Origin of the sequence: Halomonas sp. A3H3 (assembly GCF_000982975.1) — a bacterium.
Classification (GTDB): domain Bacteria; phylum Pseudomonadota; class Gammaproteobacteria; order Pseudomonadales; family Halomonadaceae; genus Vreelandella; species Vreelandella titanicae.
Window position 1 is genome coordinate 2,650,559 of record NZ_HG423343.1, and the last position, 115,343, is coordinate 2,765,901.

A 115,343-nucleotide genomic window follows, 5' to 3' on the forward strand; every position below is an offset into this window, starting at 1 on the left:
CATCATCCGCAATACGCGCCGAATCCGCGTACTCATGAGTGACAGCTACCCCTATAAAACGGCGCTATCCGATCTCGTCAGGCGGTTGGTGCCGAACTGACTGCTCGGGCTCCCCCGGCCCGACGCAATGGGGGGAAGGGGGAGGTGTGTCTGAACGACGAAAAGTGGTTAAAAAGTAGCCGATGTAAGTCGAGCCAATAGGTGTTTAGCGGTGTTAGCCTGAGTGCGGTACTGGCTGAGGTGCTATGAGAAATCCAGGTTAGTGCTTACAATGATCATCGGGCTGAACGAAACAAGTCGATGATTGCCGATTATGAGAGCGGCATGCAGTTTCTTACTTATATTGATATCGCTGTACTTTTGATTGCCGCGTTAATCGTTCTGTTTGTTCGCATCGCGATGGTGGGCTCTATTGTAAAACCACTAAACGAAGCAGTGGAGCATTTTGAGCGTATTGCCCAAAATGATCTCTCTGGTAAAGTAGATGACCGTGGTAGCAATGAGATCGGCAAGCTGTTTAGTGCTATGCAGCATATGCAAAGTAATTTGGTTAAAACCGTTTCTGAGGTACGCGATAGCAGCGGCTCGATTCATATCGGGGCGCGTGAGATTGCCAGTGGTAACTCGGATCTATCCTCGCGTACCGAGCAGCAGGCGTCTTCCCTGCAGGAAACCGCCGCCAGCATGGAGCAGTTAACCGCTACCGTTAAACAGAATGCCGATAATGCCCGCCAGGCCAGCCAGTTGGCGAACGATGCCTCAAGCACTGCAAGCAATGGTGGTGAAGTGGTTGAGCAAGTAATTACCACCATGCACGGTATTTCTAGCAGCTCGCAAAAAGTGGCGGATATTATTACCGTTATCGACTCTATCGCCTTTCAAACCAATATCTTGGCACTCAATGCTTCTGTGGAAGCAGCGCGGGCAGGCGAACAGGGTCGTGGTTTTGCCGTGGTGGCGAGTGAAGTGCGTAACCTGGCCAGCCGCAGTGCCGATGCCGCCAAAGAGATCAAAGCACTGATTGAGGCGTCATCCACCCAGGTGAAAGAGGGCTCAGCATTAGTCGAAAGCGCCGGTGCTACGATGCGGGATGTGGTCTCCTCTGTGCGCCGGGTGACCGATATTATGGATGAAATCTCCGCGGCTTCTCAGGAGCAGAGTTCGGGTATTGAGCAGGTCAACCAAGCGGTTGCCCAAATGGATGAAGTGACCCAGCAGAACGCGGCCCTGGTTCAGCAGGCGTCGTCAGCGGCCAGCTCGTTGGAAGAACAGGCGGCGCGGCTTGAAAGCGTTGTCTCGGCTTTTCGTTTAACTGAGGGGGAGAGCCGTACGCAACACGCCCCGCTTACCTCGCCCCAGCACACGCCACAACACTCATCTCAACAGACACCAGCGCTGATGCGGCCAGCGACGCGTAGCCTAACCACGGCTAGCGCTGAAGATGATTGGGAAGCTTTTTAAGCCAGCGTTTCTCGCCGCTTAGGCTGCGTTCCCCCTCCGCCATTGCTGTAAGAGGGGGGGAGTGAGCGCTTAGTTACCTGACGAGTTTAGTGCTACTGCAACTTCTTCAACCTGTAGCGCCAGACTCTGCAGGCCGCCGCCGGAGAGGTACCACAGCGCGGGCGTTAGCATAATGACCCGCGCTTTCTCAGCTCCCGCATCTAAGAGCGTTTGCGCTAAGGCATCCGCGTCGGCGGGTTCATCGCCAATCGCGGCGCTGCGATCAATCACCAGTACGACCTGCGGATCAATTTCGCTAATCGCCTCAGGAGAAAGCGGGGTAAAGGTACGGGTACCGCGGGTTTCAGAAGTGACACTTTCGGGCATCTCTAATGCTGCAATGCCCAGTACGTCGTGAACGACCGGGTGCTGATTCAGCATCAGATTGCCGCCGTTGTGGGTTACCACCAGCGTGCGAGGAGCGTTGCTTAGCGCTTCGCGCTGGGTCTCAATCTCGGCATGCAGTGTACCAAGCGCCTCTTCGGCTTTGCTTTCCACTGCTAAACGACTCGCTAGTTCGCGTACATTGGCGTCAAAAGTAGCTAGGTAGTCGTCACCCTGTAGGCTGGTGTTGAGCAGCGGGGCGATTTTGCCAAGCCCCTCTTCCCACTCACCCTGGCGGCCAGTGTAAAGAATCAGGCTAGGCTCGCTTTCGCCAAGGGCATCCATATCCGGTGAGCGCAGGCCGCCAATATCGGTGACGTCATCGGCTGCATACTGCTCAAGATAGCCAGGCAGGCTGGCTTTCGGTACACCCACTACCTGCTCGTTTAAACCTAGTGCATCCAGCGTATCCAGGCTGCCTAAGTCGAAGGTGGCGATTCGCTGGTCGGCGCTCGCGGTGGCGCTGGCAGTTGCTAAGAGTATAGCGGTGGTAGTGGTAGCGAACTTCATTGGGTTTCCTTTTGTGAGAAAGAATTTTATATGCGATATTTTCTCATGTTCTCAAGGATGCTGACTTTTGTCGCTACTGGGTGATGGAACAGTATGTTGCAGAAAACGCGACCGCCCTCACAAACTGAGGGCGGTGGGTAGCGCTAACGGCTGTTTAAAAAAAAGAGGGTAAAGAGGTTAAGAGGCGACCCGGAAAGGATTGCGTGGGTCGTTATCCCAGGCCAGGAAGGGTTGGCCGGTCTCCTGGGGCACCATGGTGATGCAGTTCTCCACTGGGCAGGTTATCTGGCACAGGTTGCAGCCCACACACTCCTCTTCGATCACTTCATAGCGGCGCGATCCGTCCTGCTCGGTGAGCTTGGCAATCGACTGGTGGGAGGTATCCTCGCAGGCGATATAGCAGCGGCCACATTCGATGCATAGATCCTGGTCGATCTTCGCGATGGTTTTGAAGTTGATGTCTAGGTGTTTCCAGTCGGTGGTTTGCGGTATCGCCTTACGGGAGAACGCCTCGATGGAGTCGTAGCCTTTTTCCGCCATCCAGCGAGAGAGGCCGTCTTTCATCTCCTCCACAATCCTAAAGCCGTTGAGCATCGCTGCCGTACACACCTGCACGCTGCCGGCACCTAGGGCGATAAACTCCGCCGCATCCCGCCAGGTGGAAATGCCGCCAATGCCGGAGATGGGTAGCGTTGGAGTGGACGGATCACGGGCGATTTCCGCCACCATGTTCATCGCGATGGGTTTGACAGCGCTACCGCAGTAGCCGCCGTGAGTGCTCTGGTGGCCGACGGTGGGCTTGGCGACCATATTGTCCAGGTCGATACTGGTAATCGAGTTGATGGTATTGATCAGCGATACCGCGTCGGCCCCACCCCGCAGTGCTGCTTGGGCACCGACGCGAATATCGGTGATATTAGGTGTGAGTTTGACGATTACCGGTTTGGAGTAATGCTTCTTGCACCAGTAGGTGACTTTCTCGATCAGGTCGGGGTTTTGGCCCACCGCCGCGCCCATGCCGCGCTCCGGCATTCCGTGGGGGCAACCCAGGTTGAGCTCGATGCCGTCCGCGCCAGTGGCTTCCACTAGCGGCAGAATGTAGGCCCAGGCTTCTTCATTACAGGGCACCATAATGGAAACGATCAGCGCACGATCGGGCCAGTCCTTTTTCACCTGAGTGATTTCTTTAAGGTTGATCTCCAGCGAGCGGTCGGTAATCAGCTCGATATTGTTAAAGCCGATCACCTCGCGGTTTTTTCCGTAGTGGGCTGAGTAGCGGGAGGAGACATTCACCGCAGGCGGCTCTTCGCCAAGGGTTTTCCATACCACGCCGCCCCAGCCAGCTTCATAGGCGCGTACCACGTTGTAGGCTTTATCGGTGGGCGGTGCAGAGGCCAGCCAGAATGGATTGGGGGCTTTAATGCCAGCAAAGTTAACCGATAGATCAACGCCATTAACCACGCTGTCACCGCTGTCTTTCTTACCCGGTGGTGTAAAAGTGAGTGTGTTCATGCGGCCTCCTGCTTGGCAACAAGCGCCTGATGAATGGCGTGAGCCGCCAGTTTGCCGTGTTGCACGGCCTGAACGGTAAGGTCTTGACCGGGCTTCACACAGTCGCCACCGGCATACACATTGGGCAGTGAGGTTTGGAACATCTCATTAACGTGAATGCGCTCGCCGTCCCGGGCAAGCTCAGCGGCGGTGGTATCGCTTAGGCTCGCGCCTTCGAAGCCTTGGCCGATGGCGGTGAAGACAGCATCGGCGGCGATCTCAAAGGTTTCTCCAGTAGGGGTTAAGCGGCCCGCTTGATCATGGGTCTTGGCAAAGCGCATGCCCGTCACGCGGCCTTGATCATCCAGCAGAATCTCGTCGGGCTGGGCCCAGGTCACCATCCGCACGCCGTTGGCTTTGGCAATCTCTTGTTCATGGTCGGTGGCGGACATGGCTTCAATGCCGCGACGGTAAACCAGCGTTACCTCCGTAGCGCCTAAGCGGGCCATTTGGGTGGCCATATCGATAGCGGTATTGCCCGCGCCAATCACGATACAGCGTTTGGCCACCGCAAGGCTGCCCAGATCGTCGGTCTGGCGGAGAACCTTGATGTAGTCCACCGCAGGCATCAGACCGGGTGCTTGTTCCCCGGTTAAACCCAGGGCACGGCTAGCGCCCAGGCCCAAGCTGAGAAACACGCTATCGTACTGATTATGGAGCGTAGCAAGCTCCAGGTTTGCGCCCAGCCGTTGGTCGTACTGGATCTCGATGCCACCGATCTCAAGCAAGAATTCCACTTCCTTGCGGGCGAAGTCGTCGGTCATTTTGTAGCGGGCGATGCCGTGCTCGTTCAGCCCGCCAGGCTTTTGTTCGGCTTCAAAGATGGTCACCTGATGACCGAGCATCGCCAGTCGGTGCGCGCAGGAGAGCCCGGCAGGTCCGGCGCCGACCACGGCCACATGACTGCCGGTAGAAGTGGCGCGTTTGAAGGGGTGGCCGTCGAACTGCATATGGTCGGTGGCATGACGCTGCAGCAAACCGATCAGCACCGGCTGGCATTCGGCGTCGTGGTTGCGCACGCAGCTACGCTCGCAAAGAATTTCCGTGGGGCACACCCGGGCGCAGCTGCCGCCTAAAATGTTGGCTTCCAGAATGGTTTCCGCCGCGCCGTTGATATTGTTCTCGCTGATCTGGCGAATAAAGCTGGGAATATCAATATCCGACGGGCAAGCCTCGACGCAGGGCGCATCAAAGCAATAGAGACAACGCTGACTTTCGATCATCGCCTGGCGATGGGTCAGCGGCGGATGTAGGTCGCTAAAGTTGCTTGCCAGCGTATCCGGGTCGTAGGTGCCGACCTCTTTTGCGCTGGGTAGGTGGTTCAGTGGGCTAGTCACAGTAAAGCCTCCGCTGTTGTTATGGGCACAGCTGTTATCTTTTTACGGCCATCGGCGCATTCAGCTCGGCGCGCTTGGCCAGCAATTCGAAGACACCGGGGTAGGCGGGGCGCTCCAAATAGCGGCCCGCACCGCGCTCGGCACGCAGCTCACCATCCCGCCACACCCATTTGCCCTTGCTAATGGTGTGACGGGCAATGCCGCGCACCGTTTTGCCCTCGAAAATGTTGAAATCGACGTTCTGGTGGTGGGTTTTGGCAGAAATCGTCCGGGTGCCGTTGGGATCCCACACCACGATATCTGCATCGGAACCTACTTGAATCGCCCCTTTGCGCGGGTAGAGGTTGAAAATCTTGGCGGTGTTGGTCGATGTCAGCGCGACAAACTCCTGGGGCGACAGCTTGCCGGTGTTGACGCCTTCATCCCACAACACGGCGAGGCGGTCTTCCACGCCAGCGGTGCCGTTGGGGATTTTAGTAAAGTCATCCTTGCCCGCGGCTTTCTGATCGGCACAGAAACAGCAGTGGTCGGTGGCGGTGGTTTGCAGATTGCCCGACTGCAAGCCGTGCCAGAGCGCTTCCTGGTGGCCCTTGGGCCGGAAGGGCGGGCTCATCACGTGGGCAGCGGCGCGGCCCCAGTCGGTATCCTGGTAGACGCTATCGTCGATGAGCAGGTGCCCGGCTAAGCATTCGCCATAAACCGGATGACCCTGCTGGCGGGCGTAGGCAATTTCATCGACGGCATCTTTGGTGGACACGTGAACCAGATAGATCGGTGCGCCCAGGGTGCTGGCAATGCGAATCGCCCGGCTGGCCGCTTCGCCTTCCACCTGGGGTGGGCGCGAAAGCGGATGGGCTTCCGGCCCGGTCATGCCCTGGGCGAGCAGTTTTTGCTGCATGTGGTAGACCAGCTCACCGTTTTCGGCGTGAACCGTAGGCACCGCGCCTAGCTCCAGACAGCGCGAGAAGCTTTCCACCAGAATGTCATCAGTGGCCATGATCGCGCCCTTGTAGGCCATAAAGTGTTTGAAGCTGTTCACCCCGTGTTCATGAACCAGGGTGCCCATTTCCTCTCGCACGCTATCGTCCCACCAGGTAATCGCCACGTGGAAGGCAAAATCGGTGGCGGCTTTTTCCGCCCAGCCTTGCCAGGTTTCGAAGGCCTCAAGGAGCGACTGACCTGGCTGTGGGATTACGAAGTCGATGATCGAAGTGGTGCCCCCGGCCAAGGCCGCGGCGGTGCCGGTATAGAAATCTTCGCTGGCCACGGTGCCCATGAACGGCAGTTGCATGTGCGTATGGGGATCGATACCGCCGGGCATCACCAGTTGATCGCTGGCATCGACAATTTCACACCCTTCAGGGACATCTAGATCGGTGCCAATCGCATGGATTTTACCGTCGACACACAGTACGTCTGCGCGGTAGGTATCGGCGTGGGTGACCACGGTGCCGCCCTTGATTAATAAGCTCATCGTTCGCTCCTGTTGTTTTTAAATAGAAAACTTAACCAGCAACCTGTTTTTTACCAGCAGAATCATTCACCGTCGGTCAGGCGGGTATAGGTTTCCGGGCGACGGTCGCGGAAGAACTGCCAGTTGTTGCGTACCTCCCGCACCATGTCCAAATCGATCTCGTGCACCAGCAGCTCGTCTTCTGTTTCGCTGGCCTGAGCTTCGATTTTGCCGCGGGGGTTAACGATATAGCTGGAGCCGTAAAAGTCGCCGATGTTCCACGGCGCCTCGGTTCCAACTCGATTGATCGCAGCGATAAAGCAGCCATTGGCGGCGGCAGAGGCAGGTTGCTCTAACTCCCACAGGTATTGGGAAAGACCGGCCACGGTGGCGGAAGGGTTGAAAATCACCTCAGCGCCGTTGAGAGCAAGCGCCCGCCAGCCTTCGGGGAAGTGACGGTCGTAGCAGATATATACGCCGATTTTGCCGTAGGCAGTATCGAACACTGGCCAGTTGGATTTTCCCGGCTTGAAGAAGAATTTTTCCCAAAAACCGGCTACTTGGGGAATATGGGTTTTGTGGTACTTGCCTAAGTAACTGCCGTCAGCGTCGAATACCGCTGCGGTGTTGTAGTAAACACCGGTTTCAGTCTCTTCATACACCGGCACGATGATCACCATGCGGTGCTCGGCGGCGAGCTTCTGCATCATCTGGCAGGTAGGGCCTTCCGGTACCCGCTCGGCGGCGGCGTACCACTTGCCGTCCTGGCTGGGGCAAAAGTAGGGCTGGTTAAACACTTCCTGGAAGCAAAGCACCTGCACGCCCTGGTCAGCCGCTTGCTGAATCATTGGCAGATGTGCCTCGTTCATGGCGTCGCGAATAGCTTCTGGTTCAAGATCGGTGCTGGTTTTCAGGCCCAACTGAATCAACCCGATTTTCATATTCTGCATGAGACGCTCCCTCTGATTGTTGATGTGTAGCGTATGTTTGTAGTGTTCTTGAAACTAGTTTTGTAAAGCTGACGAAATAGACAGCTTTTGTTGAAAGTAGCGCTGGGTAGGTGGTTTTAGCAAGTCTTTAAAGGAGATTTGTTAAATCGTCTTTAACTCATTGAGTTTGCTTATTTTTATTGTTCCATTTGGTGATATTCACTTTTTTGGTGAGGTCTTGCACTGTTTTGGATGGTTTTTTTATTCTTTTAAAATCATTGGTTTGGTATATTTCTAGCGAGTGTTTTTGGTTTTTTTCTGTTTGAAATTGGTGCAAATATTTTTTTTGATCTAGCTTTGTTTAGTTGGTTTTTGTTTTAGGTGGGGAAAATATAAAGATAACAAGCTAACAATAATAATGTTGTCCATGAAGGCAGCTTTTTAATCAATGAGTTAATTGACCTGCTTTTTCAAGTAGGCATGCTTATTGCTTGTTTTCTAAAAGCTATGGTTTCTAAGAACGATGGTTTTGAAAAACAATGGTTTCTAAAAGCCATGATTTCTAAGCGCCTTTTTGAAAAGCTCCACTGGCCGTGGGAGCTAGGCAGCGCAATAACGCAATGCTGAGGAGATAAAAAATGACCGAAACAACCTCTCAGATGGTGGATCGAGGTGGGCTGATAGAGCTAGATGTAGGGGACGATGTACGCAGTAGTTCGCGCTTTAATGAGGATATTGCGCCTACCCAGGCCAGCGAGCGCACCTGGAGTAAGTGGAATATTGCGGCACTCTGGGTAGGCATGTCGATCTGCGTGCCCACCTACACCCTAGGCGGGGTATTAACCGCCTACTTCGGGCTGAGCGTGGGGGAGGCGTTGTTTGCCATTTTGTTGGCCAACGTGATCGTGCTGATTCCTCTTACCTTAAACGCCTTTCCCGGTACGAAGTTTGGTATTCCTTTTCCGGTGGTTTTACGCTCTTCGTTCGGTATTTTAGGTTCCAACGTACCCTGTCTGGTGCGCGCCCTGGTCGGCTGCGGCTGGTTTGGTATTCAAACCATGTTTGGCGGTTTGGCCATTCATCTGTTGCTCTCCGAGTTGATTCCCGCTTGGGCTGCGATGGGCGGTGTTGGTGAAGTCATCGGCTTTTTTGTCTTTGGTGCGATGAATCTCTATGTGGTGATTCGTGGTGCAGAGTCGATTAAATGGTTGGAAACCTTCGCCGCACCGCTGCTGTTAGCCGTTGGTGTTGGGCTGATGATATGGGCGTGGCCAAATATGTCGATGTCCGAACTACTGGCACAGCCGCCGTCGCGGCCTGAAGGGGCATCGGTATACGGCTACTTCTTCGCGGGCTTAACCGCCATGGTGGGTTTTTGGGCCACGCTGTCGCTGAATATTCCCGATTTCAGTCGCTTTGCCAAAAGCCAAAAAGATCAGATCGTTGGTCAGGTGATTGGGCTGCCGCTAACGATGTTTTTCTTTGCCGCACTCGGTGTCGTGTTAACCGCTGCTTCCGAAACGCTGGTAGGGGAAACCGTTGCCGACCCGGTACGTTTGATTGGCTATATCGACAGCCCCTTCTGGGTGGTACTGGCGATGCTGTTGATCATTATCGCCACGATCTCTACCAATACGGCTTCTAACATCGTGTCGCCTACCAACGATTTTCAGAACATTGCGCCCAAATTGATTAACCAGACGCGCGGCGTGCTGATGACTGGCGCGGTGGGCGTGTTGTTGATGGGCTACGATCTGCTGCAAAAAGCGGGCGTTATTCCGCCAGGGGTTTCTCTGGAGCAGATGTACTCCAACTGGCTGCTGGGTTACTCCAGCCTGCTGGGGCCCATCGCGGGCATCATGGCGGTGGACTACTTCCTGATCAAAAAGCAGCGTTTGGATGTGCCCAGCCTGTATATGGATAACCATGCTTATCCTGCGGTGAACATCGCGGGTTTTATCGCCTTTGGCGTGCCGGTGGCGCTTACGTTGCTATCGCTGTTAACTGGCACCATGAACTGGTTCTACGACTACGGCTGGTTTACCGGCTCGGCGCTGGGGGCAATTGTTTACTATGTGGCAAGCCAAGTGTTGGTGTCATCGCCCCAGGCGGGGCCAGCGCCGATAATGGCCAATGAGGCAACCGAGCAGCGTTAAACATACTGCCGGGTTTAGCTGCTTTTGATTAAGCGTAGAAACGCATCGACCACTCGGTTGGGGCGGCGGTCGTGGCGGGTGATCAGCACAAAGGGGATGCGGTAGTGCTGCGTGTTGGCATGCAACGCTCGCATCTTGCCCGCTGCCACCCACTGTGCAGCTACGTGTTCAGGCAGAAAGCCGATAAAGCGCCCGGTAAGAATCAAAAAAGCGGCGCCTTCTCGGTCGGATGCTGAGGCACGAAGGCTTAGCGCATCATGCGCCTGTCGGGCCTCAACCGGTAGCGGATAGCGGGGCGAAATAGCCGAGTGTTGGGCGATATCAGCACCACTGAGCGTGTCGTCGTCCTCCGTAAACAGGGGATGGCCAGCCGCACAGTAAAGATATGATGGCTCATCATAAAGGTGCCGCGCTTCTAAACTGGTGGGCAGGTTCACTGCAGGCACTACGCCGACGTGCAAGTGGCCATCCATCACCCCTCGAATGACCGCGTCAGAAGGCTCCATATGAATATGCAGCGTGACCTCATGCTCCGGCGCGCTGAGCTCAGCCAGTGCATTGGTCACGTGCATGGCGGGTAGTGTCACCAAATTATCGGTAATGCCGATATTCAGCTCGCCTTTAATCGTTTGGTGCAGGGCGTTAACGTCGCTTTTAAACGTTTCAAGCGCGGTCAGTAGCGTCAACCCTGCCTGATAAATCTCTTTACCCTCTTCGGTTAAACTAAACCCGCCACGCCCCCGCTGGCAGAGCGAAAACCCCAGCCTCCCCTCCAAGTCGTTCATGTGTTGGCTAATCGCCGAACGACTAATGCCCAGCGTGGTTTCCGCCGCGGTAAAGCCACCGCACTCAACGACCGTCTTAAAAATACGGATTAGGCGTATCTCGTAGTCGCTCATTTGGCCCAGCGATGCCATAACAATTTCCTGGTAGATTGGCTATCCATGCATAACGTCACGCTTTTCAGGGCATTAACGGTGATAAAAACTGATATACATCCTAAAAGCACCGCGGCACTATCGGATAAAGCCACGTGTCAGCGCGTGTTATGTATCATTTTTAGTTACTTTTTACACTGTATCAGGTGTCCCCCTGGGTTACCTGAATAAGGCTTCTGCGCGATGTCCGCTACCTCCAATGATGTAAATGATGATGTATTGAAAGCCACCAAGACTTATCGCCAACAGCGCCGCCATGTGATTGGGCTATATCTGCTAGCACTGCTTGTCATGATGGTGCTTTTCGGCTGGCTGCTGAGTGAACAGTATCGGCAAGAAATTGAGGCCGCCGAGTCGCGGATTACCGCCCGCGCTAATGTGGTTGCTGAGTGGGCAAAAGGCGTATTTGCACAAAGCGGGCAAGCGCTTTTTGGGCTTGCTGAGATGCTAACCCTGCAAGGCATGCCAGATAGCGATAATGCCCAGGCCCTTCAGCGCTCGCTAGAAAACCTGACCCTGTATGTGCCCATGGTGGACGAAATCGCTGTGTTGAGCGCTGAAGGCCGAGTAATGGCGAGTGGCCGCAGCAGCCGAAGAGCAGGTGCTGATATCAGCGATACGACGTTGTTTAATGCCTTTAAGCAAGCAGGACAAGAAGAACTGATTACCCCGCTTTACTGGTCTATCAGCGACCAACGCTACTATTTGTACCATGGTCGACGATTAGAAACCTCGTCCGGCGAGTTTGCTGGGGTGGTCATCTCTAGCATTGTACCTGAAGTGTTTGCCGACGCTCTGGAGCAGATGAGTGTCTATGACGGCGAGAGCATTGCCCTGGTCGACCCCGGATTAAAATTTATTGCTCGCTACCCGACCCCCGAAAAGCCATTTTCGATTGGCAGTCAAATTGAGAGTCCAGAAACGGCCGAGTGGCTTACCCGTGGTGAGTCCACATGGTCAATCAACATTGACTCACCTATTGATGGCCGAAAACGGCTGTTTCGCATGCTGAGAGTTGGCGAGTATCCGATGCTGGCTGTGGTTGGCGTTGATCTTCACGAATTGCTCTCGGCCTGGCGGCAGCGTGCTTTGATTTTAATGTTGGTGACGGCAGTGATTGCCCTGCTGGGTGCTTGGGGGGCGCGCCACTACCTGAATCGTTTAGCGTTGTCGCATCAACTGCGTCAGCGTATTGAGGAGCGTGAACAGGCTCGTGCCGAGGCCCAAATCGCTGCTGCCGCCTTCCAGACGCACTTAGGCATCCTTATTACCGATCCACAGGGCATCATTCTTAAGGTGAATGAGACCTTTAGCCGCATTACCGGCTATAGCGAAGCGGAGATAGTGGGTAACAATCCGCGCATGTTTAGCTCTGGGCTACAAAACGCCGCCTTTTACCGCCGTTTATGGAAGCGTGTTATCAAAACCGGCAACTGGGAAGGCGAGATATGGAACCAGCGTAAGAATGGTGAACTGTTTCCCGAGTGGCTAACCATTAGCGCTGTCTACAGCGTTGAGGGCACCTTAACTCACTACGTGGCCACCATGAGCGATATCAGCGAGCGTAAAGCCGCTGAGCAAGAGATTCATCAGTTAGCATTTTATGACACCTTAACCGGGTTGGCCAACCGGCGGCTGTTTATGGATCGCATAGGTAATGCCCTTAAAGAGCTTCAGCGCCATCAGCGTTGCGGCGCACTGCTATTTATCGATATCGATAACTTTAAGCAAATCAATGACACTCTGGGGCACTATGCGGGGGATCAAGTATTGCAGAGCGTTGCTCGGCGAATAGGGCAGATGTTGCGCGATACCGATACCTTGGCGCGGCTGGGAAGCGATGAATTTGCGGTATTAATCGAAGGCGTGGATAGCAATTACGCTCAAACCACCCGGCTGGCAGAGCGTATTGCGCACAAGCTGCTGGCAACTCTTAACGAATCAATCACTCTGGCCGAAGAGAGCATCACGGTGACGGGGAGCATTGGTATTGCGATCATGGCCAGCAATGAGTACGGCGTGGATGACTACCTGCAGCAGGTAGATATGGCGCTCTTTCAGGCTAAGAACAACGGCCGCCATGGCGTGTGCTTTTTTGACCCCTCGATGCAGGCTGCGCTACTGGCCCATGTGAAATTAGAAGCGGATCTGCGCCAAGCGCAGGCCAGCCAGCAGTGGCAGCTCTATTATCAGCCCCAAGTGGATCACCATGGCGTGATCACTGGCGTTGAGGCGCTGCTGCGCTGGCATCATCCTGAACGCGGCATTGTTTCACCAGGCGATTTCATTCCGCTGCTGGAAAGCAATGAGCTGATAAACGATGTAGGCGAATGGGTATTGGAAGATGCCTGCTATCAATTAGCGCGTTGGGCGCAGCATCCACAGCTCAGCAAACTGACCATATCGGTGAATATTAGTCCGCTTCAGTTTCGCGATGAGCAGTTTCTGGCTCGTGTAGAGGGGGTGTTTGCGCGCACTCAGGCGCCGCTTCAGCGGCTAAAACTGGAGGTGACCGAGTCACTGTTTGTGGAAGCGCGAGACGACGCCAGAGATAAAATGCTTGCCCTTAAAGCGCGCGGTGTACGCTTCTCTCTGGATGATTTTGGCACCGGCTACTCGTCCCTGGCCTATTTAGCGCAACTGCCGCTGGATCAACTGAAAATTGACCAATCCTTTGTGCAGCAGGTGCTCGAAAGCCAAGCCAACGCAGCGATTGTCGAGAGTACCATTGCCCTGGCAGAGAGCCTCAATCTAGAGGTCATTGCAGAAGGCGTAGAGACCAAAGCGCAGCAGGCGTGGCTACTGGCGCACGACTGTCACGCTTATCAAGGCTATCTGTTTGGGCGGCCGGTTACTGCAGAGGCCATCGAGAGATTGATTACGGGCGCTTAACCCAGCGTCAGTAAGCGGAGTTGGCCTTCGATATCGAGAGCGGGGCTCGTATCGGGAAGAATAACTTCCAGCCGGGAGTCTTGCCGCCACGCGCTGCTTTCAACGCTCAGCGTACCTCCGGCGCGGTTAAAGCGTTTCCAGCCGCTATCGGTATGAAACACGCCTTTAATGCGTGCCTCTCTGGGGAGTTCTCCCAAACAGGTGGCCAAGCTATCCAGGTCGAAGCGCTCGCTTGGGTGCCAACGTAACCCCGTACTGGTGTAGCCCAGCGAAGTGCCGGTTTCACGCTGGGGCTTGCCGGGCGGGGGCGGAAAATCAAAAAAAGACCCGGCTAAGCTGGGTGTTGTCGCCAACTGTTGATGGTTGGCGGGTACGCTGATATCGCTCCCTTCGGCGCGTCCGCTCTGGGTCAACAGTCCTATGGGTAGTTCGCCTTGGGGAGCTTCCTGCACCCATTTACGCGGCGGCCAGCGCTGTGCCACAAACGCATGAGCGGCGCCGAGCTGCTCGGGCGTGCTCTGGTCGAGCATGGTGAGTGCCACGGCATCGGCCATATCGAGCTGGTCGCGGAAGGTGTCGTGCGTTCGGGAGCGGGCGTCATCTAATCGGCGTGGGTCGAGAGTAGCAATAATATCGCGTACCTCGACCACTTCCTGGAAGGCTTCCCCTCGCAGTAGATCCAACAGACCTGCCGGGTGGCCAAGGCCTGAGGGCTCGATGATGACGCGATCAGGCTTGCTGCGTGCGAGTAAATTCACCAGCGCCGCTTGCAGTACAAAGGCGAGCTGGCAGCAAAGGCAGCCGCCGGGAAGGCCCTTCACCACCACATCGTCACGGGCATCAAACATCGCCTGGTCGATGCCGATTTGGCCAAACTCGTTGACCAAAATGGCCCATGTTTCATCCACAGGCTTCTGTTCGATGAGGCTGTGGATAAGCGTTGTTTTACCGCTGCCGAGAAAGCCGGTAATGATATGCACCGGCACTTTTGCCAACCGTTCTGACGCTGCCAACGCCTAGCCCCCTGTCATATTCATAAAGCGTACTACCTGCACATCGCCATCGGTGGTGAAGTGATGGCGCTCGGGCTTAAGCGGCAGGGCGTTGATGATCGCCTCTTTTAGCGCCTGCATATTACCGGGGTGACGGCGTAGCACGGCGCGAAGATCGACCGAGTGTTCGTTGCCTAAGCACAGCAGCAAGCGGCCTTCCACGGTCACACGCACCCGGTTACAGGTATCGCAAAAGTTGTGGCTATGGGGGGAAATAAACCCAACCCGGCTGTCGCTATCGGCCATCTTGAAGTAGCGCGATGGGCCGGGTGTGGTTTCGGTCGTGGGGATCAGCGGATAGCGCGTTTCGATCAAGTCTTGAACGTCATCGCTGGAGTAGAAGGTTTCCGCCCGTGAGTGGTCAGAAACATCGCCCAGCGGCATCTCTTCGATAAAGCTAATATCGAGGTTTTCCTGGCGTGCAAAGGTGACCAGGTCTATTACTTCGTCGTCATTGCGACCTTTTAAGATCACCGCGTTGAGCTTGATGCGTTTAAAGCCCGCTTCCTGGGCGGCATGAATGCCGTCGATCACTTTGGCTAAATCGCCGGTGCGGGTGAGCTGCTTAAAGCGCTCCGCATTTAGCGAGTCCAGACTAATGTTCAGCCGCCGCAGACCGCTTGAGTAAAGCTGCTTGGCGTGCTTGCGTAGGCTGGCACCGTTGGTGGTCATAGTGAAGTCGTTAAGGCCTGGCATGGCGCCGATCTCATCGACCAGTTGCTCAATGCCGCGGCGTACCAGCGGTTCGCCGCCGGTAAGGCGAATTTTCTCGACCCCCAACTCAGTGAAGGCGCGCGCCACCATGGCGATCTCTTCCAGCGTCAGTACCTGGGCGCGGGGCAGAAACGTCATCTCCTCGCTCATGCAGTACACGCAGCGGAAATCGCAGCGATCGGTGACCGAGATGCGCACGTAGCTAATGCGCCGACCAAAGTCGTCGATCAGTTGCTGGTCAGCGTCTGGCTGGACAGATCGCTGCTGATTAGCTTGTGGTTGTGCGGGTCGTTGCTCGGTCATAGCCATCCCGTTAGTGGTTGTATGCTGACTACCTCGCCTGGCTGGGCGCCTGCCTGGTCGTCGGCAAGCTCAATCAAGCAGTTAGCAGCCACCATCGAGGTTAAAATGCCCGAACCCTGGGCGCCGGTACTACGCACGAGTAACCGTCCTTCGCTATCAGTATGGTAAACGCCACGGATAAAGTCAGTGCGCTTCAAGCGACTTTTTATGGCGGTGTCGGCAATCGCAGTAAGGCGATGGGGTGTTGATGTCGGCTGCCCATACAGCCGATCCAGCAGCGGCGAGACAAACTGTAGAAAGGTTACCATGACCGCCACCGGATTGCCGGGCAAGCCAACAAACGGCGTGCGCTTTTCACCCAGCCAGCCGCAAGCCATGGGGCGCCCAGGTCGCAGCGCTACCCGCCAGAAGGCTAGGCGGCCTAACTGTTCCAGAGCCTCACGGGTAAAGTCAGCCTGGCCAACGGAAACACCGCCGCTGGTGATTACCAAATCGCTCTGCTCTGCAGCGTCTTCAAGGGCCGTTTTAATGGCGTTTAAATCGTCTGGGAGAATGCCCAGGTCAATGACATCGGCGCCGTGTTCGGCAAGCAAGCCCATCAGGGTGAAGCGATTGGCATCGTATATACCTGCTTTGGGCAGCGGCTCACCGGGAGCAGCGACTTCATTGCCAGTGGAAAAGATCGCCACCCTTGGGCACTGACATACGGCAACATCTGCGTAACCTAACGACGCTAAAAGCCCTAGGGCCGCCGCATCGAGCCGTGCTCCCGCAGGCAGTGCCGTGTCGCCGAGACCAATATCCTCACCGGCCTGGCGAACATGTTGGCCGTGTTTGAGGAGTTCTGGCGACGCGATGATCACATGCCCAGGCTGCTCATCTAACGGTTCGCGGAGCTGTTCACTCATCACCACGGTATCGGTGCCCGGCGGCAGTGGGGCACCGGTGGTGATGCGTACACAGTGACCGGCAGGTACTAATTCGCGGCGATACTGACCGGCCAACACCTCTCCAGCCAACGGCCAGCGGGTCTGCTTGGCTCCAACACCTTCTCTGGGCAAGGCTAGCGCTACGCCGTCCATGGCCGCATTGGTATTTTGCGGCACGTTAATGGGGGCTTTCACGGTTGTGGCCAATCGGCGACCATGAGCCTGCGCCAGCGGAATCCGTTCGCTGCCCAGCGGGCGTTCAATCAAGGTGGCGAGCGCCTGACGCGCTTCGTCCACGCTGAGCATCTGCTCGCCAAGATCAAAGCAGGAGAGGGTCATTTCACCTCCTTGCTCGAAGAACCCATGAGTATTTTTTCCAGGTGCAGCTTCTCTTCCTCAGTATTAAGGTTAGCAAAGGCATCAGGGCAGTCCGACATATCAACCTTGCACCAAGCATGGCGAGCGTACCAACGATCGATCTTACGCTCGCCCTCGGCCAAGGTGGCGGCCAAATCATCGGCCAGCGAGGTACGCAGTAGTGCAACTACCGGGTGCAGCCGTTCGCCATCAAAAGCCACAGCGATATCATGCTGGCCAATACCTTGTACCATGCGCGCCACTAAATCGTCAGGTAGGGCGGGGGAGTCGCAGGGAACGACCAGTAGCCACGGCGTTTTTGCCGCCTGCAGGCCGCTATAGATCCCCATCAAAGGGCCTTTAAAGCCGCCTTCGGCACCGTCCATTACAACATCCGCTATAACGCGATCGGCAAAAAAGCGGTAGGCGTCAGCATTGCGGTTGGCGTTAATCAGTAGCTCGGCCACCTGACCTTCAAGGCGCTTCACCACATGGCCGACGAGTGGCAGGCCCGCAAAAGGCTCCAGCCCTTTGTCACGACCGCCCATTCGGCGCCCTTCGCCGCCCGCGAGAACCATGCCAGTGAGGTCGTGAGTAGGGATCATGAGCTTGCCTTTTTTGATGAGCGGTATTCTTGCGATGAACGGGCATGGGATGGGCGCGGTGGAATAGCGTCCAGGGCTAAACGGTTTTGGGTGTTGATCGCTTGGAAATGGCGCCCTTTGGCGCGGGCAATTAACATCACGCCGAAGCGTTCGGCCAGTTCGACGCCTTTTTGGGTGACGCCTGAGCGAGAAACCAGCACGCTAATGCCCATTTGTGCCACTTTGAGTACCATTTCGGAAGTCAGTCTCCCGGTGGTGTAGAAAATATCCGCATTGGCGCTGTCGGCCTGTTGTAGCCATTGGCGCCCCGCCAAGGTATCCACCGCGTTATGCCGTCCTACGTCTTCAACAAAGTCGAGTACGTCGGTTTGCTGGCACAGCGCGCAGCCATGAACGGCGCCAGCGCTGCGGTAGGTCTCGTTGTAGGCGTTAAGGTTTTGCAGCAGCTGATAAAGCGTGGATTGTGCCAATTGAGTATCGGGCAGCGCCGTGAGAGCGGTTTGGTCGAGCAGTTTACCAAATACCGTGCCCTGGCCGCAGCCGGTGGTGACCGTACGGGTGCTTAAGCGTATTTCTAAATCCTCGGGCAGATGGCGAGTAATCACTACCGCGGCTTCTACTTCCCAATCGACTTGCACGGCCTCTAAATCAGCCGCGGCGTTCAGCAGCCCCTGATTGCGCAGATAGCCGACCACCAGAGCCTCCGGGTCGTCACCCAAGGTCATCAAAGTGACAATTTCACGCTTGTTGAGGTAGACCGTCAACGCTCTTTCAGCGGCAATCGCCTGCTGGCGTGCATCGCCATACTCGTCAACGATGCTGATCTCGGTAGTGGCCGGTAAGCGGGCTCGGCTTAACTGAAGGGCGTGCATCCGCAATCCTCGCTGCTGATATGAAAGCATCTGAGCCTGATAAAATACCTGAGTAAAAAGGTCAGAGTTGACGATGATGGCGCTGGAGAGGCTTACTTGTCTACCTGTTCGACTGCTATCCGTTCAAAGTCTAGGTGCTTCGCTTAAGTACTGTGCTCAAGTGCTGTGCTTAGATACTTCGCTAAGGGGTTTAACGCGATGTCTGATAATTTACGTTCACTGAGTATCACCCTGGTCGCCGAGGCTAAGCAGGTGAAAAGCTTTACGCTAACCCAGTGGCGTATTGCAGAGCTTACCCTGAGTGATCAGGGCCCCAATGTGCTTAACCTGCAGTTGTCGATGACCGAGCGTGCTGCCTACCGTTTCAACCTGACGTCTGCCACCCCACGGCTATTTGTGCGAGCGGGTTTTACTGGGCAAACACCCAAACCTGATGCGATTACCGCTAGTCAGGACGTGGCAGCCGGTTGGATGGACGGTGAGCAGCAGGTGCTCGAAGCACCAATGCCCATGGCCATTCAGGTCTGGATTGAGAGCTACCTCGCACGCCACGGCGAAGCGCCGATGGAGATGCGCAAGAAAAAACGCAAAGGAGCGGGGCGCGCCAAAGAGACCCCCACCAAGGAGCAGCCGCAATGAGCCGCCTAGAGCGCTGGTCGCGCCTAAAACGCAACGTTCCCCAAGAGCAAGATGCGCCGCCGGTTACAGAGCCCGTTGAGGAACTGGCGGCCAAATCGGATATTTCACCTGATGCCGCGCAGGAAGCGCCAGAGCAGGCATCACCAGAGCAGTCTCCTGCAGAACAATCGCCTTCAGAACCAGCACCTAAGCCCGGCAGCTTAGACCACACCTTGCCCGACCCTGAAACGCTGGAAGCGGGCAGCGACTTCAGCGCCTTTATGGTGCCAGGAGTAAGCGGAGCCCTGCGGCGGCGTGCTTTGAAACGCCTGTGGGCCACCGGCAACTACAACGTTCGCGACGGCCTGGATGACTATGATGCCGACTACAATCAGCTGTTAAAGCCCATGGACTCCGAGCTCGCCAGCAAACTGCGCCGCTGGACGCATAAAGTGGAAGAGGCGGTTGATAAGTCGCTAGACGAGCCCGAGTCCCCAAAAGAGTTGGCAGAGAACGAGCAAACAAGTGAGAAACCGGTCGCGCTAGAGGACGACTCCTCAACACCTCGCGATGATGGTGTCAAAACTGTAGAAAACACCTTACTAGACGACCAGTCTGATTATTTATCTGATACTAAGACGAAAACATGAGATTAGTGATAAAATTATAAAAATCAAATTATTGGGTGTGTTAACAGTCGCCAGCGTTGGCAGCGTTGACGGTAATTAATTTGGCAAAATACGTATTTCGCCATAGGCTGAACTTAGCTTCTATGCATTGTTATGCCACAATAGTTAGATGGTATAACTCAAAATTATAATAAGAATTATTCACTGACCGTGAGAGCGCATGAATCAACGAATCCAACTGGCGTCGCTAGACGACCAGCGCAATGCCGAGGCTCGGGAGACGGTACGCCAGCGTATCTCGTGGCCCGCTAACCTAACGCCTGCCAATGTGACCTATCACAGCCGTGGTCATGCGCTGCTGCTCGGCAGTGAGCGCGATACCCGACAAGCCGCGCGTATTCTGCAAGGGCGTGGTTTGGCTTCATTGACGCTGGTTTTCACCGCGCCCAACGCCGCAAATGTTGACGACGGGGTAAACGATAGCGACTTGCTTGCTGCCACCGAGATCCTCACCACCCAGGCGCTAACTAATGCCCAGGCTGAAAAGCTGCACATTAGCGGCCATTTGGGCATGTTCAAAGCGGTAATTGGTGGTGATGAGCCGCTTGATCTAGCCCGTGCGTTGATCGAGCGAGAGGCGTTCGACCTCATCCTGGATTTAAATACCACTCCTCGCCTACCCGTTGAGTTACCTCCGCCAGGTTATGTGGTGATGCAGTGGCAAAACGTTGAGCAACGCAGTGATACCCTTGACGATTTTGTAGGGCTAGTGGGCGAATTCGACAAGCCGCGCTACTTCCAGGTCAACAGCGACTTATGTGCCCACTCTACCAGCGGCAACATTGGCTGTACCCGCTGTTTGGATGTTTGCCCCGCGGATGCCATCTCCAGCATTCAGGGGCGGATTGAATCTCACATCGAGATTGATCCCTTTCTCTGCCAAGGCGTGGGCAGTTGCACCAGTGCCTGTCCCACTGGCGCTATCGAATTTCGCCTACCGGAAACGCGCCGCCAGCAGGATACGCTCTCTGCTTGGCTGGGCGCCTACCGCGAAGCGGGTGGTCAAGCGCCGGTGCTGCGTTTTATTACCCATGATTCCCAAGATGCTGAGCGCGCAGCGGGCGTAGTGCCCGCAGGTCATGTCATCGATGCACCGCTTGAGGAGCTGGGAGCAGCGGGGCACGACCAGTGGCTAACCGCTCTGGCCGCCGGTGCCGCCGAAGTGCGTATCCAACTGCACCCCAATATGCCCGCCCGCTTAAGTGCCTTTTTGACCGATCAGCTCACTCAAGCGCATGCCCTATTGGACGCCCTAGGCCATGACCGTGCTCGCATAAAGCTGATCGAGATAGCCGATGATGCAGGCAGGGATGCGCTACCGGCACTCACGCCGTTGACAGAGTCACCGCTAAGCCTGCCTGAGCCAGAAAAGCGTGCGCGCTTGAATCAAGTGCTCGCGCGGTTGGCTGAATTGGGCAACCCCAACGGCGAGCGGGCTGCGGTGCCGGCAGGCGCTGCCTACGGCGCCATTCAAGTCGATAGCGATGCCTGCACGCTGTGCCACGCCTGTGTCAGCAACTGCCCGACCCCGGCATTAAAATCAGGCGGCAAAACGCCCGCGCTGAGCTTCCTTGAAGCGGACTGTGTGCAGTGTGGCTTGTGCGAGCAGGCTTGCCCGGAAAATGCGATTACTCTGATGCCCGGCTTCTTGGCATCCAATGCCCGCGAAACGCGACACATCTGCCACGAAGAAGCGGCCTTTGAATGCATCAGCTGTGGTAAGCCGTTTGCCACCGTGAGTACGGTAGCGACGATTAAACAGAAGTTGGCTAATCACCCCTACTTTGCCGGCGAGGCGATGATCCGTCTGGAAATGTGCGAAGACTGCCGGGTTAAAGATGTCTGGAAAACCATGATTCGCGACCCTGACGCGCAACTGAAGGTATAAGCCGATGACGGATGCACTGCCCACGCTCAAAGAAGCCGATGCGCTACGCGCCGATATCTACCGGCTATTAGCCACGCTACTGCGCCAAGCGCCAGATCCAGAACTGCTCGACTGGTTGGCTGAACTGACCATCGAGCAAGATGGCAGTCGCCTGGCTGAGTGCTGGCAGGCGTTGGCGGTAGCGGCCAACGGTGCGAATACTGAGGGACTGCAGCGAGCTCACTTTCGCCACTTGGTAGGTGTGATTCAAGGCGAGGTTGTGCCCTATGCCTCCTGGTACCGCAACGGCGAATTGATGGAAGCGGCGCTGGTGGCGCTGCGCCAAGACCTAAAAGTACTCGGTTTTGAACGCAGTGAGCATACCCGGGATCCGGAAGATCATCTGGCTGCCCTGTGTGAAGTGATGGCGATGCTGATCGACGCCGAAAGCTCTGAGCAGGGTTATTTCTTTAGCCAACATTTAGCCCCCTGGGCGGCCAGCTGTTTTGCCGACCTGGGGCAGGTAGACACCGCTTTCTATGCAGCGCTGGGGCAGTTGGGTAGCGCTTTTATGGAGAGCGAACAGGCTCGCTTGAGGGTTGATGCGGGCCATACGCCAGTGCGTATTCTTGAGCCTTAACGCAGGCTTCATAAAAGAAACAGCAAAAAAAGACCCGCATAAAAAAGCATGCAAGAGGAGAAACCCATGCAACCGTCACACAACGCTGAGCGCCGTCGGTTTATGAAAACCGTTGGGTTGGGAACCGCCGCTGCTGGCGCCGCGGCGGCAGTCGGTCATGTCACTCTGGCACAGGCTGACACTGCCCCGGTGAAAAACGAAAAACCAACGGTTAACTACCGTGAGACTGATCACGTCCGTGCTTATTACGCCTCGCTGCGTGACTGACGGCGGAATGCCAGGAGATTTGCCATGCGCTTAACTCGCAAAACAGACACCCCCAAGGCCTCAGGACTGGGTATTTCCCGTCGCCAGTTTCTCAAACGCAGCGGTGCAGCCACTGGCGGTATGGCCGCCGTTGGCTTTATGAGTGCGCCCATGATGCAGCGCTCAGAAGCAGCCGATAAAACACCCGTGCTGGACTCGCCGGTCGAGACCAAACGCACCATCTGCTCCCACTGCTCAGTAGGTTGTGGCGTGTATGCTGAAGTTCAAGAGGGCATTTGGACTAAGCAGGAACCCGCTTTTGATCACCCTATCAACCGTGGCGCGCACTGTGCGAAAGGTGCTTCGCTGCGCCAGCACGGCCACTCCACGCGGCGTCTCAAGTACCCAATGAAGTTAGTCGCGGGTGAGTGGGAGCGTATGAGCTGGGATGACGCCATTAACGAGATTGGCGACAAACTGCTTGAGCTGCGCGAAGAGCACGGCCCGGATAGCGTTTACTGGCTGGGCTCGGCGAAGTTCAGCAACGAGCAGGCGTATTTAATGCGCAAGCTTGCCTCGCTGTGGGGCACCAACAATACCGATCACCAGGCGCGTATCTGCCACTCCACCACTGTGGCGGGCGTGGCGAATACCTGGGGTTATGGAGCGATGACCAACTCGCTCAACGATATGCATAACAGCAAGGCGATTCTGTTCATTGGCTCTAACCCCAGTGAAGCGCACCCGGTGGCGATGCAGCATATCCTGATCGCCAAAGAGCGCAACAATTGCGACATCATCGTCGCTGACCCGCGCTTTACCCGTACTGCCGCCAAGGCCAACAAATATGTGCGTCTACGTCCCGGTTCGGACGTCGCATATATTTGGGGCTTGTTATGGCACATTTTTGAAAATGGCTGGGAAGACAACGAGTACATCAATCAGCGCGTTTACGGTATGGATGAAGTACGCGCTGAAGTCGCCAACTTCCCGCCCAGCGTTGTAGAAGAAGTCACCGGTGTCCCCGAAGCCGAGATGTACGATGTCGCTAAACGCCTCTCCGACAACCGGCCTGGCTGTGTGGTCTGGTGTATGGGCGGCACCCAGCACACCACCGGCAACAACAATACCCGCGCTTACTGCATTCTTGAGTTGGCGCTGGGGAATATCGGTGTGGCGGGCGGCGGCGCTAACATCCTGCGTGGCCATGATAACGTACAGGGGGCGACCGACCTGGGCCTTGGCTGCGATTCATTGCCTGGTTACTACGGTTTGGCGGAAGGTGCCTGGCAGCACTGGGCGCAGGTGTGGGATCTCGACTACGAGTGGCTTAAAGGCCGCTATGACGATACCGAGTATGCCGATGGTAAGCCCATGTACACTGCCGGTATTACCGTATCGCGCTGGGTCGATGGCGTGCTCGAAGAGGACGAGAATATCTCCCAGCGTACCGCGCTGAAAGCAATGTTTTACTGGGGCCACGCGGTTAACTCCCAGACTCGCGGCGTCGAGATGCAAAAAGCGATGCAGAAGCTTGAGATGATGGTCATCGTTGACCCTTATCCTACCGTTGCTTCGGTTATGCATGACCGCAGCGACGGCGTGTATCTGCTGCCAGCGGCCACCCAGTTCGAAACCACAGGCAGTGTCACCGCGACTAACCGCTCGATTCAGTGGCGTGACCGCGTGATTGAGCCGCTGTTTGAGTCCAAGCCCGACCACGAAATCATGTACCTGTTTGCTCGTAAGCTGGGCTTCGGTAATGAGTTGGTCAAGAACTACCAGATGAACGGCGACGAGCCGCTCATCGATGACATTCTGCGCGAAATCAACAGCGGTATGTGGACGGTCGGTTACACCGGGCAAAGCCCCGAACGCCTCAAAGAGCACCAGAAAAACTGGCACACGTTCAGCTTCGAGAATCTGCGCGCAGAGGGCGGCCCGGCGGACGGTGATTACTACGGCTTGCCGTGGCCCTGCTGGGGCACGCCAGAGTTCGGCCACCCAGGCTCGCCTAACCTTTACGACACCAGCGTGCCGGTGATGGAAGGTGGCATGGGCTTCCGTGCCCGTTTTGGTATCGAGCGTGACGGCGTCAACCTTCTGGCGGAAGGTTCAGCGCCGGTAGGTGGCGATATCGACGACGGCTATCCAGAGTTCAACGACCAACTGCTCAAAGACCTAGGCTGGTGGGACGACCTGACCGCCGAAGAGAAACAGGCGGCGGAAGGCAAAAACTGGAAAACCGACCTCTCTGGCGGTATCCAGCGTGTCACCATTGAGCATGGCTGCGCGCCTTACGGCAACGCCAAGGCACGCGCTGTGGTCTGGACTTTCCCCGACCAAGTGCCGAAGCACCGTGAGCCGCTCTACACCACGCGTCGCGATTTGGTTGAACGCTTCCCTACTTGGGACGACTTCGACTCCATCATGCGCCTGCCGACCATGTACAAAACCATTCAGGATCGCGACAACACTGGCGAGTATCCAATGATTCTCACCTCTGGGCGCCTGGTTGAGTATGAAGGTGGCGGTGAAGAGACGCGCTCCATGTCGTGGCTTGCCGAGCTGCAGCAGGAGATGTTTGTCGAAATTAACCCGGCGGACGCCAACGACCTCAGCATCAAAGATGGTGACGATGTTTGGGTAGAAGGGGCAGAAGGGGGCCGTGTGAAGGTCAAAGCCCTGGTCACTCCTCGCGTCGATCGTAACGTAGCGTTTATGCCGTTCCACTTTGGCGGCATGTTCCAGGGCGAAAGCCTGCGTGACCGTTACCCGGATGGGTCTGATCCGTACATCATTGGTGAGGCGGCCAATACCGCCACCACCTACGGCTATGACCCGGTGACACTGATGCAAGAGACCAAGTGCACCATCTGCCGCATTGAGCGGGCTTAAGCTTCGACCGACCTGACAGCACGGCGGTGCGGGAGCCATCCCGCACCGGCATGAGGAGAACACCATGGCTCAAATGAAATTTATGTGTGACGCCGAACGCTGCATTGAGTGCAACGGCTGCGTCACCGCCTGTAAAAATGCCAACGATGTCGAGTGGGGCATTCAGCGCCGTCGCGTGGTCACGCTCAACGACGGTGAAGCGGATGAAATGTCCATCTCCGTCGCCTGCATGCACTGTGACGACGCCCCTTGCATGGCGGTGTGCCCCACCGACTGCTTCTACAAAACCGATGACGGCATCGTGCTGCACGACAAAGACCTCTGCATCGGCTGTGGTTACTGCCTCTACGCCTGCCCGTTTGGCGCCCCGCAGTTTCCCCAGCAGGATGCCTTTGGTGAGCGCGGCAAGATGGACAAATGTACCTTCTGCGCGGGCGGCCCGGCCGAAAGCAAAGAAGAGGAGTACGAGAAGTACGGTTCCAACCGTATTGCCGAAGGTAAACTGCCGCTGTGTGCTGAGATGTGCTCCACCAAAGCGCTGCTTGCCGGTGATGCCCAAGACGTGGCCGATATCTTCCGTCAGCGTGTTGTCCATCGCGGGCACAAAGATGGCGCCTGGTCTAATAACCCTCAGGCCAGTGCCGACAACCTAGCCTATGATGCTGCCCATAAAGGGTAAGGAGGCGTGTCATGAACCTGTTGACTGCACAGGCATCCGGTGGGGTGCCACGCTCAGGTAAAGGGCTCGCCCTGGGTATTTGGCGCTTTATGTTGGTGGCGTTTGCTCTGGTGCTTAGCCTCGGCTTCACGCAAGTGGCGTTGGCTCAAGCGGATCCTGACCGTGAAATGAACACCGCTGCCCCCGGCATTACCGCCGACCAGTGGCGTCAGGTACGTAGTGGAGAGACCGGGCCTAACTACCGTGACTCGCGTTATGAAAGCGACTACAGCTTGATCAATGCAAGCGGTGAAACCTGGCGGCAGATTCGCAACCGCTGGGTGTCGCCGTTTGGTTTGATTGCGGTATTTGGCATGGCGGCCCTGATCGCGCTGTTCTACTTCATTGTCGGGCGTAAAGAGCTTGAGGCGCCACGCACGGGGCGTCTACTTTTGCGTTGGACGCTGATGAAACGCGCGCTGCACTGGACGGTAGCAACGCTGTTTATCATTCTGGCGCTGACTGGGATGACGCTGCTGTTCGGTAAATTCGTGTTCCGCCCACTGTTTGGCGATGGGATTTGGGCCTGGATGATTGCGGCGACAAAAGTGCTGCATAACTACCTGGGGCCGATCTTTGGCATTCTGCTGGTGATCCTGCTGTTCAGCTTGATCAAAGACAATATTCCCAAAAAGCACGACTGGGTATGGTTCAAGAAAGGCGGCGGTATGATTGGCAAAAAGCATGTGGATGCTGGTTTTGCCAACGGTGGTGAAAAAGCCTGGTACTGGCTGTTAGCGACGGTGGGAATCTTAGTGGTTGCCAGTGGCTTCGTGCTCGACTTCCCCAACTTCGACCAGGGCCGTGACACCATGCAGTGGGCCAATATTATCCACGCAGTGGGCGCATTGGGGCTTACGGCGGTTTCCCTCGGCCATATCTATATCGGCACGTTGGGTACCGAAGGCGCGCTAGAAGGTATGACCACGGGCTATGTGGATGAGACCTGGGCCAAAGAGCACCATAATCTTTGGTACGAAGAGGTCAAAGACCAAACGCTATCGGAACAAGAGGTGGCGGCCCGCAAGTCATCTGGCGGCAGCGGTGAACCGTCGGCAACGCGAACCAGTTAATAAGCATTTAATGGTCGCTAAGACACCGCCTTTCGGCGGTGTCTTTTGTTATGCTTCACCTTAAGTTATTAAATAACCCAAGCCATGTATGAGAGGAACGGTTATGTCAGCGTTTGATGAGTTAGACCCAACCACGCGCACCGAGCTTGAAGCCGCCGCGTTTCGCCGCTTGCTACAGCATCTGGACGATAACAAAGATGTCCAGAATATCGACCTGATGATCCTGGCGGACTTTTGCCGCAACTGCTTATCGAAATGGCTGGTTAGCGCCGCGGAAGCGCGGGATGAAAGCCTCAGTTACGAAGAGGCACGTGAGTACGTTTACGGTATGCCTTACAGCGAGTGGAAGGAGCTTTACCAGCCGCCCGCTACGCCTGAGCAAATGGCGGCCTGGGAAGCTCACCACGCCAAAAAGAAAGCAGCCAAACAAGGGTGACGTCAATGAGTGAGCCAATGGTGCCCCTCAACATAGCCGTACTCACGGTCTCGGATACCCGCACGGAAGAGACGGATCGGAGCGGTCAAGCCTTGGTCGAGCGGTTAACCAACGCCGGTCATACTCTCGTTGAAAAGCGCATAGTGCCTGACGATGTCTATCGTATTCGTGCGGTGGTCGCGAACTGGATCGCCGAGGCGGATGTGCAGGTAGTCATCACCACCGGAGGCACTGGCTTCACTGGGCGTGACTCTACCCCTGAAGCCATCTCGGTGCTGCTGGATAAGCGCATCGAAGGCTTTGGCGAACGCTTTCGTCAGCTAAGTGGTGAGGAAATTGGCAGTTCCACCATCCAGAGCCGCTGCCTCGGCGGCTTAGCCAACGCCACGGTAGTGTTCTGCCTGCCTGGCTCAACCGGCGCCTGCCGCACCGGCTGGGACGGCATTCTGGCAGAGCAATTGGATAGCCGCCACAAACCCTGCAACTTCGCTAATCTGGTCATCCCAGGTCGAGGCCAGCATGGTTGAATGAGTGGCATATTTTCCAGGCTGCCGCTTGCTGTAGCAACAAGTTTGCGTGGCGACTTGTATTGGGGTTGCGCTGTCGTCGCGCTTTTGAAAGTTAGTGTCAATGCAATAGCTGCATTGGTTTTAACCGGCTAGCTCAGTGCTTCTTCCTTTAGAAAGTTTAGTAATAAAGGGTGATTCGCTAGAGCAATATTGATTCGAAGAGCTGACCCTGACTCGTCATTGCCTAAAGTAAACAAATTTCCAGGTGCTAGGAAAATCCCCTGTGCAGAGGCTTTTTTTGCTAGCTCAAGGCCGTCTACGCTTTTTGGTAAAGGGCACCAAATGTAGTAACTCCCGGTGGGTGGCTGAATTTGCTTGAAACCAATATTTTTCAACGAGGAGATCGCTGCTGCGCTAGCCTTGGCCACTCTCTCGCGTAAACGAGTCATTTGGCGACGATAGCGACCATGAATGATCATTTCATGGATCATCCTTTCAATAATGCTTGAACTGGTAACCACCGTGAGCATTTTAATATCAATCAGTGACCGAACCAGCGTCTGATTAGCTGCAATGTAGCCACAACGCATACTGGCAGATAGCGTTTTGGAAAAAGTGCCAACGTATATGACTCGGTTAAGGCCATCGAGCGAAGCAAGGTGAGGCGTTGATCGGGGGAGAATATCACCAAAAGGATCGTCTTCAATGATGGTTAAATCATGCTGTTCAGCGATACGTAATAAGGCATGCATATTCTGGAGAGACATGGATGTGCCGGTAGGGTTGTGAGCCATAGGCTGAACAAACAAAAGCCTTGGCCGGTATTCCCGGATACTCTGTTCCAGCATATCGAGATCCAGCCCTTGAGGTCCTCTAGTGATGCCGATGGTTTTGGCACGCTGTAGGCGTAATTTACCAAACATTGGGTAATAACCAGGGCTTTCAACTAGCACCACTTCACCGGGCTCTACAAAATGCCTAACAATCAGGTCGAGTGCATGGTTGGCGCCGAACGTCATCAAGATTTGATTTGGATGAACGCTAATTGCACGATCGTTTAGCGTTCTGGCGATATCTTCTCGCAGGCCGATCAATCCCTGAGGGTTGCCGTATTCGAACTCATCTCTGGCGTCATTATCCTGATTGCTGCGTTTGAAATAGCGGCGTATGTCCGAGCTTTCCATCCAACTTGCCGGCAGGCGTCCATCTCCGGCTCTGACTTCATAATGCTGATTCAATTGTTCTCTTAATAGAGAAACCAAGTCGACCGCTTCAGTAAAATGTTCAGGCTTGATAGCTGGGTGAGCTGGTCTGGTTGCTTCCACATAAAAGCCAGAACCGCGCCGAGGGCTGATATATCCAGTCGCGACTAAGCGGTCATAAGCATCAATTATAGTATTTTTTGAAACCCCAAAGCTCAGGGTTGCATTGCGAATGGAGGGTAATCTTGTCCCCGCCGTTAGCTGTCCCTGCTCAATGCGCTCAATAACTGTATTGGCGACTTGTTGTGCTCGAGGTGGTTTTTGCTTCATAAAAGGCTCAATTGTACCCATTAAGGAAAGGGTACAGTACATGGGTCAATTTTGAATATTGTACCTTGTCCAGCTTTCTCTATCACCCTAACTTAAGATAAGAGTATGTTTTATTTCTAACAATAATCGGTGATGCAGCGGTCTCTAGTTCGCGCTAATAGCACTGCCATTCACCATGGAGAGCATCGTGAACTTAACAACCATAAATAAAAGCTGGTTCTTTTTAAAAACGGTCGCAGCTGTGTCCACTGTGACAGCCTGTGTGGCTCCTTCTATTGCTATTGCCGAGGATCTGCCCAGCGTAAACTGGCGAATGCAGGCGCTTTGGGATGCGGGGACGACGCCCTATGAATACGAAGAAAAATTTGTAGAGCGGGTGTCCGAATTAACTGATGGGAAGTTTGAAATTCGATTGTTTGCCGGTGGACAATTAGTGCCAGCGGCCCAAGCATTTGAAGCTGTTCGTGCAGGTGCCTTCCAGATGATGAAGACATTTGACGGCTATGAAGCAGGTTCTATACCTGCTTTCGCGTTCACCAGCACAGTACCGTTTGGTTTTCCTGAGTCTGACCAGTACGAAGCTTGGTTCTATGAGAAAGGGGGAATTGAGCTGGCTCGTCAGGCCTATGCGTCAGCTGGTCTCTACTACATTGCACCTACGGTTTATGGGCAAGAACCCATCCATTCTAAATTTCCTATCGAATCTCTGGATGATCTGGATGGCAAAAAAGGCCGTTTCGTTGGCTTGGCCAGCACGGTGATGAGCGAATTTGGTGTGTCTACGACAGGATTGCCTACGGCAGAGGTGTATCAAGCACTTGAAAAAGGGGTCATTGATCTTGCCGATCGCGGCGACCTGACCGCTAATTTTGAAGCAGGCTTGGGAGAAGTGGCCGGATATATAGCTGTACCTGGCTTTCACCAACCCACGACAGCTACCAGTTATGTAGCGAACCAAGCGGCTTACGATAGTTTACCTGACTCTTACAAAGCGGCCTTGGAAGTGGCTGCCCGTGAGATTTCGTCTTCTTTACGGCAGCACATCCTTGCCCAGGATACTGTTGCTCTCGAAGAGTTCGAAGCGCAAGGCGTACAGATCACCCATTTGAGCCCCGACCTCATTGCAGAAGGGCGCCCGACCGCGATGAATGCATGGAGGAGAGCGGCTGGAGATGACGAATTGGCTAACGAAATTCTCAATAGCCAAATCGAATTCATGCAAGAACTTGGCTTGATTGACTGAGTTCCTACCTTACGGTTCCGCGCGCTGGCAATCCGGTAATAGGCCGGATTGCCTTCCCATCGAGGTTCAATTATGGCTGTTCTTCTTGGCTACTGCCGCCTTATAACGGCTCTTAACCGTTGGGTGGCCACGGTTGTATCGGCTTTTGTCTTCATTATGGTGGCCGTCATCAGCTACGAAGTAGTGTCCCGCTATTTTTTCAATGCACCCACTACCTGGGCTATGGAGCTTGCGACACTATTATTTGGCCCTTACTTCTTACTGGCTGGCCCTTATATTCTACATACTGCTGGACACGTCAACGTTGACATACTTTACCGTAAACTGCCGTTTAAGTTGGCAGGCTTAGTAGACTGTCTAACATATGCGCTGATTGTTGTAGTAACGGTGATTTTTATAGATCAGAGCCTACCTATAGCGCTGAATGCCTACGCAAGTGGTGAAACTTCATTTACCTCTTGGAATCCCCCCGTCTGGCCGGTGAAAGCGCTTATTCCGATCGCTTTTTTATTGCTTCTCATGCAAGCGCTGGCTGAAATTATTTGGGCAGTTAAGCGTTTTCAAGGTCAAGAGGTGAAAGCATGAGTTCTACTCTTGTCCTTTCAATGATGTTTGTCTCACTGTTGGTATTGTTGCTCAGCGGGATGCCTTTAGCATTTGTACTGGCATTTTTGGCAATTTTATTCACAGTCATACTGTGGGGAGCTGATGCACTAGTGCTGACCGTTCTCCAAACCTTTGATGCAATGACATCAGACATCTTGCTGGCTATCCCACTCTATGTGCTGATGGCAAGCGTGCTTCAGCGCTCAGGTATTATTGAAGCGTTATATCGTGCAATGGAGCTCTGGTTCCGACGTTTGCCGGGAGGATTGGCCGTCGGTACCGTGGCGATCTGTACGGTGATGGCGGCGATGACCGGCATTGTTGGGGCGGCTGTTGCGGCAATGGGCATCCTCGCATTGCCATCTATGCTACAGCGCGGTTATGACCAGCGATTAGCACTGGGCACAATCTGTGCAGGAGGTACATTAGGCATTCTGATTCCTCCCTCAATTATTACGATTGTATATGCTTCTACTGCCCAGATATCAGTTGGCAAAATGTTTGCTGCCGGTATTGTTCCAGGAATAATACTGGCAGGACTGTATATTTTTTATATTATTCTGAGAGCAATTATCCAGCCAAACCTAGCTCCTCGGCAGTCTGGAGAGCAGACAAACCTAGGGGAGATGTTGAGTTCTCTTAAAGCTCTGATACTACCAGTACTGATTGTTTTATCCGTGCTGGGTAGTATCTATGCAGGTATTGCCACGCCCACCGAGGCAGCAGCAGTGGGTGTTGTTGGGGCGTTGATTTCAGCTGCCTTTCAGAAGCAGCTGACATTTAAAAACTTATCTGCTGCATCCATGGATACCTTGCGTGTGACCACTATGATTATGTGGATCACGATTGGGGCGAAGATATTTGTATCCATCTTCACCGGTACTGGCGGGGCGGATTCGCTTCTACAATTCATTCAAGACCTTGAATTGAATCGCTGGTTAGTACTGCTTTCCATGATGCTGGTTTTAGTCTTCCTTGGGCTATTCCTGGATGAAATTGGCATCATTCTTCTATGTGTGCCCGTCTTCTTACCTATCATAAATGCCTTTCAATTTGATCCGGTCTGGTTCGGGGTGTTGTTCCTTATTACTGCTCAGATGGGTTATATCACCCCTCCTTTTGGCTACACGCTTTTCTACATAAAGGGAGTACTACCACCCAATATTGGTATGGGGACTGTATACCGAGCCATCGTACCCTTCTTGGTTTTGCAGCTCATTGCATTAATTTTATTTATGCTTTTTCCCGAAATCGTTACTTGGCTGCCTGAACAACTTTCACAGAAAGTACGCTCTTAAAAAAGGAGATAAAAACAATGACTACAACGACTTCTCGCATTCCAGGGTTACACAAAATGTCACCTGAAGAGCGGCTACAAAAGGTAGTGGAAGTCACTGGGTTGAGCGAGGATGTTGTCAGGCACCTGGGCAACACGGGCAACCTGGATTCAGCCACAGCCGACTCCATGATCGAGAATGTCATTGGCACCATGAACATTCCTTTGGGTGTGGCGACCAATATGCTGGTAGATGGGCATGACGTTCTAGTGCCCATGGCGACAGAGGAGTCTTCGGTGGTAGCTGCTGTCTGTAACGCAGCCCGTCAATGCCGTTCAACCGGCGGTTTTAAGACAGACATGTCGAATTCTCACATGATTGCCCAGGTTCAGTTGCTGGGTGTTCCGAATCCTGAATTCGCTCGTTTGCAGATACTAGAGCATAAGTCGCACGTTCAGTTGATATGTGATGAAACAGATCCGGTCTTGCTTAAACACGGCGGCGGGTTCCGTGATATGGAGGTGCGTGTTCTGAAAGGACGCACTGGGCCAATGGTGGTCACCCATCTGATTGTCGATACTCGTGATGCAATGGGCGCTAACGCAGTGAATTCCATGGCGGAAGCCGTAGCCCCCCATATTGCAAAATGGACGGGAGGGAAGACCTATCTGCGTATTTTGTCCAACTTGGCGGATCGTCGGTTAGCGAGAGCACGGGCTACTTGGGCTTTGGACGAAATTGGTGGTGCAGAGGTTCGTGATGGCATATTGGCCGCCTATGACTTCGCCGATATTGACCCTTATCGCGCAGCCACGCATAACAAAGGCATCATGAATGGGGTAAGTGCTGTGGTACTGGCAACTGGAAATGATTGTCGGGCCGTAGAGGCGGGAGCCCATGCTTATGCTGCCCGTACAGGGCAGTACAGCTCATTAACACGATGGGAAGCCGATGCTGACGGAAACCTGACCGGCACTATTGAAATGCCTTTGGCGGTAGGCTTAATTGGTGGAGCCACGCGCTCTCACCCTACAGCGCGTATTGCGCTGGATATAATGAACATAACGACTGCCGAACGGCTTGCCTGCACTATTGCTGCAGTCGGTTTGGCTCAGAACTTCGCTGCACTCAAAGCACTAGCGACGACGGGCATCCAAAAGGGTCATATGGCACTCCATGCGAAAAATATTGCGGTCATGGCAGGTGCGGTTGGTGACGAGATTGAGAAAGTAGCCGACGCGTTGGTAAAGCTTGGTAAGGTAAGGGTCGATGTAGCAGAAGAAATTCTCAACGAGGTGCGACAGTAACGCCTTAACCAGCTTATATAAAACTGACTAGTCGTCTAGCTAGATGTAACCACCACTACGGGCTGTTTCTGACCGTTGATCGTGGCATTCTATCTACATCGGTAATCTACTCGTTGGGGTTAACGACTCCGGTTTTTCTATTTTAGAGACGACTATGCCATCACTTCATAATACCCGGTTCATGCTCGCCAACCTGGTCATCCCTGGCCGAGGTCAGCATGAGTGACTTGCAGCCGATATCAGCCGCGCTTGAAGCGCTACTGGCAGACGTCAACGTAACAGACGTAGAGAGTATCGCGCTGGAGGCTGCCGGTGGACGTGTGTTGGCCGAGGCTGTCACCGCGCAGCTGGATGTGCCACCCTTCGATAATAGCGCGATGGATGGCTATGCCTTGCGTGCCGACAATGCGGGGCAGTGGCTGCCGATAAGTCAGCGCATTGCGGCTGGCACGCAGGCAAAAGCGCTTGCGCCCGGAAGCTGCGCGCGTATTTTTACCGGTGGCGAGATTCCTCCCGGTGCCGACTGCGTGGTGATGCAGGAGCGCGTACAAATTGACGGTGATCGTGCGCTGATGCCTGCGGATATTCCCGCCGGTGATAATGTCCGCCGCCAAGGGCGTGACGTGCGCCAGGGCAGCGTACTGTTAGACGCTGGTGAGCGGCTCGAAGCAGCGGCCCTTGGCCACTTGGCAGGTCAGGGGATTACTCAGGTCAGCGTGCGCCGGCGCCCCCGTGTGGCGCTGCTTTCGACGGGCGATGAGATTATTGATCCGGGAACGCCGCTAAAGCCAGGTCAACTCTACAACTCCAACCGGCCGATGCTTAGGCGTCTGTTAGAGAACTTTGGCGCCGAGGTGGTGAGTACCGTTAGTGTTCCGGATGACTATGCCCGCACTGTGGCACTGTTAACGGCCGCCACTGCTGAGGCAGACCTGGTGGTTACCACCGGCGGCGTCAGCGTCGGCGAAGAGGATCATGTCAAAGCTGCGCTGGAAGCGATTGGCCAGCTCGATATGTGGAAGCTGGCGATCCGCCCCGGTAAGCCGCTAGCACTGGGTCGTTTGCCTCGCGATGACGGCAGCCAGGCGCGGTTTGTCGGTTTGCCAGGCAATCCGGTCTCGGGGTTTGTGGGTGCTTGGCTGTTTTTACGTCCCTTACTGGGCGCAATGCTTGGTTGTCCAGCGCTAACATCGCTGCCAGCGGTGACCGCGAAAGCGGGGTTTGCTACCTCCACCGGCCCACGTGAACACTATATGCGTGTAACGCTTGAGTTCACGCCAAGCGGGGTGACGGCGACGGCCTTTGAGGATCAGAATTCCGGGGTGCTTTCATCCTGTATTAACGCCGATGCTTTTGCAGTGATTCCGGCCAATAGCGACATAGCCGAGGGCGATGCCATTAGCTGTTTGTGGTTGGCTGGCTAAGAGCAGGGGCTGAGAAAGCTAAGGATTAAGCTTGCGGGCATCCAGTAGCAGTACTAGCTGTTGCTGGACGAAGGTTAACCCGCATAGCGCCGTGGAAAATCGGCGGGAAAGCAGCAGTTTAGGCAGCGGGTAGAGCGTGTTGGCCGGCAGTTGCTGAAGCGTTATGTCACCGCTCACGCCCAGTTGCCAAGTGCTGTTGTTGTCGCTGGCTGCTTGAGCGTCGCGCAGGGTGAGCCAGCGGTTAGGTGGGGAGTCATGGTCTCCACCTTCATAGAGCAGCGTTTGAGCATTGGCAGTGCGCGGTGCCATGGGATGATCGGTCATGGCCAGCACATGGCGCGCTTCCAAGGCGGTACGGTAAGGCCCTACGCAAAACAGCACCAAGGCAACCTGGGCCTGTTCATGATGGCCGCGATGCAAGGGCACTTTAACCAAGCCCCTGCTGGTAGGCGTCGAAGAGCGCCTCTGGGTCAAGCAGGGCAAGCGCTTCTTGCTCATCTATCTGCCATAGCGCGCTGACATAAGGGCGCAACGTGCCGGAAAGCGTCTCTGGCGGCGCTTGCAGCATACTTTGAGTGACCTCGCACACATCATCAAGCTGTTCAATACGCACACCGCTAGTAATCCCTGCCGCGCTCACTAACAGAATCATCCCCTTACTGTTACCTTCCGGTGCAGGTAAACCGAGTAGTTGATGCAGGCTAATGACGGACTCGATAGTGCCCCGCAGGTGCAGCACACCTTCGGTAGAGAAAGGCAGTCCTGGCACGTAATAGACGGGTTGGTCGCTGGATAGAATTTCACTCACCGCGCTGCCGGGTAGTGCAAAAGGCTGGCCGTTGAGCCGGAAGAGCACTAGCTGTTGGGTAGGCTCATCAATATCTACCACCGCCTCAGCATCGCCGTGTACTGCTAATGCCTCGTCAAGGGTTTGGGTAGCGGGCGGCTGGTCATTTGCCTCGCCGTTGCGGGGAAATTCAGCGGTCATCGGCCAGCTCCGGCGATATCACTACCTGATTGCGACCTTGGTGTTTGGCGCGATAGAGCGCTTGGTCGGCGCTTAAACGCAGCGGCTCGGTAGAAGGTTGTGCGGGGAAGCTGCTAATGCCTGCACTGAAGGTGCAGCGAAAGCGAACCTCACCGGCGTGAAAATCGACCAGTGCAAAATCCTCGCGCAGGCTATCGATTAATGTGGCGGCTTTCTCGGCATTAATGCCCTTTAACAGCACAACAAACTCTTCTCCGCCGTAGCGGCCGATAATATCGGAGAGACGCAGGCGACTCTTTAATAGTCTTGCCAGGGTGATAATTACCTGGTCACCCGCCAAATGACCGTGGGTGTCGTTGACATGCTTGAAGTGATCAATGTCGATCATCGCCATGGCGTGCTGGCTATTATCACGGTGCGCCTGAGCGAGGTTTTTATTGATCAGTTCAGTGGTGGTGCTGTGGTTATACAGCCCGGTCATGCTGTCGCGGGTCATTAATGAGCGCAGCAGACGCAGGCGTTCGGCGCGCAGTTGCACGGCAGAGACCAGCTCTTCGGGCTGAACGGGTTTGGTGAGAAAGGCTTCAACCCCCGCAGACATAGCGGATATCTGCTTTTGGCTGTCGGTTTCACTGGAGAGATAGATAATCGGTAGACCCAGGTGTTCCGGCTGCTGGCGAATAATCGATGCCAGCTCTTCCCCAGAACACACCGGCATATACACATCGACCAACAGTAAATCGGGGCTAAAGCGCTCCATTACCGTGAGTGCATCGGCGGGATGGTGAACCTGATGAGTCAGCATTCCGCTCTCTTCAAGCAACAGAGCGTGGTAAGCGGCTGCTTCGGGCTCATCATCCACCACTAGCACCTTGAGTGGCTCTTCTGCCGCCGGAGCGGTCAGTTCATCCACTGCCAGCATCAGATCCAGCGGTTTTACCGGTTTGGTAAAGTAGCCGCCGCAGCCTGCACGAACGGCACTCAGGCGCGAATGAAAGTCGCTGTGGGCCGACAAAACGATGGCAGGAAGCGGTTGGCCTGTCAGTTTGTTCAAGCTGGTCAGGGTTTCAGTGCCTGCCGTCTGCCCTTGGGGGAACTGCACATCCATGATGACTGCGTCAGGGCGACGAGTGAGCACGGCGTTAAAGAATGTGTCTGTATCGATAAACTGAACGACTTCGTGACCAAAGCAGCGTAGGTGATGGATTAATTGATCGACCTGCTCGGGTTCATCGTCGCACAGATAAATTAACCGCTGGCGCTTATTGCGCAGTGGCTCAACCTGGCTGGAAAGCTCGAAGCTGTTTACGGCCGCCAGCGCTTGCTGTTGACCGTGGTGGGAGCGCAGGTGCTGCTGCTCGTGACCCATCTGGAGAAGCAATTGACTGATAAACGTATCGATATCGGCGCGGGCGGGGGAGGTAGTGAGCGCCTCCTGCGCCTGATCCGCCAGCAGGGCAAGCCGCTCAAACCCCAGCGACCTCCCGGTTCCTTTCAAACTATGAAAGAAACGGTGCAGCTCTGGCGCGAGCCGCGCCTGTTCTTCGCTCGTCGTGCGACTCTGCTGCCACAGCTCGGCGGTTTGCGCTAAGCGGGACGGAAGCTGCTCAATAAAACGCTCACGCAGCTGGTTCAGCTTATCGTGCAGCGAAGGGGCGGGCTTAGACATCAAACTACCTACGTAAGTGAACGAAAGCGGCGATCCATTCCATCAGTGATCCATTCCCTCTAGCGATGGTTACTCATCAAGCGCCTGTTTTACTGCGGCCTCTAGGTTGGATGCCAGCTCGGCATCTTTACGCAAACAGGCATGCAGGCCTGGTGTTTGCTGAAGCGTTGTGTCCGGCGTGTCTCCGGTGAGTAAAATAAACGGTAGGTGATTAGCCTGCTCGCGCAGCATCGCCAGCAGTGCTACCCCACTGATGAGGGGCATATGCATATCGCTGACAATCAGCTTGATATCGCTGCGATTATCTAGCTGCTCGACGGCTTCCATCGCGTCAATGGCCAGCAGCGTCTCATGGCCCTGATGCTCAAGCAGTGCCGCCGTCATTTCCCCGGCAAGCGGATCGTCGTCTACGACCAGGATAGGCATTCCATGACCTCATGGTAGTTGTGTCTTTGATGGCTATGTCATTAACAGTCGTGTCAGTATCACTCGTGATTAACCCAGTAGGGCCTGGAGTGTCTCAACTAAATTGTTTTGGTCAAAGCTACCTTTGACGATATAAGCGTCAGCACCGACTTCAATACCGCGTCGCCGATCAGCCTCCTTTTCCCGCGAGGTGATAATAATAATTGGCCGATAACGATAAACCTCATTTTCGCGCAGTCGGGCAGTCAGCGCAAAGCCATCCATTACCGGCATCTCAACGTCGGTAAGTACGGCATCAAACGGCTCTGCCAGTGCTTTGGCTAATCCGTCGCGACCATTTTCGGCCAGGGTAACGTGGTAGCCCCACGCTTCGAGTACATCTTTCTCTATTTCGCGGGTATTCAGTGAGTCGTCGACCACCAAAATGCGTTTCGCGAGAGCGGAGGATGCACGCTCTTCGTTAGCACGTTGGGCACTGTGTCGGGTGACTTCCAGTAAAGCGGGTACGTGGAGTAGGCTTACCAGCGCATTGCGTCCCATGGAAACCATGCCCGAGACCAGCGGTAAATAACGCAGATGTACGGGCAGTGGCTTGATGATCATATCGCGTTCATCAATCAGGGAGTCAATAATCAGAGCAAGCTTCTGGTGCCGCTGGTGGACGACCAGCAGTAGGGTAGTATCAGTACCGGACGCCGTCTCTGGTAGCTCAAGCAGTTGGGCTAGCGATACCACCGGCACAAATTCATTGCGTAAAATCAGCGTGCGCTGACCCGCAGCATCAATAAATGATTGTGATGAGCACTCTACCAACTCTGATACGTAAGGCGCCGTTACCCCTAGGTTGACGCCGCCGACGCTGACCAGCAGTACCCGCATCATCGCCAACGAGAGTGGCAGGCGCAGAGTAAAGCGGGTGCCGCTACCGCGTTCGCTGGCAAGCTGCAGGTCGCCGTTAAGCTCATCCACCACGGTGCGCTTGACTACATCCATGCCCACACCGCGGCCAGAAAAGTCGGTAATCATGCTCTTGGTAGAGAAGCCCGGCAGGAATATAAGCTCTAGCGTTTCCTGTACGCTCAGTGCATGGAGCTGCTCTTCGCTCACCAACTGCTTGGCGAGCGCTTTTTGACGTACCGCTTCAAGCGAAATACCCGCGCCGTCGTCACGCATCTCTACCACCACCCAGCCAGCATCCTGCCAGGCTTCGATAATCAACTGCCCACGGGGAGGTTTACCCGCTACCTGGCGCTCGGCAGGCAGCTCTAAGCCGTGATCCAAGGCATTGCGCAGCAGGTGAATAAGCGGATCCGACAGGCGATCAATCATCTGGCGATCAAGTTCGATTTCGCTGCCTCGCACCCGGCAGTCGACCTGTTTGCCGAGTGACTGGGCCAATTCCCGGGACATATGCGCGAGTGGATCAAACACCACGCTTAGCGGCAGCATGCGCATTTGCAGTGCGCGGTCGTGTAGGTCGCTCATCAGCGAATCGTGGCTTAACACGCTATCTTTCAGCTCACGGTGAAAGGCGTGAAAAGGCCCCTGCTGTTCGGCAGGAGGTGTGATGCTTAGCTCACGGGCTTGGTCAACCAGGGTATGTAAATGATGATGGCCGGAAAGCACTTCGCCCATCAAACGAATAACATCGTCCAGTCGATCCAAGCGAACCCGCACAGTATCGCTGAGCCGCAGTTCGCTCTCCGCCACCAGCGCAGCGGAGGAAGGCGGTGTTGAGGAGGACGGTAGCGCAGGCACAGAGGATGGCGCCGCCTCAGCGGGAGTAATGGGCGGGGGTGGGGCCTGACCGAGGGCAGCCGCTTCCAGGGCGCTACATAGCGCCTCATCAGCCGCGGGTAGGTCGTCACCTGTCGCTCCTTCGGCAAGTCGACTGACTAAGTCAGCAAGACCGTCAACCGCCTGGCTGAGCAGGCTGGTCACCGTTGGCGTTGCGGTTAGGGTGCCGTCGCGCAGAGCGCTGAGCAGCTCTTCAGTGCTATGTGCCAGCGCCGTAATTGGCACCAGTTTAAGCATTCGCGACGAGCCTTTCAGCGTATGCGCTGCGCGGAACAGGTCGTTGATCTGTTCGCGATCAGCATGGCCCTGCTCCAGTGCGCTAATTCCTTCTCGCAAGCGGGGCAGGTGGTCGGCTGCCTCTTCCACAAAGCGTTGTATAAAGCGGCGAATATCCAGCGCCATAATTAACCCACTCCCTGGGTGGTACTGGTTGATGCCAGTGTTAGGTTCACCGCGTCTAAATAACGTTCGGCTAGAAAGCGCGCATCGCCTGGCGGTAGTGGTGGGGTGATGGTGTCTAGCCCTCCATCAGAGGTGGGCGCGGTGGTCAGCAAACGAACCACCGCAGCATAGCGCTGCTTGCGCTGTAATGGCTTGTCGGCCAGTTCACCTTGGCGATAAAGTTCAGCTAAATAGAAATGGGCCGGCCAACACTCCGGGGCAGCGTAAATGGCCCGCTTAAAATGCTCGTAGGCGAGCTGGGGTCGCTGCTGCCAGCGGGCGACCAACCCGGCCAGCACCAGCGCATCGATCGACCACGGCTGTTGCTCAAGTAGCGCCTCAAGCAGCGTAGCGGCGTCGTCAAACGCATTTTGGTTGAGCAACCGATGGGCGGTGTGCAGTTGGTGGCTAATGCTGTCCGTTGGCTCTTTTTCCGTTGCATGCTGACGTGGCGCCTGGGGTGCCACGTCAGTGCAGTTGTCTAACGCTAGCTGTTTATTTGCGCTCTCAGCAACGCTAAGACTGTCTTCAGTAATACTGTCTTCAGCCATGTTGTCCATCGCAAGTAATGAGGGCTGAAGGGGCGTCTCTGGCACTATCGCGGGTTGCTCTGCATGGCGAAAGTAAAATACGCCCTGAGCTTCGGTCAATTCAAACACGCCGAGATCGTTACCCAGGGTTTCGGTGACGCCGCAGAGTAAAATGCCATTGGGGGCCAGCAACTGGCTAAGTTGCTGATGGATATGGCGCCGCGTCTGCTGGTCAAAGTAGATCGAGACATTGCGAAACAGAATTACATCAAAGGGGCCGACGGGGCTGTCTTCGTTGGCGTTTAACAGGTTAAACGGCCGAAAGGTTACCCATTGGCGCAGCGGTTCGTGAAGCTTGTAACGCCCCTTGTGGGGGCTGAAGTAACGCTTTTTGAAGGCGGGGGAGAGGGCGCGAAACGCCATGCCGCCATAAACTGCCTGGCGTGCCTTGGCGAGGACTTGGTGATCCAGGTCGCCGCCGGTAATAGTAAACAGTGCTTTGGCCCGCTCGCCAAAGCACTCAAATAGCATCATCGCTACGCTATAGGGCTCTTCACCGGAAGAGCAGCCCGCGCTGAAGATAGAGAGCGGCGGCTGCTCTGTTGTTAGGCGTTGCGGTAAATAGGTGTTGACCAGCCAGTCCAGGGCGTCAGGTTCGCGAAAAAAATAGGTTTCGTTGACCGTTAACTGGCTGACAAATTGATCGAATAGCGCCGTGTCACAGCTTAATTGCTTGAGGAGCTGAGTGATGTCGGTTAGCCCCGTGGAGGCCTGTAAGCTGGCTACTGCTCGGAATAGCCGGGCTTCGGCCAAGCCATCTAGGTGTAAACCGCAGCGTTGATGCACCAGAGCTTTGAAGGGAGCAAACGCACTCATGCCAGAGGCTCCGGTCGGCTATCCATGCAGCCATGGACATCGCGTAGCAGTCGATCCGGAAGGCTATCGAGCGGTAATTCATACTGTATGACGCCTGCTTTGACGGCTTCCTGATTCATGCCATAAATCACCGAGCTAGCTTCATCTTGCGCGAAAGTGGTTCCGCCTGCGCGATGTATCGCCCGCATGCCATTCACTCCATCGCGGCCCATGCCGGTCAAAATAATACCAATCGCATCGCTGCCGTAGACCGCCGCGACACTTTGCAGCAGCACATCGCAACTGGGGTGGTACAGGGAGCATTCAGGACTGGGTTGAAGCTGGAAGCGGTGGCGGGAGGATACGCATAAGTCACGCTCGGAAGGTGATAGGTAAATATGCCCAGGGCGTAGCCGTTCGCCCTCTTGACCCACGCTAACCGGCATAGTGCAAAGGGATGCCAGCCATTGCGCCATGCCATCAATAAATCCATGACTGATGTGCTGGGCGATCACAATGGGGGCTGGAAACCCGCTGGGTAGCCTCCGCAGCACCCGCACTAAGGCTTGCGGGCCACCGGTTGAGCAGGCGATCGCGACCACGTGCTGGAAGTTACGCGGCACCCCCCGTGGTGTTACAGCAAATGTCGCTATTGGAGGAGAGGGGGTGGGTGCTAAGCCGCGTCGACGTAGACGAGTGATGACCGCCACGCCGGAAAGCAGGCGTACACGCTCCAGCAAGCGTTCGGCATCGGCTCCTTCCAGAGTGGGTTTAGGCATGACCTCCAACGCGCCTACCTCAAGGGCTTGATAAGCCGTTTGCGCATCGGAGCGGTCGCTGACTACCAGAATGGGCACTCCTTTGCTGTACATGATCTCTTCGATCGCGGACAAGCCGTCCATCACCGGCATGTTGAGATCCATGGTGATCAGCTGCGGCGCAAGGCGCTTGGCCAGTTCCACCGCTTCGCGACCATTAGTGGCTTCCCCCACGATCTCAATATCATCGTCCCGGCTGAGGATATCGCGTAGCACGTCGCGGGCTACTTGGCTGTCGTCGGCAATGACTACCCGAATTACACTCATCCGGTATCCTTATCAGCGATTTTTATTTGTTAGGGTGAACTCCTGCACCAGCGCGTTAAGCTCAGCCGACATATGGATCATGTCCTGGCTAATATCGGTAATACTGCGCACTGAGTGTGCGTTGCGAGAACTGGCCGTATCGATATCGCGTAGCGCCATCACCACCTGGCTGCTGGCGGTTTTTTGCTGCTGTGTGGAGAGCGATATCTGCTGGGCCGCGCTGCTGGTTTGACTCGCCGCCTTGAGCAGCGCCTCCAGATCCTGGGCGGTACTCATGCTTGCCTCAACGCCCTGCTCGATTGAGGAGGCACCTTTTTCAGAGGCCACCACCAAGCGATTAATCGCCGTCTGAATATCATCGGTATGCGCTTCAATCTCTTGGGTTGAGTCGGTCACGCTGTCAGCCAAGCGGCGTATCTCACTGGCGACAACCGAAAAGCGGCGGCCCGATTCCCCTGCGCTTGAAGCTTCCAAGGCGGCATTAAAAGCGATCAGCTTGGTCTGAGCGGCCAGGGTGTTGATCAGCTCCATAACCTTGTTGATCTGTTTGGATTTCGCCCCCAGCGTCATGATCTCTGTCAGGCTCTGTTCGCTGTCGCTACGGATATCCTGCATTTTTGACTGTAGCAGCTGCATGGCCGAACTGCCTTTCCGGCTGCGCTCCAGCGTCTGATTGGCAACGTCGACCACCGACTGAGAGTGATCGGCAATTTGGGTTGATGAGGTAGAGAGTTCTTCCATGGTGGAAGTTATTTCCGCTACCGAAGAGGCCATCTCCTCGACCGCTGCGGCCATGGTTTGGCTTGCTTCATGATCGATATCGCTGCCGTGCACACCGGAAAGCCCGGCGGTTTTCGCCAGCCGGTCGGCAACTTGCGTTAGTGCCTGAGCGTTTTTGGCCACTGCCGCAATAGCGCGGGAGAGGCGCTCAAGGAGCTCGTTGGTTTGGTTGGCTAAGTCGCCAAGTTCGGCTTTGTCATCGGTGCTGACCCGCCGCGAAAGATCCAGGCTGTGGGTGATGTCTTTCAACTGGCGCTGGAAATCAATCAGCGGGCGGATGAGGCTGCCAGTCAGCGGGTAGAGTACCAGCAGCCCAACGAGCAGAATGAGCAGCCCTATACCGCTGGACTCCAGGAAGCGCTCGTGGGTGGACGCCAGGTACGCCTTTTTATCGACTTCCACCATTAGGTAGCGCTGCAGCTCGGGGAGCCAGATCGTGCTGACCAACACTTCTTGACCGTCACGGGTCGCTTCATGCACCTGTAGCTGCTCGTTTTGCAGCAAACGCTGCGACGCTTGCTCTGGTACGGCCTCGGTGGCTGTTGCGACAGTAGGAGCTGATTCATCACTACGCTTGGCTTTGCCGCTGCGAACAAGCAGCTCACCTTCGGCGCTGAGCAGCGAGGCGTGTCCGCTACCACCTAAGCGAAAGTCATCAATCAAACTGGCCATTTGGGAGAGATCAAGCCCCGCACCGGCCACGACCAGCGGTCGACCGTTGGCGGCATTTACCGCGCTGCGATAATTGACGTACACAAAGGCATCGTCGGGGGAAAAAGTGTCGCTATCTAAATTTAGCTCGTAAGCGTTGTCGCTGTCAGTAAAGTGGTAGTACCAGTCATCTTCGTTGCCGGGGGGCTGGATAATGCGCTGCAGAAATTCACCGTTGCGCAGCTGGAAATAGTAGCCCCGACCCTGGTGTTGGGCGGCGATAAACAGCAGCTCGGTGTCTAACTGCTCCATAAGACGCGCTAGATACGCCGCAATGTCGTTTTGTCGCTCTTCCGGTAGGCCTTCGCGAACCCACTGCTCAATAAAGTAGCTATTGGCCAAGCTTTCGGAAATGGCAAGATCCTGGCTAAGGCTGAGGTTTATATGCGCTGCCAGCCCTTTGACCTGTGCCGGTAGCTCTTGATTAAGCAGGTTATCCAGCCGCGCTTGGCTGTGTGAACGTGCTTGAAGATAGAGCGCCAAAAGCATCGCGAATGCTAAGACTGTCCCAAAAGAGAGAAATAGACGAAGCCGTAAAGGTAGGGATTTCCAGCGCGCCATCATGTTAGCCGTTGCTCCAAAGTAAACGGTGGCCCTAACGGCGCTGCTCAATAGCGCTCAGGGTTAGAAGTAGAGTGATACTTACCATTCTACTTAGGGTAGTGGCAACGATTTCAGCTTTTTTTTGTGAGGACTGGCTAGCCTGTGATAAGTGTATTTTGGTACTTGCGCTTACACGATCGCGTGGGGCACAAAGCAGGAGGAGTCTTTGGTGATGCGACCAACGTCTTCACGAATGCCCATGCCGCAGGCACGGTCGCCCACTACCCAACTGCCAATTAAGGCGTGGTTATTACCAAAGCGCGGCATCGGGTGGTAAGCCTGCCGAATCCATGGGCTGTCGGTATAGGGGCCGTCCACGGCCTCCCGCTGGCCAGTTGGAGTGATTAGCTCCACATTGCTGCCTTCCCGGGAGAAGAACGGTTTACGCACCCAGCCCGCAGGCAGTGGTGGGCTATTGGCATCCTCAAAAAACGCCGGTAACAGATTGGGGTGGCCCTTAAAGTGCTCCCATAAAAGGGGCAGAATCCCCTTGTTGGAGAGAATGGCTTTCCAGGGCGGCTCAAACCAGTGGGTGTTTAGCTGCGGGATATATTCGCCAAACGCATCGTCGGCCATCTCTTCCCAGGGGTAGAGTTTGAACAGGGCGTGGATAGGCTGGTCATCAAGGTCAACAAAGTGTTCCGTCCCTGGGCGTAGACCAATATCTTCGGTGAAGATAAAGGGCGCATTGAGGCCTGCCTGCACCGCCACGTCTTGTAAATAATGCACGGTGGCGCGCTCTTCGGCATTATCTTTGATACAGGAGAAGTAGAGCGTACGCGCTTCAATGCGATCGCCAAGGTGCGCCATAGCATTGATCAAGCGCTCTTGAATCGAGTTGTACTGATCCGCATGGCGCGGCAGGATGCCTTGTTGGATAGCTTGCTCAAGCCACACCCACTGAAAGAAGCCTGCTTCGTAGAGTGAGGTAGGGGTGTCGTAGTTGAGTTCCAGCAGTTTCGCCGGACCATCGCCTGAATAGGCAAAATCCATCCGCCCGTAGAGGTGCGGCTGACCCGACTTCCAGGAGTTGTGGATGCTGTCCCACATGTGTTCAGGCAACGCCAGACGCTGCATAAGCGCATTGGAGTGGCAAACCTTGTCCACCAGCTCCATGCACATTTCATGCACTTCCTCGGTAGGTGCTTCGATATCTCGCTCTACCTGCTCTAGGCTGAACTGGTAGTAGGCATCCTCTTTCCAGTAAGGCTCCCCGTCGATGGTATGAAAATGAAAGCCCAGCTCGTGGGCGAGGGCTTTCCACTCTTTCCTTTCAGGGATATCGATTCGCAGCATAGTAATGTTTGCCTGGGGGTTATGAGCCCCAGCCGCCGCGGGCAGAAGAGCGTGAGCCAAAGCCTCGGCGCTGAGACGCGGCTTGGCGGTTCTGAGCCACTGAGCTACGCATGGCATCGTTACGCTGAGTGACGCGCTGAGTCGCCTGGCTAGAGGCCGTGTTCCAGTTGCCCTGGTTCTGGCGATTGCGGTACACCGGCTCCTGATACACCCGCTCGAAGGAGCGTCCACGATTGGTGTTGGACATCATGCTGCCGACCATATAACCCATCATGGCAGGCATGAACCAGCTGCCGCCGGTGTTACCCGTAGCCGCTTGAGACTGCTCTTCGGTCGGCGCGGTACAAGCGCCTTCACCATTCTCCGCTTCGCACTCCTCCAGGGTGCTATAGCGCGGCACCTCTTTTAATGAGGCTTCGTAAGCATCTTCACAGGCGCTACGGGTATAGACATTCTCTGCAACACAATCCTCAACGCTTTGAAAGCTGCGCGGCTGGTCGAACTCTATATCGGTGATTTGCTCTTCCTGGGGCGGTTGGCCACAGGCGGTAAGACCAAAGGCGCTGGCGCCCATCATTGCCAGTGACAAGCGCCCGCTGCGCTTGCGGCGCGGCAAATGAGGGGTACTATCGTGTTTTGACATGCAGGCTCTCCTTTACCACGTCGTTACCAAGTCATCGAAGCGGCGTTGAGTAAGCCGACTGCCACGGCCACGCTGGCCATTAAAATGCCGTAGGCCTGGTGGCCTTCGGTAATGTGCTGAGACAGGCTTTCGCCCTGCTTGCGCAGAAACAACTTAACGCCAAAGAAGGTGGCCAGCTGAACGATAAAGGCGACAATGCCCCAGAGCACAAAATCGATGAAGCTAATGGAGTTTGCCATCGCGCTGTACAGCGGAATGGTGAAGCCTAAAATGGAGCCGCCATAGGCAGAAGCAGCGGCCGCATTACCTTCGCGAATCAGCGTCCACTCGTGGTGCGGGGTAATCCGGCTGTAGCAGTACATAAAGGCGGCGAGCAGGATAATCGCCGTGACTAGATAGGCGATAAATGATGGCAGGCCGTAGAGGTAATTCACCATGGTGGTTGCTTCCTTTTCAGTAGCTTAAAAATAGACTTGCGGGTCAAACAGCGTCGATATCGACGGAGGCCACATCTACCCCCACGTTGTGCACCACCATAAAGCTGCCTTCGCCATCGCTTTCTGCGCTCAGCAGTAAGTACTCCATACGCTCAGCGCCTTCGATGGTACGCTCATAGAGCATGGCATGGTGGGTCACATGGCGCGCCGACACGCTCTCGGTGGTCATTACCTGCTCTTCGAAAACCACCGGCGGCGACCACAGGCTGTCACCATTCCCCCACACTCGCTGATAGGTGCAACTGCGCGCCTCCTCAGTGGTTGAGGTGAGCGCGATGGTTTGGGCGCCGATGCTGTCGGGCTGTTTATCTTCACCGTTTATCAAATTATCAAATTCGGCATCCGAGAGATGGGCAACACGGTAAAAGTCGAACAGCTTATATTCAAGCACCTGACCGTTCTCAATATTGGCCTGCAGCCAGGTGTCGTTATCCAGATAGAAGCGCACCAAGTGCGCTCCTTGACCAAGATCGACGTGCCCCACGGCAGCTATATGATGGTAGGCATCGTCGTTCCAGCGAAACAGTGCATCGGGGTGGGCGCGCAGGCCGATCAGCTTAATATTGACGCGCCCATCCAGGCGTAGGCCCTCAAGGTCTTCCTGGCTGATACTCATAGGCAGGCCAGCGGCCACCGGGCGGCCTTCGTTAGGCTCGGGTGGTTTCTCCGTCGTAGCGCGAAAAAGTGCCTTGAGGGTGTTAAACATGGCCTGGCTCCCTAATAAATTTAAACGCTGATTTGCTCTTAACGCTTATTCCTGTGCGGCGTTTTTCTTCGCTTTCAGGCGCGCTAACACGTCGTCTGCTTTGCGATTCTGGCCACCCACCCCGGCTGCTTTCAGGCGGGCTTCCAGCGAGCTGCCGCTCTCTTCTGCGGCCATGTCGTCAGCGGCTTGCATTTGCGCTGAATTAAGCTGCTGGCGCTCTTTGATGCGCTCCAGTGACTCCATGGCGCTGCTCATGGCGCTGTTCTGGCCTGAGTGGCGAGCCGCAACGGCAGATTGGGCTTTTTGTGCTGACTCAGTCGCCTTAACGACGCTCACCTGCTGCTTGAGTTGGCGAAGCTGATTGTCGGTGCCGCGAATCGCGCCGCGTAGTTTTTCGATGCTGGCGTCGTACTCGCTGACAATAGCGCGCTCCGCTTCCAGGTCATCCTGCAGCGCCACCATGCGTTCAGCCACTTCCACGGCTAGCGCTTCTTCACCTTTATCCAGCGCGGCCTCAGCGCTTTTTTCCAGTTCGGCGATTTTGCTTTCCAGGGCGTCAGCTTTATTGCTGTTTAGCTGGCGCTGGCCCATCAGGCGGGTGAGTTCGGTTTTAGATTGGCTCAGGTGATTTTCCGAGTCGCGGATTTCCTGGTCTAAAATGCGCAGTGCTTGGGAATCCACCACGGCTTGACCGGTTTCATTCGCTTTGCCACGCAGGGCAGTCATAATTTTGCTTAACATATAAGTGTCTCTTCTTTAAGAATATCTTTAAATAAAGCGCCACTGTTTCAGTGTGCATGTCAGTGGCGATGACCGATTAACTCTGTTTTCGATAACCCCTGTTAGGCTTAGGCAAAGTGCGTTTGAATCAGTTCGGCGACGTCCATGGCCGCGCTGGCTGTGGCGTGTAGCTCGGCACAAATCGATTCAAGCTTTGAGTCGCCAAACAGCTGTCCGTAAGCCACATAAAAGTCGTGACCGTCGATCTCGACAATCCCCACGGAGGCCAGCGGTAACGCAATGCCTTGGCGCAGCAGTACTTCGTTGAGCTCAGCGGTGTTTTTAACGCTCTCCACGGCAACGATAGGTGCCATGGCGACCCACTCATTTTCGCTGCGCGACAGGGTAATCGGCAAGTTGCCGTAGTCGTTAAGCTCCCAGATCAGGGTCTGATTCGTCTCATCCAGGCTGATAGTGCCCTCAGGCCACTCAAGGGGCGCATCTCCAGCGCTGTTGTGCGCTGGCTGACTGACTAACTTATATAGCTCGGTGGCGGTGATGCCGTTGGTAACGGTAGGCGTAGTCAAGGCAATCTGCTCCATCGTTTGTTAAGTGACCTTACCTTAACATTTAGTAGAGCAAATGGTTCCTTTTCGCAAAAAAACGCCCCGCCTCTTTCCCTTATCGTGTCAGGTGAAAGAGTTGGGGCAAACATTTAGGGGTGGGTAACGCTTAGGAATGGCGACTAAGGCGTTTGGTAGGTGTCGTTGAACCGTTTGCGCAGTTCATTTTTCTGTACTTTGCCCATCGTATTGCGCGGCAGTTCATCGACAAAGAAGACCCGCTTGGGCTGCTTATACTTAGCTAGTCGCCCATCTAAATGGGTGATTACTTTCTCCTCTTCAAGCTGGTTTTCTCCAAGATCAGCGCCTTGCTGGCGAACCACCACTGCGGTAACGCCCTCGCCAAAGTCAGGGTGCGGTAGACCGATCACTGCGGATTCGGCGACTTGATCAAGCTCGTCGATCACCTGCTCCACCTCTTTGGGGTAAACGTTGTAGCCGCCGGAAATCACCAGATCCTTGTCACGGCCAACAATATGCACATAGCCCTGCTCGTCGACCATGGCGAGATCGCCGGTAATGAAAAAGCCGTCGTCTAACAGCTCTTCGCGGGTCTTTTCGGGCATTCGCCAGTAGCCGATAAAGACATTCGGGCCGCGAATCTGCAGCATGCCAATCTCACCAAACGGCACCTCCGCGCCAGTTTCTCGATTGGTAATGCGCATCTCCACACCGGGTAGTGGCATGCCCACAGTGCCTGCTCGGCGGGCACCGTCATAGGGGTTGGAGAGGTTCATATTGGTTTCAGTCATGCCGTAGCGCTCAAGAATCGCATGCCCCGTTTTGGCTTCAAATGCCTCGTGGGTCTCGGCGGTGAGCGGAGCGGAGCCGGAAACGAACAGCCGCATGTTGGCGGTAGCTTCTGGGGTCAGTCGTTCGTCCTGAACCAAGCGCGTATAGAAGGTAGGAACGCCCATCATCACAGTGCCACGGGGCAACTCTTCAAAAATGACATCGGCATCGAACTTAGGCAGGAAGAGCATGCTGGCGCCCGCCATCAAAGTGACGTTGCAGGCGACGAATAAGCCGTGGGTGTGGAAGATCGGCAGCGCATGAATCAGCCGGTCATCAGCGCTGAAGTGCCACGCTTTGGCCAGGGTCTTGGCGTTAGAGGCGAGGTTTTTGTGCGTTAGCATGGCGCCTTTGGAGCGCCCAGTGGTGCCTGAGGTATAGAGAATCGCGGCCAGGTCGCGTTCGCCAAGTGCCACGATGTCTTCTCTTGGTACTGCCGCTTGGGCGGTTTCCATCAGGCTACCATCGGCGGCGCTGCCCAGGGTGACCACCGCCGGACAGCCGGTTTCAGCAGCAAGCGACAGTGCTTGCTCTTCTATCTTGGGGCGACAAACGAACAGCGCGGGCTCGGCGTCATTTAAAAAGTAGCGAATCTCATCGCCGGTATAGCCCGTATTGAGGGGCAAATAGACGCCGCCGATGCGCAGGCAGGCCAGGTAAAGCAGTATCGCCTCAGGACTTTTATCCACCTGCACGGCAACGCGGTCGCCTTGCTTAACGCCTAGCTCGGTTAGTGCGCCGGCAAGCTGCGCACTGATGGTCAGCGCATCGGCGTAGCGATAGCGGCGGCCATCGCGGGTAGTAATAAAATCGGCCTCTGCGCGCTCGCGCATTTTGGCAGCAAAGGTTTCAAATAGGTTGTGGCTCATTTGGTGGTCTCTCCTTTGGCCAGCTTGCGAGCGCGTTTGGCGAGGTCGCGCACCTCATTCGAGCAAGCAACGGTCGCCTTGGCGGTATAGTTTTCGTGATTGCGCTCGATATCGTCCAGCACATACAGATAGTTAACCATCAGTCCAGCGGCTTGTTTAAAGCCCTTCTCGGAGATATCGCCCAACCAATTAATACGGTGGAGTTCAGCGCCGTTGCCGAGGTGAAAGCGGGCCACCGGGTTGAGCGGCAGGCCGTGGCGGTTCTTCTCTTCGACCAAGTAACGGGCGGCCAGTGGGCGAATCGCGGCTTTAAGCTGCTCTTCAAGCGCTTTGTCCTGATGCCATCCTGGGGTTTCAAGCCCTTTGAGTGATTTACGCAGCGACGAGGGAAGCTGCTCATCCTCACGCTGCTCCTGCAGCCACTGGGCGAAGCCAGGTACCGGCGAGAGGGTGACGAAGTATTTAAGCTGCGGCAGCTCCTGGGAGAGCTCTTGCACCACCTGCTTGATCAAAAAATTACCGAAGGAGATGCCGCGCAGGCCGGTCTGGCAGTTGCTGATACCAAAGAACGCCGCAGTATCGGCATCCTCGGGCTCATCGATGGCTTTTTTAGTATGACGACTCTCGCCAGAACCCTCTCCAGAACTTTCCCCCGATAAGATGGGCTGTATACGGCTTGGCAAGCCCTTGTGGAGGGCCACTTCCACAAAGATCAGCGGCTCGTCGCCAATGGCGGGGTGGAAGAAGGCGAAACAGCGGCGATCGCGGGCATCCAGGCGCCGGCGCAGATCATCCCAATCCTGTATTTCGTGTACCGCTTCGTAGCGGATGATCTTCTCTAGAATCGAAGCGGGAGTGTTCCAGTCAATGCGCTTGAGCATCAAAAAGCCGCGGTTGAACCAGGAGCCGAACAGATGGGCGAAATCGTCGTCGATGGGCGCTAATTCCGGCTGTTCGCGTAGTAGCCCCAGCAGGTCTTCACGCATTTTAACCAGCTCATAGGTGCCGTCGCTGGCCAGGTTTAAACGCCGAAAAAGCTCTTGGCGCCGGGGCTCGCAGGCTTCAAACAGGCGCTGTAGCGATTGGTTGTCGCGAACCTCTTGATATGCCAGGTAGGCCGCGTCAATGGGGCCAGGTTCAGCCGCAAAGTCAGCCATTAGGCGGGCAAAAAAGCTGCTTTTTTCAGCTGCCGAAAGGCGCTGATAAATCGCCAAGGCGCGGCTTGCCAGCGCGATGCTGGAGGCTTCGCCATCGCTTTCCAACAGCTTGTGGCAGGCGTTAACCAACTGCCCATGGTCGGGCGTTAAAGTCTCGGGATGGCGGCGCCGCAACAGTGCATCGCGCTGAGTGATGTTGTTGAACAGCTCCTGCAAAAACAGCATGTTCATGGTCGAACTCCTTAACCCATGATCAAGTTAGGTAGCCAAAGCGCGATGCCTGGGAAGAGACACAGCAGCAAGATACCCAGCACCATACATAGCGCGTAGGGCAAGCTTCCCATCAGAATGTCGCGCAGCGAAATATCCGGTGCGATACCTTTAATAATGAACAAATTGAGACCCACTGGCGGTGTGATCAGACCTATCTCCAGGTTGATGGTCAAAATCACCGCAAACCAGTAGGGGTCGAAATTAGCCGCCAGGATGATAGGTAACAGAATGGGCGCGGTCATCACGATCACGGCCACGGGGGGCAGGAAGAAACCCGCCACCAGCAGAAAGAGGTTAATCACCCCCATCAGCGCCCAGCGGTTGATCTCCAGATCAGCAATCGCGGCGGCGACGGTTTGGGTGATAAACATCGAGGAGAGCGCATAGGCGAACACTTCGGCGGTGGCGATCACCAGCATGATCATCACGCTTTCGCGCAGCGAGTCGCGCATAATCAGTTTTATCGGGCCCAACTGCCACATGCGGTAGATCAAAATAGCCAGCGCCAAACACAGAAATGCACCCACACCCGCCGCCTCTGACGGTGTTGCCACCCCACCGTACAAGGCAAACAGGATACCCGCGACCACGCCCAGGAAAGGCAGAACACGCACTAGCGCTTTCAGGTTGGTATCAACATTCTGCTTAACGTTCTGCTTTAGCCGTTCGACGGACTCCGCCATCGGGTTGTTATAGCCACCGGCCATCTTGCAGGCGATCATCGTCCAGATCATAAACAGGCCTGCAAGCATAAAGCCTGGCACCACCCCGGCAATAAACAGTCGACCAATAGAGGTCTCGGTGGAGATGCCGTAGATAATCATGGTGACCGACGGCGGAATCAGGATGCCCAGGGTGCCACCCGCGGCAATACAGCCCGCCGCCACGCCATCCGGGTAGCCGCGCATGCGCATTTCGGGAATGCCCATTTTACCAATTGCCGCACAGGTGGCTGGTGACGATCCCGAGAGCGCAGCAAAGATAGAGCAGGCGCCGATATTGGAAACCGCCAAGCCGCCGGGCAGCTTGCCCATCCATAGATCCAGCGAGCGATACAGATCGCGCCCGGTGGGGGAGGAGGCCACCGCGGCGCCCATCAGAATAAACATCGGAATGGCGACAAAACCAAACTCGGCGATGCGGTCAAAAAAGGTTTCCCCGAAGTAGGTGAGCTCAGCAAGGCCGCGGTCGTAGATCAGCGCCAGCAGCGATACACCGCCCAGGGCGAAAGCGATAGGGGTGCCAATGGCCATCAGCGCAATCAGCGCGATGGCGACAATAATGCCTAAGGTAATGGGATCCATGCTTAGTTCTCCCCACGCAAAATTTCAGCCACATACTGCAGCGACAGCAGGGTAGCGCCGACGGCCATGGGCAGCAGGGCGGGCCACAGCGGTGGATTCCAGACGGAACCCGTCGTCCACTCACCGTGAAGTGCCTCAAAAACATAGACCCAGCTGGCATACGCCAGGGCGGCACAGAAACCTAATCCAAACAGCGAAGCGATCAAACGCATGATGGTGCGGGTAATACCACCCAGCGCATCGGGCACAATAGTGATAGCCACGTGCCCGCCGGTCATCAGTACATAAGGGCTACCCATCAACATCGCTGCCGTTACTGAAAAGATGGTGAATTCGGTCTGCCAACTGGTGCTCATTCCAAGCAAGTAACGAATAAATACCATCTGGCAAATCACTAATACGCCAGCGATAAACATGGCGCAGGCTAAATAGGCGGAAAGCCGCGAAAGCTTATCCATGACGCGAATGTAGCCGCCGATGATGCCCCCACGCGTCAGGGCATTGTGAGTCGTTGCAGGTGCCATATTTCCCTCGTCAAGCTGGTTATTTCGCCAAGCTAAGCAAGCATCAGTTGAAAACGGCCACCCCGAAGGGCAGCCGAGCCGTTAGGCGTTTATAGGTTGCTTACTCGACGGCCAGCGCTGCATCGATAATGGCCTGGCCATTGGGAACATTGTCGGCAAAGTTTTTGTAGGAGGTTTCCTTGGCGATATCGAGCCAGGCGTTGTAGTCGTCTTCGCTCATGCTGACCACCTCAACGCCGTTCTCCTCGTAAAGATCGACCATTTCTTGATCAATGGCGGCGGCCTCTTCAGCAAAGAAGGCTTCTGCGGCTTCACCGGCTTCTATCAGCGCTGCTTGCTGTTCATCGTTAAGCTCTTGCCATACCTGCTCAGAAATAAGAATGGGTTCGTACATGTACCAGAGCGCGAAGTCACCCGGCTCGGTCAAGCATTCAACCTGTTCATAAAGCCGGAAAGAGATAAACGACATCGACGAGGTATTGGCGGCATCCAGCACACCTGTTTGCATGGCGGTATACACCTCGGAAGAGGGCATGGAGGCAATGGAGGCGCCAGCGGCCTCAAGCATTTGTTCAAACGCAGGTCCTGCAGCACGGAAATTTTGGCCCTCGACGGTATCCGGGGAGGTAACGCACTGTTCGCTAGATGCAAAGCCACCGGATAACCAGGCATCTGCAAGTACTCGAGCGCCGCCTTCGCGAATGACTTCTTTAATCATGTCCATATATTCAGAGTCATTCAGACGTTGGGCATGGGCCTGATTACGCACTAAGCCCGGCATCAGCGTAGCTGAAAATTCCGGATGCCGACCACTGGCGTAGTCCAGCGGTAGAGAGGTGATATCGAGGCGACCACGAGCGATAGCGCCCCACTGTTCACGCGCTTTGAACAGCGATTGGCCCGGATAAACTTCTATGGTCAGCCCTACATCCGCATCGGCTACTTTGCGGGCCATCATTTGCACCATTTCGTCGCGAACATCTCCCTGCCCCCCGGGGAATTGATGCGACGCGCGTAGCACGGTATCGGCAGAGGCGTGGGAAGCGGCAATGGCGAGACCGAGAGCGGCAGCAGTTGAGATCAAATAGCGTTGCATGAGGCGTCTCCAACAGTTGTTGTTGTGTGTTTGGATGGGCTATATGTATCTATCAGTCGAGATGATATATATATCAATAGGCGCTATGTATGCTAATGTCAACTGTATGACAGCATTAAAACGGCTAAGACGAGCCGCGATCCAAGGAGGTAAAAGATGACCGGCACCAAGCGATCCAATGCTCAGCGATTAAGAGATTCTCTTGAGGATGACATCATCAATGGCCGCCGTTTACCGGGAGAGCGCCTGGATCCAGAGGCCTTGGGGCGCGAGTTTCAGGTTTCGCGAACGCCTGTGCGCGAAGCCTTTCAACAGTTGGTCGCCAGCGGCTTGGTCACCGTTTCCCCGAAGAAGGGCACCTTCGTTGCGAAAGTGGGGATTGATCAACTGATCGAGATGTTTGAGGTGATGGCGGAGCTTGAAGGCATGTGTGGCCGCTTGGCGGCGCGCCGGATTACCGAATCAGAGCTGGCCGCGTTACGCGAAGCGCATCAGCGCTGCGAAGCAGCGGCCCTGGCCGGCGACAGCGACGAGTATTACTACGAAAACGAAGGCTTTCACGACTGTATCTACACCGCTAGCCACAACACTTTTTTGGCCAGCGAAGCGCGCCAACTTAAACAACGTTTAAAGCCTTACCGGCGCCTGCAGCTCCAAGTGCGCCAGCGGGTCAATAATTCCCTTAGCGAGCACCAAACCATCGTCGAGGCTATTGAGCGGGGTGACTCTGTGGCGGCCCAGCAAGCACTGAGCGACCATGTATTGATTCAAGGCGAGCGCTTTAGCGATTTCGTTTCCAGCGTACGCAGGATGGAGTCACCGTTAGAGAGAACGGGCTGATTTGGGTTGCTAACCAGCCTCGGCAGTAGCTCTCCTGCTTGCGGAAGGGCTAGCCAACTTTTATCTGTGTGCCGTTAATCATTTGTTGGGTTTCACGAGGCTTGCTGCCAGCGATAGGTTAGAAATTCTCAACAATGGCAGGCTAGCGCTGCTGGCCGCTGAGAAAACGGTAATATCGAAGCTGAAACCAGCGCTTGCGTTGACTAGTGGCTTTGTGTCGTTGAACCAGCTTTGAGCATAGTCTCCGACCGTAGCGATGAAACTCGGGTCGGTCTTTCCTTCGGTCGAGGTTGGCGCCAAAAGCGACAGCGGCAAGACCGTGTCTGGGATATGTTGTTCGCCAACCAGATTGTAGCGGTAGGTGGTCTCAATCCGTACCAGTAACGGCTCCTGAATAGGTACTTGGGGTAGCGGCGCGAGCAGTTGATTGAAAAAAGGCTCAAGCCATTGGGTCACTGTGCGCGGAGTATCCCCGTCCAGGGTGTAGTTCGGAATACTGATCAGTGGTACCAGAGGGTTGGCGAATTTCGCCGGTGCTGTGGTGAATTCGAACGCTGGCGTGGTTTTAACATCAAGGTCTGGTGACAGATGTCGGTTGCGCATGACTTGGATTGAAGCCCACCCGCTTTGCAATGCGAACAGGTCGAGGTCGTTGAAGCCGACCTGACGTTCGGAGTCGGTGCGGGCGGTTTCGTAGGCAAGCCATTCGGGCAGGTCTGGGTTTGCCCCTTCGCGTCGCTTGTACTGCCACACTACGGCTCCCGTTGCGGGCGTGCTGTGGATTTCGTGTGGCTCGTAGCTCTGCGAGTTGATAAGTACTTGGGCCAGGGAGAGGAAATTGTCTTTGCTCTCCTGGCTGATCTCAAAACGCTGCGGAATGATCTCGACCTGGGCGTGGCCTTCGTCGGAAGGTGTCAGCAGTATCTCGAAGGTGTATTCAACGCGCGGTGCGGCCTTGGCGAACTGGGCGGTCAGTTTGCCCCTGGCCCACTCATCGTAGGCCGTGGCGACATTCGACGTCACGGCTTCGAAGGCCGCAATGGCGTCCTTGGCTAAGGCGACCGATGGATCCGCGGCAGAAGTCTTGCCGCTGACTGGCCGCAGGTAGGACTCCAGATCGCGCGCTACCGCTGGATAAATCGCTACAAATTGGGCCAGGGCATCGAAAAGTGCCTTATCCTTGCTTGCGCCTACCAGATCATCGTCGGAGATGCTGGCATCTTGGTTAAAGACGACATCGGCCATGACTGAATCCTGGGCCGCCTGCTGTAGCAGATACGTGAAGTCGTAGCGCCAGGATTTGAGTTCGGCTGGGCTTTGCGGCGTAGCCATACTCGGGATGCCGGTCTGCACTTCAACCGTAGCGGGTTGTGGCAAGGCACGTAACGCTACCGGAATGGAAAAGCTATCGCCCTTGGCAGGTTTAATGGGTGTGGTGATCGGCCCGGTGAGCAGAGAGATCCAGTTCGACTGTTCGTAGTTTTCGATCCCTGCGACGCCGCGGATGTCATACTCAATGTGGGTGAGGGTGTAATCGAGTTTCAACTCTACATAGCTCTCTGAGTCGGCTGACCGGGAGGTGGCAAGAAAGGCCAGAGTGCTGGTGTCTTCACCCTGGGTCAGCGGGATCTTGCCGGTGGTTAGGGAGAAGTTGTCGTTAGGTAGCTCTGTGCTGGCTCCTGTCAGTGTTGCACTGGGTTGGCCGAACAAGCGCGGTGGCACATCGGCGCGTCCCAGCGGAGGGGCGTATGAAGTACCCGTTACTGGTAGAACCGCCACTGCCGTCAGCGAGTTTGCGCTGCTGAGCCGGTTCAAAAGAGCCTGTTTTAGTTTCTCAATTGCAGCCGGTTGCAAGCTGTCGTCACCGCCAACAAGTACCGAGGTGGCGGTTGATGAAATGGCGTGAGCAAGGGCCTTCTTGTGCTCAAGCAGGCGCCACAGATACCCCGTTTTTTCGGGCTCGATGGGCAGGCCATCTTGCTTGGTCTCGGGCTCGTCGGTCAAACCGAGTAGCCGGTCGAGCTGGTAGAGCGGCGTTGAAAAGGACGCTGCCAGTACATCATCGACCGCTGTTAACACCTCCTCCAGCCAAACATTTGGATCAACGCTGGTGAAGGTGGTGAGTGTGCCTGAATCGGAAGCTGGATAGGGCGTGCCTGTTTCGTAAGGGCGCAAGTCGACCTCGATGGTGACCAAGTTCGACGCGATAGGTAACGGTGCAAAATAGCTCGCCGTGTTGCCAATCTTGTAGCCGATACCTGCCGGCGTTGCTGCATCTGGCTTGGCCATGCGCACCGCCCAGACGGTCGAGCCGTTACTGGTGCTGGACGTACTTGGGTCAGGTGAACCTGTACCGACTCGCATCTGCCAGTTCTCAGTCTGGAAGGTCTTTTCAAAACGCAGTGCGAACTCGGTCAGTGCCACTGGATAGGTTTGAGTCTCGTCCGTTGCCTTGAGGTTTGGCTGCGGCAGTTCGATAAGCCCATTGGCGGGAATGTTGGAGACCGCTCGCAATCCTCCACGCACGGTGCGCAGGTTAGGTGCTACCCATTCGGCCTGTCGGGTAAAGCTGAGGCCGAGTTCAAGCTGATGAATGTCTGCCGTGGTGTCGATCTCGTTGAGGTCGATGCTGCGGGTAATCGTCGTTTTGTCAGGTGGCGTTGCCGTGTGACCATCCGCACGTGCGGTCAGATAGGTAATCGCCGCGCTCAGATAGGCTAGGATCTGTTCACGTTCGGCTGACGTCAGCGGTTGGGTCTTCTCGGCCATCAGCGAATTTTCGAAGGCCATGGTGACCACCGGGCCGTCCAACCCCATCATCCCGAGTGATGTATAGTCCTGGATAAGTTGAAAGTAGACCCGCGTCAGTTGGGAGAGATCACAGCGAGCGGTGCGTTGCCATACTGGTAGTGTGTCTCCAGCACGGACTATATGCAGGTCACTTGCGCGGCTGAGTTGGGTATCTGGCTCATAAGGCGTCGGGTCGAATACCAGTTCGACGCTAAGTTGGGGCGCTCCAGCGTCGCCGGAGTAAGTATAGGCCCGGGTAGTCGAGGGCCAGGCATCGATAGGAATCAGCGCATCGGAACAGGTTAGCATTGTCCCCAGGGTGCCATAAGGCGGGGTTGTTTCCTGCTCAACCGTGTTAAAGGGGTTGGGGATCCGATTGCCGAACAGGTCTAGCCAGTCTAGCGCCAACGTTAGCGGCGTTCCGATACCAAGGTAAGGATTGCCAGAAGGATCAAGCAGGCTGGTATCGCCCGGTACGGCATTGGTCAATGCCTTACCGGTGAAGCCGAGGGTCTGGCTGTAGTGATAAGGCGTATCCTCTGCCAGCGCTTGTCGCTTTAAAATCCGCGAGCGTGGCGTAGAACTCGGTTCGGCCGGTGGATCCTTCGGGCCGAAGGAGGCTCCCATCTGACTGGCATCGAAATAGGGCGTAGCGACGATCTGCGCACTGAGCAACTGATAAAGTTGCAGTAACGTGTCTTGGGTATAGGTTTTCAGGTCTGCTGTTGTCGGGTTTTCCGGGAGCTGCGGTATCGCACCGCGCTCGCGTTGTAGACTGAAGCCAGCATTACCGAGACCAAGGTTGGGTTTGGCCGCTAAGGCTAGAGGGTCGATGTTAACCACATCTCCAAAGAGCCCCGCCGTATTGCGCGCGCCGTAAATCAATGAGGCCAATGAAGTGTTGAAATAGCGTGCTATGTCGGTGAGCGTCGAGCCTGGGGCACCACCAATCTGGTAAGTGAAAGGTGGAAGGCGGAAAATCGACAGGGGAGCCACCGAAATTCCTGGATTCCAAGCCATAATGTCGGCCTTGGTTACGCCTTGGCCTGGAACGCAGCCAGCAGAGTAATAGTCGGCAAGCGTCTGTAGCGGGTCGGCTGTGGACGCCTGTTGCGGTGTCAATTGGGCAATGAGGCCGGAGATAGGGACATGAGCACCTGCGGTGAGCGTCTCCCTGGGGTTGGCCTTAGCCAGACCCGCCAAGTCGAGCCCATAGGCCGCAGTAATCTCGGAGAGTGTCAGGCCGGAGACATCGCCGCTGGGGGCTGGTGCCGAAGTGCCGGTTAGCTGCACCACCGAGGATTTTGGATCGATTGGTGCCGAGGTGACTAGGGCGTTCACTGCGTTGAAGACCCTTGTCGCCGATTGCAACGCAGCATCACGGCGTAAGGTGATCACCAGTGTCAGCGTCGCTGTACCGTCGTTATCGAATAAGCCCGTTGGCAGCCCAGAGCCGGTGACGAGGTTTTGATAGAACAGGAAACTACCACCTGAATTAACGGTACTAAGTTCCCACAGCAGCTTGATGAACTCCGCTGGGGCCATAGCGATCCCCGTCGGTGGTTCCTCGGCGAACTGGGCATTGGCACGAAATGCACCTGCCGGAGGGTTGGTCTCGGTGGAAAGGTTCGACTGTACGATGTAAGACAGGAAGTCAGACGGCGCCTGGCTGGTTAGCCCCGGTACGCCATTATTGATGTCGGCATAGGTCAGGAACAAGCCACTGACAAGGTCTTCGCCGATGCTTGCCATGGAGGTCAGTAATCGCTCCAGCAGTACCGACTCCCCTGGGTTGGGGCCAATAATCTCATAGGCATAAGGCGCGAAGTCCTGTGCTGGCGAGCCGCTATTCCCCGGCCCCGGCGGTACGATGTCATTGGCGTCAGGCCGCTGCGGTGCCTGATCAGCTGTTTGTGCTAATGCCTTGATGCGGAAGTCGATCCGTGTCGCGAAACTGTAGTCATCAATCGGTTGGAAGGCGGTCTTCTGCGTGGCCGGGTCTGTGGTGCCGACTTCCGGAATCAGCGGCGGCAGATAAGGTTGCATCTCGCTGAAGGACAAGCCCTGGGCTGCGAGCGCGGCCTGGTTTGCCTCAATGATCTGTTGTAGCGCTGGTGACAGTTCGAAAAGGATCGGGCTTGCCTGGGGCGCACTGGCTTGGTCGGCGACTTTGCTTTGTCCCGCCGGAGGCGCACAAACCGCTGCAAGCCCCGCGCTATCGGCGGTCTTCCATGGTACATAGGTCGCCATACCATAGCTGCGCGGTTCCAGTTCTGTCTCCGGTGTTATCATCAGCGCCTCGACGCGTGGCTTGTAGCCATTGGTGCGGGCGGTATCGACTACCTGGGTTAGCAAACCGGCTTGGGAAATGTTATCGAAACTTGCTGACGTGCTGCTGCCAATACTGATCCAATCGTAATCTGGCGTATCGGGGCGGCTAAGGGTGATCGTATAGTCGTCACTGCGGTTCGCCAGTGGTACCTGCTGGCCGGTCAACTGATAGAGGCTGTAAGCGGTTTGAGTATCCCAATAGGGTGCGCCGTAGAGAAAATCTTTTGGTAACGTGAGTCCTGGTGCCACCGGAAGCCGCATACCGTGCAACATATAGCGCGCAGCCATGCCGGCGGTTTGGCCGAGTGAGCCGGTGGCGACGATGGACGGCCAAAGGCTGTCCTCGGGGAGCACAGAGAGCCGCGGTACGGCGAAGGCTAGATCCGTGTCGGTTCGGAACAGATTCGCTTTGGCCATGGTACTGGCGGTCAAGAAGCTTTCCTTCGGCACATGGTAGCGTGCCAGGATCGTCGCGATGGTATCTTCATCCCTGGTCGTATAGGCAACATCGGGAACACAAGTCTGTACGGCTGCGGCGAGCAGTCCTGCTTGGGTGTAAAGCTGCGTCTCCTGAGCAAGCGCCTTGAGCGTTAGGCCCACACCTGCGGCGATAGCATTGAAGTCGTCGCCGGGCTGAGTGTTATAGACCTTATCGTTGAGCTCGACAGTGATTCCGGAGGCGATCAGGTTATTTTGGCTCCGGTTCTTAGTGATCAGGCTCGCCGGCTCAATGCCATAACGGCCAGCAATGGCTTGCAGCGTGTCACCCGACTGCACCATATATGGGATACTCGCCAGCTTAAGTGTCAGTCCCGCCGTCAGTGGATAGGTCATATTGGACGCGATCAAGTCTGCGGCATTGAGTTGATCAGCCAGCATATTATTCGCCCAGTTTACAATTGTATTGATCGAGGTCTCGTCGGTCAGCGGATAGGGGTAGTCATCGAAGACGTCGAGTGCCCGCTGAACCAGCTGCCTGGCCAGCAAGACAATGTAGTCGGTGAGTATCGTGGCTGCCATCGGCACTGAAGGGCTAGCGCTCTGGTCGAGTGTTTGTGTGCCATCGCCATCGGTCTCGCTATCAACATTGGCGGCCGTTTCGGCAAAAATTTGGCGTACTAACATCTGATAATCGGTGTCAGCACTAACATAGGCACTTAGGTCGATCGTTACTTCGCCAGTGTCCTGGGTAGGATCCGGCACGCTGAGGCGCAAAAATGGCAACGCCGGGAACAGCGTAGCGCCAGCATTGAGTGCCGATCGACGCTCCTCGCTTAGATTGGCGTCGGGCAAACTGATCTTCACGGTGAAGTTTTCTGCCAGAAAGGCCTCAATCTGTGCAGGAGTGAAGGGTTCAATGTCAGGATCTGACAGGGTTTGCAGGATACCCTCAACCGCCGCACGTGACAGGGTGCCGGTGGCCGTGCTCGGCAGTGGCAGTCCGGTCTCATGCGTTACGCTATGCAGGATCCATGGCAATAGTTGGGCACAGAGCTTACCAAAGGAGGTGTCGGCGCCATCTCCCGCTGGGGATGTACCTTCAGTGGGTTGCTCTGGTGCATCCATTGAGAACAGTACTACAAGGGCACCTTCTTGCTGAGCGTAGCCAGCATTTTCCGCACCGAGAACCGTCATCTGGGTCGCTAGGGTGATCTCCAGAGTGTCCGGGCTTGCGGTGAGGCTTTGCTGGCGCTTCATACGCGCCAACCCTTGCGTGGCATCGAGGCGGAAAGCTCGGTGATAAATGCCGTAGTCGAATAGCGTGCGGGGCACAGGCAAACGACGCTGGCGCTGATAAGCGCCATCTGCAGTCACGCCAATAAACACTGCCTCGGGCAGTTGGCGTGATGGATCGTCCCATGGCGCCTGGCTATCACTGCCAATTGTCAGCTCTTCGCGAATCGTAGCCGCAAATGACAGGCTGATAGAGATAGAGAAGAGCCCGAGGTCGATTTTAACTTTGACCGAGACGTTAACCTCGGCGGCCAACATCAAGGGGATCTTACGGAAGCTTTCGTAGGTGATCTGGATATACACTTTCACCGTGATATCCAAATCAGCCTTGATAATTGCAAAGTTGATCGACCCATAGAGCCGGCCGATTAATCCGAAGGTGCCTGTCAGCTTGAAATAATAGTCACCCTGCACCTCGTTTGAGCTGCTGGAGCGGGTTAGTTGATAGGGGTGGGTTAGTTGATAGGGGTGCCAGGCCGCAAGCGTGCCCTCAATGATGCCGAAGATAGTGATTGAGAAACCGGCCTTCAGAATGCCGTACTCAACCGAGCGCCCGAGACCAATTTCTGCACCGAAGCCGAAGACGATGACCGGGTGGAAGGTACCTCTCGTCGTTACCGGTAGGTTCGGTGCGGTAGCGTTGGACAGCTTGCCGAAATAAAAGCCAGCAGAACCCAACACCGGAACACCATAGATGATTGCTTCAACTCTGAAAGATCGGCTGAAGTCCATATTTTTCGGGAAACCGAAGTCGATTAGGAAATCACCATTGGTGTAGATCTGGATGCCGATAACTGGCAGGGTGACCTTAAAGGCGCCAAAATCGAGGTTACGCAGAACCCCTGGCAGCGTGAATTCAATTTGATAAAGCCCGATATCGTCGGTGATACGTTTGTAGAGAACGTCGATCTCAAGACCATCTAAGACCTTGACCTTTTCCCCGTTGAGAGCAATGCGCAGGCCGTAAAGATTGGGATCGTTAAAGACGATCTGCATATCAACCGAATAGGTGTTCGTGGCCGGAATCTTAAGCACACCGAAGTGGAGCGCTGCCAACCAGTTAGAGGAGGGGTTGTAGTAGGGCTGTCCACTCTTTTGCTGGCTCGGATCGAACGGTATACCAGGGCCGTCGGAGGGCGGAATATCTGCCAGTGCTTTAATCACGGCTTTGGTGGAATCGAAAGCACCCGGGTCATAGATGGCCACCCGCTGACCGAGTGCCATCATGTAAAGATGGAAGTAGCTGTTCCCGCGCCCGGGAACATCCGGCATGTTCTTGACGTCCTGTCCTTCGCTCTCTTTGTTAAACAGCGGTTCATTCTCAAGACCGGGGATCTGCGTCTTACCATCGATCACCAGTATGGTCTTGCCGTCGACCTGGCGGAAGACGAGACCATGGACAGTAAGGAAGCCCAGGTTGATCGATGATGGTAGCTTATAATGAGCGCTAATCCGGTTTTTGACGCCACTCTTCAGATCAAAGCTGATCGACAGCCCATCGAGTGAGATCGTATTGAGCATATCCCAGGGGCTCGACAGGGTGAAATAGGGATCGCCCAACATCTCCATCAGCGCCGTAACGAGACCGCCGACGGTCCAGCCGTTCATCGAGAAGGTGATGGTCTCTTCAGTGAATGAATATTCGGCGCGAAAGCCCTTCCAAGCCATCCACAGTACTTGACTGTACTGTTCGGCCGCGACGGCGTCACGCATTGCCTGGGTCATTGGCATCACAAGGCTCTGGACATCATTTTTGGCTGGGCCGAAACGGTAGCCGATCTCGACCGTGGCGCCGATGGTGTCGAGGGTAATGGTGCCAATGATCTGGCCGGAAAACTCCGTTCCCGCCTGACGGTTGCCATCATATTGCAAGCCGATGTCTGCCAGCGTTGCCACCGGGAAGTCTGGGGTCAGTTGGAAGTTCCAGCTAAGTTTTCCAGAGATTTTGTAAGACGATTGCTGCTGCTTTTCGGCAAGTATGGGAAGCGCTGCACGATACTGGGCATTGGTCAGTGCCCCGACCGGGCGCACGGGGCTTGTCCAGCCAGCGCCCAGGTGGCGGCCCGCCACATGCCTGGCTGGACGAATAAGCGCAGTGCTAGCCTTGTTGTCTTTGGGATTGGAAGAGACCACTGGGATTTCTGCATTCAGTGCAAATGCCTCGACGGTCAGATCACCGGGGATAAAATCTGGCAGTTGGTAGGCATCAAAAAATTGCCTCAGCAAATCGCTGATTGAGACCGGCTCCAAAAGAGCAGTGTCGAGACTCCAGACCGGCGGTTGTGCAGTACCGTCGTAGTCGACGCGCATAGAAGCAGAGAGCGGCCCAACCTTAACCTGGCCGTCGATGGAACCGGTGTAGACGGTCGCCCCCTTTTGATTATCCGTGCGGTTCGGTGTGCTGGCGCCGAGTTTAAAGGCCATGTTGCTGATTTCGACCAGCTTCTGCCCATCCGGTGTCTGGATAAAAGGCACGTCCAGCGAGGCATCTACGGTAAAGCCTAACTGGTAGGCTTTTTCACTGGTCTGAACGGCGATAATAATATCGGAAAATTCTACTTCTACGCCTTGTGGCATACCGATGGCGCCGCCGGTGACACCCATCAGGACGTCATTCATGGACGCCTTGCCATCGAAGTTGCCGTTAAAATTAAGATCCTGGTCGATCTGAATGCGGAATTCACCACCCGGCGAGCCATCCTTCTGGCGGAAAATGTCGGGGAATAACGTAAAGAGGGCGGAAAAATTGGCGAAGGTCTTGCTGGGTTTATCGCCCGCCATCTGCATACGCCAGTTGAACGAGAATGCTTGGATCTCGAATTGCTCGCCGGATGTTGGATCAATGAACAGCGGAATCGGTTTGCCCTGTACCGAACCAAGCTGGGCGGCGAGGCTCGTCACCCCCATTGTCGGGCTGGCTGGTCCGGCAATCTGAAAGCCCTGCATTTGCACGCTGGCGAGATATTCCTGCAGTACCGGCGGCACCGAGCGGAAATAGCTCTGGCCGGCCATCAGCGCGATGACTGCGCTCGGCGTAATCGGCTTGTCACTGTCGGCAGCCGCAATCGAGAAGGCGTAACTGTAACGGGCGCTGGTTCCTGACGGTGATTCGGCGGCTTTGGGAATCAGGCTACGCAGCAGCACAGGAATCTCTGTCCCCTCGTCGACGGACTGCAGCGTGACGACGGCTTCGACAAAATATTGCGGATTCTGGTTGTAGGTCTTTTCGGCAGCTTCCCCTTCTTCTGCCGGCAGCTCGCCTTCCACTGTTTTGACGACAAAGCCGATGCGGGGCAGTGACACATCAATGAAAAACAGCTTGAGGTCGCCTGCCGAAGGAATGCCAGCTGAGACATCCATTTCTGGAACGAAGGTGTTTTTAAGATCAGCCGAACTAAGCCTGACTGGTCCCGATAGCACTAGGTCGGACGGGTTCGGCAGGCCCTGGATCAGGTCGAGGATAAGCTTGACCGTGCTGGGCACCACAAAGTTGCCATACAGGTTCTGGCCCGTGGCCATGGGTACCGATGCCCCGTTGAAGTCTAAGGACTGTTCCGCCGTGGTATAGAAAAACCGTTGTTCGATCTGCTCCAATACGCTGTAGGGGTAGCCACTCATAGCGGTGAAGAAATCCTTCAACTGCCATTCTTGTGGCGCGACATCGATACCGAGAATCGGTGTATCGCTGTCGTTATCCTTGCCTATGATATAAGTCTGACTGGTCGGCGCGTTAAGGAAAGTCAGGGAGACCTCCGGGATAGAGAAGCTCCCGCTGGTTACTTCGCTGACCGAGGCGCGGCTGTAGGTGATCTCCAACCCGTTGGTATCGTCGCTAAGTCGGAAGGCAGCTTTTATGTCAGCCGTAAAGTTCTCCGGTGGCACCAATCCGGCGTTGACCCAGAAGGTGTCGTTGAGAATCACTGGGCCGTCTGGCGCATTGGCGAAGGCGTCGCGCAGCTTTTGGATCGGAGTTGGATCAGCCATGGGGGAGCTCCTAAATCGTCGCGATCAGCGCCATGTGGTCGGAGGTGGATATAATGCGGCCGTAGTTGTTCCACTGCCTAAGAATGGCTTGATCGCTGGCCTCGTTACGGGTCTGGTCGATGATCCGATCAGGCGGGTTAGCGTAGCGCTGATCTGCCATCTGTACGGGCCAAGTGTAAAAGCCTGCTGGAGCGTTGTGCGGCGGCGGATTAACCTGTGCAAAGGGCTGCGGCACAATGCCGTTCATTACGCTGACTTCACCCATCGGGCCGCCAGCGGTCATGCCGAAACGAACCAAGATATTGTCGTAGGAATAGTCGCGAACCGATGAAGAACCTGACCCGATGATGCCGTATCCAGGATAAAAGTCCGCCGTATTGCTTACATACCAATAGGTTGCTTGGGCTAGGGTGCGCATGTGGGTGGCGAAATAACCTGTGTAACCGCTAAAGGTTTGCGGATCGGTTGGGTCGTAGGGTACGGGGGCGGGGACTGTGAGCGCCATTTGATAGCCAAGACCGGTCAGGTTGACATAGGAAGCTTCTTGCTGAAGTTGGTGCTGGGCCGCATTTTGAATGTTCTCTGTCAAATTTAGATTGAAGTCGCCAAGCACAACTTTAACTTGGTTCGCCGTTGGAGCTACGGCAACTTCAGCTAGCTGCGAAAGCTGCTGAATGAAAGTGCGTGCACGCCCCTTGTTGGCGGGGCCATGTACAGCGAATAAATCAATTTGACGGATAACTGTACCGGTGCCGTCCAGTTCCCCGAATGAGACTTGATAGGGCGTGCGGTTATTTCCAAAATTGACCACGTTTCCGGCATTTGGATAGCCAGGGGCTACGTGGAATGTTGTATTCGCGGCGCAGATATCTTCCTGAGCACCCGCGTTTGGCAGTGTGGCAGGAACTTGCCGGTTGGGTAGCACGCCAGCAAACATACCCGGGTAGGCCGCAGTGGCTGGAGCCGGAATTTGGTTCGGATCTACGGCTGGGCCCTGCGCTCCAGGCCAGATCCTAGGGCCAGCGAAAGCCAAATGGGTACTGTCGTAGTAGACTGCAACGGAGTCAGAGACGCCCGTCTGTAGGGGCGGCACCAGCATCCAGTGGTTGTTTCCAGTTGCCCCGCGAATGATATCCAGAAGATCGGTTGCGCCTTGCCCACCCAAACCATCGTCAAGCAACCCAGGGATGTTGTTTTGGGGTTGATGGAGGGTTGAAACTTCTAGAATTACCAAAATGTCCGGCGCTATAGCGATTCCGCCCGGATGAATTGGCATGAGGTTTGACGAGATATAGGATTGATGGCCCAGGGACATTTCAAATGGTTTCACACCGTAGATCGGATCATCGTTAAAGCCGATTGCTTGCAGCTTGGTGATGTCGAACTGATCAATATTCCAAACCATTACCCGGGTCATGACGATGTCTCCTTGTCCTGCGGCTGATCAGGTGCGTGGCCTATTTGCTTTGCTGGAGCCAACAATTTTTTCTGAGCCGCATCCTTGTCGATATAGGCGGCGTACCACCCCAAGGCACCGCTGCCTGTTGGGTCACCGAATAGGAAGAAGTTAATTGGGCTGGAGGGCAACTTCGCCAACCCGAGGAAGGAGAGTGCGATATTGTTGAGCCGCAATACGAAAGCCCGTTGGTCAGCGGTTATGGCCTCCTGGCGCAGCAGTAAGCTATCGATGGAAAGCTTCATGACTCCCTGAATGGAGAGAAGCTTGGCACCGGGCGCTGCGCCCGGCAGTTGCAGACCAACGAAGACCGCAGGGGCCGCCGCACCCTTGCCCGAGCTCGGCGCCCAGGCCAGTAGCATCTTTGAGGAGAAACCGGCAGCGGAGACTAGAGCTCCCGGCGTACCCATGCTCACCGTATAGCTGATGCCGTACCAGGGGCCGGAGATTGCCTGAACTTTCGGCTCGATGCCCACGGGAAGGTAGCCAAAGTCGATTGGTCGCTTGTCTTCCGCACCGGCGATAAAGCCTGAGACGCTGAGGGCAAGATCCTTGAACAGGCTATGGTCGCGCGCCTTGCTAGCACCCGCATCCAATCCGAGCCGTTCGGTCTCAAAGGTAAAGGTCACCGCATTGGGCGCATCAAGCGGCGAGCTCATAGCGATTTCCAGGCCCGAGAAGGCGAGGCCGCTCGGTGGGTCGTTGACCTTGGCACCCTCAGGCAGGCCGAAGGAGAGGAGGTCGACGTGACGAGTGGTATCGTTGTCGGCCACTGAAAGCTGGGCGAACTCGAAAATACCGTTCATTATAAAGCGGCTGCGGATAGTGCCGCTTTTATCCGTCGATAAAGTATTGAATACCACCCGCTGTAGCGCCAGGCTTGGCAATGCGCTGTTGTTCAGCTCGAACACATTGGTGTTGTTTTGTTCGAACACATAGACGGGAGTTGCCCCTTGGCGCTGGTAGCTGCCACGTAGCACCACCGCCGTCGCAGGCAGTTTACCAATTGAGCCGTAACCTTTGGTAACCGGCGACATAAACAACTGATTCATGGTGAGCTGAATACGGCTACGAAAGTCAGTCTGCGCGGCATTCTCGAACAGCGTCTGCAGCTGCAGCACGGTGAAGCCAAAGTCACCTTGGGTAGCGAGCGCCTGGGGCATCTCCGGATTGCCACCCGCAGCAACATAAGCTTGGTACTGGGGCAGTTGATAATCGATCAGGCCGAACAGGCTGCTTGGCACCTGCATGGTCACCTGGGTGCCGTCGACGCTCACCCGGCTGGCAGTTGCGCCGAAGTGATGCGCTTCGAAGCGAGAAAAATCGATGCCTGCCGTTAGTCCCTTGATTTGGTCGGGAAAGCCTGATGGATCCACCTTTGCCTTGAGGACGATAAAGCCTTGCCAGTTTGGATCCTGCACAATCCGGGCGAAGTTAGCGTAAAGCGTGTTGCTCCTTTCTTCTGCCTCTTTGATTCCTTCGTTTAGATAGGTTTGCAGATAGGACGAAAGCCCAGCCAGTGCAGTAGCGGCATCCCCCTGTCCAGTTAGCGAGAAGTCATCCACTCCGACCCACTGATTAGGATTTTTGACCCTTTCGGTCAATGCCCCATCGCAGTATTTTAGAATCAGGATATTGCTGTAGGCGGTAGTATTGAGGCTATCGCCAACCGCTGCCGTCATGCCCCAATCTGCGATGACCACATCACGCTCAAAGATAGCGGTGGCATTGGCTGGAGAAGGTTCACCAAGGTGCTTTGGATTGACGATGACGGCCAACAGTTGGTTGGTTTGGAAAAGGTTCTGTAAATCGGCATCGGGCTCGATAAAGCCAAAATCTACTTCGTCGGTTGCTGGCTTCTTCGCGTTCGACTTGGCCAAAAATATCTTCTGGTAGAGCGCCTCGGCCCCTCCCGCTGAGGCTGTGGCGATCTCGGCGTAAAGCCCCTGGGGGGTAGTCGATTGATGTGTCACATCGTGGGTGTTCGGTATTGCGCTGTTGTCCTTCGCCGCCCTAAGCTCGACCACGGCGCGGATACTGGACACCCTTAGTAGGGCTTTGCGCTCTGCACTCAGAATCTGGCTTTCGAAAGTACCGACCAGGTCGTCAGGGAAACCGTCGTTGTCCTTGGTCAGCCCGGCATAAGGTGCGAAGGGCAGCAGTAACTTTGCATTCGCTGGCTGAGCGATTGGCGACGGAGTTGGCAGCGGTGGAAGTACCGCAAGGGTGCCTGCTTTAGCACTTGCACCCGGAGCATATAGCGGGCTGCCTTGTGGCTGCGCTAGATAGGCTGCTGCACCTCTCGGGCCATTGATAATAGCGCCATGGCTAGTGGTGTAGTCTGTGATGAGCCGCTGCTTGGGAACGGCCGCGCCCGGATCGTCGAGACTGGCACTGGGGAAGGGGAAAACCGGCGCGTAGGCTGAGCAATTGGGTTGGAACTGTACCCGCTCGTAGGAGGCTCCGGCCTTGTAAGGGGCAATTTGAAACAGTTCCGAGCCGAACAGCCCAGGCAGCACCAGACCGGTACCGCCAGTACTGAAGGCATAGTCGCCAGCTGGCGCGAAGTAGACCTTCGAAAGTGGGCCACTCGCTCTACCACGAGATTGAAATACCAGCGCCCCGCAGTTCCTCACGGGTAGGCCATCTTCTCCGTAGCCACCTTGCGCCACCAGCCCGACCGGATTACCGTGCTTATCACGCAAGTAACTGGCTATATCGGTACCGTCGGCAAAGCCAAACAGGCTACGGTAAAGGCCAATGCTGGGGGCAGAGAGTGCGCCAGTATTTAGCTTATCCAGGGGGTCGATTGCGGCGGAAAAGCTGAGCGCGGGCAGTTCCTTGGTAACCTCGAATAATGGATATATTTGCCGCTGTTCAGCGCCCTTGCCATCAGCATAGAGATAGTGAAAGCCCGTCTCGAAATAGCTGATCGGACTCCACTTATTTGTCCGTGTCATTAATCCCTTAACGGTTAGACAGCCAGCGAGATCTCCCTGAAATGGAATGACCAGATCGCTCTCGGCCTCCGGTGCGCCGAAGCCATCGTCTGTGTTAAATGCAATCTGCTGCGCTCCGGATTGCCGGAATAGCAGCCCTTCGTCTCGCATCGTTAGCGTGACTTGGCGAGGGATCGATAGGGTAAGTTGGCCGAAATGTAAATTGTAATTGCTGGCTGTGGAAGTGGTGCTGAGGCCCTGGAAAAATGTGATTGTGGTCTCGTTTGGCGCTCCAAATGTCGGCGTTGCCGTGTCGGGCATCCACAACACCGCTGATCCGGTAAAGCGTTGCGGATTACCGATGCCGAACTTGTCATTCAGCCACTCCTGTACGGCAGTGATAAAGGTCTCAGCTTCAGCTTTGTTTTTTAGCGGTGGCGAGTCGGTCGAAAATAGGAAATAGCCCGCGTTGAAGGCTTCCGGCAAGCCCAAGGTGGCAGGGGGACTGCTATCGCCGCGGTAAATAAAGCCAACCCATCCAACTGTCTCTCTAGTTGGTTTTAGCGTATAGAGCGCGCTAGTGAAGTCTTGGGCAAAAAATGGCTCATCAGTCATGCGGATCTCCTTCGCGCGCTTCATCGGACACCCTTTGAGGGGCGGCGACTTGAGGCCAGGCGATGTTAGCCACCGAGGCTGAGACCTGTGTTTCCGGGGTGGTGGCGGTCTTAAAGAAACATTGCAGGAACAGCATGCCGGGCCCTATCTCGGTTGGCACAGCCAGGGTGATCTTCGCGCCCTTGGCTATGTGCAGGTTGCCGGCGCTGATCTCATCCGGGTAGACCTGCACCGGTGCGAGTTGGGTTGTCGTCATGGCGGCAACCGCGCTGCCTTGGAAGAGGAATTCGAAATTTGCCGTGTTGGCGGAGACTCCCCGCACAGTGGTATTGGCGGTGAGAGTAGCGTCGAGCTGGGTAACATAGTGGCCGACTACCGGCAGGCCTTTGGCCTGCCAAGAAGCGATATCGCCTTTAAAGCAAAAAGTTTGCCCCGACTGCGTGGCGCTGACGTCGGCCTCCAAAGAAGAGAAATGCGGTGCGGCCTTAAGCTCAAGCTTGATTTTTCCCGTTGCAGTGGCTTCATCGTTGGCGAGATTCAGGATCAGCTCCGGCTCCGTATAACCGAGCAGGTGCTTGCCCATTTCTCGGCCAGCCAGTGCTAGCTTAACAACGACCTGGCCCATACCAGGGGCGACTTTTGCTTCAATGGTGAGAGGCCCCGCGGTGGCTTGATACGGGGCTAGGGCGTTGAAAAATTCAATCACCTCATCTGTGCTGAGTGCACGAGGACGCCCATTCAGCAGTTTTTCGGCTTGCGTCATGACTGCAGATCCGATCATAGGTCGATAAACCCAGTCCGTGCGCCAAGGTGACGACAGCGCTACGCAGAGACTGCGCAAAGACTACGCTCTGGCATTTGAGCCAAAGCGTAGGCGTTGTGGTTAGGATTAATTCGCTGAGGAAAGCGGCCAGCTCGCAACAAGGGCGTTGAAAGGCACTGTACTCGTGGCCGTCTTGATCTTTAAGTTTGCCGCTACCGCCCCGTTCTGCATTGATGTTGGTATCGTCAGCGTAAAGGTGCCGCCTTCTTCGATGGTGATAGAGCCTGCCTTAATTTCGAAAGGGGTTGTAATCTCTGGAGCAAACTGAGTCATGGTGCCCGACCATAGCGTCATCGATCCATAAATAATCGATACTGTTGCGTTCTGACGGGAATCACCGCTCACGGTGGTGTCGATAGATACTTCTGGGGTGATTGAATAGCTGAATTTCAGCGGCGCGCTTGTCATCAGTTCAGCTGTCAGAGTATCGCTCATGGTATTTTCTCCCTAATATAGGCATAAGTTAAAGATCATTTATATGCAGGGCGACGCACTACTTTAGTGGTCTAAGTAAGTATTGGTTCATGGGATGAAAAGTGTCAACGTCAATCCAATTAAAAAGTATTATTTTTTACTATTTTATTTGGTTTTTCATATATGCTGTTGATTTTGTTTGAATTTTGTTTTTGTTAATAATAAGTGAAACATGCTGGTGATTGAAAGATCGTGATAATCAACAACTTAATATTTTTTCGGTATGGGATTTTATCTGCATGGTATTAAGTTATTGATTTTTGGCTTTGGACTTTCAGGTTGGTGAATAGTTAGCTTGTTAGTTAACCTTTGAGTTATAAGGTTGGGGCTATTGAATACGTCACCTGGCCGGCGTTGTGCCCTGACTATCTTGGAGTTTTCTTCAAGCATGTCTTAGTGAAGAGGCCTGATAGCAGGCGTTATGCGATGAACAGCACAGAGTTCGTGGGGATCCGTCAGCTTTTATAGATTTTTATAAAGATGTCCATATCGGTGGGGTAATAGTCCTTGCCGACATTGGGTGCAGCGCTGACACTCTCTCTAATGCTTCGATTCCCCGTTAGCGGAGAGAGACTGTGACTCGCCATGTTGCTCTATTTGCCTACCCCGACTGCCAACTGCTGGATGTCAGCGGCCCCTGGCAGGTGTTCGCCAGCGCCAATGCGCTAAGCCCCCAGCCGTTGTATCAGTTGACCCTGGTCGCCGATGCCGTCGGCCCGGTTGTCACCAACGGCGGCCTAGCCGTACATGCTACGCACACCTACCATCAACTTACTCATTTACTGCCCCTGGATACGCTGTTGGTGGCGGGCGGCAGTGGCGTGATGCAGCAGCGTGAAATAGCCGCAGTAACGCGGGTGCTTTGTGAGGTCGCCCCAGAGGTGAGGAGGCTCGGCTCTATCTGCTCCGGGGCATTTTTGTTAGCCGCTGCAGGGTTGCTGGATGGCTGCCGCGTCACCACTCATTGGCGCCATGCACCTCAACTGGCAGATGAGTACCCCGCACTAAGCGTCGAGCCCGATGCACTCTATATCGAAAGTAACGGCCGCTACACCAGCGCCGGTGTAACGGCGGGGATTGATTTGGCGCTTTCGCTGGTAGAAGCCGATCACGGTGCTGATCTGGCCGGTCGAGTGGCCCGTGAGCTAGTGGTGTTTTTGCAGCGCCCTGGTGGGCAGTCGCAGTTCAGCGAGATACTGCGACACCAACAAGAGGCGGGGCCGCTCCGCCGCCTGCTGGATCAGCTCCACGCCGACCCCAGCGTAGATCACGGGCTTGAGAGCATGGCCGATCTGATGGCGGTCTCCCCGCGCCATTTAACCCGGTTATTTAGGCGCTACTTAAATACCACCCCCGCTGCTTATCTAACCCAACTACGCCTCGAGCAAGCGCGCTTGGCGCTGCTCAACGGGCGCGAAAACGTATCCCTCGAGCGCCTGGCACAACGCTGGCGGCTGGGCGGCGCGGAGCAACTGCGCCGCCAGTTTCAGCGCTACTACGGCGTATCACCCTCGGTATATCGCCAGCGCTTTGCGTCTACCCATACAGATGATTCTATTCAGGAGAGAGTTTCATGCCTTTAACCGTCACCCTATTGTCGCTCTGCCAGGCGCTACTGGTTACCGGTAATGTTTTGCTGATTGCCGTCTCGCCGCTGATTGGGGCGTCTTTGGCGCCAAGTGCGTCATGGTCGACCGCGCCGGTCGCCACCCAGTGGCTGGGGCTGATGTGTGCCACCATTCCCGCCTCGTTAATTATGGCCAGACTGGGCCGAAAGCGCGGCTTTATACTGGGCAATATTTTGGGATTGGTGGGCGCACTGGTTGCCGTGCAGGCGCTGATTGGCGAGCGCTTTGGGCTGTTCTTGCTGTCGACCTGGCTAATCGGAATCGGCATTGGCTTTGGCCAGCTCTATCGCTTTGCCGCGGTGGAAGCCGCCCCCACGCCGATGCGTGACCGGGCGATTGGTTTGGTGATGGGTGGCGGTGTGTTAGCCGCGTTTGCCGGGCCATGGCTGGCCAGGGTGAGCCGTGAGCTGGGTGAGGTGCCGTTTCTGGGCAGCTTTGTGGGCTTGGCAGCGCTCTACGCACTGGCGTTAGTGGTGCTGATGCTGACGCAACTACCGCCTGCTTCCCGCACCCACGGCGAAGGCAATGCACTGCCGCTGGGTAAGATACTCCGCCAGCCTGGATTTATTGTGGCGGTGAGCGCGGCGATGGTCGGATACGGCGTGATGAATCTGGCTATGACCGCCACGCCGCTCGCCATGGCGGGGGCTGGACACCACTTTAACCATGTTTCAATGACCATTCAGTGGCACGTGGTAGCGATGTTTTTACCCTCGTTCTTTACTGGCCATTTGGTCACCCGCTTCGGTGCCAAACAAGTCATTGTGGCAGGCTGCCTGCTGCTGGTGGCAAGTGCCTTGGTCGCTCAGTTGGGTATCGGTTTAGCCGGTTTCAACGTGGCGCTGATTTTGCTGGGCTTGGGCTGGAATTTTACCTTTCTGCCCGCTACCGGGCTGCTCACTGAGAGCTACCGCCCGGTGGATAAAGCGCGCACCCAGGCCGCCAACGAGTTTTTAGTCTTTGGCACCGCTGCGATCACTGCGTTGCTCGCTGGGCCCTTGGTCAGCGGCTTAGGCTGGGCGACACTTAACCTACTGTTGATCCCTATCTCGCTGGTGCCCTTGGCGGTGCTGGTGTGGCAGCACCGAACCAAGCTGGCAAACGCTTAAAAATCCCCCGGCGCGCACTGCAGGCAAGTAAGCCCGAGCGCGCGCCACTGGGCGACCACGGCATCACGGTCATCCAGCACCAGCCAAGGCGTAAAGCCGTCGCTGCGCATTTGATTGAGTAGCGCGGCTTTTACTTCTTCATCATCTACATGGTCATCGCCCTCAGGGCGCAGGTACATGGCATCAAAGGGGATAGTGTGGCGCTCTAGCCAGCGTTGGGTATGCTCACGATGGCTGTCGGGGCGACCGCTACAAATCACGATCTGCTGGCCTTGGGCTTTCAGTATCTTGACCAGCTTGGCCACCGCTTCGATCACCGGCGCTTCGGCCATATGGGCAAAGAAGGGCTCCCACTGTTTTTGGCTGCCCAGCACCCAGTCACTGACCTGGTGGGGGTGAAACTCGGCTAAGGTGCCGTCAACATCAACAATTACTGCGGTCATGCAAAACTCCCTAAGCTGGAAAGGGTGACTAGACGTGAATGAGCAGATAAACGCTGGGCAGTGCAGAGGCGCTCGCCTAGTAGTCCATGCCAGGCATTCAATTCGTTATTGGCCAGCTGGGTAAATAGCGGCACCACTTGAGTGGCGCCCAACTGATCGGCAAGCGCCACCAGGTGCGACGCGCGTAGGTGAACATTCCAGCGCTGCCAGCTGATTTGGTCTGCCGCTAGCTCGGCGCGGCGATCAGGGGTCAGATAACCGGTGTGGAGCAGGTGGTGGTCGGGCCACTGTTCCGGCGTATCGCTCCGATCGCACATCAACATAAGGGTTGGCGGGCAAGCGTTTTGCCGCGCTAAAAGCGAGCGAATCGAGTGGTCGAGCCCAGGTCGACGCAGTGTTGCAGGCAGTGCCAATAGCGCGGCCAGGTTGTCGCGAATCACCGGGTCGATGGAGAGCGTTAACTGCCGCTGGTCAGCTTCTTCCGCCAGCCATAGTGCCATTTCCAGGGCACGGCCGGTTTCCGGCACTGGAAATGCCAGCGGCTGATAAAGATACTCACTAATGGCCTGTACACAATGTGCTTGGGGTTGGTCGTAGCTGCCGTAGGAGGCATCCAGTAGCGCAATAACCGCTTTCGGCGGAGTATCAAAAGGAAACAGTCGCGACTCAAAACAGGCGTCGCCGCTATAGTAAACACCGCCCCCTACCGCTAAATGTAGCCACACACCGCCTAGCGAGTGCCCCGCTTGGCCGGTGGTAACAATGATGCCTTCCACCTCTAGCGTGCCGCGTTCGGGCAGTGGGTGCCAGGGGCGGTTGTGAGGCAAGGCCTTGGCTACCAGTGGTGTGCAATAAAGTGGCACGTTCTCCGCTAGCTCGGCCACGCCGGCGATATGGTCGATATGGTCATGGCTGATCAGTACGGCATCCACATCCAGGTTGTTCGCCCAAGTAATGGTGTCATCCGAGTGGAGTGCACCGCCTGCATCTAGCAGTAGGCGTTTTCCCTGGGCTTCTACCACTATCGCAGCAGGCCCTTTGGCGCCTAAACCACTGAGAATCTCGATATTGACACTCATTGGTCGGGCTCCAGGCACCAACCCTGCTGAAGGTCGACGACAACCTGGCTACCCAGGTCAGGCGCGGTGTGGTGGTAGGCCAGCAGTGTTTCCCCGCTGGGCAGGCGCAGTGTGAGCTCATAGCGCTCGCCGCGGAAAATCACGCTTTCCACCTGTGCGGCAAGCTGGTTATGAGTGGGAGTCGCGGTGGAAAGGGGGGCTGCGCTGATCTGAATATGTTCCGGGCGAACCAGTACCGTTTGGGTGCGCTCGGGCTCGATGGCGTTGAGCCCGCGCATTAGGGCCGCGCTCTCAAGGCGCTTTCCAGGGTGACCGGCGGCGACCTTTAATTGGCTGCCCTGGCCGATAAAGCCTGCTACCCAGGCGGTTCTCGGCTGCCTGTAAAGGGTTTCAGGGGCGCCCCATTGAACCAGCTTGCCCGCTTTCATCACGGCGATTTTGTCTGCCAGCGCCATGGCTTCGGTTTGGTCGTGGGTGACATAGACCAGCGTGGCGCCAGTGCGCCGGTGAAAATCGCGGAAGCTGTGCTCCATGGTGGCGCGCAGGTGCCGGTCAAGGTTGGCCAGCGGCTCATCCAGCAGCACCACCGAAGGGTCGCTGACCAGGCAGCGCGCGAGAGCGACGCGTTGGCGCTGGCCTCCACTGAGGGCCTGGGGCATGCGATCGGCGTAGGCATCGAGCTCCACCAGGGCCAGGGCCTGCTGCACCCTGTGGTGGTACGCTGCCCCGCGCAGGCCGCGTAGCTTGACCGGGTAGCCGACGTTGTCAGCCACGCTCATATGCGGCCATAGCGCATAGGATTGGAACACCATGGCCATATTGCGCTGTTCAGGCGGCACATGGGTATCGGCGCTGGCCAGGGTGCGATTGGCTAATTGAATCGTACCATCGTTGATCGTTTCAAAGCCTGCCAGCATGCGTAGCATGGTGGTTTTGCCACAGCCACTGGGGCCGAGCAGAGCGACAAACTCGCCTGGATTGATCGTCAGCGACAGCGCATCAACTGCCGTCTGCTCGCCAAAGCGCTTGGTGACACGGTCGATCGTTAGCCCTGCTGTGTTTAACCCTGATGTGTCTAGCTCTGCCATGGAATGACTCCTTTGGGTAAACGCGGCGCCAGTAAACTGAGTGTCAGCATCAGCGAGGCGACCATGATCACCACCAGCACTGACACCGCAGAGGCCAGCACGCTTTCGCCGCCTTCGTCGAGGTTGAAAATCAGCACGCCGAGGGTTTCGTTACCGGCGCTCCATAGCAGGGCTGACACGGTCAGTTCGTTGACCGCCAGCAGAAACACCAGCAGGCCGCCTGCAAACAGCGCGGGTGCGACCAGGGGTAAAATAATGCTGCCCAGGCGCCGCCAGGGGCCTGCACCCGCGAGCTGTGCCGCCTCTTCAAGGGAAGGATCCAGCTGCGCCAGGCTGGCGGCGACGGGCTTAACGCAGACCACCAGAAAGCGCGCCAGGTAAGCGATAAAAATCAGCCCCAGGGTGCCGTAGAGCGCCACATTGATAATCGGCAGCGGGCGAACAAAGAGCAGGATGCAGGCAATGGCCAATACCACGCCGGGAAGCGCATAGGGAATCTCAATGGCACTGAGTACCACACCCCGCCAACGTTCCGGCAGGCGCTGTAGCCGGTAAGCCAATGGCAGACTGAGCAGCATCAGCACCACAGCCGCGCTGCCCGCCAGCCACAGACTGTTGTTCACCGCTCGCCATGTGGCGCCTTGGCGACCCACCACTTCGGCGTAAGCGTTCAGGGTGGCGGTCTCGGCGTTTAATGGCACGCCCATGGCGGGTACCAGCGAGCTGATGATCAGGGCAAGCAGCGGCGCGACCAGAATAATCAGTAAGATCCCGACGAGCGTGGCGGTCACCAGCGAGCGCCAGCTTCCCAGGGTGAAATCATGGGAGCGCCCACTATGGCCGCCCAGCCCGAAGCGGCTGCGATTCATCAATTGCTGCTGCAACGCCACCCCGGCCAATGCCAGTAAACCAATCAGCAAGGAGAGCGCAGCCATCTCTGCCAACACCCCGGTGCCAAAGTTGGCCATACGCTGGTAGATCAGTGTGGGCAGCACGTAATAGCCTGCGGGAATACCCAGCATGGCGGGGATGCCGAAGTTGCCGAGACTCGAGATAAACGCCATCGCGCCCCCGGCGATCAAGCCGCTACGGGTCACGGGTAGAATAATATGACCCCACACTTGGGTTTGTTTGGCGCCGCTAATGCGAGCGGCTTCAATAAGCTCTCGGGGTAGCGAAAGCAGGCTGGTGCGCAGGGCTAAAAACACCAGCGGTGCGCTCTGGATGCCCAGCAGTAAGGCGATACCTTCAGCGGAGTAGAGTGGTTGCGGGCTGCCCAGTGGGGGCGCCAAGCCTATGCTTTTCAGTAGCGGGCTGGCCGGACCAAAGAGCTGCAGCCAGCTCAAGGCGGTAACCTGGGGCGGAATCATCATTGGCAGCATAAAGCAGAACACCAGCCACGATTTTCCGCGCACATTGGTGAGCGTGATGGCAAAGGCGAACAGGCTACCCAGGATCAGGGCGATCAGCATGCCGAGCCCCGATGTATACAGGCTATGCCAGAGTGCTCGCCAAGTGCTGGCACTGCTGAGCACCTGCCACAGCGGTGACTGGCGGCCCTGAGCAAGATCGCTCAACGCCTCCATCAGCAGACGCAGGCTGGGTGCCAGGCTCAACAGTACAATGGCGATCAGCAGGCTTGAAAGCAGCCAGCGGTGCTGGCTGCCGTACTTGTTGTCGCTGCCGTACTTATTGTCATAGTTGAGAGCGGACGTCATGATTACCCGCCGAAGAGGTCACTAAAACGCTGTTTAAGCTCTTCTTCCTGCGCCAATGCCTGCTCGGTATCAACCGGCATCAGGGTAATACTATCGCGCTCGGGGAAGCCTTCCGGTGGGGTAACGTCGTTGTGAGCAGGCAGATAGCCTTGCTGGCTGACCAGCTCCTGACCCTGCTGGGAAAGCACAAAATCAACAAACTTTTGCGCGGTATCGACATTCTCTGCGCCTTGCATAATGGCGACCGGCTCGGTCACCGCGCTTACGCCCTCTTCCGGGAACACGAATTCGACCGGCGAGCCTTTGGCTGCTTCACGAATTGGCAGGAAATCCACCACGATGCCGTAGGGCTTGGTGCCCGCGGCCACGGCGTTAAATACGCCGCCATTGCCGCCCTGGGCTTCGGTGCGGTTTTCATGAAGCGCTTCGTAATACGCCATGCCAAGGTCAGGGTTGGCAGTGATCGCCGCCATATGTATCAGTGCCGCGCCGGAGTAAAGCGGACTAGGCATGGTGACCAACCCTTCGTAGTCAGGCCCCAGCAGGTCTTGCCAGCTCTGCGGCTGATGCTCGGCGCCGGTGTTATAGACAATCCCGGTGGTGATCAGCTTGGTGCCGTAGTAGTAGCCTTCTGGGTCATACAGGTCGGCGTCATAGGCCTGGCGCTCATCGCTTAGGTAAGGCTGTAAATGGCCCTCTTGCTTAAGTGATTCCATGGTCATGCTGTCGGCAATCAGCAGCACGTCAGGGTTGCTCACCCCGGCTGAAAGTTCCGAGCGCAGCCGGGTCATCAAGCGCGTGGTACCGTCGCGTACCCACTCCACTTCAATATCAGGATAGGCTGCTTCAAAGGCGTCAACGGTTTGCTGTGCATCGCTATTGGGCTGGCTGGTGTAGAGCGTTAGCGTTTCGTTCGCCGCTACCTGAGCCGAAAGAGAAAAGCTGGCTACCGCGACGGCAGTAGTAAGGGCAGATGTCGGAATAGATAACAGGGGGCGCTTCAACATGGGTAAACCTCCAGTGAGTGAACCCCACCTAAGCTACTGTCATCTGCTTACAACAAAGTGACACTATGCTTTCGTTCAACATTTTGTGGCTTTCGTTTGCTGCACTTTTTGCTTTCGTTGTGCCGAGAGGGGTTATGCGCCAGTTCGAACGTCGACAACAGCTGTTACAGCGAATCCACTCACAAGGGCGCCAGTCGGTAGACAGCCTGGCAGGCGAGTTTGGGGTTTCTGTGCAAACCCTGCGTGGGGATATTCGCCACCTGGCTGATAAAGGCCTGGTGCTGCGCCGCCAAGGGGAAGTGCTGCCGTTTCCCGAGCAGGAAAATATCGGCTACGACCAGCGTCAGATCGTTAACGTGGCGGGTAAACGGCAGATCGCGGCGCGGGCAGCGAGCTTGGTACAGGATCATCAAGCACTGTTCTTAGGCACGGGCACCACGGTTGAGCAGTTGGCCGATGCGCTGAGTGATAAGCAAGGCCTGCATATCATGACCAATAACCTGCATGCGCTGATTAAGCTGTGCCAGTTGAGGTGTGAGTTAGTAGTAGCCGGTGGGCGAGTGCGTCGTCGCGACCAGGATGTGATTGGCGGCGATGCCTGGCGCTTTTTTCAACGCTACCGTGCCGATGTGGGGATTGTGTCGGTGGGGGGAATGGATAGCCATGGCCAGCTTTATGACTACAACGACGACGAAGTGATGGCCCGTGAGGCGCTGTTGGCCCATGCCGGTTATCGTGTGTTAGTGCTGGATAAAACCAAGTTCGACCTGCCACTACGCTGCGCTGCGGGTCAACTGGGGGATTATGATGCCGTGGTGACCGATGTGCCGCTGCCAGACAGACTACGCAGCCCGCTGGCTGCCCAAGGCGTTCGGTTTTTGGGCTAACGGTGCACGCTTCTCGTTACTGCTATGCTGATAGATTGCTAGTGCCGAAGCGAGGAGTGCGATTATGGCAGGTGGATGGGCAAAAGATGGCGCCGAACAAGAGCAGATGGAAAGCACGCTAGAGGATGCGGTGCAGCGTGCGCGTAGCCAGTTGCCCCGCGGCGAAAGTCTTGAGGTTTGCGAAGAGTGTGGCAATCCCATTCCTGAACCGCGCCGTAAAGCGATTCCGGGCGTTAGACTGTGTGTGGTGTGTCAGGGTGAATTGGACAAAAAGCAGTCGGCCTATAGTGGCTACAACCGTCGTGGTAGTAAAGATAGCCAACTGCGTTGAACGGGCTTGTGTCTAAGCGTCCTGGTCGGTGTCCGGCAACTGCTTAAAATAGACATAGCGGTGAAGGCGAATCGCTGGGCGAATCAGCAGTTGGATGCTACCTATCACAAACAGCCACACGCCGACAGTTTGAACCGCACCCTGGTAAAAAAAGCAGACACTGCCGATCGTAAACCAAATGCCCAGCATAAAGTCGTTGATCATGCTAAGCACCTCATAGCGTTGGTGCACAACGAGTTCGCGATGCCCAATGATGAAAGTCCAGTCGTTAGTCACCGGATCCTGTTGGCGCTGCATCATTAGTCTCCTGGTTGAATGTTCAATTAATGAAAATTGGGATGAGTTTCGTTTAACATGTGTACCAATATTCATTTTAACTAAACGCTATTGTGGCACACTATCGTCGTACTCAAAGGTAGTATTAGGCTTCTGATGTTCATTGATGATACATGAAAGCCACAAGTAACCGGGTGAGGCATTGAGGGCGAGTAATGATCAATGACACGCTGCTGACAGCGGTGGAAGATGAGTTGCGTAGAGGGCCTTGGCGGTTACGTTTTGCTGATGAAGTGGAAGCAAGGTTTGAAGAAGATACTCAGCGCCAACGTAGCCGTAGCATGGTCATGGCAGGGTTGATATCGGCGATCATCTACTGCTTGTTTTTGATCAACGACCACAGCTTTCGACCGGATACTTTCACCACCGCGCTAGCGTTAAGGGTGGGGGTAATGCTGCCTTTTGGTATGCCAATTCTGTGGTGGGTTTACCGTGGTGTGTCTCCAGCCCAACGTGAAACGTTAATGGCGAGTACGGTGATCGTTGCTACGGTGATTTCATGTTTGATCTTGGTGGAATCCACCGTTCCTTACTCTTACCTGGATGTTTTCTCTTTCGGCCTTATTTTGCTGGTGGGTAATATTGTTTACTCACTGCGGTTTAACTATGCCTGCGTCTCATCTGCCATTTGTATATTTATAATACTGCTTTTTGTTCTATCTTATGACCCCATGCCGCCAGAGGCGAAGCGGCTAGCAATATTTACTATTATCGCTCAGACGCTGTTTACGTTAGTGGCCAACTATCGTTTCGAGCAGAGCGAGCGAACCTCCTACTTGCATGTATTGAAAGAAAAGCTCCGCGCTGGCTATTACTTAAAAGATAACCAGGAACTGTCGCGCATGTCGGTGACTGATCCTTTAACCAATCTTGCCAACCGGCGCCAGTTCGATACGGTTTTTCCTGTGCGCTGGCAGGAGGCTACCGATAAAGGCCTTTGTTTAGGGCTGATGGTGATCGATATCGATCATTTCAAAGCTTACAACGACTACTATGGGCATCCTCAGGGTGACGAGTGCTTGCGCCAAGTCGCTACTGCCATGCAGGCCAATAGCCGTGATGCCGATTTAGTGGTGCGTTTTGGCGGTGAAGAGTTTGTAGTGCTAATAGCCAATGCATCGCCTGAGGCGGCAAAACCGGCGGCCGAGCGCATTCGGTGCAACGTGGAGGCCTTGGAAATTCCTAATCACGGTGTCTCGGCGCAAAGCGTTGTTACCGTTAGCGTTGGCGTTGCAGTACTCTACCCGAAAGTTAGCCTTGCCCCAGCCGAACTATTATCCCAGGCAGATGACGCGCTTTATGAAGCCAAGCGGCAAGGCCGCAACCGTGTATGGGTGGCTAGTGCGATTGATTCATCATCTGGCGATAATGCTATTGATGGCTTAAGCGTATCAGCCTAGTCGCGGAGATTAACGGGCCAACTGGCGGCTAGCCAAACACGTAAACGTTTGTGAGGAGAGAACTGTGGAGATTGATCAACATTACCGCGCGCTAAGCGTTGACACTCTATCCCAGCGGCTTGGTGATGTTGAGGCGGTGGTTAGACGCGTGGGCGAAGAACCCGCGAGCTGGAACATTCGCGAGGTGGGTGACGGCAACCTCAACCTAGTGTTTATCGTCTCCGGTGACGCGGGCAGTGTAGTGGTTAAGCAGGCGCTTCCCTATGTACGTATGGTCGGCGAGAGTTGGCCGTTGCCGGTCTATCGTGCCCACTTTGAGTACTACGCCTTGGTGCGTCAGGCCAAGCGTGCACCGGGCATTGCCCCTGAAGTCTACTACTTCGACAAGCCCCAGGCGCTGTTTGTGATGGAGTATCTGCACCCCCACACTATCTTGCGCCGTAAGTTGATCAACGGTGAGCGAGTCGCTCGACTTGGCGAAACCATCGGCAAGTTTTGTGCCCGCACGGCGTTTCGTGGCTCAGAGCTTTCGTTGAGTAGCCCAGAGAAAAAGGCGGACGTGGGGCTGTTTTCCGGCAATGTAGCGATTCCTGCCATCACCGAATCACTGGTATTTACCGATCCTTATTACGGCGCTGAAATGAATCACCACACCCCGGAGCTTTCACCGGTGGTGGACGAATTGCGTCGTAACGCGCGTTTAAAGGCCAGAGTACAGCGGCTGTTGATGAAGTTCACCGCGAACACCGAAACCATGCTGCACGGTGATTTGCACTCCGGCTCGATCATGGCCACGGATACCGACGTGCGGGTCATTGACCCCGAGTTTTCCCAGTACGGGCCGATGGCTTTTGACCTGGGTATGGCGGTGGCCAACTTCCTGATGGCCTACTTCAGCCAGCCCGCTCACCGTCAAGAAGGTGAGCTTGATGAGTATCAGGCGTGGATCCTTGATGTGGTCGATGCGTGCTTTAGCCACTTTGATGCCGAGTTCCGCCACCTGTGGCAAACCGAGCGGACGGGCATTCTATTTCCCAAATCGCTGTTTGAAGAGCAGGGCAATAGCGCCGACGACGCTTGTGATGCGCTACTGGAAGAGATTCGCCTGGATGCGCTGGCCTACTGCGGCATCGAAATGCACCGCCGGGTTTTATCGCTGGCCCACAACGCCGATTTCGAAGAGATTGAAGACACCGCGCTGCGCGCCAAGCTTGAAGCGCGCAATGTGCTGATGGGCCAAACGCTGATTATGGAGCCGGAAGCCTATAGTGACCTTACCGCGCTGGCGGATTTAGCCAGGGCGTATAACCAGCAAGAGGTGTTGTAAACGCCTGCCCCGTAGCGCGGCGTAACGAATCTCGCGAGGAACGAGCGTATGAGGCACCCGCGACGGCGGCGCCAGCCGCCTGGATAATGCCTCCGCGCCTGATCCGGCCTCGGCGTCACCTTCGGCACCGCTAGCGCGCTGCTTCGCGGGTGCGCTGGCGCTTACGCAATGGGATGGACTCCTCCTCACCCTACTCCGGCGTCAGTGCGCCATACTGGTAGGTGGTTTGAAAACTATCAGCTTGAGAGTCAGGAGAAGCCCATATGAACATTAGCCGAGTTGGTGTGGATATCGCAAAGTCTGTCTTTCACGTACATGGCGTTGACCGGCATGAGAAGCCTCAATGGCGAGGTAAATATACCCGGGCCAAGTGGCTGGAGGCTGTCTGTCGGCGCGTTCCTCAAGGCGCCACCATCGGCATGGAAGCATGTGCAGCGGCGCATTATTGGGCGCGCGAACTTCAAGCGCGTGGCTACCATGTGAAGCTCATTGCGGCCCAATTCGTGAAGCCTTACGTTAAAACGAATAAAAATGATCGGGCAGATGCTGAAGCGATTTGTGAAGCATTAGGCCGTCCCACGATGCGCTTCGTGGCCGTCAAAACCGTTGATCAACAGGACAGCCAGGCCACCCACCGGATCCGTGAAGAGCTGATTAGCCAGCGCACAGCGAAGGCCAATCAAATCCGTGGCCTCATCGGTGAGTATGGGTTTATTGCCCCCACCGGTATTCAGCAGTTACGGCGGGCGCTGCCTCTTTGGCTGGAGGATGCCACCAACGGGCTCAGTGACCGCTTTCGCCGCCTATTGGCCGACTTAGCGGATGACTTACGTTATTTAGACGAGCGTGTTGCGCAGTTAACGTCCGCCATTGAAACGCATGCCAACACCGACCCGGTTGCCAAGCGCTTGATGACCCTCCGCGGCATTGGCCCCATCACCGCCAGTGCCTTATCGGGTGTGCTGGGTGACGGCGCTATATACAAGCGAGGACGCGACTTTGCCGCCTCGTTAGGGCTGACCCCGCGTCAACATAGCACGGGCGGACGAGAGCGCCTGTTGGGGATCAGTAAACGTGGCAATAGTTACTTACGCAAGCTGCTGGTACATGGCGCCCGCGCCGTCCTTCGTTATGCGGTGAAAAAAGACGACGGACTCAGCCAGTGGATCAAGCACCTTGCCGTGCGCAAACATCGCAACGTGGCGATCGTGGCTCTCGCCAATAAGACAGCGCGTATGGCGTAGGCCGTCACACGTTACGAGGTCCCGTATAACCCTGAGTTGTCCGCCGCCGCTTAAGCAGGCGACGCGACCATCAATGTTGAACCTTTAACCGGTGTTCCTACCGCCCCGACTGCACCACCAAAAGAGAGATGGCGAACAGGTCGAACCGACGTCGGGCCATACCGTGTAGCGCGTAGAGCCATAGAGCTCGTTTACGCTGAGGGTACCCGACGTGCGAATAGCCCATTAAGGTCCGATGCCCACACGTTAGGCATCTTTTACGAGACCGGATATACGCTAGCAGTCGACCGTGCCGCTATGACCTTTTGTGCTTGCAGACGAGGAGGAGTCCATATACGCGCTACAGCTGCTTCCCACCTTTCACCTTACGATTTACCCCTCACTCCTCACCATTTACAACTGATCCAGGCGATCGAACTTCCCGGCGATATCGCTTTCGGTCCAGTGGGGTACCCAGCCTTCCACATTATCGAAGAAGCGCAGCGCAGTGAATTCTGGCGCAGGGCCCATATCGAACCAATGGGGCGTGTTGGTGGGTACGCTGATCAGGTCATTGCGGGTGCACAGCACCTGATACACCTTGTCATCGATGTGCAGACAAAATAGCCCTTGTCCTTTGACGAAGAAACGCACTTCATCTTCATGATGGCGGTGCTCGTTTAGGAACTTCTGCCGCATGGCGTCTTTGTCTGGGTGCGTGGGCACCATATGCAACACATCAACGGTTTGATAGCCGCCTATGGCTTTGACGCGGTCGATGTCGTCTTGATAAAGCGCCAAAATATCTTCCTGGGTGGCGTCGTCGGCAATTTCGCCCGGCGCTGCCCACCGCTCAAACAGCACGCCCACCTTGTTTAGCTCAGCGCTAATCTGCTCGCCGTCGGTGGTGTCGATCAGGGCATCGTTAGGGTTCTGATCAGCAAATACTTTTAGTTGCGACATCGTAGGTTCTCCTAAAGCGCAATTTCATCAAAGCGAGTAACGCAAGCATGGGTGTTGCCCGCCTGTGTGCCTTCACGCACCAACTGCAGGGTTTGCATGCCTGCCTGTTTGGCGGCGTCCAGTTCTTCGACCACGTCCGACAAGAACAGCACCGCTGCTGGCGGCAGGTCAAGCTCGGTGACAATGCGATGGTAAGCGGCAGCCTCACGTTTATGACCAATATGGGTATCAAAGTAGCCGCTAAACAGCGGGGTTAGATCGCCCGCATCGCTATAGCCAAACAGCAGCTTCTGCGCCTGCACCGAGCCGGACGAGTAGACGTACAGCGCCTTGCCCAAGTCTTTCCACTGGCGCAGTGCCGGTGCTACATCGCTATAGAGATGGCCTTTAAAGTCGCCGCGCTGGTAGCCATCGGCCCACACCATACCTTGCAGTGCTTTCAGCGGAGTAACTTTTTGGTCAGTCTCGATCCAGTGCAGCAATTGGTCGATCACTGCCTCCAGGGGGGCGTTAGGGGCGTCCATTTCACTGCGCACGGCATCAATCTGCTCGGCAACTGCAGGTGTGTCTGCATTCGCAAGTAGAAAGTCGGGCAACTTGGCGTGGGCGTAGGGAAAAAGCACCTTATGGACGAAGTTAATGTCCGTGGTGGTGCCTTCAATATCGGTCACAATGGCGCGAACAGTTGAATTACTCATTTAAGACCACCGACTCTCTTCAAGAACACAGGCAAGTAAAAACTCAATCGCTTCCAGGTGGCGGCGGCAACTGGCAATGCTATCGCCCACGGCATAAATGCCATGCCCTGCGACCAAAAAGCCCCAGGGCATCGGCCAGCCGAGGCGCACATGCCTGGCCAGCTCCACCATATCCTGTTCGTTAGGTATGACCGGTAATCGAATAGTAGCTTCGTGGGTCACATTGCCTGTCAGCGCTTTTTGCATTTCAAAGCCGCTCAATTCGATCCCTTCCGGAAAGCGCCGCGACAGTACGGTGCTGGCTACCGTATGCACGTGCAGTACACAAGCAATCTTCGGTTCATAGCGATAAAGAGCTGCATGCAAGTCGCTTTCTGCGCTCGGCTTACCATCACCTGATAGCACCTTGCCATCCAGGTTGCAGAGCAAGAGGTCATCGGCCTGAATGCGGGTTTTATCGCGGCCAGAAGCGGTGACAAGATAGCCCGCCTCGGTCCGGGCGGAAAAGTTACCGCCAGTGGCTGGCGTCCAGCCTTGCTGCGCCGCCCATGAAATGGCGGCCAGCAGTTCAGTTTGTAGCGTCATCATAGGATCTGCGCCGCCTCTTCTAGTGGCAGCCATTCTATATGATAAGCTTCGCGGCTGATAAGCCGTGTAGCTGTTCCGATCAAGTGCTCAAGGAGTCCATCGATGCCTCATCTTCAATCACGCAGTTTGCGGATCTATGCCGACCACCTTGAGTATTTGGATCAAACCCAACTGCCCCAGGCGGAGCAGTGGGTGCGCTGTGACTCGCCAGAAGAGTGGCAGCATGCGGTGAAAAGCCTGGCGATTCGCGGGGCGCCGCTGATTGGTTTGAGCGCCGCCTTTGTGCTGTCCCAATACGCCGCCCGCCATCCACAAAGTGATTGGCAGTTGGTAAGTGATCGCTTACGCGCCACGCGCCCCACGGCAGTTAACTTAATGTACTGCCTGGATGCCATGGAAGCCTGCTTTGAGCAAGGCGTCAACGCCCTGGCCGAACGTGCCGCTGAACTGTTTTCAGAAGACCGCGCGCTGTGCCAACGCATGGCTGAGCGGGGTGCTGACTTGCTGAAAACGGGTGACCGTGTGCTGACCCACTGCAATACTGGCGCGCTGGCGACCGCCGGGGTGGGGACGGCCATTGGTGCGCTGGCAGTGGCCAAGCAGCGCGGTGTAGAGCTGCATGTGTTTGTGGATGAAACCCGCCCGCTGCTGCAAGGCGGCCGTTTAACCGCCTGGGAAATGGCCGATCTGGGCATTCCCTACCAACTGATTACCGACAGCATGGCCGCCAGCCTGATGGCCGCGGGCAAGGTAGATAAAGTGATGGTGGGTGCCGACCGTATCTGCGCCAACGGCGACTTTGCCAATAAAGTGGGTACTTACATGCTGGCGGTGATCGCTCACTACCACCAGGTGCCGTTCTATGTGGTGGCTCCCTACACTACGGTTGATCCCGCTTGTGCTACTGGTGCGGACATTCCTATTGAACAGCGCGACCCCGCTGAGATCCGCGGCGTCGCTGGCGCCTTTGGTGAGGTTACCTGGGCACCCGATAATGCACCGGTATGGAACCCCGCCTTTGACGTCACTCCCGCCAAGCTCGTGACGGCTTGGGTGTTGGATACCGGCGTATTTGATGCCGCCGCGATAGCACGCGGCGAACACTGCCTGGGGCGCGGCGAAAGTTAATCGCTAGCCCAATAGCGTTAGCTCATAGACATGGCGGATATGCTGACCATCCCAGTCATAGCCAAGATGCCGTCCTTGCCTTGTGGCGGAGAGCACGGGCGGCCGTAGCACAGCGGCACACTCGCCTTCAGGGTCTCGAACGCTGGGGTAAACGATGCCGTCCGTGTGTTCCTCCCAGGCTTTTCTCCCCAAGGTTTGCCCAGCTGCCCAGCTATCCGGTCTGAGAAGCGTTTGGGCCGCATCCTGTCGGCGTAAATCAATTAGTTGGCCCGTTAAATCTGACAGATAAACACGCTGCTGAAGCATCATGGGCGGTTCGTTTGACTCCCCCATAAAGCGCTCTGCGTGGTAAACGGTTTCGGCAATGGCGGTGGCTTCGGTGAGTGCGCAGTAGTAGGCGCCAAAGGTGCCATCGCTAAAACGCGAACCGGTCGCGGGGAAGTGGCAGAAGGCCTCCATGACGGGCGTCCAGCCGGGGCCGTAGCGACGGTCGTCATCACGAACCAAGTGAATAGCTCCCGTTTCCTCACGTAGCCTTGCGGAGGTTTCACCCTCCAGCTCATTGAGTAAGTCCCAATCATCAGCGCTGCTGTTGACGCCTTCGAATAAATCAATGGGAGGAAATCGCGAGGGAATAACCCGATAGCTGGGGCGCCAAGTGATATTGCTCAGCGGGAATGTCACGCATGCCCCCCACCACGCGCTGCATCCAAATGTTGGCGAACAACGTAGAGGTCGGAGACTTGTCCGTTTAACAGGCGCTCCATTGGTGTGTGACCGGCAAAAAGAGGGCTGTTGTTGGCTCGCTGCAACCAGCTGTTAGCAGCTTCTTTACTGGGCAACAATATATGCAGTGCTTTATAAATGCCGAGAATCAACGACATCCGTTCCAAGTGATTGGCATCAAGCCTCGCCTGCTCAGGTGAATGCTTCCAGCGCCGATAGGTGGAATCAGGTACCCCGAGCAGCAGAGCGGCCTCGCTCTCTTTTAGACCCCATGCGTGTGAAATATTGGGGTAAGTGCGCATCGCAGCGGCCCCTATTTCACGGCACTTATCGGCGGTTTTGTGTTGAATAGCCATATCTTTCTCCTCACTTACCTATAGTTTACGCCAAGTGAGCGGTTTTTGAAAAATATCGGCCATTTGAGCTTTCGTTGGTTTTTGTTGTGCTGATTCAGCTGTTTTGCTTGGATTCCTGATGCGCCAAGATGACGTCCAGAAAACCCTCTCCATAATCTTCCAACTTACGTGCACCAATACCCGAGATCGCGCCCAGTGCCGCCAGACTCTGGGGTTTCTGTTCGACCATTTCGGCCAGGGTGGCGTCGTGGAAGATCACATAGGCTGGCACGCCCTGGGCTTCGGCCATTTCCCGGCGGTGCCGACGCAGGGCTTCCCACAGCGGGCCGTGGCCCTGCGGAGCAGAGGTGCTTTTGCTTCCCCGTCGAGCGGTTTTGGCTTTGCTGGGTTTGTTGCTTGGCTTGCGCAGAGTTAGAGTCTGCTCGCCGCGCAGCACCGGCTTGGCATTGGCAGTGAGCTTAATGCCGCCGTGGCCCTCCATATCCACGCTCAAAAAGCCGCTGGCAATCATCTGGCGAAAGAGCGCCTTCCATTCGTTGGCGGAGAGGTCTTTGCCTATGCCGTAGGTGCTGAGTCTGTCGTGACCAAAGCGGGTGATGCGCTCGTTGCTTTTACCTAGCAGCACATCCACAAGGTAGGTCACGCCGAAGCGCTGCTCAGTGCGGTAGACACAGGAGAGCGCCTTTTGCGCCGCCACGGTGGCCTCCCAGGTCTCGGGTGGGGTCAGGCAGTTGTCGCAGTTGCCGCAGGGGGCGTCCAGATGATCGCCAAAATAGTGCAACAGTGCCTGGCGGCGGCAGCTGATGATTTCACACAGCCCGAGCATGGCGTCGAGCTTCTGTTGTTCGATGCGCTTTTGATGGTCGGCGGCGCTGGAGTTCTGCTGCATCTGGCGCAGCGTGATCACATCCTGAAGTCCATAGGCCATCCAGGCATCGGCGGGCAGGCCGTCACGCCCGGCGCGGCCGGTCTCTTGGTAGTAGGCTTCGATACTCTTGGGCAGGTTGAGGTGGGCTACAAAGCGCACGTCGGGCTTGTCGATGCCCATGCCAAAGGCGATGGTGGCCACTACCACGACACCATCTTCACGCAAAAAGCGGGTCTGATGCTGCTGGCGCTGCTCGGGGGGAAGCCCCGCGTGGTAGGGCAGTGCCGTCAGCCCCTGGCGTTCCAGCCAGGCGGCGGTCTCCTCCACCTTGCGCCGGGAAAGGCAGTAGACGATACCCGCCTCGCCGTCGTGGTGCTCGCGAATAAAGCGCAGCAGCTGTTCCTTGGCGTTACCCTGATTTTCGGCGATATGGTAGCGAATGTTGGGCCGGTCAAAGCCGCTGTTGTAAAGTGCCGCCTCCTGGAGCTGCAGATGCTCCATGATATCGCCCCGGGTGGGCACATCGGCAGTGGCGGTGAGGGCGATGCGGGGCACCTGGGGAAAGCGCTGATGAAGCTGGGAGAGCTGGCGATACTCAGGACGAAAATCGTGGCCCCACTGGGAGACGCAGTGGGCTTCATCAATGGCGAACAGCGCAATCCGGGTCTGCTCCAGCAGCATCTGCATACGCGCAGTGGCCAGTCGCTCGGGCGCGACATATAACAGATCCAGCTCGCCCGACCGCAGGCGGTTCTCCACCTCGACCGCCTCGTGATAATCGAGGCTGGAGTTCAGGTAAGCCGCCCTGACCCCGTTCTGCTCAAGCGCCGCCACCTGATCCTGCATCAGCGCGATCAGCGGCGAGACCACAATCGCGGTGCCTTCGCGCAGCAGTGCAGGGATCTGATAGCACAGTGACTTGCCTCCGCCGGTAGGCATCAGCACCAGCGCATCGCCACCGGCCATTACATGCTCGATGATGGCCTGCTGTGGGCCGCGAAAGCTGTCGTAACCAAATACTTCCTGCAACACCTTGAGGGCTGCCGGGTGAGGGTCGCCGTGCATCAATGCTCTCCTTATCTCGTGCTTGAGGAAGAATTGTCGCACGAAAACTCAAGGGATTTTGCCTAGCGAATCCCTGCGCGCAGATAACGACTGCACAAACTGGCGCTGGAAGAGCAAAATCTCTACCGAGTTGGTGACCTATAATGGCCGGATAAAGTTGTTCCAGTGGTGACTAATCGAGACCAGCCCGTAAGCAAGGTAGGTGGGCTTGGCGAGCGGTACATACACCTTCCACAAAATTTCCAGCCAGTACGAGAGGGAACCGCGCTCGCCAGCAGGCGAGCGCGCGGATAGCCAAGACTCAGGCCAGGAACTGGCTGCTCTCGACCAGTTCGGCGATGCCAATGCTCTCCACCGTGACATAGAGGCCGTCCCGGGCGATGACCACGTCATTGTCCATCTGATTGGCGCTGCCGAGCAGATCTTCCTGATCCGCGAACAACTCACCCATGAACACCAACCAGTCCTGATCCCCCGCATGCTGGTTGAAGTCCTTGATCACGGCACTGCCTTGATACCCCTCGTCGAACATGAACAGGTCGTCGCCCACTCCTCCATAGAGTACATCGTTGCCGCCACGCACAATCAAGGTATCGTCGCCCTCACCACCATAGAGTTGATCATCGCCCAGGCCGCCTACCAGCGTGTCATCTCCCTCGCCGCCATGTAGCAAGCTACCGCTCTCCAGCGCCGTCAGGGTGTCGTTTCCTACACCGCCGAAGGCCACTGTTCCAGTGAGTTCGTCGTCGCCAGCGCTGCCTTCTATATGTTCGCCATACTCCAGGTCTTGGCTGAATAGACCGAATGGGTCGAAGCGTTCGTCCTCGAGTCCGCGCTCGCCGACACTGTAGCGTTGCTGGGTCAGTGAAATGTCGAGTAGCGACAGGCCCTCGAACTCCACGTAACTGACATTTTCCACTTGCTTCAATCCAAGATCCTGCTTGGAATTGAGGAACAGCGTGCCGTCCGAGAGTTGATAGGCATCCCAATCCGCCCCATCGCCTTTGAGGCGCAGAGTGTTGACTCCCGAGCCGCCATCGACGCGATCGGCACCGCTGGATAGCCGAATCAAGTCATCTCCCCCACCAGTGTAGATGTAGTCGCTATGCTCACCGCTGCGAACCTTGTCAGCATGTTCGGTGCCAATTAGAAACGCGGGTTGGCCGAAATGGTTCGAGCTTGAGGTCTGCTTGTCCTCTACCCAGACCGACGAGCGTGATAGAGAGGAAAGACTGGAAACAACCACCGCGCTGTCACGGTCGGTGTATTCATAGAAGGGCGAATCAGCGATACGCTGAATGGCATCCGTGATTATGCCATCGACATGGGCATACCAGCTCACCGGAATGTTCAGCAGTGAGAAAGCTGGTAATGGCCACAATGGTGAACCATACATATCGTTGAACAGTACGACATTGTCCCCGCTCGACTCGTAAGAGGTGTTGGGGTGGGTCAGCAGTGGCCCTTGTTCCTGCAGCGCCTCGAGGAAGGTATCTGCGTCTCCTGCCACACGATACACCGCATCATTCTCGTAGCCGTAGTTGTACACCACCTCGGGGTCGTCATAGATCAGTGGCGACTCGTGACCGATATAGTTGGCCTCAGCGAAGAAGCCGTCGGCCAACTCCTCGCGAAAGCGCGCCATAATGTTCACCATCCCGCCCCCCAGGCTGTAGCCGGTGATCAGTGCGTCCTCAGCCTCCAGGCCGTTGGCCTGGCTGTAATTCTTGAGCGCAACGAGCAGCGGCTCAAGGTTGGGTGCTATGGTGCCAGCATTGAGTTGCAGGTAGTCGACAATATCCACCGGAGAGTTGGTGCCGGTGTAGGTCAGCGATACCCGGGTCAGTTGTCCCTGTTCATCGAACTCACCCAGCAGCTTGGCTTGGGGGCCAGTCGGCAGGGTGCCGGTAATCGGGCTCTCGATGATGTAGTGGCCGGCCCCATCGAGGGCGCTCGCGGGTAGGCCAAGCTCGGTCGGCGTCAGTTCCCGCCATCCCCCGGGCAGTCCGGTATCTATCTCATTGGGGTAGGCACCATCGGGGAACAGGTCTGTGAATCCTTGTACTATTTCCCGAGTCTGCGGAATGCCAAGGGCGCCCGACAGGCTGGCGTAGGTGGCGAGCTTGTGGGATGTCAGCAGCAATTCGATGGATGCTTCACTGGTATAGTTTTTGTAGTCGAGCATTGCCATTAAGATACCTCCGTATCTCGTGCTATATGGTTGTTATTGTTGATCCATGATGCTGAAGTCACTGCATCTACGAGTGTGCCAAGGGCAACTCGAGGTATGAAATGACTGATTAAAACACTCGTATCATTCGAGTGTTTTAATAGCACAAGATATCCCCGCAGGAGGCAATGCGACATTAGTGGCGAGACCTTGGTCGAATGAGACAGGCCGCCTTATTGGGTAAGGCGCCCCCATCGTTGGTCGTAACATGGCCGTTGAACGGGGCGTTGATGGGGTCGTTGCAGAGGAGGGGGCAGGGAGATGCGCTTTAACCCAGTGTAAGTGGTTCTTTTGAGCCAAGCTGTAGTGGTACTTGCTGATTATAAAGGTTAAAAATGCTCACCTGCTTCGTTGCTAGCTTGCCGCCGTGAATAAAGTAGGTTTACCTAATCCCCGCCCGTAAAAACGACTGCACAAACTGGCGCTGGAACAGCAGGAAGGCGATCAGCAGCGGGGCGATACTGAGCAGTGTTGCGGCACTGACGGTGGCCCAGTTAACGCCGGTTTCGGGCGCGGAAAATACCCCTAAGCCTACCGTTAACGGGCGACTCTCTACCGAGTTGGTCACCACTAGCGGCCAGATAAAGTTGTTCCAGTGGTGGCTAATTGAGACCAGCCCGTAAGCAAGGTAGGTGGGCTTGGCGAGCGGTACGTAAACCTTCCATAAAATTTCCAGCCAGTTACAGCCTTCGATGCGGGCGGCGTCTTCCAACTCCCTTGGCATGGTTTTAAAGGTTTGGCGGAGCAGAAAAATACCCAAGGCGCTGGCCACGTAAGGTAAGCCAATCCCGGTGATGGTGTTGATCAGCCCCAGTTCGCTGGCGATGCGGTAGTTCTCGACAATCAGTACTTCGGGGAATACAAAGAGCTGAATCAGCACCAGCATAAACAGAACGTTTTTGCCTGGAATCGGAAAGCGTGCAAAGGCAAACGCTGCCAGGGTACAGACCACAAACTGACCGATCACCACCCCTGTTACCAGCGCAAAGGTGTTCAAGTAGTAGCGGGCAAAGGGCGCTTGAGACCAAGCGTTAGTGAAGTTCTCCAGCGTCAGCGGGGCGAAGAGCTCAAAGTTCACCATAAACTCGCTGGGGTGAAAGGCAGCCCAAAAAGCATACAGCAGCGGAAAAATCCAAATAATCGCCAGTAGCCACGCGGCCACTGTTTCCAGTGCTGGAATTGAGACGAAACGGGAGCGGGGCGCATAGGTAGTGGTCGTATTCATTGATAGTGCGTCCTGCGATCTAAAATCGTGAACTTAAGCGTGGCCACTACCGCAAGCACCAGCAGAATAACCACCGTAATGGTGGCTGCCGTGGTGCGGTCAAAGAACGAGAACGCATTCTCGTAAACGTAGTAGAGCAGCAGGTTAGTGGCGTTATTGGGCCCGCCCTTGGTCAAGATAAACAGGTGATCCACGACCCGCACCGAGTTAATCAGCGCATTGATGAGCACAAACAGCGTGGTGGGCATGAGTAGCGGAAAGGTGACACGCCAAAAGAAGCTCCAGCGGCTAGTGCCTTCTAAGTCAGCTGCCTCTTTTAACTCGGGTGGCATACTCTGTAGTGCCGCCAAGTAGAAGATCATAAAAAAACCGGCTTCTTTCCACACCGACATCACGATCACCGAGCTTAACGCAACACTTGGATCGCCCAGCCAGTTCACCCCGGAAAAGCCCAGCATGCCGAGCAGTTTATTGAATAGGCCAATCTGCGGCGCGTAGAAAAACATCCAGATATTGGCCGCGGCGATCATGGGTAGAATAGTCGGCGTAAAGTAGGCCATGCGCACAAAGCCCCGCCCGCGAAGCTTGCCATTGACGAACAGCGCCATACCCAAGGCCAGCGCGATAGACGTAGGAATCGTACCGACGGCGTAGATTAAGTTGTTAAGAGCTACTTTCCAAAACGTCGGGTCATCGAACAACACCTGATAATTTTCAAGGCCTACGAATTCAGTGGGTGCACCGCGAAAGCCGGGTAAAAACAGGCTGTTAATGACCGTTGTCACGGTTGGTAAATAAGCAAAAGTCGTCAGCAGTAGCGCAGCGGGCAGCAGCAGAAGCGCGCCATAGAGCTGCATTTTGCGGTGGTTGGTGAATGACATAGAGACGTACCGCAAGTTGGAAAAGCCGGGGCATGCCCCGGCGAACAGTGAAATGGCTAACGATTAGCGGGCGTAGCGGCGCAACACGCTGTCGGCTTCTTGCTGCGCCTGGCTAAGCGCTTCTTGCGGCGTCATTTGACCGGTCAGCGCCGCTTGCACGGCGTTATCCAAAGCGCGGCGAATGCGGCCACCCTGGTAAGTGGAAAGCTCCGCCGTGCCGTGTTCGAGCTGGTCGCGGGCAACCGCGGCGGGTGGGAACTCTTCCACATAGCCTTGTAGCGCGTCGGTTTCGTAGGCAGCGGGGCTAACGCCCATGTAGCCGGTCTCAATCGACCAGGCAGCGGCTCTCTCGGGAGCGGTCATCCAGCGAATAAAGGTCATCGCCGCGCGCTGCTCTTCTTCAGTGGCGTCTTCAAAAATGTAGAAGTTGCCGCCGCCGGTAGGGCTGCCGCGCTGGGTTTTCATCGGCAGCATGGCGACGCCAAAATCAAAATTGGCTTCGCTGCGTACGGCGGTCAGGTTGCCCGTGGTGTGCCACATCATCGCTGTGGACTCTTCCAGGAAGTTCTGGCGCAGGGTGCCCCACTCAATGGTGCCGTCGGGCATGGCATTGTGCTCGGTGGCCAGTGATACCCAGTACTCCAGCGCTTCAACCGCTGCGGGGTCGTCAAAGTAGACCTCGGTGCCGTCTTCGCTCATTAGCCGATGGCCGTTCTGAAAGGCAAAGGCCTGGAACATCCAGTAGGGGTAGCCAGTCGACGGCACCATCACGCCCCACTGCTCGCCGTTGGAGGCTTCGCGCACGGTCGCCGCCATCTCGGCCATCTCTTCCCAGTTTTCTGGGGGTGTTTCGGGGTCTAGGCCGGCGGCTTCAAAGGCGTCTTTGTTCCAGAACAGTACGATGGTGGAGCGCTGGAAGGGGATGCCGTAGGTTTTACCATCCAGTTGGCCATTTTCCATCAGCCCTGGGTAGAAGCCATCGAGCCATTCGCGCTCTTCATCGGTTTCGACCAGGTCGTCAAAGGCGACGATGGCATTCTGCTCAATCAGCTCGTACAGATCGATGGAGAACATGACCGACAGCTGCGGTGTATCACCCGCTTCCATCGCCGACATGGCGCGCACGCGGGTGTCGTCGTAGTTACCGGCGTAGATCGCTTCCACATTGATATCGGGGTATTCGCTTTCAAACTCTTCCACCAGATTATCAACGACGTCGGTGAGTGCACCGCCCACCGCGACCGGGTAGTACATGGTCAGATCGACGCTATCCGCGTTTACCTGGGCGGCGCTTAACAAGCCCGCTGCAAGGGCGGTCATTGCAAAAGGGGTACGCAAACGCATAAGAGACTCCGCAAGTGTCAATACTGCTGTCAGTGTTGGAAAGAGCCCACCGCCGGTGGACGAGGAACGCTTCGAGATGAGCTGGGTAAGGGGGTCGGTGTCAGGTCGTCCCGCCGCAGGCCGTCGGCATCGAAAAGGTGTGTATTCTTTGAAGTCCAATAGAGGCTGCATGGCTGGCCTGTCAGTGCCTGCTTGCCGCTAAGCCGCACGCGTAGGGTGTGCGACCCCACCGCGACATAAGCAATGGTGTCCGCTCCCAGATACTCTTCACTTAATACGTTTGCGGGTACGCCGGAACCGGGTGCGATTCGCAGCTCGACATCTTCCGGGCGGATGCCCAAGTGGCCACCAGCGGCATCCAAGGAGGCTACGGGGGTACTCGGTTCGCCTTCGATAACGGCACCCTGTTCACCTTTAACGAGTGGTAGCAAGTTCATCGCGGGGCTGCCAATAAAGCTAGCGGCAAAAGCGCTAGCGGGGCGGTTATAGAGCTCGTCTGGGGTGCCGTCCTGCACGATTTTGCCATGCTGCATCAGAATCACACGATCGCCCATGCTCATGGCTTCCACCTGGTCGTGGGTAACGTAGATAACCGTCATATTCAGGCGGTTCTGTAATGCTTTGATTTCCCGGCGCATGTCGCTGCGCAGCCGGGCGTCGAGGTTGGATAGCGGTTCATCCATCAGGCAGATAGGGTGTTCGGAAATAACCGAGCGCGCCAAAGCAACCCGCTGGCGTTGGCCGCCGGAAAGCTGGGCAGGTTTGCGATCTAGGTAATCGGTTAAATCAACCAGTTCGGCCACTTTGGCTAGCCGCTCGCGCTGCTCGGCTTTGGGTACCTTGCGGCTGCGCAGGCCAAACACGATATTGTCAGCCACACTCAAATGCGGAAACAGCGCGTAGGACTGAAACACCATGCTCAGCCCACGGTCGCCGGGCGGCAGGTGTGTGACGTCGCGCTCGCCGATATGTATACGTCCGTTGCTGGCCTCTTCCAGGCCCGCGATCATACGTAGCGTGGTGGATTTACCGCAGCCTGAAGGGCCCAGCAGAATAACAAATTGCCCAGGCGTGACATCGAAGGAGATTTCATCGACGGCAGTGGTCGCGTCCCAACGTTTAGTGACGCGCTCCAGGCGAATACGCGATTGGTTTGACATAGCACACACATCACCGGCTGTTGGTTGTTATTGGTTCAGCTTGTGTTGAAGGTGTTGCCGTTTCATGACACTTACATGGATGGTTGATGACACCCGCTGTGTCAAGATAAAAATTCACTTGGTCACTGTAATGCCATAGCGCTGAAGCCTGCGCACCACGCTGGATTGGCTGATGCCCAGCCGCTCGGCAATGGCATAGGTGCTGGGGAGTGTGTTGCACAGCTCTTCAAGCGTTTCACGCTCCAGCCGCGCTAGGTACTGCTTGAGGGTTTCCTGGGGCTCGAGTGCTACTGCCGACCTTGCTGGCGAGGCGCTCGGCAAGTTGGCCGGGAACTGTTCGGCGTGAGGGAGTGCGGTGGGCTCCTCGATTTGATCGGTGGGGCTGGAAAGCCAAGCTCTCTCTAGCCAGTTCTCCAGCTCGCGGACGTTACCCGGCCATTCGCTGCCCATCAGTGTCGACCAAACGCGGGTATCAAGAATTTTTTGCCGCCCGTAGCGCTGGTTGAGCCGGTTTAAACACGCTTCAACCAGGTCGGGGATATCCTCCCGGCGGTCACGCAGTGGCGGCAGGGTGACCGGGATCACATTGAGGCGGTAGTAAAGATCCAGACGAAAAAGTCCTGCTTCTACTTGCTTGCCCAAATCCTGGTTGGTCGCCACGACCAAGCGAAAATTGACCTTGCGAGAGCGGGTGTCACCCAGTCGGGTCAAGCTACCGTCCTGAATCACCTTGAGCAGTTTGGTTTGCATTAGCAGCGGCAGCTCGCCTATTTCATCCAAAAACAGCGTACCGCCCTCGGCCTGCTCTAACAGCCCGGCTTTGCCCTGGCGGGCGGCACCGCTGAAAGCGCCGGGCTGGTAGCCAAACATCTCGGACTCAAACAGATTCTCTGGAATCGCCGCGCAGTTAACGTCGATAAAGGGGCCGTCACAGCGCTGGCTCCAGCGGTGTAGCTGCTTGGCAAAGGCGGTTTTACCCACACCTGATTCACCCAGCATCAGCACATTGGCATCCGAAGGGGCGACCCGCTTAAGCAGCAGCGCAATTTCACGCATCACGCTGCTACGCACCTGCAAATTGTCCAGGGCGTCATCCAACGCCTGCTCTTCCGCGTCTGGCGCTGCCTGACTGCGCTTTAAGTGTTCGCTAAAGCGTTTTTGCAGCAGCGCATATTCGTCCTGCAGTAACTGCAAGTCGGTTAAATCCCGCGAGCGGCTGATAATGCGCTCCAGCTTGCCGTCGACGAACACTGGGTAGGCTTCGGCAATCACCCGGCGGCCTGTTCCGGTGACTTGCATAATCTGCGCAGGCCGACGGGTGCGCATCACTTCCATGGTGATGGAGGGTTTGAGCACCCCGGCCGCTTGCAGTTGCTGCACACTGCTGGAGAGCAGCTCTTCTCTGGATACCCCGTAAACCGCTTCTGCTCCTGGGCTAATATCCACTATTTGCCCATCGCCACTGACGATAAAGAAGTGGTCGTTTGCGGTCTCCACAATGGTTCGCAGCACACGCCTGTCTATTTCACTCATCGCAGCCAACTCCTCTGAGTGATTCATTTATGAATCTTTGATACAAAAATGAATTAAAAAAGCCTCTAGTTGATTCATTTTTGCATCGTTTGGTCGCTAATCCCACCACTTTATAGGCATCTACGACTTGGCATGGTCTGTGCAATGACTTTAGAAGAGTAGTGAAAAGAGCTAGGCCAATACCTACACCGTGCTCACCGCCAAAAAATATAAGGAGATGTGTATGTCGGAGTTTAATCAGCCCTTGGGCGGAAACACCATGCCGCGCTTTGCAGGCCCTGCCACCATGATGCGCCTGCCCACCCAAGAGACAGCCGAGGGTTTGGATGCGGCATTTATTGGAATTCCCATGGATATCGGCACTTCAAACCGCCCCGGCACGCGGCTTGGACCACGCCAGATTCGTGATGAGTCGCGCATGCTGCGCCCCTACAATATGGCGACCCGTGCCGCGCCCTTTGAAAGCTTGCAAGTGGCCGATATCGGTGACGTACCCATCAATACGTTCCACCTGCCGAAAAGCGTCGACATCATCACCGCCTTTTACGATGACGTGCTGAAACATAACTGCATTCCGCTGACTCTGGGGGGGGAACATACGCTCACGCTGCCTATCCTTCGCGCCATGGCCAAAAAGCACGGCCCGGTGGGATTGATTCATATCGATGCTCACGCCGATGTAAATGAGCACATGTTCGGTGAGCCAATTGCCCACGGCACGCCGTTTCGCCGCGCCCAGGAGGAGGGCTTATTGGCCCATGGCAAGGTAGTGCAAATCGGCCTGCGTGGTACCGGCTATGCCGCTGAAGATTTTGACTGGTGCCGTGGTCAGGGTTTTCGCGTCGTTCCCGCCGAAGAGTGCTGGTATCGCTCTCTAGCGCCGTTGATGCAGGAAGTGCGCGAGCAGATGGGCGATATCCCGGTGTACATCAGTTTCGACATCGACGGCCTGGATCCTTCTGTTGCCCCCGGTACCGGCACGGTGGAGATGGGTGGACTGACCTCTAGCCAAGGATTGGAGCTGGTTCGCGGTGCCGCCGGGCTGAATATTGTCGGCGGCGACCTGGTGGAAGTATCTCCACCTTATGACCCCAGCGGCAACACCGCGCTGATGGGCGCCACACTGCTGTATGAAATGCTTTGCGTACTACCGGGCGTTAAACACAGCGAGTGACGCCGACCGAATAGATATCAAAGAAATAGCGACTAAATAAAAAAGTACTGACCTAGCTACGCCGCCAGCCACCTCCAATAATCACTTCCAATGGGTGACCCCTATGTCGTATAGCAACGTTAAATCGGAACAGCCGACCTCGTCGGCACCGATACCCCGCGCGCACTTACTGAAATTTATCATTCCATCGCTAATTGGGGTGCTGCTGTTTCTCGTCCCTTTTCAAGTGGGCGATACCATTAACATCGGCATGGGCCTAATGGCCGATAGCCTGCAAACCCTGCTAGGCTCGGCGCTGCCAGCTATTGCGGTAGTGGTACTCTGCCTGTCGGTGGTAGCGACGATTTACGCCAAGCTAGCTAACCCTGCCTGGGCCAAAAAAGGCATGCTGCACGAAATGTTTCATGTCGGGCCAGTGTGGTTAGTGATGCGCGTTTTAGGCGCGCTGTTTGCTGTGATGACCTATTTTCAGTTTGGGCCAGAGTTCGTCACTGCTTCCTTTACCGGTGGCGTGATGCTCAATGACCTGGCGCCGGTACTGCTCACCTTCTTTTTCTTTGCCGCGCTGCTGCTGCCGTTTCTAGTCGAGTTTGGCTTTATGGAATTCATCGGCAGTATGGTACGTAAGCCGTTTCGGGTGATTTTTAATTTGCCGGGACGCAGCGCTATTGATGCCACCGCCTCATGGATGGGATCGGGCACCGTCGGTGTGCTGATCACCACTCAGCAGTACGAGCAGGGCTTCTATAACCGCCGCGAAGCCTCGGTCATTGCCACCAACTTCTCCGTGGTGTCGATTGCGTTTGCGCTGCTCGTCACCAGCTTTGTCGATATCAACCACCTGTTTGTGCAGTTCTACTTTACGGTGGTGGTTTCCGGGTTGATCGCTGCAGTGATTGTGCCGCGCCTGCCGCCGCTGTCGCGCAAATCCAATGACTATTACGAGCCCGTGGGCTGCCAGTTGAGCGAAGAGCGCACTGAAAAAGTGGGTCTGTTCCGTTACAGCTTGATTCAGGCCACCAATCGCGCCGCCGGTGCTCCCGGCCCCCGTGAACTGGCACGTTTGGCGCTCCTCAACGTGATGGATATTTTCCTTGGTCTACTTCCCTTGGTGTTTGCTATTGGCACGGTGGCGCTGATTCTGGCGGAATTTACCCCGCTGTTTACCTGGCTCTCTTACCCCATGGTACCGGTGCTTGAGCTGCTGCGGATTCCTGAAGCAGAAGCGGCAGCGCCCGCCACCCTGGTGGGCTTTGCCGATATGTTCCTGCCCGCGGTGCTGGCGACCAATATCGAAAGCGAGCTTACCCGCTTTGTGATTGCCTGCCTGTCGCTCACCCAACTGATCTACATGTCGGAAATCGGCGCGCTGCTGCTCAAGTCAAAAATTCCCATCAAGCTCTGGGAACTGGTTGCCATCTTCCTGCTGCGTACCGCCATTACGCTGCCAATCATTGCCTTTATGGCCCATACGTTTTTCTTTTAAGGGGCCGAAACGATGACCAATAAAGCGCAGAGCCAGCAAGCCCCCATGACCTGTGCCGAACTGCTGATCCGCCTGCTGCGCGATACTTACGGCGTGCGGGCCCTGTTCGGCATCCCAGGCGTGCACACGGTGGAGCTTTATCGCGGGCTGGAAGGCAGCGATGTGCAGCATATAACCCCACGCCATGAACAGGGCGCTGGGTTTATGGCCGACGGCTATGCCCGGGCCAGCGGTCAGCCGGGGGTGTGCCTAATTATCACCGGGCCGGGGATGACCAATATGGCCACCGCCATGGGCCAGGCCCTGGCGGATTCGATCCCCATGCTGGTGATTTCAAGCGTTAACCGTCGCGATACGCTGGGCATGGGCCAAGGGCGATTGCACGAGCTGCCCAGCCAGCAACAGATGATCAGCGGCGTGGCGCGATTCAGCCACACGCTGTTGGACGCCAATACACTACCCGAGGTGCTGGCCCAGGCCTTTGCCGTGTTCAACGGCGCGCGACCGGGACCGGTGCACATCGAAATCCCCATCGACCTGTTCAATGCACCGGTGAAAGCGCCGGTGAGTTGGCAGGCGCCTAGGCTCTATCGGGCCGCGCCTGATCCAGAAGGGCTTACCGAAGCCGCCCGTTTGTTACATGCGGCGAAACAGCCCCTGGTGCTATTAGGCGGTGGCTGCGTTTCAGCCCCAGAAGCAGCGCGAGCATTAGTAGAAAATCTTGATGCCCCCACGGTAACGACCATTAACGCCAAAGGGTTGCTAGGACGTGACCATCCGCTGGATTTGGGCGCTAATGCCGCGTTGCCCGCAGTTCGTGAACTAGCCGCCAATGCCGATGTGATTCTGGCGGTGGGCACCGAGCTTGGCGAGACCGACTACGATGTTGTGTTTGATGGCGGCTTTCATCTCAACGGCACGCTGATTCGTATTGACCTCGACCCTGAGCAGCTGGTGCGCAATCAGCGCGTAACGCTGGGGCTAGTCGGCGATGCCGGGCGTAGCCTTGAACTTCTTCTTGGCTACTTCCCTGAGCCGCTATACCGCCACGGCAAGGCGCGAACCGCGGCCGTATTGAGCGCGCTGAGCCTTCACAACGACCCGGCCTTTAGCGACTTTGTGCCGCTGTATGCAACGCTTGTCGAGCATCTACCCGAGGCCATTCTGGTAGGCGATTCCACCGCGCCGGTGTATGCCGGTAACCACCTGGTCAGCCAGCCAGCGCCCAGGCGCTACTTCAATGCCTCAACGGGCTACGGCACATTGGGCTATGGGCTGCCGGCGGCGCTGGGCGCACAGCTTGCGCGAGCGGATCTGCCGGTGGTGGCACTGGTGGGTGATGGCGGGGTGATGTTTACGCTCTCGGAAATGGCAACCGCCGTAGAAGAGCGCCTGCCCGTGGTGATTGTGCTCTGGCACAACGCCGGTTACGAAGAGATTCGTCGCTATATGGATGCCAATGGTGTTGCGCGCCTGGGCGTGGATATTCAGGCGCCCAACTTCCTCACCCTGGCCGAAGGCTTTGGCTGCCCCGGCGTGCTGGTAGAAAGCCCCGCCGAGTTTGCTAAGGCGCTCGCCAACCGGGAAACCAACGGGCCTCTATTGATCGAAATTGACGCTGCTGCCTGGCAGCGTGCGTGCGCATTTTCTGACTAGGATATTTCCATGCAGTCACTCAGCCAGCAACTTATCAATCAACAATTCATCGACAACCAGTGGGTGCCCTCGGCGGGCACCCGACTGCTCGACGTGATGAATCCTTACCGCGAAGAGCGGATTGCCCAGGTTACGGCAGGTGACGCCGCGGATGTCGACGCCGCCGTCAAAGCTGCAAAGCTGGCGCAGCCCGCCTGGCAGGCGCTGGGCGGAACCGCACGGGCTAAATACCTTGAGGGGTTTGCCGATGCACTGGCAACGCGCCGAGACTCGATTATCACGCTTTCAGCGACCAACAACGGCAAGCCGCTTGCAGAAGCGGAGATCGATCTAGACGATGCCATTGCCTGCTATCGCTACTACGCCGGGCAGGCCAAGGCACTGGATGCCCGCCAGGGCGAGTTGGTTAGTGTGGAAATGGAGGGCGTTGAGGCGCGCACTTATCACGACCCCGTGGGCGTCGTGGGGCTGATCGCGCCGTGGAATTTCCCGCTGGTGACCAGCGCCTGGAAGCTGGCGCCCGCCTTGGCGGCCGGTTGTGCCGCGGTGCTTAAACCGTCCGAAATTACGCCGCTCCCCGAACGGGTGCTGGCAGAAATAGCCCTAGAGATTGGCCTACCTGCTGGGGTGCTCAACCTTCTAAACGGCGACGGTGAGGGCATCGGTGTACCGCTGACCAACCATCCGGATGTGGATAAAATTTCCTTTACCGGCAGCAACCGCGTCGGTGAAGCGGTGATGCAAGCGGCAAGCGCCCGTACCGCCAGCGTTTCTCTGGAACTAGGCGGAAAGTCACCGATTCTGGTGATGGAAGACGCCGACCCCGCCCAGGCCGCCGACTGGGTAATGGCCGGTATCTACTTCAATGCTGGCCAGATCTGCTCGGCAACCTCGCGTTTATTGGTGCACGAAAACGTGGCCGAAGCACTCTACACAGCCCTTGCCGAGCGTATGGATGCGCTGACGCTGGGCGACCCGCTTGCCGAAGGTACGGATTTAGGACCGTTGACCAGCGCCAAGCAGCGCGACGCCGTGCAGCGCTATCTGGATCTGGCCGAACAGGAAGGGCTAACGGTCGTGTGCGATGCGCAACACCGCACGTTGCCCGCTCAAGGCTACTTCCTGGCCCCCACGCTTTATCGCGATGTACCGGTGGAAAGCCGCTTGTGGAAGGAAGAGATTTTTGGCCCGGTGCTCTGCGGACACAGCGTGGCAAGCGAAGCCGAGGCGGTTCAGCTTGCCAACGACAGCGTCTTTGGTCTGGCAGCCACGGTGATTAGCGGCGACCCCGAGCGGGCAAAACGCATTGGGCGGCAACTGAAAGCGGGCAGCATTTGGTACAACAGCGAGCAGCTGGTGCTCCCCGAAACCGGCTGGGGCGGCTTCAAGCGCAGCGGCATTGGGCGTGAACTAGGCCCTTGGGGGCTAAGTGCTTATCTGGAAGTGAAGCATGTGATTGGGCCTGCCTAACGCTTAGGCGTGAGCTTTAGGCATGAACTTATGGCATCGCATAACGCCGAGTCGATTTCCCGGCTTTTACCACCTGCCCCGGCACATCATGGCCGATAAGGTCGGGAAGGGTGGCGGCGACTTCAAGCAGTGCATCCAGATCGACACCGGTATCGACGCCCATGGCTTCAAACATATGCACCAGGTCTTCGGTGCATACATTACCGCTAGCGCCGGGGGCGAAGGGACAGCCGCCCAGCCCACCTAGTGAGGCATCAAAGCGGCTAATACCTGCTTGCCACGCCGCCAGGGCGTTAGCCAGCCCCATGCCGCGAGTGTTGTGGAAGTGCAGAGTGAACGGCGTTTCCGGCCAGCGCTCAAGCACGGCTGCGCACAGGCGTTTGACCTGGGCAGGGTTGGCCATGCCGGTGGTATCGCAGAGCGTGACGCCCTGAATGCCAAGGTCGATAAGCTTCTCAACCAGTTCCAACACCCGTGCTTCGGGTACTTCGCCCTCAAACGGGCAGCCAAAGGCGGTGGAGAGCGAGGCGTTGATAAACGCACCGCTGACTTTGCTGACCTCCAAAATCGCCGCGAATTGTTCAAGGGATTGCTCTGGCGTCATGCGCAGATTGGCCAGCCCGTGGCTGTTGCTGGCGGACATCACCAGATTGATTTCATCCACCTGGCAGGCAAGGGCTCGCTCGGTGCCTTTTACATTAGGCACCAGTACGGTGATATCAACTCCCTCCCGACGCTGAATGCCGGTTACTACGTCGGCGGCATCGCGTAGGTTGGGAATTGCTTTGGGTGAAGTGAACGACGTTGCTTCAATACGTCGTAGCCCGGTGGCGGAGAGCGCGTCGATCCAGCGGATTTTGTCTTCTGTGGGCACAAAGCGTGCCTCTATCTGCAGGCCGTCCCGGGGAGCAACTTCGTTGATCTCTATCTTGGCGGGGCATGGTGATAACTGGCTCATAATAAACTTCCTAGATTATGCCCGCTTGGCGCAGTTTGGCTCGGGTTTCATGGTCAATGCCCAACTCATCCAATACGTCGTCGGTATGCTGGCCAAGCGTGGGGCCGCCGTCGCCGATTCGCCCAGGGGTAGCGCTTAGCTTGGGCAGTACGCCGGGTACTTTTAGCGGTTTACCGTTGGGGCGAGTAAAGGTTTGAATCATCTCCCGCGCCAAATAGTGGGGATCAAAGGCGATATCTTCCGCCGTGTAGGGGTAGCCTGCGGGCACACGGGCTTCATCCAGCGCCTGTAAAATGGCATCCCGTGGGCGCTCTTCTGTCCAGGACTGAATCGCGGTATCAATCACCTCGGCTTGCTGGCTGCGCCCATCGTTGTGGGCCAGTGCCGGGTCGTTGGCGAGATCATCACGACCAATCACGCCCATTAAGCGTTTGAAGATGCTGTCGCCGTTACCAGCAATCAGCACGTAATCGCCGCCCTGGCAGCGGTAGGCGTTTGAGGGGGTAATGCCGGGCAGGGCGCTGCCGCTGGGTTCGCGAACCTGGCCGCTGGCATCGAACTCCGGCAGTAGGCTCTCCATCATTGCAAATACCGACTCATACAGCGCAACGTCGATCTCTTGGCCCAGGCCGCTGCGGTTGCGCTCCTGGAGCGCCAGTAGCGTGCCAATCACCGCGTAGAGCGCGGAAAGCGAGTCGCCGATGCTCACCCCCACGCGTACCGAGGGTTCTCCCGGCTGGCCGGTGAGGTAACGCAGCCCGCCCATGGCTTCGCCAATCACCCCAAAGCCGGGCTTATCGCGGTAAGGCCCCGTTTGCCCGTAGCCGGAAATATGCACCATGATTAAGCGTGGGTTGAGTTGGGAGAGCGCTTCCCAGCCTAGCCCCCAGTTGTCTAAGGTGCCGGGGCGGAAGTTTTCCACCACTACATCGGCCTCGGCTGCGAGCTGGCGCACCAGGCCTTGCCCCTCTTCGCTGCGTAAATCTAACGCGACCGAGCGCTTGTTGCGGGTTTGGACGTGCCACCACAGCGAGGTGCCGTCTTCAATCATTCGCCATTTGCGAAGTGGGTCGCCGGTGCCGGGGGGCTCGATTTTAATCACGTCGGCACCGAATTCGCCCAGCAGTTTGGTGGCGAAAGGCCCTGCAATCAGTTGGCCAAGCTCAAGTACTTTTAAGCCCTGTAGCGGAAGCTGGCGCGCTTCGGAAGCATTCATTAAGGCTCTCTCTTATCATTGAGTGTTCACTATTAGCCAGCATGCGTGAGCTAATCAGGGGCGACAATTAGGCAATGGGTAACAAAGGGTTCGTGGCTGGCGAAGGTGTGGGCTACCATAGGGAGCTTGCTTTCAAGGAGTTCGTAGGATGCGCCGCTTTGATTTTGTCACCCTTAAACTGTTTATCTCCGTGGCGGATGAAGGTCGACTGACGGCGGCGGCGGAGCGTGAACACTTAGCTCTCGCCGCGGTGAGCAAACGCATAAGTGACCTGGAAACGTTGGTCGGCACCACGCTGCTCTATCGTCGCCCCAGAGGTGTAGAACTGACTCCTGCAGGTCAGGCGTTTTTGCATCATGCCCGACGTATTATGGATAACATTGAACGCCTGCAGGCCGAGCTCAGCGAGTATGGCGAAGGCGTCCGCGGCCATGTGCGTATCCACTCCAATACTTCGGCGATCATTGCCTTTCTTCCCCAGGATCTCAGCGCCTTCTCACGCCTCTACCCGGAAATCAAAATTGATCTTCAGGAGCGGGTCAGCAGCGAAATTATCGCTGCCGTTCGCGACGGACTGACCGATATCGGTATCTTTGCTGGGCATGTCGCGGCGCCCGACCTTCAACAGCTCTCCTATCGACAAGATCGACTCGTGTTAATGACTCCTATCGATCATCCTTTGGCTGGGCGTGAAAGCATCGCCTTTAATGAAGCGCTAGCTTTCGATTTTATCGGCTTGCAGCAGGATGCCTCGCTGCAGTCGCTGTTGAACGAGCAGGCTAACCTAGCGGGTAAAGCGCTGCGAATGCGTATTCAGGTACGCAGCTTCGATGCCATTTGCCGCATGATCCACCATGGTATGGGTGTTGGCGTACTGCCTGAGCAAACCATCTATCGTGATCTGGGAGACTTACAGCTTAAAAGTATCCCGCTTAGCGATCCATGGGCTCAGCGCGAACTGGTGATTGGCATGCGTCGCTATGCCTCGTTGCATGTGACTGCCCGGCATTTGGTGGATCACCTTACCCAGAAAGAGGATGAGCAATAGCTCAAGAAATTCTCCTTATGGCTTCGTGGTTTGAGAAAGCAAAGCTCCAATAGCTACCCTTTCAATGGCCTAAAGCAAGCTAAACAGTGGTTGATTAAAGGAGCTCGGTATTCATCTTTGGTCGTACGGCCGTGATGGAATGGATTTAAAAGCCCGTTATAGCAGCGTTTCTAGCCATCGTGTTTTACGAAGTCAGCCTTCTTGAACGTCGATTTGAGCCCTTGGGATGCATGTTTCAAGATCACGTAAGCGTTACCTGAAAGTTACAAGAACCACACCCAATAACGACAACCGTAGAGAGTCTATCCCATGCGGAAACAACTGCTTGCCACGCTGGCTACCCTAGGCATGCTAACGACGGCGCCGTTCGTCTTGGCGAATCCTATCGAAATCCAAGTTAACAACACCATGAGTGAGGGCGGTTCGGAAAGCGCAGCGGTGGAGCGCTTTGCTGAGTACTTAGAAGAACAGGCACCGGGTCGTTTCGATGTTCGTCCCTTCCTGGCGGGTTCATTGGGCGGCGAAAATGCCGTTTTGGAACTACTGAACCTTGGTCAAACCCAGCTCTCTATCACTGGCGGTAACTGGCGCCAGCAGTACGCGCCTGAATACGATGCCATTACTGTGCCCTTTGTGTTCTCAACCTGGGACGAAGTCGATGCCTATATGGAGAGCCCCTCTGGCCAGGCACTGATTGAAAAGGCGGAGAGTCAGGGCGGCCTTAAATACTTCGGCACCCAGCACCGCGGCCCGCGCCACATGACCGCCAATAAAGCCATCGAAACCCCGGAAGATCTTGATGGTTTCCGCATGCGCCTTCCTGCGCTGCCAGTATGGATGGAAGTGTGGGAAGAGATCGGCGCCCAGGTCGTCAATGTGCCCGCTCCCGAAATTTACCTTGCCATGCAGACCGGTCAGGTTGACGGCCATGAGAACTCGCTCTCATCGCCCTATACCCGCCGCCTGTGGGAAGTGCAGGATCACATCATTATGACCAGCCATGTGCAGTTCCCGTGGAACTGGGTGGCGAGTGCGCGCTGGTGGGAAGGTCTTGAGTCAGACGACCAGGCATTGATCGAAGAGGCCATTCATGTCGCCCGTGAGCACGGTACCGAGCGTGAGCGCGAACTCGATGAGTACTACCTGGAAGCACTGCAGGACGAAGGCATGACGGTTATTGAGCCTGATATTGCCGCTTTCCGCGAAGCCGCGTTACCGGCGATTGATCGTGTCATGGCCGAAATGGCCGACGGCGTTCGCGAGGATGCACTGGGTAACCAGAGCGAGTAACCCTCCTTTGGCAGAAACAGCGGCGGCCCACTGGGCCGTCGTTGTTCTTCAAGATAAATAAGTTTTACAAGACAAATAAGTTTTCATAACCGAAAAAAAGACGTCAGGGTAAGGAGTTCTGCTGTGGAAGACGCTGTAGCACCCAGCCAAGGGCCGGATCGAATCGCTTTCTATACGCTGCGCGGCGTCACCCGCCTGTGCGATGGGGTCGGCGTGGCGTTAATGGCGGCCATCCTGCTATTGATCGTGGCGGCGGTCATTGCCCGCGACTTGTTGGGGCTGGGCATGCCCTGGACCGAAGAAGTAGCGTCTATGTTGGCCATCTACGCGATTGGCTTTGGCTCGCTATCGGCGTGGGTGCGCAGTGAACACCTGGTGGTCGATCTGTTTAGTCACAAGCTTTCAGGCCTGGGTAAAAATATTCAGTACCGGTTTACTGCACTGATTTCCTGCGGTTTTTTTGCCCTTGCTGCCTGGGGGGCATGGATTATGTCGGACATGAGCGCCAACAATAAAACGGTCTCGTTAAGTATCAGCTTCAGCTATCTCTATTACGGCATCTTTTTCAGCTTTGTGGGCATGGCGCTGATTGCCCTTTGGCAAACTTTTCGCGGCCCGGTGGCGTGGTTGGAAACGTCCCATGAAGAGGAGGCTTCTCAACCATGACCGAACTACTGATTTTCGTCGGTGGCCTGTTAGTACTGATGGCCATTGGTTTGCCTGTGGTGGTCGCCATTGGCGTGACCTCCTTTATCGCCCTGGTGGCTACTGGTACCGGTGGGCTGCCCGTTGAGTTACTGCCGCTGCGCATGGTGCAAACGCTCAATAACTTTACTCTGCTGGCGATACCGTTGTTTATTCTGGCCGCCAACATCATGAATATTGGCTCCACCACTACGCGTATTTTCGACTTCGCCACCGCGCTGGTGGGCTTTACCAAGGGCGGCCTGGGTCACGCGAATGTGGTGGCTAGCTCCATTTTTGCCACTATGTCGGGCACTGCCGTTGCCGATGCCGCAGGGCTTGGCAGCATCGAAATCAAAGCCATGAAAGAGCGTGGCTATGCGCTGGATTACTCCACCGGTGTTACCGCTGCTTCCAGCGTTATTGGGCCGATTCTGCCGCCCAGTATTGCCTTGGTTGTGTACGGCTGGTTAGCCAATGTGAGCATTGGCGGGCTGTTTATGGCGGGGCTACTGCCGGGTATTTTGATGGCGCTGCTGCTGATGGGGATGACCGTGCTACTGGCTGCCAGTGGCAAGGTGGTGATGCCCAAGCCCACACCCTTTGATGCTTGCGAAGTCGCCCGCACCGGTAGGCGTGCCATCTTGCCATTAATGATGCCGGCGATTATCGTCGGTGGTATTTGGGGTGGTTTCTTCACACCCACCGAGGCGGGGGCTATTGCCTCGCTCTACGCGGTAATTCTAGGCGGGCTGATCTACCGTGACTTGAACTGGCGAGACCTCTATAACGCTTTCCGCCGTACCCTGATGTTCAGTGCAGTGATCCTGCTGATTATTGCGGTCTCCAGCTTTTATGGCTGGATCCTGGTGCGTATGGGGATCCCTCAGGCGTTGGCGGGGCAGGTGGCCAGCATCGATATGCCAACGATCCTGCTGTTGCTCTGCTTTGCGCTGTTCTTCCTGCTTATCGGCTGCTTTATGTCGGTGATTGAAAGCATCCTGATTTTTACCCCGATTGTGGTTCCCGCGGCGCTAAGTGCCGGATTAGACCCCGTGCATTTCGGTATTGTGATGGTGATCACGCTTTCAGTAGGGGTTATTACCCCGCCCTTTGGCACCGTGTTGTTCCTGATGGTGGGGATCACACGGTTGCGCTACGGCCAGGTCGTCACGGCGATCATGCCGTTCTTACTGCCGATTATCGCCACCATTCTACTGCTCATCGCCGTGCCGGGGCTGGCTACTTGGCTGCCAGACGTTATGGGGTATTGATGTAAAAGGAAAGCGAATGAAAATGCCGCACAACACGTTTAAGCAGCAACTGCTGGCGGGACAGCCCCAAACGGGGATTTGGCTCGGCTTGGCGAGCGCCTACACCGCGGAGATTGCCGCCACGGCAGGCTTTGACTGGCTGCTGCTTGACGCCGAGCATGCTCCCAACGATGTATCGAGCCTGCTTGCCCAACTACAGGCACTGGCCCCCTATGGCAGCCACCCGGTGGTGCGCCCGCCCACCGGGGATACGGTGCTGATCAAGCGCTACCTGGATATTGGCGTTCAGAACCTGTTAATCCCCATGGTGGAAACGGCTGAGCAGGCTGCCCAGCTGGTGGCGGCCACACGCTATCCACCCCGCGGTAGTCGCGGCGTTGGTCATGTGCTGGCACGCGCCTCGCGCTGGGGGCAGGCAGAAGGCTACCTCTCCCGCGCCGATGACGAAATCTGCCTAATGCTGCAGGTAGAGAGCCCCCAGGCACTTGCCAATCTGGAGGCAATCGCCGCAGTAGAAGGTGTCGATGGGGTGTTCATTGGCCCGGCGGATTTATCGGCCTCAATGGGGCACCTGGGCAACGCCAGTCATCCTGACGTCACCGCGGCGATTAGCGATGCTATCACCACAATACGTGCGGCAGGGAAGGCCGCAGGTATCGTGACGGTGGATGAGCAGGCAGCCCGCGGCTATCTTGCAGCGGGCTGCACCTTTGTTGGGGTGGGTATCGATGCCCTGCTCTATGCCAATGCCCTGCGCGGTCTGGCGGAGCGGTTCAGGCACGAATGAACAAAGCGTCGGGGTTACTCTAC

Annotated in this window: 92 protein-coding genes and 2 pseudogenes (1 of these 94 cut by a window edge); 36 read left to right on the plus strand and 58 right to left on the minus strand. The window is 56.1% G+C overall.

All coding sequences use genetic code 11. The features are described from left to right. Positions 1–261 precede the first annotated feature (261 nt). Positions 262–1,461 (plus strand): annotated as a pseudogene (locus HALA3H3_RS11785) (methyl-accepting chemotaxis protein); the annotation flags it as partial. A 69-nt stretch (positions 1,462–1,530) separates the two neighbouring features. On the opposite strand, the gene HALA3H3_RS11790 reads toward HALA3H3_RS11785, so the two are convergent. The 5 genes from HALA3H3_RS11790 to HALA3H3_RS11810 form a co-directional block, all read right to left on the minus strand. After that, on the minus strand, positions 1,531–2,394 hold the full coding sequence (locus tag HALA3H3_RS11790; RefSeq protein WP_022521814.1) for an ABC transporter substrate-binding protein: 864 nt from the start codon (positions 2,392–2,394) through the stop codon (positions 1,531–1,533). A 177-nt stretch (positions 2,395–2,571) separates the two neighbouring features. Beyond that, positions 2,572–3,906 (minus strand): NAD-dependent dihydropyrimidine dehydrogenase subunit PreA, encoded by a 1,335-nt coding sequence (gene preA, locus HALA3H3_RS11795; protein ID WP_022521815.1) that lies wholly within the window; start codon positions 3,904–3,906, stop codon positions 2,572–2,574. After that, the gene (locus HALA3H3_RS11800; protein ID WP_022521816.1) at positions 3,903–5,282 is read right to left on the minus strand and encodes an NAD(P)-dependent oxidoreductase; all 1,380 of its coding nucleotides are present in this window, start codon (positions 5,280–5,282) and stop codon (positions 3,903–3,905) included. The genes preA and HALA3H3_RS11800 overlap by 4 nt, the downstream gene beginning before the upstream one ends. A gap of 34 nt (positions 5,283–5,316) precedes the next feature. Further along, positions 5,317–6,756 carry a dihydropyrimidinase gene (gene hydA / locus HALA3H3_RS11805; RefSeq protein WP_009285886.1) on the minus strand — a complete coding sequence of 480 codons (1,440 nt, stop codon included), beginning with the start codon at positions 6,754–6,756 and terminating at the stop codon, positions 5,317–5,319. A gap of 62 nt (positions 6,757–6,818) precedes the next feature. Beyond that, the gene (locus tag HALA3H3_RS11810; protein WP_022521817.1) at positions 6,819–7,685 is read right to left on the minus strand and encodes a nitrilase-related carbon-nitrogen hydrolase; all 867 of its coding nucleotides are present in this window, start codon (positions 7,683–7,685) and stop codon (positions 6,819–6,821) included. Positions 7,686–8,302: 617 nt separating this feature from the next. On the opposite strand from HALA3H3_RS11810, the gene HALA3H3_RS11815 reads away from it, so the two are divergent. Next, positions 8,303–9,820, plus strand: coding sequence for an NCS1 family nucleobase:cation symporter-1 (locus HALA3H3_RS11815; RefSeq protein ID WP_022521819.1), 1,518 nt, complete (start codon positions 8,303–8,305; stop codon positions 9,818–9,820). A 14-nt stretch (positions 9,821–9,834) separates the two neighbouring features. On the opposite strand, the gene HALA3H3_RS11820 is transcribed toward HALA3H3_RS11815, so the two are convergent. Further along, the gene (locus tag HALA3H3_RS11820; protein WP_022521820.1) at positions 9,835–10,737 is read right to left on the minus strand and encodes a LysR family transcriptional regulator; all 903 of its coding nucleotides are present in this window, start codon (positions 10,735–10,737) and stop codon (positions 9,835–9,837) included. Positions 10,738–10,941: 204 nt separating this feature from the next. Here HALA3H3_RS11820 and HALA3H3_RS11825 point away from each other — a divergent pair, with 204 nt between their 5' ends. Then, the gene (locus HALA3H3_RS11825) at positions 10,942–13,650 is read left to right on the plus strand and encodes a bifunctional diguanylate cyclase/phosphodiesterase (protein ID WP_022521821.1); all 2,709 of its coding nucleotides are present in this window, start codon (positions 10,942–10,944) and stop codon (positions 13,648–13,650) included. Here the strand turns inward: HALA3H3_RS11825 and HALA3H3_RS11830 are convergent. From HALA3H3_RS11830 to HALA3H3_RS11850, 5 genes are read right to left on the minus strand one after another with little or no spacing between them, the layout of a single operon-like run. After that, positions 13,647–14,663, minus strand: a complete 1,017-nt coding sequence (locus HALA3H3_RS11830; RefSeq protein WP_022521822.1) for a CobW family GTP-binding protein — start codon at positions 14,661–14,663, stop codon at positions 13,647–13,649. The two genes, HALA3H3_RS11825 and HALA3H3_RS11830, sit on opposite strands and share 4 nt — an antisense overlap. A 3-nt stretch (positions 14,664–14,666) precedes the next feature. Continuing rightward, positions 14,667–15,719 (minus strand): GTP 3',8-cyclase MoaA, encoded by a 1,053-nt coding sequence (gene moaA, locus HALA3H3_RS11835; protein ID WP_022521823.1) that lies wholly within the window; start codon positions 15,717–15,719, stop codon positions 14,667–14,669. Further along, positions 15,716–16,987 carry a molybdopterin molybdotransferase MoeA gene (gene moeA, locus HALA3H3_RS11840; RefSeq protein WP_022521824.1) on the minus strand — a complete coding sequence of 424 codons (1,272 nt, stop codon included), beginning with the start codon at positions 16,985–16,987 and terminating at the stop codon, positions 15,716–15,718. The genes moaA and moeA overlap by 4 nt, the downstream gene beginning before the upstream one ends. Then, on the minus strand, positions 16,984–17,610 hold the full coding sequence (gene mobA / locus HALA3H3_RS11845; protein WP_022521825.1) for a molybdenum cofactor guanylyltransferase MobA: 627 nt from the start codon (positions 17,608–17,610) through the stop codon (positions 16,984–16,986). The genes moeA and mobA overlap by 4 nt, the downstream gene beginning before the upstream one ends. Continuing rightward, positions 17,607–18,482, minus strand: a complete 876-nt coding sequence (locus HALA3H3_RS11850; RefSeq protein WP_022521826.1) for a formate dehydrogenase accessory sulfurtransferase FdhD — start codon at positions 18,480–18,482, stop codon at positions 17,607–17,609. The genes mobA and HALA3H3_RS11850 overlap by 4 nt, the downstream gene beginning before the upstream one ends. Before the next feature lie 198 nt (positions 18,483–18,680). Here HALA3H3_RS11850 and HALA3H3_RS11855 point away from each other — a divergent pair, with 198 nt between their 5' ends. The 10 genes from HALA3H3_RS11855 to moaB all read left to right on the plus strand — a co-directional run bounded on the left by HALA3H3_RS11855 (position 18,681) and on the right by moaB (position 28,194). Beyond that, on the plus strand, positions 18,681–19,121 hold the full coding sequence (locus tag HALA3H3_RS11855; RefSeq protein WP_022521827.1) for a DUF3305 domain-containing protein: 441 nt from the start codon (positions 18,681–18,683) through the stop codon (positions 19,119–19,121). Next, positions 19,118–19,750, plus strand: a complete 633-nt coding sequence (locus HALA3H3_RS11860) for a DUF3306 domain-containing protein (protein WP_022521828.1) — start codon at positions 19,118–19,120, stop codon at positions 19,748–19,750. Before HALA3H3_RS11855 ends, HALA3H3_RS11860 begins: the two co-directional genes overlap by 4 nt. 199 nt (positions 19,751–19,949) lie before the next feature. Beyond that, a complete protein-coding gene (locus HALA3H3_RS11865) occupies positions 19,950–21,677 on the plus strand; it encodes a 4Fe-4S dicluster domain-containing protein (RefSeq protein WP_022521829.1) in 1,728 nt (575 codons plus the stop codon). 4 nt (positions 21,678–21,681) lie between these two features. Beyond that, positions 21,682–22,296: a TorD/DmsD family molecular chaperone gene (locus HALA3H3_RS11870; RefSeq protein ID WP_022521830.1), complete on the plus strand. Its 615-nt coding sequence runs from the start codon at positions 21,682–21,684 to the stop codon at positions 22,294–22,296. Positions 22,297–22,362: 66 nt separating this feature from the next. Further along, positions 22,363–22,563, plus strand: a complete 201-nt coding sequence (locus HALA3H3_RS11875) for a twin-arginine translocation signal domain-containing protein (protein ID WP_022521831.1) — start codon at positions 22,363–22,365, stop codon at positions 22,561–22,563. Between the two features lie 24 nt (positions 22,564–22,587). Next, entirely contained in the window at positions 22,588–25,440 is a 2,853-nt protein-coding gene (locus HALA3H3_RS11880) for a molybdopterin-dependent oxidoreductase (protein WP_009285876.1), read from the plus strand. 64 nt (positions 25,441–25,504) lie between these two features. Continuing rightward, positions 25,505–26,119 (plus strand): formate dehydrogenase FDH3 subunit beta, encoded by a 615-nt coding sequence (gene fdh3B, locus HALA3H3_RS11885; RefSeq protein ID WP_022521832.1) that lies wholly within the window; start codon positions 25,505–25,507, stop codon positions 26,117–26,119. Positions 26,120–26,130: 11 nt separating this feature from the next. Beyond that, positions 26,131–27,231, plus strand: coding sequence for a formate dehydrogenase subunit gamma (locus HALA3H3_RS11890; protein WP_022521833.1), 1,101 nt, complete (start codon positions 26,131–26,133; stop codon positions 27,229–27,231). A gap of 103 nt (positions 27,232–27,334) precedes the next feature. Further along, entirely contained in the window at positions 27,335–27,667 is a 333-nt protein-coding gene (locus HALA3H3_RS11895) for a DUF1244 domain-containing protein (RefSeq protein ID WP_022521834.1), read from the plus strand. A gap of 5 nt (positions 27,668–27,672) precedes the next feature. Continuing rightward, positions 27,673–28,194: a molybdenum cofactor biosynthesis protein B gene (gene moaB / locus HALA3H3_RS11900; RefSeq protein WP_022521835.1), complete on the plus strand. Its 522-nt coding sequence runs from the start codon at positions 27,673–27,675 to the stop codon at positions 28,192–28,194. Between the two features lie 131 nt (positions 28,195–28,325). On the opposite strand, the gene HALA3H3_RS11905 is transcribed toward moaB, so the two are convergent. Further along, on the minus strand, positions 28,326–29,708 hold the full coding sequence (locus HALA3H3_RS11905) for an aminotransferase-like domain-containing protein (protein WP_022521836.1): 1,383 nt from the start codon (positions 29,706–29,708) through the stop codon (positions 28,326–28,328). A gap of 187 nt (positions 29,709–29,895) precedes the next feature. Here HALA3H3_RS11905 and dctP (HALA3H3_RS11910) point away from each other — a divergent pair, with 187 nt between their 5' ends. The 5 genes from dctP (HALA3H3_RS11910) to HALA3H3_RS11930 all read left to right on the plus strand — a co-directional run bounded on the left by dctP (HALA3H3_RS11910) (position 29,896) and on the right by HALA3H3_RS11930 (position 35,565). Continuing rightward, positions 29,896–30,951 carry a TRAP transporter substrate-binding protein DctP gene (gene dctP, locus HALA3H3_RS11910; protein WP_022521837.1) on the plus strand — a complete coding sequence of 352 codons (1,056 nt, stop codon included), beginning with the start codon at positions 29,896–29,898 and terminating at the stop codon, positions 30,949–30,951. A 72-nt stretch (positions 30,952–31,023) separates the two neighbouring features. Further along, a complete protein-coding gene (locus HALA3H3_RS11915; protein ID WP_022521838.1) occupies positions 31,024–31,536 on the plus strand; it encodes a TRAP transporter small permease subunit in 513 nt (170 codons plus the stop codon). Beyond that, positions 31,533–32,855 carry a TRAP transporter large permease gene (locus HALA3H3_RS11920; protein ID WP_022521839.1) on the plus strand — a complete coding sequence of 441 codons (1,323 nt, stop codon included), beginning with the start codon at positions 31,533–31,535 and terminating at the stop codon, positions 32,853–32,855. The genes HALA3H3_RS11915 and HALA3H3_RS11920 overlap by 4 nt, the downstream gene beginning before the upstream one ends. 8 nt (positions 32,856–32,863) lie before the next feature. Then, entirely contained in the window at positions 32,864–34,141 is a 1,278-nt protein-coding gene (locus tag HALA3H3_RS11925) for a hydroxymethylglutaryl-CoA reductase, degradative (protein WP_258955994.1), read from the plus strand. 218 nt (positions 34,142–34,359) lie between these two features. Beyond that, positions 34,360–35,565 carry a molybdopterin molybdotransferase MoeA gene (locus HALA3H3_RS11930; protein ID WP_022521841.1) on the plus strand — a complete coding sequence of 402 codons (1,206 nt, stop codon included), beginning with the start codon at positions 34,360–34,362 and terminating at the stop codon, positions 35,563–35,565. Between the two features lie 18 nt (positions 35,566–35,583). Here HALA3H3_RS11930 and HALA3H3_RS11935 read toward each other — a convergent pair whose 3' ends face one another. From HALA3H3_RS11935 to dctP (HALA3H3_RS12025), 19 genes are all read right to left on the minus strand, one after another. Next, the gene (locus HALA3H3_RS11935; RefSeq protein ID WP_022521842.1) at positions 35,584–35,991 is read right to left on the minus strand and encodes a hypothetical protein; all 408 of its coding nucleotides are present in this window, start codon (positions 35,989–35,991) and stop codon (positions 35,584–35,586) included. A 1-nt stretch (position 35,992) separates the two neighbouring features. Next, complete coding sequence (locus HALA3H3_RS11940; RefSeq protein WP_022521843.1) at positions 35,993–36,553, minus strand: chemotaxis protein CheW; 561 nt, start codon at positions 36,551–36,553, stop codon at positions 35,993–35,995. Beyond that, positions 36,543–38,222 carry a diguanylate cyclase gene (locus tag HALA3H3_RS11945; RefSeq protein WP_022521844.1) on the minus strand — a complete coding sequence of 560 codons (1,680 nt, stop codon included), beginning with the start codon at positions 38,220–38,222 and terminating at the stop codon, positions 36,543–36,545. The genes HALA3H3_RS11940 and HALA3H3_RS11945 overlap by 11 nt, the downstream gene beginning before the upstream one ends. A 69-nt stretch (positions 38,223–38,291) precedes the next feature. Then, complete coding sequence (locus HALA3H3_RS11950) at positions 38,292–38,648, minus strand: response regulator (RefSeq protein ID WP_022521845.1); 357 nt, start codon at positions 38,646–38,648, stop codon at positions 38,292–38,294. A gap of 69 nt (positions 38,649–38,717) precedes the next feature. Then, entirely contained in the window at positions 38,718–40,847 is a 2,130-nt protein-coding gene (locus HALA3H3_RS11955; RefSeq protein ID WP_022521846.1) for a hybrid sensor histidine kinase/response regulator, read from the minus strand. Positions 40,848–40,849: 2 nt separating this feature from the next. After that, positions 40,850–42,292 carry a CheR family methyltransferase gene (locus HALA3H3_RS11960; RefSeq protein ID WP_022521847.1) on the minus strand — a complete coding sequence of 481 codons (1,443 nt, stop codon included), beginning with the start codon at positions 42,290–42,292 and terminating at the stop codon, positions 40,850–40,852. Then, positions 42,289–43,356: a chemotaxis-specific protein-glutamate methyltransferase CheB gene (gene cheB / locus HALA3H3_RS11965; RefSeq protein ID WP_022521848.1), complete on the minus strand. Its 1,068-nt coding sequence runs from the start codon at positions 43,354–43,356 to the stop codon at positions 42,289–42,291. The genes HALA3H3_RS11960 and cheB overlap by 4 nt, the downstream gene beginning before the upstream one ends. A gap of 12 nt (positions 43,357–43,368) precedes the next feature. Then, positions 43,369–45,411: a methyl-accepting chemotaxis protein gene (locus HALA3H3_RS11970; protein ID WP_022521849.1), complete on the minus strand. Its 2,043-nt coding sequence runs from the start codon at positions 45,409–45,411 to the stop codon at positions 43,369–43,371. 168 nt (positions 45,412–45,579) lie between these two features. Continuing rightward, positions 45,580–46,746 (minus strand): glutathionylspermidine synthase family protein, encoded by a 1,167-nt coding sequence (locus HALA3H3_RS11975; RefSeq protein WP_022521850.1) that lies wholly within the window; start codon positions 46,744–46,746, stop codon positions 45,580–45,582. 19 nt (positions 46,747–46,765) lie between these two features. Then, the gene (locus HALA3H3_RS11980) at positions 46,766–47,389 is read right to left on the minus strand and encodes a DUF1190 domain-containing protein (RefSeq protein ID WP_022521851.1); all 624 of its coding nucleotides are present in this window, start codon (positions 47,387–47,389) and stop codon (positions 46,766–46,768) included. A 23-nt stretch (positions 47,390–47,412) separates the two neighbouring features. Continuing rightward, positions 47,413–47,826 carry a DUF350 domain-containing protein gene (locus HALA3H3_RS11985; protein ID WP_022521852.1) on the minus strand — a complete coding sequence of 138 codons (414 nt, stop codon included), beginning with the start codon at positions 47,824–47,826 and terminating at the stop codon, positions 47,413–47,415. A 43-nt stretch (positions 47,827–47,869) separates the two neighbouring features. Beyond that, positions 47,870–48,592 (minus strand): DUF2491 family protein, encoded by a 723-nt coding sequence (locus tag HALA3H3_RS11990; RefSeq protein ID WP_022521853.1) that lies wholly within the window; start codon positions 48,590–48,592, stop codon positions 47,870–47,872. A 45-nt stretch (positions 48,593–48,637) separates the two neighbouring features. Beyond that, on the minus strand, positions 48,638–49,333 hold the full coding sequence (locus HALA3H3_RS11995; protein ID WP_009285863.1) for a PspA/IM30 family protein: 696 nt from the start codon (positions 49,331–49,333) through the stop codon (positions 48,638–48,640). A 107-nt stretch (positions 49,334–49,440) separates the two neighbouring features. Beyond that, a complete protein-coding gene (locus HALA3H3_RS12000; RefSeq protein WP_235270540.1) occupies positions 49,441–49,899 on the minus strand; it encodes a DUF2170 family protein in 459 nt (152 codons plus the stop codon). Positions 49,900–50,057: 158 nt separating this feature from the next. Beyond that, complete coding sequence (locus HALA3H3_RS12005) at positions 50,058–51,596, minus strand: malonate--CoA ligase (RefSeq protein ID WP_022521855.1); 1,539 nt, start codon at positions 51,594–51,596, stop codon at positions 50,058–50,060. Next, the gene (locus HALA3H3_RS12010) at positions 51,593–52,984 is read right to left on the minus strand and encodes a malonyl-CoA decarboxylase (RefSeq protein ID WP_022521856.1); all 1,392 of its coding nucleotides are present in this window, start codon (positions 52,982–52,984) and stop codon (positions 51,593–51,595) included. The genes HALA3H3_RS12005 and HALA3H3_RS12010 overlap by 4 nt, the downstream gene beginning before the upstream one ends. An 11-nt stretch (positions 52,985–52,995) precedes the next feature. After that, positions 52,996–54,330: a TRAP transporter large permease gene (locus tag HALA3H3_RS12015; RefSeq protein ID WP_009285860.1), complete on the minus strand. Its 1,335-nt coding sequence runs from the start codon at positions 54,328–54,330 to the stop codon at positions 52,996–52,998. A 2-nt stretch (positions 54,331–54,332) separates the two neighbouring features. Further along, a complete protein-coding gene (locus tag HALA3H3_RS12020) occupies positions 54,333–54,854 on the minus strand; it encodes a TRAP transporter small permease subunit (RefSeq protein ID WP_022521857.1) in 522 nt (173 codons plus the stop codon). A gap of 100 nt (positions 54,855–54,954) precedes the next feature. Beyond that, entirely contained in the window at positions 54,955–55,950 is a 996-nt protein-coding gene (gene dctP, locus HALA3H3_RS12025) for a TRAP transporter substrate-binding protein DctP (protein ID WP_022521858.1), read from the minus strand. Positions 55,951–56,106: 156 nt separating this feature from the next. Between dctP (HALA3H3_RS12025) and HALA3H3_RS12030 the strand changes: the two genes are divergently transcribed. Next, positions 56,107–56,790 (plus strand): GntR family transcriptional regulator, encoded by a 684-nt coding sequence (locus HALA3H3_RS12030; protein WP_022521859.1) that lies wholly within the window; start codon positions 56,107–56,109, stop codon positions 56,788–56,790. A 78-nt stretch (positions 56,791–56,868) separates the two neighbouring features. Here HALA3H3_RS12030 and HALA3H3_RS12035 read toward each other — a convergent pair whose 3' ends face one another. From HALA3H3_RS12035 to HALA3H3_RS12055, 5 genes are all read right to left on the minus strand, one after another. Then, positions 56,869–67,629: a LysM peptidoglycan-binding domain-containing protein gene (locus tag HALA3H3_RS12035; RefSeq protein ID WP_022521860.1), complete on the minus strand. Its 10,761-nt coding sequence runs from the start codon at positions 67,627–67,629 to the stop codon at positions 56,869–56,871. Between the two features lie 10 nt (positions 67,630–67,639). Further along, the gene (locus tag HALA3H3_RS12040) at positions 67,640–69,046 is read right to left on the minus strand and encodes a hypothetical protein (protein ID WP_022521861.1); all 1,407 of its coding nucleotides are present in this window, start codon (positions 69,044–69,046) and stop codon (positions 67,640–67,642) included. Next, positions 69,043–72,639: a hypothetical protein gene (locus HALA3H3_RS12045; RefSeq protein ID WP_022521862.1), complete on the minus strand. Its 3,597-nt coding sequence runs from the start codon at positions 72,637–72,639 to the stop codon at positions 69,043–69,045. Before HALA3H3_RS12045 ends, HALA3H3_RS12040 begins: the two co-directional genes overlap by 4 nt. After that, entirely contained in the window at positions 72,632–73,402 is a 771-nt protein-coding gene (locus HALA3H3_RS12050) for a hypothetical protein (protein WP_022521863.1), read from the minus strand. Before HALA3H3_RS12050 ends, HALA3H3_RS12045 begins: the two co-directional genes overlap by 8 nt. 126 nt (positions 73,403–73,528) lie before the next feature. Then, positions 73,529–73,897 (minus strand): hypothetical protein, encoded by a 369-nt coding sequence (locus HALA3H3_RS12055; protein WP_022521864.1) that lies wholly within the window; start codon positions 73,895–73,897, stop codon positions 73,529–73,531. Positions 73,898–74,511: 614 nt separating this feature from the next. Here HALA3H3_RS12055 and HALA3H3_RS12060 point away from each other — a divergent pair. Beyond that, positions 74,512–75,519: a GlxA family transcriptional regulator gene (locus tag HALA3H3_RS12060; protein WP_022521865.1), complete on the plus strand. Its 1,008-nt coding sequence runs from the start codon at positions 74,512–74,514 to the stop codon at positions 75,517–75,519. Beyond that, complete coding sequence (locus HALA3H3_RS12065; protein ID WP_022521866.1) at positions 75,510–76,673, plus strand: MFS transporter; 1,164 nt, start codon at positions 75,510–75,512, stop codon at positions 76,671–76,673. Before HALA3H3_RS12060 ends, HALA3H3_RS12065 begins: the two co-directional genes overlap by 10 nt. Here the strand turns inward: HALA3H3_RS12065 and HALA3H3_RS12070 are convergent. From HALA3H3_RS12070 to HALA3H3_RS12090, 5 genes are read right to left on the minus strand one after another with little or no spacing between them, the layout of a single operon-like run. Next, the gene (locus HALA3H3_RS12070) at positions 76,670–77,116 is read right to left on the minus strand and encodes a phosphatase domain-containing protein (protein ID WP_022521867.1); all 447 of its coding nucleotides are present in this window, start codon (positions 77,114–77,116) and stop codon (positions 76,670–76,672) included. The genes HALA3H3_RS12065 and HALA3H3_RS12070 overlap by 4 nt on opposite strands. After that, positions 77,113–78,195: an MBL fold metallo-hydrolase gene (locus HALA3H3_RS12075; protein ID WP_022521868.1), complete on the minus strand. Its 1,083-nt coding sequence runs from the start codon at positions 78,193–78,195 to the stop codon at positions 77,113–77,115. The genes HALA3H3_RS12070 and HALA3H3_RS12075 overlap by 4 nt, the downstream gene beginning before the upstream one ends. Then, positions 78,192–79,283: an ABC transporter ATP-binding protein gene (locus HALA3H3_RS12080; protein WP_022521869.1), complete on the minus strand. Its 1,092-nt coding sequence runs from the start codon at positions 79,281–79,283 to the stop codon at positions 78,192–78,194. The genes HALA3H3_RS12075 and HALA3H3_RS12080 overlap by 4 nt, the downstream gene beginning before the upstream one ends. Further along, positions 79,271–81,001 (minus strand): ABC transporter permease, encoded by a 1,731-nt coding sequence (locus HALA3H3_RS12085; RefSeq protein ID WP_022521870.1) that lies wholly within the window; start codon positions 80,999–81,001, stop codon positions 79,271–79,273. The genes HALA3H3_RS12080 and HALA3H3_RS12085 overlap by 13 nt, the downstream gene beginning before the upstream one ends. Before the next feature lie 2 nt (positions 81,002–81,003). Continuing rightward, positions 81,004–82,008: an ABC transporter substrate-binding protein gene (locus tag HALA3H3_RS12090; RefSeq protein WP_022521871.1), complete on the minus strand. Its 1,005-nt coding sequence runs from the start codon at positions 82,006–82,008 to the stop codon at positions 81,004–81,006. A 134-nt stretch (positions 82,009–82,142) separates the two neighbouring features. Between HALA3H3_RS12090 and HALA3H3_RS12095 the strand changes: the two genes are divergently transcribed. Together HALA3H3_RS12095 and HALA3H3_RS12100 are read left to right on the plus strand one after the other, a co-directional pair. Further along, on the plus strand, positions 82,143–82,895 hold the full coding sequence (locus HALA3H3_RS12095) for a DeoR/GlpR family DNA-binding transcription regulator (RefSeq protein WP_022521872.1): 753 nt from the start codon (positions 82,143–82,145) through the stop codon (positions 82,893–82,895). Between the two features lie 64 nt (positions 82,896–82,959). Beyond that, complete coding sequence (locus tag HALA3H3_RS12100) at positions 82,960–83,226, plus strand: DksA/TraR family C4-type zinc finger protein (RefSeq protein ID WP_022521873.1); 267 nt, start codon at positions 82,960–82,962, stop codon at positions 83,224–83,226. A gap of 12 nt (positions 83,227–83,238) precedes the next feature. On the opposite strand, the gene HALA3H3_RS12105 is transcribed toward HALA3H3_RS12100, so the two are convergent. Further along, complete coding sequence (locus tag HALA3H3_RS12105) at positions 83,239–83,523, minus strand: YrhK family protein (protein WP_022521874.1); 285 nt, start codon at positions 83,521–83,523, stop codon at positions 83,239–83,241. Between the two features lie 194 nt (positions 83,524–83,717). Here HALA3H3_RS12105 and HALA3H3_RS12110 point away from each other — a divergent pair, with 194 nt between their 5' ends. The 3 genes from HALA3H3_RS12110 (at position 83,718) to HALA3H3_RS12120 (ending at position 87,533) form a co-directional block, all read left to right on the plus strand. Next, positions 83,718–84,962, plus strand: a complete 1,245-nt coding sequence (locus tag HALA3H3_RS12110; RefSeq protein ID WP_022521875.1) for a GGDEF domain-containing protein — start codon at positions 83,718–83,720, stop codon at positions 84,960–84,962. A gap of 64 nt (positions 84,963–85,026) precedes the next feature. Beyond that, positions 85,027–86,289 (plus strand): S-methyl-5-thioribose kinase, encoded by a 1,263-nt coding sequence (gene mtnK, locus HALA3H3_RS12115; RefSeq protein ID WP_022521876.1) that lies wholly within the window; start codon positions 85,027–85,029, stop codon positions 86,287–86,289. A 263-nt stretch (positions 86,290–86,552) separates the two neighbouring features. Further along, positions 86,553–87,533, plus strand: a complete 981-nt coding sequence (locus HALA3H3_RS12120) for an IS110 family RNA-guided transposase (RefSeq protein ID WP_022521877.1) — start codon at positions 86,553–86,555, stop codon at positions 87,531–87,533. A gap of 393 nt (positions 87,534–87,926) precedes the next feature. Here HALA3H3_RS12120 and HALA3H3_RS12125 read toward each other — a convergent pair whose 3' ends face one another. Genes HALA3H3_RS12125 through mtnB form a run of 3 tightly spaced genes read right to left on the minus strand, consistent with a single transcriptional unit; the run spans position 87,927 to position 89,761 of the window. Then, a complete protein-coding gene (locus HALA3H3_RS12125; protein WP_022521878.1) occupies positions 87,927–88,475 on the minus strand; it encodes a 1,2-dihydroxy-3-keto-5-methylthiopentene dioxygenase in 549 nt (182 codons plus the stop codon). Positions 88,476–88,486: 11 nt separating this feature from the next. Beyond that, complete coding sequence (gene mtnC, locus HALA3H3_RS12130) at positions 88,487–89,173, minus strand: acireductone synthase (RefSeq protein ID WP_022521879.1); 687 nt, start codon at positions 89,171–89,173, stop codon at positions 88,487–88,489. After that, a complete protein-coding gene (gene mtnB / locus HALA3H3_RS12135) occupies positions 89,174–89,761 on the minus strand; it encodes a methylthioribulose 1-phosphate dehydratase (protein WP_022521880.1) in 588 nt (195 codons plus the stop codon). Positions 89,762–89,863: 102 nt separating this feature from the next. On the opposite strand from mtnB, the gene mtnA reads away from it, so the two are divergent. After that, positions 89,864–90,889: an S-methyl-5-thioribose-1-phosphate isomerase gene (mtnA, locus tag HALA3H3_RS12140; RefSeq protein WP_022521881.1), complete on the plus strand. Its 1,026-nt coding sequence runs from the start codon at positions 89,864–89,866 to the stop codon at positions 90,887–90,889. A 3-nt stretch (positions 90,890–90,892) separates the two neighbouring features. On the opposite strand, the gene HALA3H3_RS12145 is transcribed toward mtnA, so the two are convergent. The 10 genes and pseudogenes from HALA3H3_RS12145 to HALA3H3_RS12185 all read right to left on the minus strand — a co-directional run bounded on the left by HALA3H3_RS12145 (position 90,893) and on the right by HALA3H3_RS12185 (position 102,277). Next, positions 90,893–91,573 carry an RES family NAD+ phosphorylase gene (locus tag HALA3H3_RS12145; RefSeq protein ID WP_022521882.1) on the minus strand — a complete coding sequence of 227 codons (681 nt, stop codon included), beginning with the start codon at positions 91,571–91,573 and terminating at the stop codon, positions 90,893–90,895. Beyond that, positions 91,570–91,971, minus strand: a complete 402-nt coding sequence (locus HALA3H3_RS12150) for an MbcA/ParS/Xre antitoxin family protein (protein ID WP_022521884.1) — start codon at positions 91,969–91,971, stop codon at positions 91,570–91,572. Before HALA3H3_RS12150 ends, HALA3H3_RS12145 begins: the two co-directional genes overlap by 4 nt. A 94-nt stretch (positions 91,972–92,065) precedes the next feature. Beyond that, positions 92,066–93,904 (minus strand): DNA helicase RecQ, encoded by a 1,839-nt coding sequence (gene recQ / locus HALA3H3_RS12155; protein ID WP_022521885.1) that lies wholly within the window; start codon positions 93,902–93,904, stop codon positions 92,066–92,068. Between the two features lie 62 nt (positions 93,905–93,966). Next, positions 93,967–94,153, minus strand: a pseudogene (locus tag HALA3H3_RS27370) (carbohydrate ABC transporter permease); the annotation flags it as partial. Positions 94,154–94,205: 52 nt separating this feature from the next. Continuing rightward, positions 94,206–96,089: a calcium-binding protein gene (locus tag HALA3H3_RS12160; protein ID WP_158414243.1), complete on the minus strand. Its 1,884-nt coding sequence runs from the start codon at positions 96,087–96,089 to the stop codon at positions 94,206–94,208. Between the two features lie 427 nt (positions 96,090–96,516). Then, positions 96,517–97,359 carry a carbohydrate ABC transporter permease gene (locus tag HALA3H3_RS12165; protein ID WP_022521888.1) on the minus strand — a complete coding sequence of 281 codons (843 nt, stop codon included), beginning with the start codon at positions 97,357–97,359 and terminating at the stop codon, positions 96,517–96,519. Next, positions 97,356–98,240 carry a carbohydrate ABC transporter permease gene (locus HALA3H3_RS12170; protein WP_022521889.1) on the minus strand — a complete coding sequence of 295 codons (885 nt, stop codon included), beginning with the start codon at positions 98,238–98,240 and terminating at the stop codon, positions 97,356–97,358. The genes HALA3H3_RS12165 and HALA3H3_RS12170 overlap by 4 nt, the downstream gene beginning before the upstream one ends. A gap of 63 nt (positions 98,241–98,303) precedes the next feature. Further along, the gene (locus tag HALA3H3_RS12175; RefSeq protein WP_022521890.1) at positions 98,304–99,584 is read right to left on the minus strand and encodes an ABC transporter substrate-binding protein; all 1,281 of its coding nucleotides are present in this window, start codon (positions 99,582–99,584) and stop codon (positions 98,304–98,306) included. 29 nt (positions 99,585–99,613) lie between these two features. Then, positions 99,614–100,744, minus strand: coding sequence for an ABC transporter ATP-binding protein (locus tag HALA3H3_RS12180; RefSeq protein ID WP_022521891.1), 1,131 nt, complete (start codon positions 100,742–100,744; stop codon positions 99,614–99,616). 114 nt (positions 100,745–100,858) lie between these two features. Further along, entirely contained in the window at positions 100,859–102,277 is a 1,419-nt protein-coding gene (locus HALA3H3_RS12185; RefSeq protein WP_022521892.1) for a sigma-54 interaction domain-containing protein, read from the minus strand. A gap of 223 nt (positions 102,278–102,500) precedes the next feature. On the opposite strand from HALA3H3_RS12185, the gene speB reads away from it, so the two are divergent. The 4 genes from speB (at position 102,501) to HALA3H3_RS12205 (ending at position 108,063) form a co-directional block, all read left to right on the plus strand. Further along, a complete protein-coding gene (gene speB, locus HALA3H3_RS12190) occupies positions 102,501–103,451 on the plus strand; it encodes an agmatinase (protein ID WP_022521893.1) in 951 nt (316 codons plus the stop codon). Between the two features lie 103 nt (positions 103,452–103,554). Beyond that, on the plus strand, positions 103,555–104,937 hold the full coding sequence (locus HALA3H3_RS12195) for a YjiH family protein (protein ID WP_022521894.1): 1,383 nt from the start codon (positions 103,555–103,557) through the stop codon (positions 104,935–104,937). 12 nt (positions 104,938–104,949) lie between these two features. Beyond that, complete coding sequence (locus HALA3H3_RS12200; protein WP_022521895.1) at positions 104,950–106,593, plus strand: 5-guanidino-2-oxopentanoate decarboxylase; 1,644 nt, start codon at positions 104,950–104,952, stop codon at positions 106,591–106,593. A gap of 9 nt (positions 106,594–106,602) precedes the next feature. Beyond that, the gene (locus tag HALA3H3_RS12205; protein WP_022521896.1) at positions 106,603–108,063 is read left to right on the plus strand and encodes an aldehyde dehydrogenase family protein; all 1,461 of its coding nucleotides are present in this window, start codon (positions 106,603–106,605) and stop codon (positions 108,061–108,063) included. A 28-nt stretch (positions 108,064–108,091) separates the two neighbouring features. Here HALA3H3_RS12205 and HALA3H3_RS12210 read toward each other — a convergent pair whose 3' ends face one another. Both HALA3H3_RS12210 and HALA3H3_RS12215 read right to left on the minus strand, forming a co-directional pair. Next, positions 108,092–109,021, minus strand: a complete 930-nt coding sequence (locus tag HALA3H3_RS12210; RefSeq protein WP_022521897.1) for a hydroxymethylglutaryl-CoA lyase — start codon at positions 109,019–109,021, stop codon at positions 108,092–108,094. Positions 109,022–109,031: 10 nt separating this feature from the next. Further along, on the minus strand, positions 109,032–110,237 hold the full coding sequence (locus tag HALA3H3_RS12215) for a CaiB/BaiF CoA transferase family protein (RefSeq protein ID WP_022521898.1): 1,206 nt from the start codon (positions 110,235–110,237) through the stop codon (positions 109,032–109,034). A 148-nt stretch (positions 110,238–110,385) separates the two neighbouring features. Between HALA3H3_RS12215 and HALA3H3_RS12220 the strand changes: the two genes are divergently transcribed. The 5 genes from HALA3H3_RS12220 (at position 110,386) to hpaI (ending at position 115,320) form a co-directional block, all read left to right on the plus strand. Beyond that, on the plus strand, positions 110,386–111,285 hold the full coding sequence (locus HALA3H3_RS12220; protein WP_022521899.1) for a LysR family transcriptional regulator: 900 nt from the start codon (positions 110,386–110,388) through the stop codon (positions 111,283–111,285). Between the two features lie 309 nt (positions 111,286–111,594). Next, positions 111,595–112,575, plus strand: coding sequence for a TRAP transporter substrate-binding protein (locus HALA3H3_RS12225; RefSeq protein ID WP_022521900.1), 981 nt, complete (start codon positions 111,595–111,597; stop codon positions 112,573–112,575). 123 nt (positions 112,576–112,698) lie between these two features. Then, on the plus strand, positions 112,699–113,241 hold the full coding sequence (locus HALA3H3_RS12230; RefSeq protein ID WP_022521901.1) for a TRAP transporter small permease: 543 nt from the start codon (positions 112,699–112,701) through the stop codon (positions 113,239–113,241). Continuing rightward, entirely contained in the window at positions 113,238–114,533 is a 1,296-nt protein-coding gene (locus HALA3H3_RS12235; protein WP_009287487.1) for a TRAP transporter large permease, read from the plus strand. The genes HALA3H3_RS12230 and HALA3H3_RS12235 overlap by 4 nt, the downstream gene beginning before the upstream one ends. A gap of 16 nt (positions 114,534–114,549) precedes the next feature. Then, complete coding sequence (gene hpaI, locus HALA3H3_RS12240; protein WP_022521902.1) at positions 114,550–115,320, plus strand: 4-hydroxy-2-oxoheptanedioate aldolase; 771 nt, start codon at positions 114,550–114,552, stop codon at positions 115,318–115,320. A gap of 14 nt (positions 115,321–115,334) precedes the next feature. Here the strand turns inward: hpaI and HALA3H3_RS12245 are convergent, their stop codons facing one another. Next, on the minus strand, positions 115,335–115,343 hold the end of the coding sequence (locus HALA3H3_RS12245) for an FAD-binding oxidoreductase (RefSeq protein ID WP_022521903.1). Its footprint extends 1,416 nt past the window's final position; 9 of the gene's 1,425 nt are visible here — the last part of the coding sequence; its start codon lies beyond the right edge, outside the window; the stop codon is at positions 115,335–115,337.

Excerpts from the sequence above, each read along its gene's own strand:
- HALA3H3_RS11790 (WP_022521814.1), bottom strand. The coding sequence starts at position 2,394 with ATGAAGTTCGCTACCACTACCACCGCTATACTCTTAGCAACTGCCAGC.
- preA (WP_022521815.1), bottom strand. The coding sequence starts at position 3,906 with ATGAACACACTCACTTTTACACCACCGGGTAAGAAAGACAGCGGTGAC.
- hydA (WP_009285886.1), bottom strand. The coding sequence starts at position 6,756 with ATGAGCTTATTAATCAAGGGCGGCACCGTGGTCACCCACGCCGATACC.
- HALA3H3_RS11810 (WP_022521817.1), bottom strand. The coding sequence starts at position 7,685 with ATGCAGAATATGAAAATCGGGTTGATTCAGTTGGGCCTGAAAACCAGC.
- HALA3H3_RS11815 (WP_022521819.1), top strand. The coding sequence starts at position 8,303 with ATGACCGAAACAACCTCTCAGATGGTGGATCGAGGTGGGCTGATAGAG.
- HALA3H3_RS11820 (WP_022521820.1), bottom strand. The coding sequence starts at position 10,737 with ATGGCATCGCTGGGCCAAATGAGCGACTACGAGATACGCCTAATCCGT.
- HALA3H3_RS11825 (WP_022521821.1), top strand. The coding sequence starts at position 10,942 with ATGTCCGCTACCTCCAATGATGTAAATGATGATGTATTGAAAGCCACC.
- moaA (WP_022521823.1), bottom strand. The coding sequence starts at position 15,719 with ATGACCGAGCAACGACCCGCACAACCACAAGCTAATCAGCAGCGATCT.
- moeA (WP_022521824.1), bottom strand. The coding sequence starts at position 16,987 with ATGACCCTCTCCTGCTTTGATCTTGGCGAGCAGATGCTCAGCGTGGAC.
- mobA (WP_022521825.1), bottom strand. The coding sequence starts at position 17,610 with ATGATCCCTACTCACGACCTCACTGGCATGGTTCTCGCGGGCGGCGAA.
- HALA3H3_RS11850 (WP_022521826.1), bottom strand. The coding sequence starts at position 18,482 with ATGCACGCCCTTCAGTTAAGCCGAGCCCGCTTACCGGCCACTACCGAG.
- HALA3H3_RS11855 (WP_022521827.1), top strand. The coding sequence starts at position 18,681 with ATGTCTGATAATTTACGTTCACTGAGTATCACCCTGGTCGCCGAGGCT.
- HALA3H3_RS11860 (WP_022521828.1), top strand. The coding sequence starts at position 19,118 with ATGAGCCGCCTAGAGCGCTGGTCGCGCCTAAAACGCAACGTTCCCCAA.
- HALA3H3_RS11865 (WP_022521829.1), top strand. The coding sequence starts at position 19,950 with ATGAATCAACGAATCCAACTGGCGTCGCTAGACGACCAGCGCAATGCC.
- HALA3H3_RS11870 (WP_022521830.1), top strand. The coding sequence starts at position 21,682 with ATGACGGATGCACTGCCCACGCTCAAAGAAGCCGATGCGCTACGCGCC.
- HALA3H3_RS11875 (WP_022521831.1), top strand. The coding sequence starts at position 22,363 with ATGCAACCGTCACACAACGCTGAGCGCCGTCGGTTTATGAAAACCGTT.
- HALA3H3_RS11880 (WP_009285876.1), top strand. The coding sequence starts at position 22,588 with ATGCGCTTAACTCGCAAAACAGACACCCCCAAGGCCTCAGGACTGGGT.
- fdh3B (WP_022521832.1), top strand. The coding sequence starts at position 25,505 with ATGGCTCAAATGAAATTTATGTGTGACGCCGAACGCTGCATTGAGTGC.
- HALA3H3_RS11890 (WP_022521833.1), top strand. The coding sequence starts at position 26,131 with ATGAACCTGTTGACTGCACAGGCATCCGGTGGGGTGCCACGCTCAGGT.
- HALA3H3_RS11895 (WP_022521834.1), top strand. The coding sequence starts at position 27,335 with ATGTCAGCGTTTGATGAGTTAGACCCAACCACGCGCACCGAGCTTGAA.
- moaB (WP_022521835.1), top strand. The coding sequence starts at position 27,673 with ATGAGTGAGCCAATGGTGCCCCTCAACATAGCCGTACTCACGGTCTCG.
- HALA3H3_RS11905 (WP_022521836.1), bottom strand. The coding sequence starts at position 29,708 with ATGAAGCAAAAACCACCTCGAGCACAACAAGTCGCCAATACAGTTATT.
- HALA3H3_RS11915 (WP_022521838.1), top strand. The coding sequence starts at position 31,024 with ATGGCTGTTCTTCTTGGCTACTGCCGCCTTATAACGGCTCTTAACCGT.
- HALA3H3_RS11920 (WP_022521839.1), top strand. The coding sequence starts at position 31,533 with ATGAGTTCTACTCTTGTCCTTTCAATGATGTTTGTCTCACTGTTGGTA.
- HALA3H3_RS11930 (WP_022521841.1), top strand. The coding sequence starts at position 34,360 with ATGAGTGACTTGCAGCCGATATCAGCCGCGCTTGAAGCGCTACTGGCA.
- HALA3H3_RS11940 (WP_022521843.1), bottom strand. The coding sequence starts at position 36,553 with ATGACCGCTGAATTTCCCCGCAACGGCGAGGCAAATGACCAGCCGCCC.
- HALA3H3_RS11945 (WP_022521844.1), bottom strand. The coding sequence starts at position 38,222 with ATGTCTAAGCCCGCCCCTTCGCTGCACGATAAGCTGAACCAGCTGCGT.
- HALA3H3_RS11950 (WP_022521845.1), bottom strand. The coding sequence starts at position 38,648 with ATGCCTATCCTGGTCGTAGACGACGATCCGCTTGCCGGGGAAATGACG.
- HALA3H3_RS11955 (WP_022521846.1), bottom strand. The coding sequence starts at position 40,847 with ATGGCGCTGGATATTCGCCGCTTTATACAACGCTTTGTGGAAGAGGCA.
- HALA3H3_RS11960 (WP_022521847.1), bottom strand. The coding sequence starts at position 42,292 with ATGAGTGCGTTTGCTCCCTTCAAAGCTCTGGTGCATCAACGCTGCGGT.
- cheB (WP_022521848.1), bottom strand. The coding sequence starts at position 43,356 with ATGAGTGTAATTCGGGTAGTCATTGCCGACGACAGCCAAGTAGCCCGC.
- HALA3H3_RS11970 (WP_022521849.1), bottom strand. The coding sequence starts at position 45,411 with ATGATGGCGCGCTGGAAATCCCTACCTTTACGGCTTCGTCTATTTCTC.
- HALA3H3_RS11975 (WP_022521850.1), bottom strand. The coding sequence starts at position 46,746 with ATGCTGCGAATCGATATCCCTGAAAGGAAAGAGTGGAAAGCCCTCGCC.
- HALA3H3_RS11980 (WP_022521851.1), bottom strand. The coding sequence starts at position 47,389 with ATGTCAAAACACGATAGTACCCCTCATTTGCCGCGCCGCAAGCGCAGC.
- HALA3H3_RS11985 (WP_022521852.1), bottom strand. The coding sequence starts at position 47,826 with ATGGTGAATTACCTCTACGGCCTGCCATCATTTATCGCCTATCTAGTC.
- HALA3H3_RS11990 (WP_022521853.1), bottom strand. The coding sequence starts at position 48,592 with ATGTTTAACACCCTCAAGGCACTTTTTCGCGCTACGACGGAGAAACCA.
- HALA3H3_RS11995 (WP_009285863.1), bottom strand. The coding sequence starts at position 49,333 with ATGTTAAGCAAAATTATGACTGCCCTGCGTGGCAAAGCGAATGAAACC.
- HALA3H3_RS12005 (WP_022521855.1), bottom strand. The coding sequence starts at position 51,596 with ATGAGCCACAACCTATTTGAAACCTTTGCTGCCAAAATGCGCGAGCGC.
- HALA3H3_RS12010 (WP_022521856.1), bottom strand. The coding sequence starts at position 52,984 with ATGAACATGCTGTTTTTGCAGGAGCTGTTCAACAACATCACTCAGCGC.
- HALA3H3_RS12015 (WP_009285860.1), bottom strand. The coding sequence starts at position 54,330 with ATGGATCCCATTACCTTAGGCATTATTGTCGCCATCGCGCTGATTGCG.
- HALA3H3_RS12020 (WP_022521857.1), bottom strand. The coding sequence starts at position 54,854 with ATGGCACCTGCAACGACTCACAATGCCCTGACGCGTGGGGGCATCATC.
- dctP (WP_022521858.1), bottom strand. The coding sequence starts at position 55,950 with ATGCAACGCTATTTGATCTCAACTGCTGCCGCTCTCGGTCTCGCCATT.
- HALA3H3_RS12030 (WP_022521859.1), top strand. The coding sequence starts at position 56,107 with ATGACCGGCACCAAGCGATCCAATGCTCAGCGATTAAGAGATTCTCTT.
- HALA3H3_RS12035 (WP_022521860.1), bottom strand. The coding sequence starts at position 67,629 with ATGGCTGATCCAACTCCGATCCAAAAGCTGCGCGACGCCTTCGCCAAT.
- HALA3H3_RS12040 (WP_022521861.1), bottom strand. The coding sequence starts at position 69,046 with ATGACCCGGGTAATGGTTTGGAATATTGATCAGTTCGACATCACCAAG.
- HALA3H3_RS12045 (WP_022521862.1), bottom strand. The coding sequence starts at position 72,639 with ATGACTGATGAGCCATTTTTTGCCCAAGACTTCACTAGCGCGCTCTAT.
- HALA3H3_RS12050 (WP_022521863.1), bottom strand. The coding sequence starts at position 73,402 with ATGACGCAAGCCGAAAAACTGCTGAATGGGCGTCCTCGTGCACTCAGC.
- HALA3H3_RS12055 (WP_022521864.1), bottom strand. The coding sequence starts at position 73,897 with ATGAGCGATACTCTGACAGCTGAACTGATGACAAGCGCGCCGCTGAAA.
- HALA3H3_RS12065 (WP_022521866.1), top strand. The coding sequence starts at position 75,510 with ATGCCTTTAACCGTCACCCTATTGTCGCTCTGCCAGGCGCTACTGGTT.
- HALA3H3_RS12070 (WP_022521867.1), bottom strand. The coding sequence starts at position 77,116 with ATGACCGCAGTAATTGTTGATGTTGACGGCACCTTAGCCGAGTTTCAC.
- HALA3H3_RS12075 (WP_022521868.1), bottom strand. The coding sequence starts at position 78,195 with ATGAGTGTCAATATCGAGATTCTCAGTGGTTTAGGCGCCAAAGGGCCT.
- HALA3H3_RS12080 (WP_022521869.1), bottom strand. The coding sequence starts at position 79,283 with ATGGCAGAGCTAGACACATCAGGGTTAAACACAGCAGGGCTAACGATC.
- HALA3H3_RS12085 (WP_022521870.1), bottom strand. The coding sequence starts at position 81,001 with ATGACGTCCGCTCTCAACTATGACAATAAGTACGGCAGCGACAACAAG.
- HALA3H3_RS12090 (WP_022521871.1), bottom strand. The coding sequence starts at position 82,008 with ATGTTGAAGCGCCCCCTGTTATCTATTCCGACATCTGCCCTTACTACT.
- HALA3H3_RS12095 (WP_022521872.1), top strand. The coding sequence starts at position 82,143 with ATGCGCCAGTTCGAACGTCGACAACAGCTGTTACAGCGAATCCACTCA.
- HALA3H3_RS12100 (WP_022521873.1), top strand. The coding sequence starts at position 82,960 with ATGGCAGGTGGATGGGCAAAAGATGGCGCCGAACAAGAGCAGATGGAA.
- HALA3H3_RS12105 (WP_022521874.1), bottom strand. The coding sequence starts at position 83,523 with ATGCAGCGCCAACAGGATCCGGTGACTAACGACTGGACTTTCATCATT.
- HALA3H3_RS12110 (WP_022521875.1), top strand. The coding sequence starts at position 83,718 with ATGATCAATGACACGCTGCTGACAGCGGTGGAAGATGAGTTGCGTAGA.
- HALA3H3_RS12120 (WP_022521877.1), top strand. The coding sequence starts at position 86,553 with ATGAACATTAGCCGAGTTGGTGTGGATATCGCAAAGTCTGTCTTTCAC.
- HALA3H3_RS12125 (WP_022521878.1), bottom strand. The coding sequence starts at position 88,475 with ATGTCGCAACTAAAAGTATTTGCTGATCAGAACCCTAACGATGCCCTG.
- mtnC (WP_022521879.1), bottom strand. The coding sequence starts at position 89,173 with ATGAGTAATTCAACTGTTCGCGCCATTGTGACCGATATTGAAGGCACC.
- mtnB (WP_022521880.1), bottom strand. The coding sequence starts at position 89,761 with ATGATGACGCTACAAACTGAACTGCTGGCCGCCATTTCATGGGCGGCG.
- mtnA (WP_022521881.1), top strand. The coding sequence starts at position 89,864 with ATGCCTCATCTTCAATCACGCAGTTTGCGGATCTATGCCGACCACCTT.
- HALA3H3_RS12150 (WP_022521884.1), bottom strand. The coding sequence starts at position 91,971 with ATGGCTATTCAACACAAAACCGCCGATAAGTGCCGTGAAATAGGGGCC.
- recQ (WP_022521885.1), bottom strand. The coding sequence starts at position 93,904 with ATGCACGGCGACCCTCACCCGGCAGCCCTCAAGGTGTTGCAGGAAGTA.
- HALA3H3_RS12160 (WP_158414243.1), bottom strand. The coding sequence starts at position 96,089 with ATGCTCGACTACAAAAACTATACCAGTGAAGCATCCATCGAATTGCTG.
- HALA3H3_RS12165 (WP_022521888.1), bottom strand. The coding sequence starts at position 97,359 with ATGAATACGACCACTACCTATGCGCCCCGCTCCCGTTTCGTCTCAATT.
- HALA3H3_RS12170 (WP_022521889.1), bottom strand. The coding sequence starts at position 98,240 with ATGTCATTCACCAACCACCGCAAAATGCAGCTCTATGGCGCGCTTCTG.
- HALA3H3_RS12175 (WP_022521890.1), bottom strand. The coding sequence starts at position 99,584 with ATGCGTTTGCGTACCCCTTTTGCAATGACCGCCCTTGCAGCGGGCTTG.
- HALA3H3_RS12180 (WP_022521891.1), bottom strand. The coding sequence starts at position 100,744 with ATGTCAAACCAATCGCGTATTCGCCTGGAGCGCGTCACTAAACGTTGG.
- HALA3H3_RS12185 (WP_022521892.1), bottom strand. The coding sequence starts at position 102,277 with ATGAGTGAAATAGACAGGCGTGTGCTGCGAACCATTGTGGAGACCGCA.
- speB (WP_022521893.1), top strand. The coding sequence starts at position 102,501 with ATGTCGGAGTTTAATCAGCCCTTGGGCGGAAACACCATGCCGCGCTTT.
- HALA3H3_RS12195 (WP_022521894.1), top strand. The coding sequence starts at position 103,555 with ATGTCGTATAGCAACGTTAAATCGGAACAGCCGACCTCGTCGGCACCG.
- HALA3H3_RS12200 (WP_022521895.1), top strand. The coding sequence starts at position 104,950 with ATGACCAATAAAGCGCAGAGCCAGCAAGCCCCCATGACCTGTGCCGAA.
- HALA3H3_RS12205 (WP_022521896.1), top strand. The coding sequence starts at position 106,603 with ATGCAGTCACTCAGCCAGCAACTTATCAATCAACAATTCATCGACAAC.
- HALA3H3_RS12210 (WP_022521897.1), bottom strand. The coding sequence starts at position 109,021 with ATGAGCCAGTTATCACCATGCCCCGCCAAGATAGAGATCAACGAAGTT.
- HALA3H3_RS12215 (WP_022521898.1), bottom strand. The coding sequence starts at position 110,237 with ATGAATGCTTCCGAAGCGCGCCAGCTTCCGCTACAGGGCTTAAAAGTA.
- HALA3H3_RS12220 (WP_022521899.1), top strand. The coding sequence starts at position 110,386 with ATGCGCCGCTTTGATTTTGTCACCCTTAAACTGTTTATCTCCGTGGCG.
- HALA3H3_RS12225 (WP_022521900.1), top strand. The coding sequence starts at position 111,595 with ATGCGGAAACAACTGCTTGCCACGCTGGCTACCCTAGGCATGCTAACG.
- HALA3H3_RS12235 (WP_009287487.1), top strand. The coding sequence starts at position 113,238 with ATGACCGAACTACTGATTTTCGTCGGTGGCCTGTTAGTACTGATGGCC.
- hpaI (WP_022521902.1), top strand. The coding sequence starts at position 114,550 with ATGAAAATGCCGCACAACACGTTTAAGCAGCAACTGCTGGCGGGACAG.